Source organism: Verrucosispora sp. NA02020 (assembly GCF_013364215.1).
Taxonomy (GTDB): Bacteria; Actinomycetota; Actinomycetes; order Mycobacteriales; family Micromonosporaceae; genus Micromonospora.
Map to the genome: position 1 here is coordinate 227,173 of NZ_CP054923.1, position 115,343 is coordinate 342,515.

Annotated in this window: 103 protein-coding genes, 1 tRNA gene and 1 pseudogene (2 of these 105 only partly in view); 45 read left to right on the plus strand and 60 right to left on the minus strand. The window is 71.7% G+C overall.

Annotated elements, in window-relative coordinates:
- The 10 genes from HUT12_RS01055 to HUT12_RS01100 all read left to right on the plus strand — a co-directional run.
- A protein-coding gene (locus HUT12_RS01055; protein WP_176092269.1) for a deoxyribodipyrimidine photo-lyase crosses the window boundary here: on the plus strand, positions 1-1,177 show its 3' portion. 146 nt of this gene lie to the left of the window's left edge; only the last 1,177 of its 1,323 coding nucleotides appear in the window; the start codon falls outside the window, past its left edge; its stop codon occupies positions 1,175-1,177.
- Between the two features lie 54 nt (positions 1,178-1,231).
- A complete protein-coding gene (locus HUT12_RS01060; protein ID WP_131051438.1) occupies positions 1,232-2,710 on the plus strand; it encodes an NAD(P)/FAD-dependent oxidoreductase in 1,479 nt (492 codons plus the stop codon).
- A gap of 72 nt (positions 2,711-2,782) precedes the next feature.
- Positions 2,783-3,784 (plus strand): LacI family DNA-binding transcriptional regulator, encoded by a 1,002-nt coding sequence (locus HUT12_RS01065; RefSeq protein ID WP_176092270.1) that lies wholly within the window; start codon positions 2,783-2,785, stop codon positions 3,782-3,784.
- A gap of 350 nt (positions 3,785-4,134) precedes the next feature.
- Positions 4,135-5,508, plus strand: coding sequence for an ABC transporter substrate-binding protein (locus HUT12_RS01070; RefSeq protein WP_131051440.1), 1,374 nt, complete (start codon positions 4,135-4,137; stop codon positions 5,506-5,508).
- Positions 5,509-5,593: 85 nt separating this feature from the next.
- The gene (locus tag HUT12_RS01075; protein WP_131051441.1) at positions 5,594-6,550 is read left to right on the plus strand and encodes a carbohydrate ABC transporter permease; all 957 of its coding nucleotides are present in this window, start codon (positions 5,594-5,596) and stop codon (positions 6,548-6,550) included.
- A gap of 12 nt (positions 6,551-6,562) precedes the next feature.
- Complete coding sequence (locus HUT12_RS01080) at positions 6,563-7,450, plus strand: carbohydrate ABC transporter permease (RefSeq protein ID WP_176092271.1); 888 nt, start codon at positions 6,563-6,565, stop codon at positions 7,448-7,450.
- 26 nt (positions 7,451-7,476) lie between these two features.
- Entirely contained in the window at positions 7,477-9,114 is a 1,638-nt protein-coding gene (locus HUT12_RS01085) for a glycoside hydrolase family 13 protein (RefSeq protein ID WP_176092272.1), read from the plus strand.
- Positions 9,115-9,248: 134 nt separating this feature from the next.
- On the plus strand, positions 9,249-12,125 hold the full coding sequence (locus HUT12_RS01090; RefSeq protein ID WP_176092273.1) for a discoidin domain-containing protein: 2,877 nt from the start codon (positions 9,249-9,251) through the stop codon (positions 12,123-12,125).
- A gap of 102 nt (positions 12,126-12,227) precedes the next feature.
- Positions 12,228-16,235, plus strand: a complete 4,008-nt coding sequence (locus tag HUT12_RS01095; protein WP_176092274.1) for a discoidin domain-containing protein — start codon at positions 12,228-12,230, stop codon at positions 16,233-16,235.
- Between the two features lie 200 nt (positions 16,236-16,435).
- Positions 16,436-17,287, plus strand: coding sequence for a Rieske (2Fe-2S) protein (locus tag HUT12_RS01100; protein WP_131054667.1), 852 nt, complete (start codon positions 16,436-16,438; stop codon positions 17,285-17,287).
- A gap of 14 nt (positions 17,288-17,301) precedes the next feature.
- On the opposite strand, the gene HUT12_RS01105 is transcribed toward HUT12_RS01100, so the two are convergent.
- The 12 genes from HUT12_RS01105 to HUT12_RS01160 form a co-directional block, all read right to left on the minus strand.
- The gene (locus HUT12_RS01105) at positions 17,302-18,405 is read right to left on the minus strand and encodes a LysM peptidoglycan-binding domain-containing protein (protein WP_176092275.1); all 1,104 of its coding nucleotides are present in this window, start codon (positions 18,403-18,405) and stop codon (positions 17,302-17,304) included.
- A 15-nt stretch (positions 18,406-18,420) separates the two neighbouring features.
- Complete coding sequence (locus HUT12_RS01110) at positions 18,421-18,846, minus strand: pilus assembly protein TadG-related protein (RefSeq protein ID WP_131054669.1); 426 nt, start codon at positions 18,844-18,846, stop codon at positions 18,421-18,423.
- Positions 18,843-19,307, minus strand: coding sequence for a TadE/TadG family type IV pilus assembly protein (locus HUT12_RS01115; RefSeq protein WP_131054670.1), 465 nt, complete (start codon positions 19,305-19,307; stop codon positions 18,843-18,845). The genes HUT12_RS01110 and HUT12_RS01115 overlap by 4 nt, the downstream gene beginning before the upstream one ends.
- Positions 19,292-19,702, minus strand: coding sequence for a TadE/TadG family type IV pilus assembly protein (locus tag HUT12_RS01120; protein ID WP_131054671.1), 411 nt, complete (start codon positions 19,700-19,702; stop codon positions 19,292-19,294). The genes HUT12_RS01115 and HUT12_RS01120 overlap by 16 nt, the downstream gene beginning before the upstream one ends.
- Positions 19,703-19,734: 32 nt before the next feature.
- On the minus strand, positions 19,735-19,962 hold the full coding sequence (locus tag HUT12_RS01125; RefSeq protein ID WP_131054672.1) for a hypothetical protein: 228 nt from the start codon (positions 19,960-19,962) through the stop codon (positions 19,735-19,737).
- A 28-nt stretch (positions 19,963-19,990) separates the two neighbouring features.
- Complete coding sequence (locus HUT12_RS01130; protein ID WP_176092276.1) at positions 19,991-20,854, minus strand: type II secretion system F family protein; 864 nt, start codon at positions 20,852-20,854, stop codon at positions 19,991-19,993.
- Entirely contained in the window at positions 20,851-21,753 is a 903-nt protein-coding gene (locus tag HUT12_RS01135; RefSeq protein ID WP_131057675.1) for a type II secretion system F family protein, read from the minus strand. The genes HUT12_RS01130 and HUT12_RS01135 overlap by 4 nt, the downstream gene beginning before the upstream one ends.
- A 3-nt stretch (positions 21,754-21,756) precedes the next feature.
- Positions 21,757-23,286 carry a CpaF family protein gene (locus tag HUT12_RS01140; protein WP_176092277.1) on the minus strand — a complete coding sequence of 510 codons (1,530 nt, stop codon included), beginning with the start codon at positions 23,284-23,286 and terminating at the stop codon, positions 21,757-21,759.
- Positions 23,276-24,076 (minus strand): ParA family protein, encoded by an 801-nt coding sequence (locus tag HUT12_RS01145; RefSeq protein WP_131056961.1) that lies wholly within the window; start codon positions 24,074-24,076, stop codon positions 23,276-23,278. Before HUT12_RS01145 ends, HUT12_RS01140 begins: the two co-directional genes overlap by 11 nt.
- A gap of 2 nt (positions 24,077-24,078) precedes the next feature.
- A complete protein-coding gene (locus HUT12_RS01150) occupies positions 24,079-24,747 on the minus strand; it encodes an SAF domain-containing protein (protein WP_131056960.1) in 669 nt (222 codons plus the stop codon).
- A complete protein-coding gene (locus HUT12_RS01155; RefSeq protein ID WP_254877016.1) occupies positions 24,744-25,616 on the minus strand; it encodes a hypothetical protein in 873 nt (290 codons plus the stop codon). The genes HUT12_RS01150 and HUT12_RS01155 overlap by 4 nt, the downstream gene beginning before the upstream one ends.
- A gap of 95 nt (positions 25,617-25,711) precedes the next feature.
- Complete coding sequence (locus tag HUT12_RS01160; RefSeq protein ID WP_176092278.1) at positions 25,712-26,284, minus strand: hypothetical protein; 573 nt, start codon at positions 26,282-26,284, stop codon at positions 25,712-25,714.
- Positions 26,285-27,012: 728 nt separating this feature from the next.
- Between HUT12_RS01160 and HUT12_RS01165 the strand changes: the two genes are divergently transcribed.
- Positions 27,013-27,693, plus strand: a complete 681-nt coding sequence (locus HUT12_RS01165; protein ID WP_254877017.1) for an A24 family peptidase — start codon at positions 27,013-27,015, stop codon at positions 27,691-27,693.
- 82 nt (positions 27,694-27,775) lie between these two features.
- Positions 27,776-30,160, plus strand: coding sequence for a glycoside hydrolase family 65 protein (locus HUT12_RS01170; protein ID WP_254876692.1), 2,385 nt, complete (start codon positions 27,776-27,778; stop codon positions 30,158-30,160).
- Between the two features lie 61 nt (positions 30,161-30,221).
- Here the strand turns inward: HUT12_RS01170 and HUT12_RS01175 are convergent, their stop codons facing one another.
- Positions 30,222-30,674, minus strand: coding sequence for a hypothetical protein (locus tag HUT12_RS01175; protein WP_176092281.1), 453 nt, complete (start codon positions 30,672-30,674; stop codon positions 30,222-30,224).
- A 309-nt stretch (positions 30,675-30,983) separates the two neighbouring features.
- Positions 30,984-31,742 carry a hypothetical protein gene (locus tag HUT12_RS01180; protein WP_176092282.1) on the minus strand — a complete coding sequence of 253 codons (759 nt, stop codon included), beginning with the start codon at positions 31,740-31,742 and terminating at the stop codon, positions 30,984-30,986.
- A 498-nt stretch (positions 31,743-32,240) separates the two neighbouring features.
- Here HUT12_RS01180 and HUT12_RS01185 point away from each other — a divergent pair, with 498 nt between their 5' ends.
- Both HUT12_RS01185 and HUT12_RS01190 read left to right on the plus strand, forming a co-directional pair.
- Entirely contained in the window at positions 32,241-33,326 is a 1,086-nt protein-coding gene (locus tag HUT12_RS01185) for a sensor histidine kinase (protein ID WP_176092283.1), read from the plus strand.
- Positions 33,323-33,997: a response regulator transcription factor gene (locus tag HUT12_RS01190; protein WP_176092284.1), complete on the plus strand. Its 675-nt coding sequence runs from the start codon at positions 33,323-33,325 to the stop codon at positions 33,995-33,997. The genes HUT12_RS01185 and HUT12_RS01190 overlap by 4 nt, the downstream gene beginning before the upstream one ends.
- Before the next feature lie 37 nt (positions 33,998-34,034).
- Here HUT12_RS01190 and HUT12_RS01195 read toward each other — a convergent pair whose 3' ends face one another.
- On the minus strand, positions 34,035-34,946 hold the full coding sequence (locus HUT12_RS01195) for a UbiA family prenyltransferase (protein ID WP_176092285.1): 912 nt from the start codon (positions 34,944-34,946) through the stop codon (positions 34,035-34,037).
- A 241-nt stretch (positions 34,947-35,187) separates the two neighbouring features.
- Between HUT12_RS01195 and HUT12_RS01200 the strand changes: the two genes are divergently transcribed.
- The gene (locus HUT12_RS01200; RefSeq protein ID WP_217705936.1) at positions 35,188-35,841 is read left to right on the plus strand and encodes a response regulator transcription factor; all 654 of its coding nucleotides are present in this window, start codon (positions 35,188-35,190) and stop codon (positions 35,839-35,841) included.
- Here the strand turns inward: HUT12_RS01200 and HUT12_RS01205 are convergent.
- From HUT12_RS01205 to HUT12_RS01285, 17 genes are all read right to left on the minus strand, one after another.
- Positions 35,773-36,549: a 4'-phosphopantetheinyl transferase superfamily protein gene (locus HUT12_RS01205; protein WP_176092287.1), complete on the minus strand. Its 777-nt coding sequence runs from the start codon at positions 36,547-36,549 to the stop codon at positions 35,773-35,775. The two genes, HUT12_RS01200 and HUT12_RS01205, sit on opposite strands and share 69 nt — an antisense overlap.
- Complete coding sequence (locus HUT12_RS01210; protein WP_131051902.1) at positions 36,549-37,904, minus strand: condensation domain-containing protein; 1,356 nt, start codon at positions 37,902-37,904, stop codon at positions 36,549-36,551. The genes HUT12_RS01205 and HUT12_RS01210 overlap by 1 nt, the downstream gene beginning before the upstream one ends.
- A complete protein-coding gene (locus HUT12_RS01215; protein ID WP_131051901.1) occupies positions 37,892-39,250 on the minus strand; it encodes an MATE family efflux transporter in 1,359 nt (452 codons plus the stop codon). The genes HUT12_RS01210 and HUT12_RS01215 overlap by 13 nt, the downstream gene beginning before the upstream one ends.
- Positions 39,243-40,394: an acyl-CoA dehydrogenase family protein gene (locus HUT12_RS01220; RefSeq protein WP_254876693.1), complete on the minus strand. Its 1,152-nt coding sequence runs from the start codon at positions 40,392-40,394 to the stop codon at positions 39,243-39,245. Before HUT12_RS01220 ends, HUT12_RS01215 begins: the two co-directional genes overlap by 8 nt.
- A complete protein-coding gene (locus HUT12_RS32625; protein ID WP_254876694.1) occupies positions 40,372-40,941 on the minus strand; it encodes an acyl-CoA dehydrogenase family protein in 570 nt (189 codons plus the stop codon). The genes HUT12_RS01220 and HUT12_RS32625 overlap by 23 nt, the downstream gene beginning before the upstream one ends.
- Positions 40,935-41,807 carry a hypothetical protein gene (locus HUT12_RS01230; RefSeq protein WP_131051899.1) on the minus strand — a complete coding sequence of 291 codons (873 nt, stop codon included), beginning with the start codon at positions 41,805-41,807 and terminating at the stop codon, positions 40,935-40,937. Before HUT12_RS01230 ends, HUT12_RS32625 begins: the two co-directional genes overlap by 7 nt.
- Before the next feature lie 2 nt (positions 41,808-41,809).
- Entirely contained in the window at positions 41,810-42,100 is a 291-nt protein-coding gene (locus HUT12_RS01235) for an acyl carrier protein (RefSeq protein WP_131051898.1), read from the minus strand.
- Positions 42,097-43,434, minus strand: coding sequence for a type III PLP-dependent enzyme (locus HUT12_RS01240; RefSeq protein ID WP_131051897.1), 1,338 nt, complete (start codon positions 43,432-43,434; stop codon positions 42,097-42,099). The genes HUT12_RS01235 and HUT12_RS01240 overlap by 4 nt, the downstream gene beginning before the upstream one ends.
- Positions 43,431-44,801 (minus strand): ATP-grasp domain-containing protein, encoded by a 1,371-nt coding sequence (locus HUT12_RS01245; RefSeq protein WP_217705937.1) that lies wholly within the window; start codon positions 44,799-44,801, stop codon positions 43,431-43,433. The genes HUT12_RS01240 and HUT12_RS01245 overlap by 4 nt, the downstream gene beginning before the upstream one ends.
- A gap of 8 nt (positions 44,802-44,809) precedes the next feature.
- On the minus strand, positions 44,810-45,742 hold the full coding sequence (locus HUT12_RS01250; RefSeq protein WP_176092289.1) for a ketoacyl-ACP synthase III family protein: 933 nt from the start codon (positions 45,740-45,742) through the stop codon (positions 44,810-44,812).
- Positions 45,739-46,017 carry an acyl carrier protein gene (locus tag HUT12_RS01255; RefSeq protein ID WP_131051894.1) on the minus strand — a complete coding sequence of 93 codons (279 nt, stop codon included), beginning with the start codon at positions 46,015-46,017 and terminating at the stop codon, positions 45,739-45,741. Before HUT12_RS01255 ends, HUT12_RS01250 begins: the two co-directional genes overlap by 4 nt.
- Before the next feature lie 47 nt (positions 46,018-46,064).
- The gene (locus HUT12_RS01260; protein ID WP_176092290.1) at positions 46,065-47,753 is read right to left on the minus strand and encodes an acyl-CoA dehydrogenase; all 1,689 of its coding nucleotides are present in this window, start codon (positions 47,751-47,753) and stop codon (positions 46,065-46,067) included.
- Entirely contained in the window at positions 47,750-49,384 is a 1,635-nt protein-coding gene (locus HUT12_RS01265; protein ID WP_176092291.1) for an acyl-CoA dehydrogenase family protein, read from the minus strand. Before HUT12_RS01265 ends, HUT12_RS01260 begins: the two co-directional genes overlap by 4 nt.
- On the minus strand, positions 49,381-51,153 hold the full coding sequence (locus HUT12_RS01270) for a fatty acyl-AMP ligase (RefSeq protein ID WP_176092292.1): 1,773 nt from the start codon (positions 51,151-51,153) through the stop codon (positions 49,381-49,383). The genes HUT12_RS01265 and HUT12_RS01270 overlap by 4 nt, the downstream gene beginning before the upstream one ends.
- Positions 51,150-51,368 carry a ferredoxin gene (locus HUT12_RS01275; protein ID WP_176092293.1) on the minus strand — a complete coding sequence of 73 codons (219 nt, stop codon included), beginning with the start codon at positions 51,366-51,368 and terminating at the stop codon, positions 51,150-51,152. Before HUT12_RS01275 ends, HUT12_RS01270 begins: the two co-directional genes overlap by 4 nt.
- A gap of 4 nt (positions 51,369-51,372) precedes the next feature.
- Positions 51,373-52,566, minus strand: coding sequence for a cytochrome P450 (locus tag HUT12_RS01280; protein ID WP_176092294.1), 1,194 nt, complete (start codon positions 52,564-52,566; stop codon positions 51,373-51,375).
- 187 nt (positions 52,567-52,753) lie between these two features.
- On the minus strand, positions 52,754-55,768 hold the full coding sequence (locus tag HUT12_RS01285) for a FlgD immunoglobulin-like domain containing protein (protein ID WP_176092295.1): 3,015 nt from the start codon (positions 55,766-55,768) through the stop codon (positions 52,754-52,756).
- A gap of 169 nt (positions 55,769-55,937) precedes the next feature.
- On the opposite strand from HUT12_RS01285, the gene HUT12_RS01290 reads away from it, so the two are divergent.
- The 4 genes from HUT12_RS01290 to HUT12_RS01305 all read left to right on the plus strand — a co-directional run bounded on the left by HUT12_RS01290 (position 55,938) and on the right by HUT12_RS01305 (position 59,727).
- Positions 55,938-56,462 carry an SMI1/KNR4 family protein gene (locus tag HUT12_RS01290; RefSeq protein ID WP_176092296.1) on the plus strand — a complete coding sequence of 175 codons (525 nt, stop codon included), beginning with the start codon at positions 55,938-55,940 and terminating at the stop codon, positions 56,460-56,462.
- 664 nt (positions 56,463-57,126) lie between these two features.
- Entirely contained in the window at positions 57,127-58,257 is a 1,131-nt protein-coding gene (locus HUT12_RS01295; protein ID WP_254876695.1) for a DNA (cytosine-5-)-methyltransferase, read from the plus strand.
- A 31-nt stretch (positions 58,258-58,288) separates the two neighbouring features.
- A complete protein-coding gene (locus HUT12_RS01300) occupies positions 58,289-58,711 on the plus strand; it encodes a very short patch repair endonuclease (RefSeq protein WP_176095613.1) in 423 nt (140 codons plus the stop codon).
- Between the two features lie 209 nt (positions 58,712-58,920).
- Complete coding sequence (locus tag HUT12_RS01305) at positions 58,921-59,727, plus strand: GIY-YIG nuclease family protein (RefSeq protein WP_176092297.1); 807 nt, start codon at positions 58,921-58,923, stop codon at positions 59,725-59,727.
- A gap of 305 nt (positions 59,728-60,032) precedes the next feature.
- Here HUT12_RS01305 and HUT12_RS01310 read toward each other — a convergent pair.
- Positions 60,033-60,107, minus strand: a tRNA-Lys gene (locus HUT12_RS01310).
- Between the two features lie 134 nt (positions 60,108-60,241).
- Between HUT12_RS01310 and HUT12_RS01315 the strand changes: the two genes are divergently transcribed.
- Complete coding sequence (locus HUT12_RS01315) at positions 60,242-60,727, plus strand: DUF1772 domain-containing protein (RefSeq protein ID WP_131051884.1); 486 nt, start codon at positions 60,242-60,244, stop codon at positions 60,725-60,727.
- Positions 60,728-60,851: 124 nt separating this feature from the next.
- The gene (locus HUT12_RS01320; protein ID WP_176092298.1) at positions 60,852-61,934 is read left to right on the plus strand and encodes an NAD-dependent epimerase/dehydratase family protein; all 1,083 of its coding nucleotides are present in this window, start codon (positions 60,852-60,854) and stop codon (positions 61,932-61,934) included.
- 1 nt (position 61,935) lies between these two features.
- On the opposite strand, the gene HUT12_RS01325 is transcribed toward HUT12_RS01320, so the two are convergent.
- The 5 genes from HUT12_RS01325 to HUT12_RS01345 all read right to left on the minus strand — a co-directional run bounded on the left by HUT12_RS01325 (position 61,936) and on the right by HUT12_RS01345 (position 65,914).
- Positions 61,936-63,162 (minus strand): hypothetical protein, encoded by a 1,227-nt coding sequence (locus HUT12_RS01325; RefSeq protein ID WP_254876697.1) that lies wholly within the window; start codon positions 63,160-63,162, stop codon positions 61,936-61,938.
- 59 nt (positions 63,163-63,221) lie between these two features.
- Positions 63,222-63,914, minus strand: a complete 693-nt coding sequence (locus HUT12_RS01330) for an ABC transporter permease (protein WP_131056972.1) — start codon at positions 63,912-63,914, stop codon at positions 63,222-63,224.
- On the minus strand, positions 63,911-64,729 hold the full coding sequence (locus HUT12_RS01335) for an ATP-binding cassette domain-containing protein (RefSeq protein WP_131056970.1): 819 nt from the start codon (positions 64,727-64,729) through the stop codon (positions 63,911-63,913). Before HUT12_RS01335 ends, HUT12_RS01330 begins: the two co-directional genes overlap by 4 nt.
- Positions 64,726-65,064 (minus strand): PadR family transcriptional regulator, encoded by a 339-nt coding sequence (locus tag HUT12_RS01340; RefSeq protein WP_131056968.1) that lies wholly within the window; start codon positions 65,062-65,064, stop codon positions 64,726-64,728. The genes HUT12_RS01335 and HUT12_RS01340 overlap by 4 nt, the downstream gene beginning before the upstream one ends.
- 130 nt (positions 65,065-65,194) lie before the next feature.
- Positions 65,195-65,914, minus strand: coding sequence for a PP2C family serine/threonine-protein phosphatase (locus HUT12_RS01345; protein ID WP_131056967.1), 720 nt, complete (start codon positions 65,912-65,914; stop codon positions 65,195-65,197).
- A gap of 62 nt (positions 65,915-65,976) precedes the next feature.
- Here HUT12_RS01345 and HUT12_RS01350 point away from each other — a divergent pair, with 62 nt between their 5' ends.
- Positions 65,977-67,119, plus strand: coding sequence for a response regulator transcription factor (locus tag HUT12_RS01350; protein ID WP_176092299.1), 1,143 nt, complete (start codon positions 65,977-65,979; stop codon positions 67,117-67,119).
- A 46-nt stretch (positions 67,120-67,165) separates the two neighbouring features.
- Here the strand turns inward: HUT12_RS01350 and HUT12_RS01355 are convergent, their stop codons facing one another.
- Positions 67,166-67,708 carry a helix-turn-helix domain-containing protein gene (locus HUT12_RS01355; protein WP_176092300.1) on the minus strand — a complete coding sequence of 181 codons (543 nt, stop codon included), beginning with the start codon at positions 67,706-67,708 and terminating at the stop codon, positions 67,166-67,168.
- Positions 67,709-67,768: 60 nt separating this feature from the next.
- Here HUT12_RS01355 and HUT12_RS01360 point away from each other — a divergent pair, with 60 nt between their 5' ends.
- The gene (locus HUT12_RS01360; protein ID WP_176092301.1) at positions 67,769-69,010 is read left to right on the plus strand and encodes a benzoate/H(+) symporter BenE family transporter; all 1,242 of its coding nucleotides are present in this window, start codon (positions 67,769-67,771) and stop codon (positions 69,008-69,010) included.
- Positions 69,011-69,026: 16 nt separating this feature from the next.
- Here HUT12_RS01360 and HUT12_RS01365 read toward each other — a convergent pair whose 3' ends face one another.
- From HUT12_RS01365 to HUT12_RS01380, 4 genes are all read right to left on the minus strand, one after another.
- Positions 69,027-69,386: a hypothetical protein gene (locus HUT12_RS01365; protein ID WP_162854399.1), complete on the minus strand. Its 360-nt coding sequence runs from the start codon at positions 69,384-69,386 to the stop codon at positions 69,027-69,029.
- Positions 69,387-69,530: 144 nt separating this feature from the next.
- Positions 69,531-69,800, minus strand: a complete 270-nt coding sequence (locus HUT12_RS01370) for a hypothetical protein (protein ID WP_176092302.1) — start codon at positions 69,798-69,800, stop codon at positions 69,531-69,533.
- An 81-nt stretch (positions 69,801-69,881) separates the two neighbouring features.
- The gene (mscL, locus tag HUT12_RS01375; protein WP_176092303.1) at positions 69,882-70,355 is read right to left on the minus strand and encodes a large conductance mechanosensitive channel protein MscL; all 474 of its coding nucleotides are present in this window, start codon (positions 70,353-70,355) and stop codon (positions 69,882-69,884) included.
- A gap of 39 nt (positions 70,356-70,394) precedes the next feature.
- Entirely contained in the window at positions 70,395-71,075 is a 681-nt protein-coding gene (locus tag HUT12_RS01380; RefSeq protein WP_176092304.1) for a FadR/GntR family transcriptional regulator, read from the minus strand.
- Positions 71,076-71,125: 50 nt separating this feature from the next.
- On the opposite strand from HUT12_RS01380, the gene HUT12_RS01385 reads away from it, so the two are divergent.
- Positions 71,126-72,439 carry an MFS transporter gene (locus tag HUT12_RS01385; protein ID WP_176092305.1) on the plus strand — a complete coding sequence of 438 codons (1,314 nt, stop codon included), beginning with the start codon at positions 71,126-71,128 and terminating at the stop codon, positions 72,437-72,439.
- Between the two features lie 10 nt (positions 72,440-72,449).
- Here the strand turns inward: HUT12_RS01385 and HUT12_RS01390 are convergent, their stop codons facing one another.
- Positions 72,450-72,803: an STAS domain-containing protein gene (locus HUT12_RS01390; protein ID WP_131056589.1), complete on the minus strand. Its 354-nt coding sequence runs from the start codon at positions 72,801-72,803 to the stop codon at positions 72,450-72,452.
- 165 nt (positions 72,804-72,968) lie between these two features.
- Here HUT12_RS01390 and HUT12_RS01395 point away from each other — a divergent pair, with 165 nt between their 5' ends.
- The 6 genes from HUT12_RS01395 to HUT12_RS01420 are packed head-to-tail and all read left to right on the plus strand — an operon-like array spanning position 72,969 to position 78,554.
- Positions 72,969-73,829 carry an STAS domain-containing protein gene (locus HUT12_RS01395; RefSeq protein ID WP_131056587.1) on the plus strand — a complete coding sequence of 287 codons (861 nt, stop codon included), beginning with the start codon at positions 72,969-72,971 and terminating at the stop codon, positions 73,827-73,829.
- Positions 73,829-74,245, plus strand: coding sequence for an STAS domain-containing protein (locus tag HUT12_RS01400; protein WP_176092306.1), 417 nt, complete (start codon positions 73,829-73,831; stop codon positions 74,243-74,245). The genes HUT12_RS01395 and HUT12_RS01400 overlap by 1 nt, the downstream gene beginning before the upstream one ends.
- Entirely contained in the window at positions 74,242-74,661 is a 420-nt protein-coding gene (locus HUT12_RS01405) for an ATP-binding protein (RefSeq protein ID WP_131056583.1), read from the plus strand. Before HUT12_RS01400 ends, HUT12_RS01405 begins: the two co-directional genes overlap by 4 nt.
- On the plus strand, positions 74,649-75,671 hold the full coding sequence (locus tag HUT12_RS01410; RefSeq protein WP_176092307.1) for an ATP-binding SpoIIE family protein phosphatase: 1,023 nt from the start codon (positions 74,649-74,651) through the stop codon (positions 75,669-75,671). Before HUT12_RS01405 ends, HUT12_RS01410 begins: the two co-directional genes overlap by 13 nt.
- A complete protein-coding gene (locus HUT12_RS01415; protein WP_176092308.1) occupies positions 75,668-77,017 on the plus strand; it encodes a sensor histidine kinase in 1,350 nt (449 codons plus the stop codon). Before HUT12_RS01410 ends, HUT12_RS01415 begins: the two co-directional genes overlap by 4 nt.
- A gap of 1 nt (position 77,018) precedes the next feature.
- Positions 77,019-78,554 (plus strand): SpoIIE family protein phosphatase, encoded by a 1,536-nt coding sequence (locus HUT12_RS01420; protein WP_176092309.1) that lies wholly within the window; start codon positions 77,019-77,021, stop codon positions 78,552-78,554.
- A 9-nt stretch (positions 78,555-78,563) separates the two neighbouring features.
- Here HUT12_RS01420 and HUT12_RS01425 read toward each other — a convergent pair whose 3' ends face one another.
- Positions 78,564-78,785 (minus strand): AlpA family transcriptional regulator, encoded by a 222-nt coding sequence (locus tag HUT12_RS01425; RefSeq protein WP_176092310.1) that lies wholly within the window; start codon positions 78,783-78,785, stop codon positions 78,564-78,566.
- A gap of 189 nt (positions 78,786-78,974) precedes the next feature.
- Between HUT12_RS01425 and HUT12_RS01430 the strand changes: the two genes are divergently transcribed.
- Positions 78,975-79,217, plus strand: a complete 243-nt coding sequence (locus HUT12_RS01430; RefSeq protein WP_131054235.1) for a flavin reductase — start codon at positions 78,975-78,977, stop codon at positions 79,215-79,217.
- Between the two features lie 62 nt (positions 79,218-79,279).
- On the opposite strand, the gene HUT12_RS01435 is transcribed toward HUT12_RS01430, so the two are convergent.
- Positions 79,280-80,113, minus strand: coding sequence for a helix-turn-helix domain-containing protein (locus tag HUT12_RS01435; protein WP_176092311.1), 834 nt, complete (start codon positions 80,111-80,113; stop codon positions 79,280-79,282).
- Positions 80,114-80,144: 31 nt separating this feature from the next.
- Between HUT12_RS01435 and HUT12_RS01440 the strand changes: the two genes are divergently transcribed.
- Genes HUT12_RS01440 through HUT12_RS01455 form a run of 4 tightly spaced genes read left to right on the plus strand, consistent with a single transcriptional unit; the run spans position 80,145 to position 83,489 of the window.
- Positions 80,145-80,711 (plus strand): TIGR03086 family metal-binding protein, encoded by a 567-nt coding sequence (locus HUT12_RS01440; RefSeq protein ID WP_176092312.1) that lies wholly within the window; start codon positions 80,145-80,147, stop codon positions 80,709-80,711.
- 32 nt (positions 80,712-80,743) lie between these two features.
- On the plus strand, positions 80,744-81,280 hold the full coding sequence (locus HUT12_RS01445) for a PadR family transcriptional regulator (protein WP_176092313.1): 537 nt from the start codon (positions 80,744-80,746) through the stop codon (positions 81,278-81,280).
- The gene (locus HUT12_RS01450) at positions 81,277-81,978 is read left to right on the plus strand and encodes an ABC transporter ATP-binding protein (RefSeq protein ID WP_176092314.1); all 702 of its coding nucleotides are present in this window, start codon (positions 81,277-81,279) and stop codon (positions 81,976-81,978) included. The genes HUT12_RS01445 and HUT12_RS01450 overlap by 4 nt, the downstream gene beginning before the upstream one ends.
- A complete protein-coding gene (locus HUT12_RS01455) occupies positions 81,975-83,489 on the plus strand; it encodes an ABC transporter permease (RefSeq protein WP_176092315.1) in 1,515 nt (504 codons plus the stop codon). Before HUT12_RS01450 ends, HUT12_RS01455 begins: the two co-directional genes overlap by 4 nt.
- Before the next feature lie 72 nt (positions 83,490-83,561).
- Here the strand turns inward: HUT12_RS01455 and HUT12_RS01460 are convergent, their stop codons facing one another.
- Positions 83,562-85,658 (minus strand): S9 family peptidase, encoded by a 2,097-nt coding sequence (locus tag HUT12_RS01460; RefSeq protein ID WP_131054229.1) that lies wholly within the window; start codon positions 85,656-85,658, stop codon positions 83,562-83,564.
- An 82-nt stretch (positions 85,659-85,740) separates the two neighbouring features.
- Between HUT12_RS01460 and HUT12_RS01465 the strand changes: the two genes are divergently transcribed.
- A complete protein-coding gene (locus HUT12_RS01465) occupies positions 85,741-87,084 on the plus strand; it encodes an FAD-binding oxidoreductase (protein WP_176092316.1) in 1,344 nt (447 codons plus the stop codon).
- A 56-nt stretch (positions 87,085-87,140) separates the two neighbouring features.
- Here HUT12_RS01465 and HUT12_RS01470 read toward each other — a convergent pair whose 3' ends face one another.
- The gene (locus HUT12_RS01470; RefSeq protein ID WP_131053683.1) at positions 87,141-89,204 is read right to left on the minus strand and encodes a SpoIIE family protein phosphatase; all 2,064 of its coding nucleotides are present in this window, start codon (positions 89,202-89,204) and stop codon (positions 87,141-87,143) included.
- Between the two features lie 156 nt (positions 89,205-89,360).
- Here HUT12_RS01470 and HUT12_RS01475 point away from each other — a divergent pair.
- A pseudogene (locus tag HUT12_RS01475) lies at positions 89,361-89,903 on the plus strand (HAMP domain-containing protein); the annotation flags it as partial.
- 10 nt (positions 89,904-89,913) lie between these two features.
- Here HUT12_RS01475 and HUT12_RS01480 read toward each other — a convergent pair.
- The gene (locus HUT12_RS01480) at positions 89,914-91,275 is read right to left on the minus strand and encodes an IS4 family transposase (protein WP_176092250.1); all 1,362 of its coding nucleotides are present in this window, start codon (positions 91,273-91,275) and stop codon (positions 89,914-89,916) included.
- A gap of 308 nt (positions 91,276-91,583) precedes the next feature.
- Here HUT12_RS01480 and HUT12_RS01485 point away from each other — a divergent pair, with 308 nt between their 5' ends.
- The 7 genes from HUT12_RS01485 to HUT12_RS01515 all read left to right on the plus strand — a co-directional run bounded on the left by HUT12_RS01485 (position 91,584) and on the right by HUT12_RS01515 (position 103,620).
- Positions 91,584-92,492: a type IV toxin-antitoxin system AbiEi family antitoxin domain-containing protein gene (locus HUT12_RS01485; protein ID WP_176092251.1), complete on the plus strand. Its 909-nt coding sequence runs from the start codon at positions 91,584-91,586 to the stop codon at positions 92,490-92,492.
- Between the two features lie 158 nt (positions 92,493-92,650).
- The gene (purD, locus tag HUT12_RS01490; protein ID WP_176092252.1) at positions 92,651-93,901 is read left to right on the plus strand and encodes a phosphoribosylamine--glycine ligase; all 1,251 of its coding nucleotides are present in this window, start codon (positions 92,651-92,653) and stop codon (positions 93,899-93,901) included.
- A gap of 370 nt (positions 93,902-94,271) precedes the next feature.
- Positions 94,272-94,895, plus strand: a complete 624-nt coding sequence (locus tag HUT12_RS01495) for a sigma factor-like helix-turn-helix DNA-binding protein (protein WP_176092253.1) — start codon at positions 94,272-94,274, stop codon at positions 94,893-94,895.
- Between the two features lie 103 nt (positions 94,896-94,998).
- A complete protein-coding gene (locus HUT12_RS01500; protein WP_176092254.1) occupies positions 94,999-95,598 on the plus strand; it encodes a hypothetical protein in 600 nt (199 codons plus the stop codon).
- Between the two features lie 121 nt (positions 95,599-95,719).
- On the plus strand, positions 95,720-96,352 hold the full coding sequence (locus tag HUT12_RS01505) for an OB-fold-containig protein (RefSeq protein ID WP_176092255.1): 633 nt from the start codon (positions 95,720-95,722) through the stop codon (positions 96,350-96,352).
- A 178-nt stretch (positions 96,353-96,530) separates the two neighbouring features.
- Positions 96,531-98,552, plus strand: coding sequence for a flotillin family protein (locus HUT12_RS01510; protein WP_176092256.1), 2,022 nt, complete (start codon positions 96,531-96,533; stop codon positions 98,550-98,552).
- Positions 98,545-103,620: a DNA repair ATPase gene (locus tag HUT12_RS01515; protein WP_254876691.1), complete on the plus strand. Its 5,076-nt coding sequence runs from the start codon at positions 98,545-98,547 to the stop codon at positions 103,618-103,620. Before HUT12_RS01510 ends, HUT12_RS01515 begins: the two co-directional genes overlap by 8 nt.
- Positions 103,621-103,737: 117 nt before the next feature.
- Here HUT12_RS01515 and HUT12_RS01520 read toward each other — a convergent pair whose 3' ends face one another.
- The 4 genes from HUT12_RS01520 to HUT12_RS01535 all read right to left on the minus strand — a co-directional run bounded on the left by HUT12_RS01520 (position 103,738) and on the right by HUT12_RS01535 (position 107,575).
- On the minus strand, positions 103,738-104,019 hold the full coding sequence (locus HUT12_RS01520) for a hypothetical protein (RefSeq protein WP_131054693.1): 282 nt from the start codon (positions 104,017-104,019) through the stop codon (positions 103,738-103,740).
- Between the two features lie 186 nt (positions 104,020-104,205).
- Entirely contained in the window at positions 104,206-105,768 is a 1,563-nt protein-coding gene (locus HUT12_RS01525) for an AMP-binding protein (protein ID WP_131054694.1), read from the minus strand.
- Between the two features lie 138 nt (positions 105,769-105,906).
- Complete coding sequence (locus HUT12_RS01530) at positions 105,907-107,121, minus strand: acyl-CoA dehydrogenase family protein (protein ID WP_176092257.1); 1,215 nt, start codon at positions 107,119-107,121, stop codon at positions 105,907-105,909.
- 1 nt (position 107,122) lies between these two features.
- Entirely contained in the window at positions 107,123-107,575 is a 453-nt protein-coding gene (locus HUT12_RS01535) for an SCP2 sterol-binding domain-containing protein (RefSeq protein WP_131054696.1), read from the minus strand.
- 66 nt (positions 107,576-107,641) lie between these two features.
- Here HUT12_RS01535 and HUT12_RS01540 point away from each other — a divergent pair, with 66 nt between their 5' ends.
- Positions 107,642-108,280, plus strand: a complete 639-nt coding sequence (locus tag HUT12_RS01540) for a TetR/AcrR family transcriptional regulator (protein ID WP_176092258.1) — start codon at positions 107,642-107,644, stop codon at positions 108,278-108,280.
- Positions 108,281-108,325: 45 nt separating this feature from the next.
- Here HUT12_RS01540 and HUT12_RS01545 read toward each other — a convergent pair whose 3' ends face one another.
- The 7 genes from HUT12_RS01545 to HUT12_RS01575 form a co-directional block, all read right to left on the minus strand.
- Complete coding sequence (locus HUT12_RS01545) at positions 108,326-108,955, minus strand: DedA family protein (RefSeq protein WP_131054697.1); 630 nt, start codon at positions 108,953-108,955, stop codon at positions 108,326-108,328.
- Positions 108,956-108,980: 25 nt separating this feature from the next.
- A complete protein-coding gene (locus HUT12_RS01550) occupies positions 108,981-110,246 on the minus strand; it encodes an adenylosuccinate synthetase (RefSeq protein ID WP_254877015.1) in 1,266 nt (421 codons plus the stop codon).
- A 140-nt stretch (positions 110,247-110,386) separates the two neighbouring features.
- Positions 110,387-111,346: a hypothetical protein gene (locus HUT12_RS01555; RefSeq protein ID WP_131057759.1), complete on the minus strand. Its 960-nt coding sequence runs from the start codon at positions 111,344-111,346 to the stop codon at positions 110,387-110,389.
- Positions 111,347-111,356: 10 nt separating this feature from the next.
- Positions 111,357-112,331 (minus strand): serine/threonine protein kinase, encoded by a 975-nt coding sequence (locus tag HUT12_RS01560; protein ID WP_176092260.1) that lies wholly within the window; start codon positions 112,329-112,331, stop codon positions 111,357-111,359.
- The gene (locus HUT12_RS01565; protein WP_176092261.1) at positions 112,328-113,086 is read right to left on the minus strand and encodes an NUDIX domain-containing protein; all 759 of its coding nucleotides are present in this window, start codon (positions 113,084-113,086) and stop codon (positions 112,328-112,330) included. Before HUT12_RS01565 ends, HUT12_RS01560 begins: the two co-directional genes overlap by 4 nt.
- A gap of 80 nt (positions 113,087-113,166) precedes the next feature.
- Complete coding sequence (locus tag HUT12_RS01570) at positions 113,167-114,033, minus strand: MaoC/PaaZ C-terminal domain-containing protein (protein WP_176095609.1); 867 nt, start codon at positions 114,031-114,033, stop codon at positions 113,167-113,169.
- On the minus strand, positions 114,033-115,343 hold the 3' portion of the coding sequence (locus tag HUT12_RS01575; protein ID WP_176092262.1) for a 3-oxoacyl-ACP reductase. 60 nt of this gene lie beyond the right edge of the window; only the last 1,311 of its 1,371 coding nucleotides appear in the window; the start codon falls outside the window, past its right edge — the gene reads right to left on this strand; the stop codon is at positions 114,033-114,035. Before HUT12_RS01575 ends, HUT12_RS01570 begins: the two co-directional genes overlap by 1 nt.

Genomic DNA, 115,343 nt, shown 5'->3' on the forward strand with positions numbered 1-115,343 from the left:
CACCCGCTTCCTGCACCAGAGTCTCGCCGACCTGCGCGACGCGCTGCGGCGGCTCGGCGGCGACCTGGTGCTGCGGCACGGCGACCCGGTGGCCGAGACGGTCCGGCTGGCCGGGGAGGTGGGCGCCGAGGCGGTGGCGCTCTCGGCCGACGTCTCCCGGTACGCCACCCGGCGGGCCGACCGGCTGCGCGCCGAGTGCGACCGGCACCGGTTGCACCTGCGCTTCTTCCCGGGTCTGACGGTGGTGGAGCCGGGGGCCACGACGCCGAGCAGCGGCGACCACTACCGGGTGTTCAGCCCGTACCACCGGGCCTGGAGCGGGCAGCGGTGGCGCGACGAACTGGCCGCGCCGTCCCGGGTGTCGCTGCCGGGCGGGGTTTCGGTGGGCCGCCTGCCGGCGCTGCCCGACGGCGAGTCACCGGACGCGGCGGTGGGTGGCGAGACGGAGGCGCGGAGTCGCCTCGACCGGTGGATGCCGCACCTGGCCGAGTACGGCGACCGGCACGACGACATGGCCGGTGACGCGACCTCCCGGATCAGCCCCTACCTGCGGTTCGGCTGCGTGTCGCCGCTGACCGTGGCGAACCGGGCCGGCGACCCCGCGTCGCCCTTCGTCCGCCAGGTCTGTTGGCGGGACTTCTACTACCAGGTCACCGCCGCCTTTCCGGACATCTCCCGGAAGGTCTACCGGCGTGGCGCCACCGAGCAGTGGCGGTACGACGACGGCGCGGTCGCGGACTGGACGGTGGGCCGCACCGGCGTACCGATCGTGGACGCCGGGATGCGGCAGTTGCGGGCGGAGGGCTGGCTGCACAACCGGGCCCGCCTGATCACCGCCGGCTACCTGACCAAGTCGCTCGGCCTGGACTGGCGCGCCGGACTGGCGTTCTACTTCCGGTGGCTGCTCGACGGGGACGTGGCCAACAACTCGGGCAACTGGCAGTGGGTGGCCGGCACCGGCAACGACACCAGGCCGTACCGGGGGTTCAACCCGATCCGGCAGGCCGAACGGTACGACCCGGAGGGCGCGTACGTGCGGCGCTGGGTGCCGGAACTGGCGGCGGTGTCCGGCAAGGCGGTGCACCAGCCGTGGCGGCTGCCCGAGGCGCTCCGCCGGAGCCTGGACTACCCGCCGCCCACGGCGGCGCGCGGGGTCGATCCGGTCTGGCTGCGCTGAGACGGTCCGCGTGGCCGGGTGGTCGGCGGGCGGACGGTGCGCGATGCTGACGGCATGGCGGAGCCGGAAGTGGTGGACGTGGTCGTGCTCGGGCTCGGTGTCGGCGGCGAGGAGGTGGCCGGGCGACTCGCCGAGGCCGGTCTCACCGTGGTCGGCATCGATCGGAACCTGGTGGGTGGGGAGTGCCCGTACTGGGGCTGCATCCCGAGCAAGATGATGATCCGGGCGGCGAACGCGCTGGCCGAGGCGCGGCGGGTCGACGGGCTGGCCGGCACCGCCGAGGTCCGGCCGGACTGGGCGCCGGTGGCGCAACGGATCCGCCAGGAGGCCACCGACGACTGGGACGACCGGGCCGCCGTGGAGCGGTTCACCGGCAAGGGCGGACGCTTCGTCCGGGGCAGTGGCCGCCTCGACGGACCGGGGCGGGTGCGCGTCGGCGACCAGGTCTTCCAGGCCCGGCACGGGATCGTGCTGGGCACCGGCACCGCGCCGTCGGTGCCGCCGATCGACGGGTTGGCCGGTACGCCGTACTGGACGAACCGGGAGGCCGTCGAGGTCGAGGAGCTGCCCGAGTCGGTGCTGGTGCTGGGCGGCGGGGCGATCGGCCTGGAGTTGTCCCAGGTGTTCGCCCGCTTCGGCGTACGCGTCACCGTGGTCGAGGCGTTCGACCGGGTGCTCGCGGTGGAGGAGCCGGAGGCGTCCGAGGTGGCCGCCGCCGCGCTGCGCGCCGACGGGGTCGAGATCCACACCGGGGTACGCGCGACCCGGGTCACGCACGGCCCGGACGGGTTCACCCTGCACGGCGCGGACGGCGCGGAGTTCACCGCCGAACGGCTGCTGGTGGTGACCGGCCGCCGCGCCCACCTCGACGAGTTGGGGCTGGACACGGTGGGTGTCGACGCGAGCCGGCGGTACCTGGCCGTGGACGACCGGCTGCACGTGACCGACGGGATCTGGGCGGTCGGCGACGTGACCGGCGAGGGCGCCTTCACCCACATCGCCATGTACCAGGCGTCCATCGTGGTCGCCGACCTGCTCGACCACGTGCGGCGGACGGACGGCGGCGCGGATCCGAGTGGCACCTCCAGTGTGGTCGGTGGCGCGGTCGGCGTGGCCGGCTCGTTGGCGGCCACCGGGTCGAGCGGCGGGGCCGGGTCGGTGCCCCGCGCCGACTACCGGGCCCTGCCCCGGGTGACCTTCACCGACCCGGAGATCGGCGCGGTCGGCCTCACCGAGCAGCAGGCCCGGGAACGCGGCGTCAACGTGCAGGTCGGTTTCACCCCACTCGCCTCGTCCACCCGGGGCTGGATCCACCGCACCGAGGGGGCCGGGTTCATCAAGGTGGTCGCCGACGCCGACCAGGGGGTGCTGGTCGGCGCCACCTCGGCCGGTCCGGCCGGCGGCGAGGTCCTCTCCGGTCTGGCGGTGGCGGTGCACGCGGCGGTGCCGGTGGCGCAGCTCCGGCACATGATCTACGCGTACCCGACCTTCCACCGTGCGGTGTCCGAGGCGTTGCGTGATCTGAGTTCGTGATCTGACGTCACCCGTCAGTCCGCGACAAGTGGCTGTTCTGTTTTTGCAGTCTCAGGACGTAGGATTGCGGCCGTGACGAAACGGTTGACCGAGGTGGCCCGCAAGGCGGGCGTCAGCGAAGCCACCGTGAGTCGGGTGCTCAACGGCCGCGGTGGCGTGGCCGAGGCGACCCGGACCGCGGTGCTCACCGCCCTGGACGTGCTCGGCTACGAGCGCCCGAGCAAGCTGCGTGGCGAACGGGCCCGGCTGGTGGGCCTGGTGCTGCCCGAGTTGCAGAACCCGATCTTCCCGGCGCTCGCCGAGGTGGTCACCGGTTCGTTGGCGCAACGCGGGTTCACCCCCGCGCTCTGTGCCCGGACGATCGGCGGGGTCTCCGAGTCGGCGTACGTGGAGATGCTCCTCGACCACCAGGTCTCCGGGGTCATCTTCGCCGGTGGCTCGTACGCGTTGGCCGACGCCTCGCACGAGCACTACCGCCGGCTGACCGATCGGGGCCTGCCGGTGGTGCTGGTCAACGCCGGCGTCGACGAGTTGGGCTTCCCCCGCGTCTCCACCGACGACGCGGTGGCGGTGGAGCAGGCGTACGGCCACCTGCGCTCGCTCGGGCACGAGCGGATCGGCCTGGTGCTCGGCCCGGAGGACCACGTGCCGTCGCGACGCAAGCTGGACGCCCTGGGGCGGGTCGCCGGCTGGGCCGACGACACCGAGTTCGTCGCGCGGTCCAGCTTCTCCATGGAGGGCGCCCGGGTCGCCGCGAGCAAACTGGTCGACCGTGGCGTGACCGGGGTGATCTGTGCCAGCGACGTGCTGGCCCTGGGCGCGATCCGCGCGGTCCGTCGGCTCGGCCGCTCGGTGCCGGGTGACGTCTCGGTGGTCGGCTTCGACGACTCCGCGTTCATGACCTGCACCGACCCGCCGCTGACCACGGTGCGCCAGCCGATCGAGACCATGGGGCAGGCCGCCGTGGACCTGCTGGTGACCCAGATCGAGGGTGGCGGCGTGTTCACCGACGAACTGCTCTTCGAGCCGGAGCTGGTGGTGCGCGGGTCGACCGCGCCCGCGCCCGGCCGCTGATCCCGCCCGCCGTCCCGGTTCGTCGGTCCCGGCCGACACCTGCCCTTCGCTGACCCCCATCCCGCGCGACCCGAGAGGCCGCCGACCGCTGCTCGCGGTCGGCGGCCTTCGTCGTGATCCCGAGCGAGGCCCATGTCTTTGTCTCTCGGCATAGTGTCGCTAAATTTCATCATCAGATCGAAACCTTGCTGAGAAGAGTCGCCCTCGCTACAGTGACTCCACTCACACCCGGCCCCCGGTCAGTCACACGGGGTCAGGACACCGATCAGCAGCAGGCATCGCGGCGGTGGCGATCACCGCGGTTCAGCGAACTTCACGGCGACACTTCGTTTTCCCGAAGGGATGGACAGATGTCCGTACCGCAGTACCGGAAGGCTGCGGCGTTGGCGCTCGTGGCCGGGCTCAGCCTCACGGCGTGCTCCACCAAGAGCGGCGACACCAGCGACGACGCGAGCGGCAAGGTCACCATCACCGTCGACTGCCAGCCGGTCGGCGCGCAGAAGGAGCTGCTCCAGAACTGGAACGAGGACGTCGCCGAGTTCCAGCGGCAGAACCCCGACATCGTGGTCAAGAGCGTCAGCGTCGGCGAGCAGTGCAACAACCCGCCGGACTTCACCGCCCGCCTGGCCGGCGGCACGGTGACCGACGTGTTCTACGGGTACATGACCGATCTCCAGCAGGTGCTCGACTCCGGCCAGGCGATGGACATCACCGAGTACGCCACCGCCGAGACGGTCCCGACCTGGGACAGCGTCGACCCGGCGCTCAAGGAGGTCTTCACCGACGGGGGGAGGCTCTACGCCGTACCGGTGAAGAACTACTCGATGGGCCTGGTCTACAACAAGGTGCTGTTCCAGCAGGCCGGGCTCGACGTGAACAACCCGCCGAAGACATGGGGCGAGGTCCGGGAGGCGGCCAGGAAGATCTCCGCGCTGGGCAGCGGGATCGCCGGCTACGCCGAGTACAGCGCCGGCAACACCGGCGGTTGGCACTTCACCGCGTTGCTCTACTCCCAGGGCGGCCAGGTGCTGACCGAGGACGGCGGCAAGGCCGCCTTCAACAGCCCGCAGGGCCGCCAGGTCCTGCAGAACCTCAAGGACATGCGGTACGGCGACGACAGCATGGGCGACCGTCAGCTGCTCCAGTGGGGTGACCTGTTGACCAACGCCGGTGCGGGCAAGGTCGGCATGTTCGTCGGCGCACCCGACACCACCCAGGCGATCGTCAGCCAGTTCCAGGGCAAGTTCGAGGACTGGGCGATGGCACCGCTGCCCGGCCAGGACGGCAGGGCGTCGGGCACGCTCGGCGGCGGCGAGGGTTACTTCTTCAAGAAGGACCTCACCCCGGAGCAGGTCGAAGCCGGTCTCAAGTGGATCGCTTACCAGAAGCTGACGCCGGGCAAGGGGCAGCTCGACTACGCCCGGGCCAAGCCGCAGAACTACCCGGTCGGTCTGCCGCAGCCGCTGCTGTTCAGCAACGGCAGCGACGCCCAGAAGCAGGAACTCGACCTGCGGAAGGCGAACGCGAACGTGGACACCGCGAACTTCGCCCTCTTCGAGGCGAACCCGGTCCCGATCAAGGGCGAGCCGCGCAACGCACAGGCGATCTACGCCGTCCTGGACGCCGCGATGTCCGGGGTGCTCACCAACCGCAACGCCGACATCGACGCGCTGCTCAAGACGGCCGAGGAGAAGGTCAACCAACTCCTCGCCGCGCAGGGCTGACCCGCACGGGTGGGGACCGGCCCGCCGGCCCCCACCCGCACCACCGCCGTACCACCCAGGTCGTCCCACCCCACCAGGAGTTGCCTTGGCGATCACCGCTGCCCCGGCCGCCACCCGAGCCCCGGGGCGAACCCCCTCACCGGCCCCGGCCGGGCCGCCTCGGTCCAGCCTCGGCCGCAAGGTCCGGGACAACCTCACCGGGCACGCGTTCCTGATCGGTGCGGTGCTCTGCTTCGCGGTCTTCTCCTGGTACCCGATGGTCCGGGGCGTGGTGATGAGCTTCCAGCGCACCCGGCGCGGCGAGACCACCTGGGTCGGCTGGGACAACTACCTGCGCATCCTCGACGACCCCAGCTTCGCCACGGCCTGGCAGAACACCTTCTACTTCACCGGTCTCGCGCTCGTCCTCGGGTACGCGGTGCCGTTCTTCGTGGCGATCCTGCTCAACGAGTTCCGGCACGCCCGGGGATATCTGCGGATCCTGGTCTACCTGCCGGTGATGCTGCCCCCCGCCTCGGCCCTGTTCCTGTTCAAGTTCTACGCGTACGACCCCGGCGACGCCGGTCTGTTCAACGCGATCCTCAAGGGACTGGGCCTGCCCACCTCGCAGTGGATGCAGTCCCCGGAGATGACCGTGCCGGCCATGGTCATCGCGTCGACCTGGATGAACATGGGCAGCGCGGTGCTGATCTATCTGGCCGCCCTGCAGAACATCCCCGGTGAGCTGTACGAGGCCGCCGAACTCGACGGCGCGGGGATCTGGCGACGCATCCGGCACGTCACCATCCCGCAGACCCGGCTGATCCTCGCCCTGCTGGCGATGCTCCAGATCGTCGCCACCATGCAGCTCTTCATCGAGCCGCTGATCCTGGCCAACGGCGCGGGCGCGGAGGACTCGGCGACCTCGGTCGCGTACCTCATCTATCAGCACGGGTTCTTCCAGAACGACCTCAACGGTGCCGCCGCACTCGGCGTGATCATGCTCGTCGTGCTGGCCGGCTTCTCCGCCGTCTACCTGCGGCTGACCGCGAAACAGGACTAGGACACCGACGCCATGGCACAGGACTCCGGCACCCGTACCCTCATCTCGCAGGCGCAGCTCCGGCGCGGCCCCGGCCGGGCGATCTACTGGACGTTGCTCGTCGTCGTGGTCGTCGGCTTCACGCTGGTCTTCCTCGGGCCGCTGTACTGGATGGTCACCGGTGCGCTCAAGTCCGGTCAGGAGATCGCGCAGACCCCGCCGTCGCTGTTCCCGCAGGACCCGCAGTGGCGCAACTACGTCGACGCGTGGCACCACCTGGCCCTGGCCAAGCTGCTGTTCAACACGTTCTACTACGCGGCCGGCGCGGTGCTGTTCCAGCTCGTCTTCGACACCGCCGCGGCGTACTCGCTGTCGAAGCTGCGGCCGGTGCTCGGCTCCGCGATCCTCGGCCTGATGCTGGCCACGCTGATGATCCCGGCGATGGTCCTGATCGTCCCGCAGTACGTGACCGTGATCGACCTGCCGATCCTGAACGTCAGCCTGCTCGACTCGCCGTTCGCGATCTGGCTGCCGCTGGTCGCCAACGCCTTCAACATCTTCCTGCTCAAGCGGTTCTTCGACTCGATCCCGGAGGACCTGATGTCGGCCGCCCTGATGGACGGGGCGACGCCGCTGCGCACCCTCTGGTCGATCGTCCTGCCGATGTCCCGCCCGATCCTCGGCGTGGTCTCGATCTTCGCGGTGACCGCGGTCTGGAAGGACTTCCTCTGGCCGAAGCTGGTGATGCCCTCGCCGGAGACCCGGACGGTCAGCGTCGGCATCTACGCCTTCGCCGGCGGTACGCCGATGAACGTGGTGATCGCCGCCTCGGTGATCGCCGCGATACCGACGGTGGTCATCTTCCTGATCTTCCAACGGAACATCATGTCCGGCCTGACCACCGGCGGACTCAAGGGCTAGCCCCCAAACGCAGAAAGCAGGTGCTCGTGTCCCCAGCAGACAGCGGTCCGTGGTGGCGAGGCGCGGTGATCTACCAGGTGTACCCCCGGAGCTTCGCCGACGGCAACGGTGACGGCATCGGCGACGTGGCCGGCATCCGCTCCCGGCTGGGCTACCTCGCCACGCTCGGGGTCGACGCGATCTGGTTCAGCCCCTGGTATCCCTCGCCGATGGCCGACGCCGGCTACGACGTGGCCGACTACCGCGACATCGACCCGGTCTTCGGCACGCTGGGCGAGGTGGAGGCGTTGATCGCCGAGGCGCACGCGGTCGGTATCCGGACCATCGTCGACGTGGTGCCGAACCACTGCTCCGACGCGCATCCCTGGTTCCGGGCCGCGCTGGCCGGGGGGCCGGACGCCCCCGAGCGGGAGCTGTTCTGGTTCCGCCCGGGACGAGGCCCCGACGGTGACCAGCGCCCCACCGACTGGGTCGGCGAGTTCGGCGGCCCCACCTGGACCCGGACCACAGACCCGGACGGTCGTCCCGGTGACTGGTACCTGCACCTGTTCGCTCCGGAGCAGCCGGACTTCAACTGGGACCACCCCCAGGTCCGCGCCGAGTTCGAGGACGTCCTGCGCTTCTGGTTCGACCGGGGAGTGGACGGCATCCGGATCGACTCCGCCGGACTGCTGGTCAAGGACGCCACGTTGCCCGAGGTGACGGCAGACCGGCCGCACCCGTTCCACGACCTCGACGGGGTGCACGAGATATACCGGGACTGGCGACGGATCGCGGACGCGTACCCGGGGGAGCGGGCGTTGATCGGGGAGGTGTGGCTGCCCGACCGGCAGCGGTTCGCCGCCTACCTGCGGCCCGACGAACTGCACGCGGCCTTCAACTTCGACTTCCTCGGCTGCGCCTGGGACGCCGCCGCGCTGCGGGAGAGCATCGACGGCACGCTGCACGCCCACGCGCCGGTCGGCGCGCCGGCCACCTGGGTCCTCTCCAACCACGACGTCACCCGGCACGTCACCCGGTACGGCCGGGCGGACACCACGTTCAGCTTCGCCGCCAAACGCGAGGGCATCCCGACCGACCTGGAACTGGGCACCCGGCGGGCCCGCGCCGCCGCGCTGCTGTCCCTGTCGCTACCGGGTGCCGCCTACGTCTACCAGGGCGAGGAACTGGGTCTCTGGGAGGTCGAGGACATCCCGTACGAGCTGCGCCAGGACCCGATGTGGGAGCGGTCCGGGCGGATCGACCCGGGTCGGGACGGGTGCCGCGTACCCCTGCCGTGGTCGGGGGAGTCGCCGCCGTTCGGCTTCGGTCCGGACGGTGCGCAGGCCACGCCGTGGCTGCCGCAACCGGCCGACTGGAAGGACCGCACCGCCGACGCGCAGGCCGGTGACGACCGGTCGATGTTGGAGCTGTACCGGGCCGCCATCGCCGTCCGCCGCGCCGAACCGGCGCTCGGCGACGGGCCGATGGCCTGGCTGCCCGCCCCGGACGGGGTGCTGGCGTTCCGGCGGGACCCCGGTTTCGCCTGCGCGGTGAACCTCTCCACGGTGGCGGTACCGCTACCGCCGCACACCGGTCGGCTGCTCGCCAGCGGGCCGCTCGACGACGACCTGCTGCCGCCGGACACCGCCGTCTGGCTGCGGACCGCACCCGAATCCGCCTAGTTCCGCGCCCGGTGTCGGCGGCTCCGTCCCGCCGCCGGCACCGGGCGCGTCCGGAACCGACGAGGAGGTGACGGCAGCACCGGCACCATCACCACGGGGGACCTGGCCACCTGAGGAAAGGGAGAGCGCCGCTCATGGCCGACCACACCGTCTCGCACCACCCCCATCCACCCGGCCACCGGCTCCGCACCACGCTGGCCGCCCTCACCGGCACCGCCCTCGCCGCCGCCTCGATCTCGGTCGTCACCCTCGCCGGGACCGCGACCCCGGCACGCGCCGCCGGGCTCAGCCCGTTCGACATCGTCGGTCGGGGCGCCACCGTCGCGTTCGTCGAGCTCGAGGCCGAGTACGCCGCGCACACCGGCACCCGGATCGGCCCGGACCGCCGTTACGGCACCTTGCCGTCGGAGGCCAGCGGCCGGGAGGCGGTCACCCTCGACGCGGTCGGGGAGTACGTCGAGTTCACTCTCACCGCACCCGCGAACGCGGTGACGTTCCGCTACAGCCTCCCCGACAACGCCGCCGGCACCGGCCGGGACGCCACGATCGACCTGCGGGCCAACGGCAGCCTGGTCAAACCGGTGCCGGTGACCTCGAAGTACGGCTGGTACTACGGCGGTTACCCGTTCAACAACAACCCCGGTGACGTCAACCCGCACCACTTCTACGACGAGGCGCGGACGCTCTTCGGCACCACCTACCCGACCGGTACGAAGATCAGGCTCCAGGTCTCGTCGACCGCGCAGTCCCCGACGTTCACCATCGACCTGGCCGACTTCGAGCTGGTCGCCGCGCCGATCACCAAGCCGGCGAACGTGCTCGACGTGGTCACCGACTTCGGTGCCGACCCGACCGGCGCGACCGACTCCACCGCCCGCTTCCAGGCCGCCGTCGACGCCGGGAAGGCCCAGGGGCGTACGGTCTGGATCCCGCCGGGCACCTTCACGCTCTGGGACCACGTGGTGGTCGACGGGGTGACCCTGCGCGGGGCGGGGCCGTGGCACTCGGTGCTCGGCGGCCGACACCCCACCGACCGGAAGCGGGCCGCCGGCGTCTACGGCAAGTACGTCTCCGGCGGCGGATACCGGGGCGAGATCCGGCCGCACGAGGCGGGCGGGCCCAGCCGCAACGTGGAGCTGCGCGACTTCGCCATCATCGGTGACATCCGGGAACGCGTCGACGACGACCAGGTCAACGCCATCGGTGGGGCGATGTCGGACTCGGTGGTGGACAACCTGTGGCTCCAGCACACCAAGGTCGGCGCGTGGATGGACGGGCCGATGGACAACTTCACCCTCCGCAACAGCCGGATCCTGGACCAGACCGCCGACGGGGTGAACTTCCACTGGGGAGTCACCAACTCGACGGTCACCAACACGTTCGTCCGCAACACCGGTGACGACGCGCTGGCGATGTGGGCGGACACCGTGCCGAACGTGGGCAACTCCTTCACCCGCAACACCATCGGCGTGACCGTTCTCGCCAACCACCTGGTCACGTACGGCGGTCGGGACATCCGCATAACCGACAACGTCACCGCCGACTCGGTCACCAACGGTGGTGGCATCCACGTGGCGAACCGGTACACCGGAGTGCAGGGTGCGACCGCGGTGGCCGGCACGATCACCGTGGCGCGCAACACGCTGATCCGGAACGGCAACTCCGACTACAACTGGCGGTTCGGGGTCGGCGCGATCTGGTTCTCCGCGTTGAACGAGCCGCTCCAGGGCGCGTCGATCCAGGTCAGCGACACCGACATCCTGGACAGCTCGTATGCGGCGCTGCACTGGATCGAGGGCGTCAGCAGCGGCATCAGCTTCACCAACGTCCGCATCGACGGCACCGGCACGTACGCGCTCCAGGTGCAGGCGCCCAGCCAGGTCTCCTTCACCAACGTACGGGCCACCGGCATCGCCCAGCCCAACCCGATCCACAACTGTGTGGGCAGCGGCTTCCAGATCAGCCAGGGTGCCGGCAACTCCGGCTGGTACACCGCCAACCCGTACTGCGGTCCGTGGCCGGAACCGCAGTGGGGCGGCGGCCCGACGAGCCCGCCACCGACCACCCCACCGCCGACCACCCCACCGCCGACCACCCCACCTCCCACCACGCCGCCCCCGACCACGCCGCCGCCGGGCGGGAACCTGGCCCAGGGACGGCCGGTCGTCGCGTCCAGCCACAATCAGACCTACCAGGCGGGCAACGCGGTCGACGGCAACGCGGGCACGTACTGGGAGAGCGGCGGCACCGCGTTCCCGCAGACGCTCACCGTCGATCTCGGCGCGGCCCGTGCCGTCGACCGGGTCGTGCTCAGGCTGCCGGCCGGCTGGGAGCGGCGGACGCAGGCGCTGTCGGTGTCGGGCTCGATCGACGGCAGCTCGTGGACCACGCTCGCCGCCTCGGCGGGACGGGTCTTCGACCCGGCCACCGGCAACAACGTGTCGATCGGTCTGCCTTCCGGTGACCGCCGGTTCGTCCGGCTGAGCATCACCGGCAACACCGGCTGGCCGGCGGCGCAGATCGCCGAGTTCGAGGTGTACGGCGGCAGCACCCCGCCGCCGACCACCCCACCGCCCACCACCGCGCCACCGACCGGCAACCTGGCCCAGGGACGGCCGGTAGTGGCGACCAGCCACGTCGACGTGTACGCGGCGGGTAACGCGGTCGACGGCAACGCGGGCACGTACTGGGAGAGCGCCAACAACGCGTTCCCGCAGACGCTCACCGTCGACCTCGGCACCGCCCGTCCGGTGGGTCGGGTGGTGCTCAGGCTGCCACCGTCACCGGCCTGGCAGACGCGTACCCAGACGGTGTCGGTGCTCGGTTCCACCGACGGCACCACCTGGACCACGCTCGCCGCCTCGGCGGGCCGCACCTTCGACCCGGCCACCGGCAACAGCGTGTCGATCAGCCTCACCACCGGTGACCGCCGGTTCGTCCGGCTCAGCGTCACCGGCAACACCGGCTGGCCGGCGGCGCAGATCGCCGAGTTCGAGGTCCACGCCACCTGACCCGTGGGTGGGCCCCGCACGCCGAGGCGGGGCCCACCCACGCCGTAAGAGCGCCACCCGGTAACGCCTCTCCACATCCCCGGAAGAAGGTGTCGATCCCCCATGTCCAGACTCCGTACCCGGCTGTCCGCCGTGCTCGTCGCGGTCGGCCTCGTCCTCACCGCGGCCCCCGCACCGCCGGCCGCCGCAGCCGGTGGGCCCAACCTGGCCGCCGGCCGTCCGGCCACCGCCAGCAGCGTCAACGGCTCGTTCGTCGCGGCCAACGTCACCGACGGCAACGCCGGCACCTACTGGGAGAGCGGTGGTGCCCTCCCGCAGTGGGTGCAGGTCGACCTGGGCTCCGCCCACTCCGTCGACCAGGTCAAACTGAAACTGCCGGCCGGCTGGGAGTCCCGCACCCAGACGCTGTCGGTGCAGGGCAGCACCACCGGCAGCGCCTTCGCCACGATCGCCGGTTCGGCCGGCCGCACCTTCAGCCCGGCCGGTGGCAACACGGTCACCCTCGACTTCCCGGCCACCACCACCCGGTACGTGCGGATCGCGATCACCGCGAACACCGGCTGGTCCGCCGCGCAACTCGCCGAGTTGGAGGTGTACGGCGCAGTGGCCTCGTCGGCCAACCTGGCGGCCGGTCGGAGCATGTCCGCCAGCGGCCACGCCGACGTCTACGTCGCCGGCAACGCCAACGACGGCAACCAGAGCAGCTACTGGGAGAGCCCGAACAACGCCCTCCCGCAGTGGATCCAGGTGGACCTGGGCGCCACGGTCACCGTCGACCGGCTGGTGCTCAAACTGCCCGCCGGGTGGGGCGCGCGCACTCAGACGGCGACCGTGCAGGGCAGCACCACCGGTACGAACTTCACCACCCTGGTCGCCTCCACCGGGTACGCCTTCAACCCGGCCAGCGGCAACACGGTGAGCATCACCGTCGGCTCGGCCGCCACCCGCTACGTCCGGTTGCTGGTCACCGCGAACACCGGCTGGTCGGCGGGGCAACTGGCCGAGATCGAGGTGTACGGCCCGGCCACCGGTGACACCCAGCCGCCGTCCGCGCCGACGAACCTGGCGTTCACCGAGCCGGGCAGTGGGCAGGTGCGGTTGACGTGGTCGGCGTCGACGGACAACGTCGGGGTGACCGGGTACGACGTGTATGCCAACGGTGCGTTGCGGGCGAGTGTGTCGGGTACGACGTTGGCGTTCTCGGACACGCAGCCGGCGAGTGCCACGGTGTCGTACGTGGTACGGGCCAGGGACGCGGCGGGCAACATCTCCGCGAACAGCAACACCGTCACCCGTACCGGCAGCACGCCCGGCGGCACCGACCTGGCCGCCGGCAAGCCGGCCACCGCCTCGTCGATGGTGCACGTCTTCGCCGCGGCCAACGCCGTCGACGGCGACGTCACCACCTACTGGGAGGGGGCACCGGGCGCGTACCCGGGCACGTTGACGGTCGCGCTCGGCGCCAACGCCAGCGTCAGCGCGATCGTGGTGAAGCTGAACCCGGACCCGGCGTGGGGTCCGCGCACCCAGACCTTCTCGGTGCTCGGCCGGGAGCAGTCCGCCTCCGGCTTCAGCACGCTGGTCGGCTCGGCGACCTACTCGTTCAGCCCGGCGGGCAGCAACACGGTCACCATCCCGGTCTCGGCGACCGCCGCCGACGTGCGACTCTCCTTCACCGCCAACACCGGGTCGTCGAACGGGCAGGTCGCCGAACTCCAGGTGATCGGCACCCCGGCACCGAACCCGGACCTCACCGTCACCACGGTGACCTCCGCCCCGGCCAACCCGGTGGAGACCGATCAGCTCACGCTCACCGCCACCGTCCGCAACGCGGGCACCCTGGCCGCCGGCGCGACCACGGTCGACTTCGCCCTGGACGGGACGAAGGTGGGCCAGGCGGCCGTCGGCGCGCTCGCCGCCGGTGCGTCGACGAGCGTGTCGACCACCGTCTCGGCCCGGAACGCGGGCAGTTACCAGCTCAGCGCCACGGTCGACCCGGCGAACACGATCATCGAGCAGAACGAGGGCAACAACGCGTACACGAACCCGACCCGGCTGACGGTCGGCCCGGTGGCCAGCTCCGACCTGGTCGCCTCGGCGGTCACCTGGTCACCGGGTACACCCGGCGCGGGTGCCACCGTCCGCTTCTCGGTGACCCTGCGCAACCAGGGCACCGTCGCCTCGGCGAGCGGGTCGCACGGCATCACGCTGACCGTGCTGAACGACGCCGGCACGGCGGTGCGGACGCTCACCGGATCGACGGGCGGCGGCATCGGCGCGGGTGTCACGGCGAGCCCGGTCGACCTGGGCACCTGGACGGCGGCCAACGGCCGGTACACCGTCCGGGTGGTGATCGCCGCCGACGCCAACGAACTGCCGGTGAAGCGGGCCAACAACACCAGCGAACGTCCGCTGTTCGTGGGACGCGGCGCCAACCTGCCGTACGACCACTACGAGGCCGAGGAGGGCTCGGTCGGCGGCGGAGCCCAGGTGATCGGGCCGAACCGGACCATCGGCGACCTGGCCGGAGAGGCGTCCGGCCGGCGGGCGGTGACCCTCAACACCACCGGCGCGTACGTCGAGTGGACCACCAAGGCGCCGGCCAACGCCCTGGTCACCCGCTTCTCCATCCCGGACGCCCCGAACGGAGGCGGGATCACCTCGACGTTGAACATCTATGTCAACGGGGTGCTGCACAAGCCGATCAGCCTCACCTCGAAGCACATCTGGCTGTACGGCGCCGAGGCCAGCCCGAGCGACTCGCCGAGCGCGGGCCCGCCCCGGCACCTCTACGACGAGGCGAACGTGCTGCTCAACTCCACCATCCCGGCCGGCAGCCGGATCCGGTTGCAGAAGGACCCGGCGAACACCACCACGTACGCCGTCGACTTCGTCGACCTGGAGCAGGTGACTCCCCGGGAGAACCCGGACCCGGCGCGGTACCGGGTGCCGAACGGGTTCAGCCACGCCGACGTGCAGAGCGCGTTGGACGCGGTCCGGATGGACACCACCGGCAACCTGGTCGGTGTCTACCTGCCCGCCGGCACGTACGAGACCGCCCAGAAGTTCCAGGTGTACGGCAAGGCGGTGAAGGTGGTCGGCGCCGGCATGTGGTTCACCCGGTTCCAGACGCCGTCGTCGCAGCAGAACACCGACGCCGGGTTCCGGGTGGAGCCGAGCGCCAGCGGGTCGACCTTCTCCCACCTGGCGTTCTTCGGCAACTACACGGTCCGGCAGGACGGGCCCGGCAAGGTCTGGGGTGAACTCAAGGACGTCGACGACCTCACCCTGGACAACGTCTGGGTCGAGCACACGGTCTGCGCGTACTGGGGGGTGAGCGTCAGCGGCCTGAAGATCACCGACAGCCGCTTCCGGAACACCTTCGCCGACGCGGTGAACCTGACCAACGGCAGCACCGACAACCTGGTCAGCAACTCGGAGGGCAGGTCCAACGGCGACGACGCCTTCGCGCTCTTCTCCGCGACCGACCAGGGCGCGTCGACCGGCAACCACGGCAACGTGTTCGAGAACCTGACCGCCACGTTGACCTGGCGGGCGGCCGGGATCGCCGTGTACGGCGGCTACGACAACGTGTTCCGCAACCTCTACATCGCGGACATGCTGACGTACTCGGGCATCACCATCAGTTCACTGGACTTCGGATATCCGTTCGTCGGATTCGGGTCCAGCCCACCGACCCGTTTCGAGAACATCTCGTTGGTCCGGGCCGGTGGTCATTTCTGGGGTGCGCAGACCTTCCCGGCGATCTGGGTGTTCTCCGCGTCCAAGGAGTTCCGGGGCATCCGCGTCAGCGACGTGGACATCGTCGACCCGACCTACTCCGGCATCATGTTCCAGACCAAGTACACCGGCAGTCAACCGGAGAACCCGATCACCGACACGGTCTTCACCAACGTGTCGATCAGCGGTGCCCGGCGCAGCGGTGACGCCTTCGACGCCAAGTCGGGCTTCGGGATCTGGGTCAACGAGATGCCCGAGGCGGGTCAGGGCCCGGCAGTCGGCTCGGTCACCTTCACCAACCTGCGGTTGAGCGACAACTGGCAGGACATCCGCAACACCACGTCCACCTTCACCATCAACCGCAACTGACCCACACTCCGCCCTCACGTCGATAGCCGGCCCTGACGTCGATCATGGAGTTGTGGCACTCCCGATAGCCCACAAGAAGGGCAAAGAGTCCGCCACAACTCTTTGATCGCGGGGGTCCGTCGGAGACGGCGTGACACGGTCGCCGACGGTTCGTCCCCGACGACCGGTTTGCGCCCGCGTACGGCGGGAAGTCGGTACGGGTGCGAGCGTTGTTGACGAAGATCGAGCAAGCGTCCGGGCTGGACCGGTTCGGTGACCGGTTGCAGCGAGCGGTGCAGGGCACCCTGCGCGGGCAGCGGGTCCGGGACCTGCTGCACGGTGTCTGGCTGGGTCATCCGCTGCACCCGGCGATGGTGCAGGTGCCGGTGGGCTCGTGGGTCAGTGCGGCGATCCTGGACCTGATGCCGGGCCAGCGTCGAGCCGCCACCACGCTCACCACCATCGGCACGGTGAGCGCGTTGCCGGCGGCCGTCGCCGGGCTCAACGACTGGGCCGCGCTCTCCCGTGACCAGCGTCGGGTCGGCCTGGTGCACGCCGCCTCGAACACCGTCGCGCTGGTCCTCTACTCCGGCTCGGTGGCCGCGCGGTTCTCCGGCCGCCACCAACTCGGCCGGACCCTCGGCTGGCTCGGGCTCGGTGCCGCCGGTGCCGGCGCGTACCTGGGGGGACACCTGGCGTACAAGCAGGGTGCCCAGGTCAACGTGAGCGTCTCCGACCTGCACCTGATCAGCGACGGTTGGCACTCGGTCGCCGAGATGGCCACGCTGCCGCAGCGGCAACTGGTGACCCGCAAGGTGGACGACGTCTCGGTGATCCTCTATCGGCACGGCGACGACGTCACGGTGATGCTCGAACGCTGCCCGCACCAGAGCGGCCCGCTCGGCGAGGGCGAGGTCACCGAGATCGACGGCCACGCCTGCGTGGTGTGTCCGTGGCACGGCAGCACCTTCCGCCTCAACGGCGGCGAGGTGGTGCACGGCCCGTCCGGCAACGACCAGCAGACCCTGCCGACCCGGGTGGTCGCGGGCCGGGTGGAGGCCCGGCTGCCGTGAGGCGACGGCCCCGGTCAGTCCTTGCGGTGACGGCCGACCGGCAGTTCGGCGGGCGGACCGCTCCGGACCGGCTGCCGGGTGGCGGCCACCGGCACCGGGCGACGCCGTAGGCCGAGCACCGCACCGATCTGGGCCCCCACGATGCTGGCCACGGCGAGCACCGCCGAGATGGCGAGCGGACGGTTCACCCGGTCCGGTTCACCGGCCCGTGCCGCGCCCACCGTCACCACCGGCGGATGCCCCTCCGGTGCCTCGTCGTGCGGTGCCGGCCGTCCCTGCGGCGTGGCGGCGGGAGAGGGCGGCGTGGGCGCGGCGGACTCCGGCTGCTCCACATCCGGCTTCGACGGCGTCGGCCTCGACGGCGTCGGACGCGACTGCTCGGGAGCGGGACGGGCCTGCGCACCGACCAGCCGGCCGGTCGCGTGCGGCCGGGCACCCTGGTCGTCCGCGTTGGCCGGCAGCGTGATCAGTTGGCCGGGGCGGATCCGGTCCGGGTCCCGCAGCTTGTTGAGCGCGGCCAACTCCCGGTAGTCCTCGAAGTCGTCCAGGTAACGGTCGGCGACCTTGCCGAGGTAGTCGCCCTTCGCCACCTTGTATACCGGCGCGTCGGCGGTCGCGCGTTCCGTCCCCGAGGACACCGGCTCGTACGCCGTGGGCGGCCCGGCGAGCGTCGCGGTGGCCGCCGCCGGCGCCGAGTAGGCGGGGGCGGTGTAGGCCGTGGTGGCGGCCGTGGCCGCCGGGCTGGCGGCGATGATCAACGCGACCGAGCCGACCAGGGCCGCCGCCGCCCGCTGCTGCCGACCCATCCCGGGCAGCCGGGGCGCCGGGCGGCGCAGCGACTGCGCGCCCAACTCCACGAGCACCGACAGCGCGAAGCTGGCCCAGCCGAACCAGCCGACGATCGCCAACGCCCGCAGGAAGAGTTGCCCGTCGTCCCGGCTGGTCAGCGTGGTGCCGATCTCCGCGAGTGTGGGCACGTGGTCCGGCAGAGGGTTGCCGGCGAACGCCACCAACGCGATCGGACCGCCGACCAGCAGACCGATCAGCACCACCAGTGCGCCGAATCCGGTCAGCACCCGACCGACCCGCCGTACGGCGGTGCCACCCGATGCGGCCATGGCTACCTTCCTTCCCTAGGGAGCCCCGGTCAGCGCCCGCGCGGTCGCCTCACCGGAGACGGTGACGGTGTTGGAGAAGCCGAAGAGGCCGAGCATCGCCCGGCGGTAGGTGACGGACACCCGTACCCGGATGACGGTCTCGCCGTCGACCACCGGGAAGGTCACGTCGTGGCCGGTGGCCCCGGCGGCGGCGAGGTAGTCCGCGACGGCCGCGCGGGCCTCGGTCTGGTCGATGCGCTTCGGGCCGCCCTCGATGGCGGTCGCCCGGTCGATGGCCTGGCCACCGGTCCGGGCCGCCTCGGCGGCCAGGTTCTCGGCGCGTTGCAGTGTGCGGAGCTGACCGGCGCCGTCGAACGCCATGCCGATGATGCCGAGCACGCCGATCATCGCCACGGCGAGGAAGATGCTCACCCGCCCGGCGTCCCCGCGCCCGGCCGTCATCCCCGGCTCCGGTAACGGTCCAACGGCGAGGTGAACGAGGCGGTGACCCGGTTTCCGCTCGGCATCCTCAGGACGGAGATCCTGATGTCCTGGTAGGAGACGGTACAAGCGATCTGCACGGTGACCGTGGCGTCCTGCCCGACGGAGCTGCTGAAGGCTTGACCGAAGGTGGTGGACCGTCCGTCGACCGATCCGCTGAAGGTCACCTGCGGCTCGCCGGAGCAGGCCAACCCCCTCCAGTCGAGCTGGCTGCGGACCGCGTCGAGGGCCTCGGTGCGGGCGGTGCGGGCGTCGCGGGAGATGGAGGCCGCGCGGGCGGCGTCGTGTGCCGCCGCCTCCAGTGCCTCGCTGGCCACCGCGGTACGCCCGGCGACTCCGGCCAGCACCATCATGGCCAGGAACGCGGGTGCCAGGACGGCCACCTCGATCGAGACCGAGCCCCGGCTCATGGTGCGGTCCATCGTTCCGCCGTCCCGTGTGCGGTCTCTTCGATGGAGAAGCTGACTCCCGGCACCACCGACAGAGAGCGGCCGGTCACCGTGCACGTCACGTCGGTGGCCGAGGTGACGCAGCTCGGCCCTGGTTCGTCCCAGTCGACCAGCCAGCCACCGGCCTGGGTGAGGAAGCGCGCGGCGCGTTCCTCGCCGGCCCCGGCCGGAGCCTGGTGAAGCCGCTGTGCGTTGACTCCGCTCTGTGCCGCGTTGAGCGCGGTGGACCTGGCGACAAAGACGGCGGCCACCTGGATCGAGCCGAACAGCAGGATCAGGATCGCCGGTAGCGCCACCGCCAACTCCACCGGGTTGCCGCCGCGTTCGCCGTCACCGGGCAGCCGAGGGTGCCGGATGGCCGTGACCATCCGGCACCCGGCGTAGCGGCGGCGGCGCATCGTCACGGTGCCGGCGGCCCGGGGATGCGGCCCATCCAGTTGTTGGCGGCGGTCAGGGCCGCTGCCGTGACCGCCAACGCCACCGTCACCAGGCCGAAGATGATCACGGCGGTCGGTACGGGGCTGTCGCCACGGTCCCCCCGCAGGTACACAAGCCGCGCCCGCAGCGCGGTCTGTACGTGGGTCAGCCGCACGCCCAGCGCGGCGTTCAGTTCGGTGAGGACGGACATCGGGGGCTCCTTCGGTTGAGGTCGAGTGCTAAAGGCGGGCGAGGAAGGGATAGATGGCGAAGCCGAGCAGGACGAAGACCAGCAGCGCGCCGGGAATGTCGAGCCGGCTGGTCACTCCCTCGGCCCGGGCCAGGTTGTCGGTGCGGATCTGGTCGCGCAGCGAGTCGGCGCGGCTGCGCAGGGTCTCGTGCACCTGGGCGCCCTCGCTGCCGGACGAGCGCATGATCGCGCCGACGTCGCCCAGCTCGGGGATGCCGATCCGGTCGGAGAGGCCGCGGAGTTCGTCCCAGGGCGAGTGCATCTGCATCTGGGCCATGCGCAGTGCCTCGGAGATCCGGTCGAAGACCCAGCCCTCACAGATGGCGGCGGCCCGCTCCAACGACTGCACCGGGCCGTGCGCGGCGGAGAGCTGCAACGCGACCAGATCCAGGTAGGTACAGACCGCCTGCCGGAACTCGTCCCGGGCCGCCTCCGCGCGGGCGATCATCGACCGGTGCGCGACCAGCGCGCAGAGCACTGCCAGACCGAGGCTGCCCAGCACCGGTACGGTCAGCGGCAGCGAGACGCCCACGGCCAACAGCGTGAAGCCGAGCAGGGCCGGTGCGGCGAGCCCGATCAACGCGGACAGCAGCATGGAGAGGGCGTACTGCTCGGGGGTGCGGTCGAGCAGGGCCAGTTGCCGGTGCGGCGGGCGCAGCCAGCGGGCCAGCCCGGTCAGCCAGTCCAGCCGGCGGTCGGCCGGACCGAGCCGGGTCGCGCCCGGCGGCTGGTGCAGTCGCCGCAGAGCCGGACCGAGCGCCGGGGTCGCCGGCACCAGCTCGCGCACGATCAGGTACACGCCCAGCCCGACCACGGCACCGCTGAGCACCGCGATGGTGAGGTGCAGGTTCACGCCACCACCTCCCGGGGATCGGGGGCGGGCAGGAAGCGGGCCGGTCGCGGCGGCTGACTCATCGAGCGCACCCAGGCCAGCAGGCCGACGAAGGCAGCGCCGAGCACCGCCATCACCACCTGGCCGAACGGCGTGTCGTACGGCTGCACGTATTCGCGGTTGAGCAGCCCGTACCCGATGGTGGCCAGGGTCATCCCGGTCAGGAAGCGGACCGCGAACCGGGGTTGGGTGCGCTTGGCCTCGATCTCGCGTCTGGTGGCGACCTCGGCGGACGCCGCCGCGGCGATCGAGCCGAGGACGTCGCCGAGGCGTTCGCCCCGGTCGGTGAGGTGCAGGATGAGCGCCGCCACCACCTGGTCGCAGACCGGGTCGCCGATGTCGTCGGCGAACGCCAGCAGGGCGGAGCGGGCCAGCCACCCGGCCTGGAGCCGGGCGGCGAGCAGGCGTATCTCCTCCTGGATCTCCTCCGGTGCGGTGCCGACGGTGCCGATGATCGCCTGCTGGAGACCCTGCCCGGTGGAGGAGACGTCCTTGAGGCGGCGGGTCCACTCGCCGACCGCCTCGATCCGCGCGATCGCCCGCCGTTCCGCCCGGCCGACCGAGAAGAGCCACGGCGTACCGGGCACCGCCACGGCGACCAGCAGCCCGACCACCGGTAGCCCGGTCACCAGGAAGGCCAGCGCGCCCGCGACCACCGCGCCGATCAGCAACGCCTGATGGGTCTGCTGTTCGCGCAGCGTGGTGCCGGAGCCACGCCACAGCCGGCTGAGTCCCGGGCCCGCGCCGGGTGCCGGGCCGGGCGGGCGACGCGTGCCGACCAGCGCGACGACCGTGAGCACCAGCCCGGCCACACAGGCCGCCCCGGAGACCACCGCGATGAGTTGGATGTTGTCGAGCACGGGTCACCGCCGCCCGAGTCGGGTCTGCTTGGGGCGTCGCCACGCGCCCTGGCCGGCCTCGATCCAGCGGCTGAGCAGCCGGGCGTCGTAGCCCACCCGCAGCAGTTGGCCGCGGACCCGTTCCGGCAGGTGCCGGGGGACGGCCCGGCCGTCCGGGCCCGGTCCGAACACCTGGGTGGTGGTGATGCGGCTGCTCTCGCCGACGCCGAGCACCTCCTCGACGTGCGACACGAACCGGTGCTTGCGGCCACCGATCCCGGTCTCGTCCTCCACGTTGACATAGACGATGAGGTCGAGGGCGTTGCCGGCCATCCGGCGGGCCTGGTCGACGGTCATCTCGCGGCCGTGCGCCAGCGCCAACTCGATGATCCGCTCGCTCACCCCAGCGGGGGTACGCGCGTGGATCGTGCACATCGACCCCCGGCTGGTGGTCATCGCCTGGAGCATCGGCACGATCTCCCGGGACCGCACCTCGCCGACGATGATCCGCAGCACACCCATCCGGAGCGAGACCGGGATCAGGTCGGCGATGCTCACCTCGCCCGCCGGGCGGCCGTCCGGCCCGCGTTCGCCGTGCCCCTCCCGCGCCTCGAAGCTCATCACCGCACGGTGCCGCTGACCGCGCCGGGCCGGTAGCAACTCCCGGCTCTCCTCCAGCAGCACGTACGGCTCGTCCTGCGGGATCTCGCTCATCAGCGCCCGGATGACCGTGGTCTTACCGGCACCGGCCAGCCCGGCGACCATGATGTTCAGTCCGGCGCGCATGGACGCGCGGAGGAAGTCCCGCAGCAGCGGGTCGACCATCTCGTCCAGGTCACCCCGCGCCCCGGTCAGGTCGTCCAGGGTCACGTCGAGCGTGTTGTGCTTGCGGATGACCGCGTACGGGCGGTGGCTGACCAGGAACACGGCGGCCAACCGGCTGCCGTCGGGCAGTTGAAGGTCCAGGGTGGGCTTCGAGGTGGAGAGCGAACGCTCGGTGGCACCGGCCCGGCGGGCGGCCGCCTGGAGGATCTCCACCAGCTCGTCGTCGCTGTCCGCGATCGGGTCGGTCCAGTCCACGCCGCCGCCGTGCCGGGTGACGCGCACCTGGTCGCAGCCGAGGATGTGGACCTCCTCGATGCTGTCGTCGACGAGCAGCGTCTGGAGCCGACCGAGCCCGGCCAGCTCGGCGGTGACCTGGTCGAGCAGCAGCCGCTCCTCGCCCGCGGCCATCGGCGTACCGGCCCGGCGCACCGAGTCGGCGTACTCGGCGACCAGTTCGACCGCGAGCCGGGCCCGCTCGGTGTCCTCCTCGTCGACGCTGAACTCCCGGCCGCGCTGCCAGCGGGTGAGCCGCTCGCTCAGCTCCCGGCGCAACTCGCGGACGACCTGGAAGTCCACCCGGGGCCGGGGCGGTGGCTCGGGTGCCGTCGGCGCGACGGGCGGCGGCGTCGGCGGATGCTGCCGCCCGTTGACCGGCGGCAGCGGGGGCGCGATCGAGGTGGCGCCGGGTGGTAACCGGCGGGGGTCCGACGAGACCGGCTCAAATCGCATCCGGCACCCCCTGGGGCACCGGCCACGCCAATCGGGCCCGTCGCCGCTCCAGCAGCGCGCCGACCGGCACCTCGAGGCCCCGGGCCGCGCGCAGCAGCGGCCGGGACGCCCGGACGGTGCCGCCCAGGCTGAGCACCTCGGCGGTACGCGGATCGTGCGGCAACCGGGCGATGACCGGTGTGTGCAACGCCTTGCTGACCTCGGTCTTGCCGTGGCCACCCCCGACCAGCAGCAGCCGGAGCGTGCCGGGCTGCACCCGGTGTTCGGCGAAGTCCCGTTCGATGGTCTGGAGCATCGCGCGGGTGCCGGAGAGGTCGGGCAGTTGTGCCCGGCTCACCACCAGCACCACCGACGCGGCACGCAGCAGCGGCCACGGGGTGCCGACCACGTGCAGCCGGCCACAGTCGACAAGCACGTCGTACGGCGGGTCGCCGTGCTCCAGCCCGCCGAAGTAGTCGGCGAACCGCTGCCAGAGCGGGATGACGCTGCCGGCCTGGGCCGGGTCGACGACGCCGGGCAGCAGCAGCCGCTCGCGTCGGGGTGCGTCCAGGTCGACGAGTTGCGACCAGAACGTCGACTCCAGGCTGCCGTCGCGCAGCTCACCGACGGCCAGTTCGCCGATGCCCCGGGGGCCGTCGAGCGCACCGCCGAGGTAGCCGGCGAGCACCGAGCCGCCGGCCGGGTCGCACTCGGCCAGCACCAGCCGTCGATGCCAGCTCAACGCGCAGGCCAACGCGGTGGTGGTCACCCCCGGCGAGCCCTTGGCCGAGACCAGCGCGATGATCGCCATGCTCAGGCCGCCTTGGTCAGCACGACCGCGATCCGATCCTGGGCGGCCAGCGCCACCACCGCCGGTACGTCCCGAACGGCGAGTGCCAGATAGACCACGACCTCGTCCCGGCCCTCGGTGCTGACCGCGTCGGTGACGGTGGCGGTGAACCGGGTGGCGCTCGACGACGAGCCGCCGCTGCTGTTGCCGTCGTTGTTCGGGGTGCTCACCAGCAGGACCTGATCGCCGGGGCGGAGCTTCGGCGCGGGGACCTGGGCCGCGCGCAGCCCGAGGGCGAGCTGCTGCTGCCCGGGGCCGAGCAGCGGGTCGTCGGTGAGCTGGGCCATGGTCAGCAGCGTCCCCGGGGCGAGCGAGACGGCGGCCCGCATCCCGATCACCTCGGCGAGCCGGCCGGACGGCACCGGGTCGAGCCCCTGTCCACCGGCCACCTGCACGGCCACCAGGTCGTCCGCGCCGATCACGCTGCCCACCTCGACGGTCTGCGCCACGGCCAGGTAACTGCCCGTGGCGCGGACCGAGGTGATCGCGAAGGCCGAACCCAGCCCGCCGAGGGCGATCAGCAGGACGGCCAGGCCGAGCAGGCCGGGGCGTACCCGGCGCTGCCGGACCACCCGGGGTGGGGCGACCGGCGCGTCCACCGAAGGGTTGCCGTTGCGGGTCGCCACGCTCATCGGGTCACCACCTGAAGCTCGTTGATCTGGATCTCGACCACACCGGTGGTGCGGGTGACGCCGGGGATGGTGCCGCTCCGGTCGCCGCCTTGCCACGTGACGTTCCAGTGCGTCGTCGCCTGCACCTCGTACGTGTCGGCTATCGGGTAGCCGCTGTGGTAGCCGCAGTCCGGGGACTTCTGGCCGGCGTGCCGACCATCCCGGTCGTACGCGGTGCCCGGGCCGTCGCAGGTGATCTTGACGTCGTTGCCCATGTCCCAGACGACCTCTTTGACCACGGCGCGGATACTGACCGTCAGGCCCCGGTCCGAGGCGGAGGCGGTCAGCGGGCCGAACTGGTTGGGCCCGCGTTCCGCCCACATCCAGACCGGCAGGCCGACCAGGCCGGGCCCGATGCTCTTCCGGGGGGCGACCCTGGCCCGGGGAGCGACGAGGCTGATCGAGGCGAACGCCCGGCGGGCCAACTCCTCCGGGTCCGGCGGGGCCCCGAAGCCGGGTGGCGCCTCCGGCAGTTGGACGGTCACCACCGAGCCGAGGTCACCGCCGTTGCAGGCGCGGGTGTACCACAGGTACCCCTCGTCGGCCTCCGGCTGCGGCTCCGCGAGCTTGTAGTAGCAACCGTCGTTGCTGTTGAACCAGCCCAGATCGTCGTCGTAGCAGGGGATGGTGCGTCCGTTCCACTGGCAGACGCCACTGCCACCGCCCCCGTTGTTACCGCCGTTGTTGCCGCCGCCGCCGTTGTTGCCACCGTTGCCGGGGGTGCCCCGGTCGTCGTCCCAGACGTTGCAGTTCGGCTGGGCGGGCGGGCACTCGGCACCGGGGTCGGCGTGCGCCGGCACCCCCGGCCCGGTGGTCAGCAGCAGGGCCAGGGCGCTGCCGAGCAGCGCGCGGCGGACCAGCCGACCAGGGGACTGCGTAAGCCCGACGGACTTCCGGGTTCGGCGGCTCCTGCCGACTCGCGCGGTCAGCACGGCTGGTCCCGGTGGGCGGCACCGGCGCTGATCAGCCAGCGACCGTCGGGGTAGCGCATCGCGGTGGCGGTGGCCAGGTGCCGGGAGCCCCGGGTCCCGGGCACCGTCTTCTTCCCGTCGGAGCGGTAGACCAGCCGGTAGCCGGTCGCGTCGAGGCAGTCCTGAATCTCCACGGTGGGTGGTGCGGCGTCCAGGTTGACCGAGATCACCGTGGGATCGGAGCGGATCGTGCCGACGCTGACCGCATCGTTGTCGCGGGCCTTGCGCAGACTCAGCCGGACCCGGGTCAGCAGCGGGTCACCGAGGAAACGGGTCAACTCCGGGTGCTGCGGGTCGCTGTGCCGGCTCGCCGTACGGGAGGCGGTGAGATAGCCGGTGTAGGCCGCCAGCGCAGCCTTCTCGGCGGCCTTCTCCTCGGCCACCCGTTGCGCGTCGGTCGGTGTCCCGCGTCGCTCGGACGCTGTCGCGGTGGTCGCTTCCTGAGCGCCACCGCAGGCGGTGGTCGTGCCGACTGCCGCCACCGCGACCAGACCGGCCGTCCAGCGACTGAGCTGCCGTGCTCGCACCTTCGTGCCCTCCTCGGTGCTGATCCGGCGACCGCCGTCGCCGGCGTTTCCCAGGCGTGCGGTAGTGCGACCGGAGGGGCGTTCCCCGGTCCTGCCCGAATCGCAGCCGCATTTACCTGTTTGGATCTCTAGAAATGCACTGCCTGGCTGGTGATGCCCCCGTGGACATGGGTTGCGCCGCGTCCAAGGGGCGAGCATAAGCTGATGCCGGCCGATGCGACAGAGGCAATTCAACCGAACACGCTGAGTCATGGATGGTGGTGGTGTCGGGTGGTTACCGGTAGGTTGCGGGCGTCGGTCGCGACGCGCGGAGCGTCGGCCGGGCGCGGGCGATCGGCCACGCCCTTCCGTCGTTCGTGGAGCGGTCGATCAGCCGTTCGTCATGTGGCGGGAAATGGCATGTGGTCCGATCTGTCCCCGGTCATATCGGACCCGGGTTCGCGCCAATTGCATTCCATGGGAATTGCATCAGTCTCTCCGGCGCGTTTCGGCCGACACTCCGCGAGAGGCGGAGGAGTCCCGGCCCGACATTCGTGCCACCACCCGATCCGAGTGGACACACTACGGTCCGTGGTGGGCTCGACCGGGCAGTCTGCCGCATGAGCCGGCACGACCCGAGCCCACCGGTCCGCGACCGGGCACCGGCCGACCACCGGCCACCGTCGGACGCCTCCACCACCCGCCGGCCGGGCCCGCGCCTCCTGGCCGCGCTGGCGATCACCCCACTGATGCGGTACGCGATCGCGCGCTTCGCCGTACCCGCCGAGGTCGGTAGCCGGGCCGGCTGCGACGCCTGCGGCGCCTCGATCAGCCTTGCCCGGCCGTGGCCTGCGCTCGGGCCGACCGCCCGCTGCGCCGGATGCCGCGTGCGGGTCGGCGCGCCACCGGGCACCGTCGAGCTGGCCGCCGTGGGCGTCCTCGCCCTGCTGCTGCTGACCCGCCCGCCGGTCGCCGAACTGGCTGCCGCCGCGTGGTGGCTCGCCTTCGCGATCCCCCTGGTCTTCGTCGACCTCGCGGTGCACCGGCTGCCGGACCGGCTCACCTGGCCGGCCGCCGCCGGCACCTGGCTGCTGCTCGGCGTCGCCGCGCTGACCGGTGCCGGGGTCGCGCCCTGGTGGCGTGCCACCGCCGCCGGGCTCGGGCTGGCCCTCTTCTTCGCGGCCACCACGCTGCTGCTCGGTGCACGCGGATTCGGCATCGGCGACGCCAAGCTGGCGCTCGGCGCGGGCGCGTTGCTCGGCTGGTACGGCTGGAGCCTGCTCGTGACGGGACTGCTGCTCGCGCTGGTCCTCTCCGGCCTGGTGGCCTTGGTCCTGCTGGTCAGCGGCCGGGCCCGCTGGTCGAGCCACCTGCCGTTCGGGCCGTACCTGGTGCTCGGCACCCTGGGGGCGCTGCTGCTGGTGTGGTGAGTGGGCCGGCTCCTGGTGTGGTGCGGGGGCCGGCGGGGAAATGACGGTCCGCAGGGCTCGTCGTCGCACCCCAGGAGGCGCTGTGCAGAGCACCCCCGACCGGCCGTCATCGGCACCGGACGGCCGGTGGCGGATCGTCCGTACCCAGGACGACCTCGACCGGCTCGGCGAGACCGAATCGATCTTCGCGTTGAGCAACGGCTGGGTCGGCTGGCGCGGGACCCTGGACGAGGGCGACCCCTGCGAGATGCCGGGCAGCTACCTCAACGGGTTCCACGAGCGGCGGGCGCTCGACTACCCCGAGGACGGGTACGCCTTTCCGCAGCTCAGCGACACGCTGGTCAGCGTGCCGAACGCCACTCTCGTCCGGCTCTGGGTCGGCGGTGAACCGCTGGACGTCCGCACCGGCACGCTGCGCTCCCACGAGCAGGTGCTCGACCTGCGGGCCGGGGTGGTGGAGCGGGTCACCGAGTGGACCTCGCCCGCCGGGCACGGGGTGCGGGTCCGCAGCACCCGGCTGGTGTCGCTGCCACGTCGCCGGGTGGCCGCCCTCGACTGGACGGTGGAACCTCTGGACGAGGCGGTCGAACTGCGGATCTGCGCGGACCTGCTGGCCAACGAGCGGGTTCCGGAACGCGACGACGACCCCCGGGCCGCGGCGACCATCCACGACCCGCTGGTCGCCGAGCATCACCACGCCGACGGCACCGACGGCGTCCTGGTGCACCGCACCGAGCACAGTGACCAGCGGATCGCCGTCGCCGTGGCACACCGGTTGTCAGCCCCCGACGAGATCGCCACCAGCACCGACGTCACCGAGGACCGGGTCCGGCTCACCCTCACCGGGACGGTCGCGCCCGGTCGGCGGGTACGCCTCACCAAGTACGCGGCGTACGAGTGGGTGCCGGTCGACGGCACCGACGCCGAGGAACTCGCCGACCAGGTGACCGCCGAGGCGGACGCCGCCCGTGCGGCGGGCTTCGACAGCCTGCTCGCCGACCAGCGGGCCGCCCTCGACACCGCGTGGCAGACCGCCGACGTGGTGCTCGACGGCGACGAGGAACTGCAACAGGCCATCCGGTTCGCCATGTTCCACCTGATCCAGGCGGGCCGGCCGGACGGTGCGTTGAGCATCCCGGCCAAGGGGCTGACCGGCAACGGATACGACGGACACGTGCTCTGGGACACCGAGCAGTACGTGCTGCCGGTGCTGACGTACGTCGCCCCCGGGGTGGCCCGCTCGGCCCTGCTCTGGCGGTACGCGCACCTGCCCCAGGCACGGGAACGCGCGGCGGAGCTGCGGCTGACCGGCGCCACCTTCCCGTGGCGGACCATCGGCGGTGAGGAGTGCTCCGGCTACTGGCCGGCCGGCACCGCCGGGCTGCACGTCAACGCCGACATCGCCGACGCGGTGCTGCGTCACGCCGCTGCCACCGGCGACGAGGAGTTCCGGGCCGGAGCCGGGCTGGAACTGCTGGTGGAGAGCGCCCGGCTGTGGCAGGGTTTCGGACACTTCACCGACGACGGCGGCTTCCACGTCTACGGCGTCACCGGCCCGGACGAGTACGCCGCACTCGTCGACGACAACGCCTTCACCAACCTGATGGCCCGGCGGAACATGCGCGGTGCGGCGGACGCCGTCGAGCGCTATCCGGAGGCGGCCGATCGGCTGGGGGTGGACCCGTCCGAGGTGGCTGCTTGGCGGGCGGCGGCCGACGCGATGGTGCTGCCGTACGACGCCAAGCGCGGGGTGCACCAGCAGGCCGCCGGCTTCACCACCCAACCGGAGTGGAACTTCGACGACACCGGCGACGACGACTATCCGCTGCTGCTGAGCTTCCCCTACCTGGAGCTGTACCGCCGCCAGGTGGTCAAGCAGGCCGACCTGGTGCTGGCGATGCTGCGCTGCCCCGGGGAGTTCACCGCCGAGGAGAAGGCGGCCAACTTCGCCTACTACGAGGCGCGTACGGTCCGGGACTCGTCGCTGTCCGCCGCGCCGCAGGCGGTGCTCGCCGCCGAACTGGGTCACCTCGACCTGGCGTACGACCTGTTCGCCGAGTCGGTGTTGCAGGACCTGTTGGACATCGGCGACAAGACGGGTGACGGATTGCACCTGGCGTCGCTGGGCGGCTCGTGGCTGGCCCTGGTGCAGGGCTTCGGCGGCATGCGCGACGACCGCGAGCTGCTCTCGTTCGACCCCCGGCTGCCGGACCGGATCGACCGGCTCGCGTTCAGCCTCTGCTGGCACGGGCACCGGCTGCTGGTCACCCTCACCGCCGACGAGGCCCGCTACGAGTTGCCCGACGCTCCCGCCGACGCCGCCGTCGAGCTGTGGCACCACGGCGAGCAGGTGCGGGTGGTCGCCGGTTCCCCGGCCCGCCGGCCGATGCCGACGGTGCCCGACTTCGGCGACGAGCCGACCGCACCTCCGGGCCGCCGACCCGCCCGCCGCGCCGCCGCCGACTGACGCGCACCGAGGTAAGGAGGGGTCCCCTGCTATGCACGAGGCGTTAGCAGGGGACCCCTCCTTACCTGCCGGTCATGCGCTGCCGTACGGCGGCCAGCTCGTCGAAGGCGTACGCCCAGTTGTGGCACTTGAAGCTGCGTAGTCCGTCGATCGGCGAGCGGCAGTCGGTGCAGCGGACGCCGGCGATGGCGGCGGGCAGGCCGGTGTTGACGTACCGGCGGTCGCCGAGGATCACGGTGGCGATCATCGCCGGATCGTGGACGCCCTTCAGCGCCGAGGCGACGATGTCGTACCAGGTGATCCGGCGACCGCAGGTGGGACAGTCCGGGTGGTCGCCGCTGACCCAGAGCGGTGCGCCGATGGTGCGCGGCGGCATACCGAGCAGCTTCTCGATCCGCCGGACGTCGGCTTCCGGGGTGGTCCACCGGTGCCGGCCGGGCAGCGACGCGGGTGAGTCGTAGACGGCCTGGAACAACGTGGGGTCGACCTCCACGGTCTCGCGTTCACTGGTCATCGGCGTCCCTTCCGGTCGTCGGCGCCCCCACCGTGGTGGCCGGCGGGCGGCGGGCACAACCGGATCAACGACACGGCGGCCCGGCCGGTCCGCGCATCGGCGCGCCGCCGGCCGGACGTCTGCGGACGATGCGTCGCCTGGCCGCCCGCGCGGTGATGCTGCGCCACCCGTGGGCGCCCGGCCTGCTCGGCTCCCGCCCGACCGTGCCGTCCGGGGTGTACGCCTACTACGACCAGATCATCGCGACGTTGCGCGACGGCGGATTCTCGTACCGCATCGCCCATGCACGCGTTCGGCAGTCTCGCGCGGTCAGAGCGGTAGCAGGCCCTCGGCCAGGCTCCGCTTCACCTGCCACTCGCCCTCCGACCCGGTGGGCCAGGGAAAGCCGCCGCTGCCGAAGACCTGGTTCAGGTAGGCGACGAACGAGGTGGTCGTCTCCCCGACGAACAACCCGTCCACGCACCCGTCGGGCAGTACGAAGCCGTACGGCCCGCCACCGCTGGTGTTCTCCTTGTGCAGCCGGTCCGGCGCGACCGGGAGCACGAACACCCCCGGGTCCTCGTCGGTCGCCTGCTCCTCCTGCCAGTCGGCCCATTCCTCGTCGTAGTAGTCGCGCAGGGACGGTCCGTCCGGGTGGCGGGATCCCTCCAGCTCGATCACCAGCGGGTCGGCCGACGCCGAGGTGGGCCACTCCGGATGCGTGCCGACCAGCCAGACGTCGCCCACCAGCCGCACCCAGGAGCAGAGCGTCATCGGCACCGCGCCGAACCGGTCCCGCAGCCAGCCGGCGTACGCGTCGGCCTGCGCGGTCGGCGGGGCGTACGGGCACGACACCGGCGTCTCCTCGTCGTCGTTCTCGTGGAACCGGTAGCCGTCGGCGGTCAGCCGCGCCACCACGACCTCGACGTTCTGCCGGGCCCGACGGGCCATCTCGTCACAGACCGACTGCGCCTCCTCGACCAGCTCGGGGTGGAGCCGGATCGCGCTGCCCCACTGGTGCAGCTCGTGCCAGACCTGTTCCCGTTGGCCCCTGCGGTAGCGGCTGAGCCACTGCGGCGACGAGTTCATGGCCGCAGCATGGCGTACGCCTGCGACAGTCCGTCGGCTCGGCGCGCCGTGTGGCGGAACTCGCCGTCCACAAGGGACGAAAAGCGGTGCGCCGCCGGGATCGTCGGGCATCCGGCTCCCCCTTTCGGTCAATCAATGTTCACCGTTCGACGAAGGCCGATCATCAATTTGATCGATCACTTCTCGGGTCGCACGCATCGGTTTCCGAATATCTGCCGACCGGTCGGTCCAAAACGGTCTTATCGTCGCTGAGTTCGGCGTTCGGGAATCCGCTTTCCGGCCAGCCGTCCGCAGTGGTTCGTCGCGGCGGGGTGGTCGACGGGCGCGCGGCATCGGTGACGGTGGGCCCGCATCTTGCTTGCTGTGACCCATCTCTCCTGTTAGAGTGATCGCCTCGGGAGCGCTCCCACGAAACACGCCGGTAATCGGATCCACCGCGGGGACACGTAACAGGAATATTTGTGGGCCTAATTAGTGGAATCGAATACAGGGAAGCACGTGGGTGATCAGAAAAGTACGCACGACGGGCTGGCCGACGAGATCTTTCGGGAGCATCACCGGCGTCTGGAGTCGGCCTCGATCGCGCTGACCCGTAATGCGCCGGTCCTCGGTCAGTTGCGGCGCAACGTCCACGCGATCGTCACCGACGTGGCGGAGCAATTCGACCTGCCGGCGTCGGCGTTCGACCCGTCCGCCGACGTCGACGGGATCGACGAAGTGGTCGACCACGCGCTGCTGCCCACCGAGATCGGCGTGGACCGGGCGCTGCGCAACATCCACCCGATCGAGTCGCTACGGGCCGCCGCGCTGCTCTTCGAGGTAGCGCTGCCGATCATCCTGCGCCGGTACGTCGTCACCGATCCGGCCCGGGTCGCGGCCATCGCCCTCGCCCTGCACGACGCCATCTCCCGGCGGGTGTCGCTCTCCTCGCTGGCCTACGTGAACTACCTGATCGAGAAGTTGCAGGCCTCGCGCCGCGAGGAGCGTCGCCGGATCGCCCGCGACCTGCACGACCGGCTCGGTCACTCGATCGGCCTCGCCCTGCAGAACCTCGACCTGTCCCGCCACTACGGCACCCACGACCGGCCCCGGGCCGACGCCAAGGTCGGCGCGGCGATGCACGAGATGAGGGAGGCCCTGCAGACCGTGCAGGAGCTGACCGCCGAACTGCGCCGCTCGTTCGGCGCGGACGGCATCGAGCCGGCCCTGCGCGGTTACCTCTCGGCCAGCGTGCCGGCCACCATCTCGACCGGGCTGACCGTCACCGGCGACGTCAAGGTCATGCCCCGCGAGGTCGGTGAGGAGCTGTACCTCATCCTGCGCGAGGCCGCCCGCAACGCGGTGCGGCACGGCGAGGCCACCGAGCTGCGCATCACGATCGTCGCCACGGAGGACGCGATCAACGCCGAGGTGATCGACGACGGTCGTGGCTTCGACCTGATCGACGCCCAGACCGCCGGTTTCGGGCTCCGGTCCATGGCCGAGCGCGCCGACCTGCTCAACGGCAGGTTCACCATCACCTCCGCACCCGGCAGCGGCACCGTTGTCGCGGTCGAGGTGCCGCTCTACGGCCCGGAAGGATGAACACCCCGGACACCATCCGCGTGGCGGTGGTGGACGACCACAACCTGTTCCGTGAGGGCCTCAAGGAGGTGCTCGGCACGGACCCGACCATCCGGATCGTCGGTGAGGGCGGCAGTGGCCCGGAGGCGGTCGAGCTGGTCGTCGCCCACCAGCCGGACGTGTTGCTGCTGGACGTGGAGATGCCCGGGGCGGGGGTCACGGAGACCATCCGGCAGGTGCTGCACCAGCGCCGGGAGGTGCAGATCATCGTGCTCACCATGCACGACGACGCCGAGTTGGTCCGTGAGGTGCTGGAGGCGGGCGCCAGCGCGTACATGTTGAAGACGATCCTGCGCGACGAGTTGCTGGCGGCGGTCCGGTCGGTGCGCCGCCCGTCGGCGAACGTCCTGCTGGCGGTCTCGCGCGGCACGGTCGAGCAACTGGACCGCCGCCCGCCCGGCTCGGGCGGACCGGGCACGGCGCTGACCCAGCGCGAGCGGGAGGTCCTGGTCCTCGCCGCGAGCGCGCTGAGCAACCAGCAGATCGCCTCCCGGCTGCGTATCACCGAGGCCACCGTGAAGCGGCACCTGACCAACGCGTACGCCAAGCTCAACGCCGTGTCCCGGGTGGACGCCATCCGCAAGGCGGTCGCCCGCCGGATCATCTCCGACGGGCAACGGCTCTCCCGCTGAACGGGCGGGACCGGCGACGGAACCGGCGGGCGGTCGCTCAGCTCGCGAGGCACTGGGCGATCACCGTCAGGTGCACGGCGTACTGGGTGACCATGAAGGCCCGGTAGGGGCGGCGTCGGCGGTTCCGGTCGCCGTGGCTGGTCCGGGTCAGCACGCAGACGCCCAGCACCACCGCACCGGCCAGCAACAGCCCGGCCGGCGGCACCAGGGTCGGCTCGGCGACGGCGACCGCAGCCAGTCCCGCCGCGACGAGCAGCGCGCCGGTCGCGAGCAGCCGGCGTGCGACGCGTTCGGGCAGCACGATCGGCAGGGTGTGTCGACCGGCCAGCCGGTCGCCGGCCACGTCCGGCAGGTCCTTCGTCATCCCCACCAGGCCCATCCAGAACGACAGGGCCACGGCCACCGCCACCGCCCGTGGGTCCGGTACGCCGCCACCGGCCGCGTACCAGCCGGCCAGGTAGGTGACCAGGCCGCCGGCCACCACCACGCCGACGAAGCCGGGCAGGTTGGACTTCTGCGGTCGGGGCGCCGCCGAGTAGAGCCAGCCGAGCGCCAACATGGCCGCCACCAGGACGGCGAAGCCGGGGGAGACCAGCAGGCCGAGGGCCATCGCGAGCAGGCTGAGGGCGGCCGCCGCCCCACCGGCGGAGGCGGCGGACAGCGCACCGGTGGCGAGCGGTCGGCCCGAGCCGTTGTGCCGGTCCTCGGTGCGGTCGCAGAGGCCGTTGAGCAGATACACCTGCCAGGTGGCGCAGAGCCAGGCCAGCGCGCCGATAGTCAGGTCCCGTACCGCGGTCGGATGAAATGGCGGTGCGGCCAGCAGCGCGCCCGTCAGGAAGCGGAGCTGGAAGACGGCCTGCACCACCGGCCGGCTCTCCGAGAATGAGAGGCCGACGACGCGGGACAGTGAACCGCCCGACAGCGGATCCGCAATCGACTGAACAGACATCGGCGCCCCTCGAATAGCGAAAAATTATCGATGCGTCTATTCTCGGTCAGTCGGGTGGTAATTCGGCTCCGCCAACGACGGCAGTTACGTCTACTACTTTGGTCGTAGGTCGTCTGCCCCCTTCGCGCGGTGCGTGCACCACCTCCGTAGCTACCACTACTGCGGCCCATCCCGAATGTTTATGGTGGCCCTGCGACGCTATTTCGACGAGCGGAAGCGAACGGGGGAAATGGTGCAGCAGATGATCTGGCCGGTTATGTCCGCCGAATACCGGCCGGCAGTGCCGGCCGACGCCCTGACGATCGCCGTGGTGGTCGACAACGAGGTGACCCGGCGCGGGGTGGCAGCCGTCGTGCAGCAGGTGCCGGAGGTGCGGTTACGGGCCGGTCCGGACGGGGCGGACGTGGTCATCGCCTCGCCCCGGGCGCTGAGTCGCGCCGACTCGCTGCTGGGGCACGACGACGGGCGGCAGCACAAGCTCCTCGTGCTGCTCGACGAGCCGGACCAGGTGGACATCGTGCGCTGGCTGACGCCGGACGGCTACCTCCTGGCCACGGACCTCACCCCGGAGTCCCTGCACCTGGCGTTGACGCAGGTGGCCGACGGCCAGTTGGTGGTGCCCACCGAGTTGAGCCGGCACCTGCTCAGGTTGGCGACCGGCCGGACGAGACGGGACCGCGTCCGGGCACCGGTGCTCACCGCTCGCGAGCGGGAGACGCTGGCGCTGCTCGCCGAAGGGCTGAGCAACCGGCAGATCGGCCGTCGGCTCGGTGTCTCCGAACACGGCGCCAAAAGGCTGGTGGGCAACATCATGACCAAACTGGACTCACCGAACCGCACGCTCGCGGTGGCGATCGCCCTGCGGGAACGGCTGATCCAGGCCGAACCGGCGTAACCCCGGCCAGGTCCGCACCACCACCCGGTAGTCGGCGGTCCCGGTCAACGCGACCGACGCCAGGTGCCCGTCGCCGAGCGTGAGATCCCGCACCACCCACGGACCGGGCAGACCCGTCCCACCCCGGCACCGCAGGCCGCGACCGTACGGTTGCGATCCGGCGACCCGTACCCGGAGTCCCTGCACCAGCCGCCCACCGCTGGCCTTCACGCAGGCCTCCTTGCGGGTCCAGTAGCGGAGGTACCACCAGTCCTGGGCCGGACCGCGAGCGCGGCCGACCCGGGACGCCTCGCCCGGCGGGTAGAACCGCGTCGCCAGCCGACCCACCGGTGACGGCGTGCCGTCCAGGTCCGGCCGGGCGAGACGCTCCACGTCGACCCCGACCTCCCGGCCGGTGGTGACCGCCAGCAGGGCCAGGTCGGCCGAGTGCGTCAGGTTGACCTTCGTCTCCGGCTGTCCGAGCAGCGCCGGCTTACCGTGCCGCCCCCGGTGCCAGACCACCCCCTCCGGAGGTACGCCGAGATACCCGCCGAGGATCAACCGGCTGGTGGCGTGGGCGTGGACGTAGCGGCGGCGCACCCGGGCGTCGCCGAGCCGGTCGGCCCGGCGACGCTCGTGCGGGTCCAGCAGGTCAGCCGGATCCGGATCACCGGCGAGTGGACGGCCCAGCGGAATCCGCCAGACGTGGACGACGCCGTCGAGCCGCATCACGGTGCTCCGGTGGCCGCCAGGACCCGTTCCTGCGCCGCCACCGTCACCAGCAACTCCTCGATCTCCCGCAGGATCCCGGCGGCGTCGTCGCGGCTGAGCCGGGCGGTGTCGGCCCGTACGGTCAGCTCCAGCCGGTCCGGCCCGTCCTCGATGACCTTGAGGAAGAAGGTCAGCTCGTCCACCTCGTACCCGGTGCCGAAGGTGAGTCGGCCGGTCGCCTGCGCGGCACGCAGCCGCTCGGCGGTCACCTCCTCGATCGGGCCCGTGTCCGGCCCGGCCTGTCGCAGGTCGTTGAAGTAGCAGGACGGGTCGGCGGTGGCGGCCAGCGTGCCGCGCAACGCGCTGATCGCCTGCCGGTCACTGATGCCGCTGCGGTACGCCTTCATGGCCGTACCCCAGCAGCTCTTGACCAGCACGGCGAAGTCCTCGGCGGAGACGTCGATCGTGGCCGGCACGTCCTGCACCAGGTTGCCGACGTAGCCCCGCAGCTCCGCCCGGTGCCGGTTGCCGGCGATCAGGGTCATCGGCACCCGGTCGTGGCCGGTACGCCGGCCGAGGACCTTCGCGGTGGCCGTGAGCAGCACGACGGAGCTGCCCGTGGCGTACCGGGTGGCGATGGCGTCCAGGGCCAGCTTGACCGCGCTGGTGCTGAGCGTCGCGACGGCGTACCGGGGGGACTCCGGCTCCCGAGGGGTGAAGATCGCCGGTGGGGCGGTCGCCAGTTGCTCCCGCCAGTGGGCCAACGATCGTTCCTGGACCCGGCGCCCCGGTTCGCTCTGCTCGAACTCGGCCAACTCGACCGGCTGCATCGCGGGCGGCGGCAGTTCCTCGCCGGCCAGCAGCCGGGCCAGTTCGGCACCGATCACCCGGGTGCCCAGGTAGTCGGTGGCCGCGTGGGACACACAGGTGATCACCACTCGGGGTGCGCCGTCCAGCACACCGACGGCGGGCCGGATCGGCCACTGGGTCGTGTGGTCGAACCGGTGCCCCCGGACCTGTGCCTCCAGGTCGTCGACGAGCGCCCGTGGATCGGGATCCTCGGCGGTGGCCTCGCAGATCTCCACCGGCAGTTCCCCGGCGGCCATCACCTGCTGCATCAGGTCCCCGGCCGGATCGCGGTGGAAGAGGGTGCGCAGCGCCTCGTGCCGGCGGACCAGGGCGCCCAGCGCGGCGAGCACGCCCGGCAGGTCCACCCCCTCGGGCACCGGGGTGAAGACCGTCGAGTTGTAGAAGGAGGTGTCCGGCATCTGCCGGTCGATGTCCACCCAGATGCTGCGCTGTCCCAGGGTGGCGGGGGCGAGTACGCCCCGCTCGCCGTCGATGCGTACCGCCTGCCGGGTCATTCGCGCCATGCCGCCGCCTCCTTCTCGTCCTGGTCGTGGTCGGTGGTCTCCGGGGTCGGGGTGCCCGCTCGTCGGCGGACGAAGAGGACGGTGGCGAACACGGCGGCGATGCCGAACAGGTTGGCGATCGCGATCGTCCAGTACAGCGGCTCCGGCCCACCGGCGGACCGGGCCAGGTAGCCGCCGACCGCCACGATGCCGCCGAAGTAGACGACGTTCAGGGCGATCGCGAGTGGCCCGCCGCCGACCTGCTCCAGCACGGTGAGCGCGGCGAGGACCAGGCCCATCAGCACGAAGGTGGGTGCGACGATGCCGAGGTAGCGGGACGCCTCGGCGGCCACCGCCGGGTCGGCCGCCGTCACCCGGGCCAGCCAGTCCCGGCCGGTCCACACCACCAGCGCGCAGACCACGTAGAACGCGGCGGTCACCTGGAGGCCGGCGCGCAGCACGCCCGGCATCCGGTGGCTCTCCCCGGCGCCCCGGTACTGGTTGGCGACGATCGCGGTGGCCGCGCCGATCGCCACACCGGCGACGATCACCACGCTCTGCACCACGTACGCCACCGCGAAGCCGGACACCACGGTCGCGCCGAAGGCGCTCACCACCCAGGTCAGCGCGAAGTTGCTGGCGAAGATCGCCACGTACGACGCGAAGACCGGCAGACCCACGCCGGCCAGCAGGCCGAACAGGTCGGGTCGCCAGGCCAGCGACGTGCCGGGCTGCCACACGCCGGTACGCCACAGCAGGTAGCCACCGAGCGCGCTGCCGACCACGCCGGACGCGGCGATGGCGATCGGCACCGACCAGAGGCCCAGGCCCAGACCGCCGGGCAGGCCGAGCGCGGCCACGCCGACGATCTCCACGGCGGCGGCGGCGAGGAGTACCGCCGCTCCCTCCCGGGGGCGTCCCGCGCCCCGCAGGGTGGCTCCGCAGAGCACCGACCCGAGCCCGAGCAGCGCGGCCAGGCAGACCCACCGGACGAACCACACGAAGTCGCTCTGCGCCCCCGGGTCGACCCCGAACAACTGACCCATCCCGGGTGCGGCGAGTCCGAGCAGCAGCAGCACCACGACCGACGCCACGGCGCCGATCCGGGCGAACCCGGCCAGCGCCCGGATGCGGCTCCCGGCGTCGTCGCCGCTGAGCGCCGACGCGACCTGGTTCGGTACGGCGAGCCCGGCGTGCAGGGCGATGATCACGAACATGATCGGGGTGAACAGCGAGCGGATGTAGAGCGAGTCGTCGCCCATCCGGCTCATCAGGGCGACCACCACGAGTGGGACCAGGACGCCCACCAGGTCGCCGAGAACCATCGGCGAGGCCTGGCGCAGCACCTGGCGGCGGTACTCAGTCATCGTCGAACCTGCCCTTGGTCAGTGCGTGACAGACGGTGAGCCGCTGCACGTTGCGGGTGCCCTCCATGAACTCGACCCCCCGGGCGTCGCGGGCCAGCTTGTCCAGCCAGGGATGCGCGAACCGGGACCCCGGGCCGAGGATCCGCAACGCCTGCTGGGTGGCCTCCTCGGCGAGCTGGGCGGCCTGCGCCTTCGCGGCCGAGGCGTAGTAGCCGTTGCGGGCGTCCCGGTCCACCTCGTGAGCGGCGCGCAGGATCAGTTGGCGTGTGGTGTGTACCCGATGACCCAGCCGGTCCAGCTCGTCGCGACCCCGTCCGGACTGCGATCGAGCATACTCGATGGCGGCCCGCGCGATCCCCAACGCGATGGCGGCCACCCCGGGGCGCAGCAGGTTGAACGTCCGCAACGCACTCCACATGCCGCGTGCCGAGGCCGGCAGATGGGCGCCGAGGATCCGGCCGGGCGCCACCGGTACGCCGTCGAGGCGGATCGCGCTGATCTGCGCGCCCCGCAGGCCGACGGTGTCCAGCGCCTGGGCGTGGTAGCCGGGAGCCGACGTCTCCACCAGCACCGCGACCACCCCGAGCGGCCCCGAGCCGGTACGCGCGAAGACCGTGCCCACCTCGGCACGGGTGGCGTTGCCGACGTACCGCTTCTCGCCGTGCAGGGTCGCCGACCCGTCCGGCGCCTTGCGGAGCTGCGTGCTCAGCGACATCGCGTCGGAGCCGCGTGCCGGCTCGGTCAGGGCGAAGAACGTCCAGGTGGGACGCGACCGCACCCGCCCGAAATACCACTCCTGCTGGGCCTCGTCGCCGAGCATCCCGACCAGCACGCCGGAGAGCGAGGCACCCGGTGAGGCCAGGAACATCCCCGCGTCGCCGAAGGCGATCTCCTCGGCGGCGACCACCCGCTCCACGGCGGTGCTGCCGTAGTACGTGTACCTGCCGATCCGCATCGGGTCCGGTTGCAGGTGCGCCGGGATCATCGTCTTCCCGACGTAGTCGATCGCGGGCAGGTCCAGGTGCCGATAGACGGTGTCCGGGTCGCGCTCCAGGTCGAAGGCGTACGGCCGCAGCTCCGCCGCCCACTCCCGGGCGTGCTCGCGCAGTACCCGCAGCCGGTCATCCGGCTCGATGATCGCCATGGTCAACTCCGTCGAGGTACGCGTCGGCGAGCAGTTCGGACAGGTGCGCGATCCCGCCCGGCCCGTCGGTCAGGAAGCCGCCGGCACCGAGCAGCCGCAACGACGCGCGGTCGGCGTCGGTGAGCTGGCGGTGCAGGTAGGCGGCGAGGGAGGGGTCCGGGTCGTGCTCCAGTGCGTCGAGGACCGCGGCGACGCCCTGCTGCTCGGTGACGATCTCGGCGAGGCTGCCCTGGACCAGTTGCTGCTGGATCAGCGGCACCCCACCGGTCGTCCGGCCGGTCAGGTACTCCCTGGCCTGGTCGAGCAGCCACTGCGAGACGCCGAGCCGCATCCAGGTCAGGCCGAGCACCCACCCGGCGGGCCGGTCGTCCGTCCCACCGGAGAGGTGCTGCCACCCCGGCGGGCGCAGCCCGTGTCCGCGCGGCCCGTGCACCGTCTCCGGTGCGCCGGTCGCGGTCAGCAACGCCGTCCAGCCCGCCACCAGGCCGTCCCGGCGGGCCACCGTCCGACAGTGGGCCAGCGTGACCACCGCCTGCGCGGTCACCACGTCGGGTCCCAGGCGAGCACGGTGAGGTAGCGCAGCACCGGGTCGTACTCGGCCAGCACGGTCCGGCCGGTGAGCTGCCGGGCGGTGGTCCAGATCCCGGTGCAGAGCGTGCCCCGCCCCACCCGGTGCACCCGCTCGGCCCGCAGCGCGACCTCGGCGGTGACCGGCACGTCGTAGCCGGCCACCAGCGCGAACGGCCGACCGTCGCGGGCCGAGATCTCGTCCAGGACGTCGACCAGCAGCGCCGCTGCCGCCGCCGGGTCGACCTCGGTGCGCTGACCGAGCAGCACGCCGGTCTCGCCGGGCGCGGTCGGTCGGAAGGCGTACGCCACCGCGACGTCCTCGGCCGGCACCCGCTCGGTCGCGTCCACCTCCCAGGGCAGGTTGCGCTGGTCGAGGACGACAAGGGCGGTACGCGCGTCGGCTGCCGCGTCGCGCAGGTGGTCGGCGGCCAGCCGCAGCGCGGTGAACGGCGCGGTGACGCCCTGGTCGCTGACGCAGAACACGGTCGGGCGACCGGGTGCCGCCTCGACCAGGTAGCACCCGGCCGAGGCCCGGGAGTCGATGTCCGGGGTGGCGAACGCGAGGACGATCCGGCGCAGCGTGTCCACGCCCGGGGTCAGCTCGGCCACCACCGTCGACGCCATCGTCGTGTACGAGGTGACCTGGGCCTTGGCGAGGAACTCCGGGTCGTAGGAGCGGCCGTAGGCGCCCACCATGTCGGCGAGGTAGCGGTCCAGGCCGTCGTCCTCGATCGGCCCGTTGCCGCGGAAGGTGCGGGCGGCGGACGCCGCCGGCCGGACCGGCAGCTCCCGAAGGAGGCCGGTCCGGTCGGCGGCGAGCCGTGGTGCGACTGTGGTGAACACGGTCAGCGGCTCACGTGCTCGTTGACGTACTCGGAGAGGGTGGTGACGGTCTCGAAGTGCCGCTGCTCCAGGTCGTCCGGGTCGAACTCGGCACCGAGCTCGTTCTCCAGTTCGAGCAGCAACTCCAGCACGCTGGTCGAGTCGAGCCCGAGGTCGTCGAAGAGCCGGGTGTCCGGGGTGATGGTGGCGACGTCCCGCTTGAGGACGGCGGCGAGTGCGGTGCGGACGCTGGCCACCACGGCCTCGTCCACCACCGGCGCCGGGGGCTGACCCTGCACAATCGTCTCGGTCATGACACGCGAATCCTTTCGTTCGAGGGGTGTCCGTTGCTGGTGACGGTCGACACGAGTCGGGCCGGTGCGGCCAGCTCGTCGTGCGTCGGCTGTCGGCTGAGCAGGTCCTCCGGGTCGTCCCGGTGCCGGACCAGGTAGGCGTGTCCCTCGTGGACCAGCACCTCGGCCGGGTAGCCGTGGCTGAGGAAGTGCACGGGGGAGGCGGTCGGCCCGTACGCCCCGGAGCGCAGCACCCCGATGAGGTCGCCGGGACGGACCGTCGGCAGCGGCACGTTCTTGCCGATGGTGTCGTTGGGCGTACAGAGCGGGCCGGTGACCTGCCACTCCGCCACGGCCGGCTCGGCCGGACGGTTGAGCAGGACCATCGGGTAGTTGCGCTTGACGAAGGAGCCGGTCCCGACGGCCGCCATGTGGTGGTTGGTGCCACCGTCGGCGACGGCGAAGCGCTGGCCCATCGACTCCTTGACGTAGCGGACGCCCACCACGTACACACCGGAGGGCGCGGTCAGGTACCGACCCAGCTCCATGATCACGCGGGTGTCCGGGTGCCGGTCGCGGAACGCCTCCACCACCGGGTTCACCCGCTCGGCCACCAGGGCCGGGTCGAGGTCGGTCTCGCCCTCGAAGTACGCCACGCCCAGCCCGCCGCCGATGTCGACCATCTCCAGCGGGAAGCCGTGCCGCAGCGCCAGCCGCTCGGCGAGCTCCAGGATCCGCGCGGTGTTCTCGGCGATGACCTCTTCGCTGAGGATGCGGGTGCCCAGGTAGGCGTGCACGCCCATCACCCGGATGTGGGGGTACGCGCCCAGGTCGGGCGCGGCGAGGAGCTGCGCCTCGTCGATGCCGAACTGGCGCGGCTTGCCGCCCATGGTCAGCCCGCCGCCCTTGACCGCGAACTCCGGGTTGACCCGGAGCGCGACCGGCGCGACGACGTCGTGCTCGGCGGCCACCTCGTTGAGCAGTTCCAGCTCGCCGAAGGACTCGACGACCACCGCGTACACCTGCTCGCGCAGGCAGGCGGCCAACTCGTCGCGGCTCTTGCCGGGTCCGAGGAAGATGATGTCCCGGGGTGCCACCCCGGCCCGCCGCGCGGTGATCAGCTCGGTCAGCGACGACACCTCCGCGCAGGCGCCGTAGCCGTGCAGCACCGCGCAGACCGACAGGTTGGGATTGGCCTTCAGCGAGAAGAACATGTCCACGGCGGGGTGCAGGCGCTCCCGCAGGCCCTGGTACTGCCGCCGCAGCTGCTCGCCGTCGTAGACGAACATCGGCGTGCCGAATCGCTCGGCCAACTCGGTGATGCCGATGCCCTGCACCTCGTGCTCGGCGGTCATGATCCGGTCCTTTCGGTCAGGCCGGCGACCACGCCGGCCACGTGTTCGTCGAGCTGGCGCACCCGCTCCTCGGTCGGCGCGACGACCAGCGCGTAGAGCCGGCCGTCGAAGTCGCCGTCGCCACCGGCGGCGGCGTTGACCGTGGCGAAGTTGTTCACCAGGACGCCCTCCTCACCGGCCCGGGTGAGCAGGACGTCGCCGAGCGCCCCGTGCAGCCGCTTGAACGGCAGCGGCTCGGGCAGTCGCAGCGGGTACTGCCGGGCCAGCGCCACCCAGCCGGCGGGGACGAAGCGCTCCTGCAACGGGAGCTGGTAGGTGGACATGTTGTTGCGGGCGTTGATCTCGGTGACCGGGAAGAGGCGCTCGTCGTCGCCGACCATCGCGTCGACGCCGACCACTCCGACGTATCCGTCGGCGTGCAGCCGCTCGCCGAGCAGTCGGGCCGCGTCCCGGATCTCCGCCTCCTGGCGGTCGTCGAGCCGGGCCGGGATGCGGTGTCCCTTGTGCACGCCGGACTCGGTGATCGCCTCCTTGACGAAGTCGAACCGGACGTCGCCGTCGCGCCCCACGGTCATCTGGTAGTTGAGGTCGGCCCGCTTGGCCACGAACTCCTCCACCACCAGGGCGACCCGGTCGGAGCCGGTGGTGCGGGCCTTGCGGCTCACCATCCGGTCCATCTGGTCCAGCCGGCGCGGGTCGTCGACCACGACGATCCCCTTGCCGGAGACCCCGTACGCGTCCTTCACCACCACCCGGCGGCCGTCCGAGAGGATCTCCTTGGCCCAGGCGACCGCCGCCGACCACTCGGCGATCGTGACGCAACCCCGACCGGCCGGCTGCCGCAGGCCCACCTCGTCGGCGACCTGCCGGCTGTAGACCTTGCTGTTGACGGCCTTGCAGGTCTGTGCGGAGCTGCCGGCGATCCGGATGCCGGTGCGGGCGGCGATCTCCTCCTCCAGCACCGAGACGCCGTGCACCGACAGGTGCGCGCCCTGCTCCGCCCACTGGGCCATCCGGCGCAGCAGCTCGGAGTCGGCGAGTACGTCCTGGCTGACGGTGTGCTGCGGGTTCTGCGCCGACACGGTGTGGATCTCCGGCAGCTCGACGCCCAGGCCGGTCAGGAAGGCCAGGTAGTCGGGGTCGGGGGCGGCCTTGAGCAGCACCCGGTCACCCGCCCCGGCCAACAGCAGCGCGAACTCGTCCATCCGGTTCACCACCGCGCTGCCGGAGCCGAACGCCATCCGGGGCAGGCCCGGCTCGTCCTCGCCCCACACGTCCTCCACCTCGAAGTTGCCGAGGAAGACGAAACGCGCCTCCGGGTCGCCGGTCACCGCGGTCTTGAGCCGGGGTATGAACGGTGCGGTCATCATGCCTCCTAGTGCTCGAAGACCATGGCGGAGAAGGTCGCGCCGAGCCCGACGGCGACCATCAGGTAGCGGTCGCCCGGCGCGAGCCGCTCCAGTTCCAGGGCCGTCTGGTAGTTGATGAAGGAGTCGGCGCAGAAGCAGTGGCCGGTCGACGCGACGTTGTCCAGCAGCACCCGGTCCACCGGGTAACCGAGCTGCTTGCACAGCCGCACCCAGGAGAGCCGGTTCACGTTGTGCGGCAGGATCAGGTCCACGTCGGAGAGCGCGACACCGGCCTGCGCCACCGCCGCCATGACCACCTCGGCCAGACCGTCCTGATAGATCGCCTCGAACTCGGCGGCCCGCGCGGCGTCCATTCGCAGACCGGCGTTGAACTGCCCGTACGTCCGGGTGGCGTAGCCCAGCAGCCGGTCGTGGTCGCCGCTGAGCCCGACCAGGACGGCGGCCGAGCCCTCGCCCATGAAGGTGGTGTTCGGGATGAGCTGCGCGGTGGGGGTGAACGCCTTCTCCCCGGCGAAGACCAGGGCCAACGCGTCCGGGTCCCCGTCGGCGGCCAGCAGCTCACCGGCGAGGTGCACGGCGAGCAGCCCCGACGCGCAGGCGTGCTGGGTGACCGCGAACGAGACCGCGTGCTCCAGGCCGAGCGCGGTGCGGACCTGGTGCAGCGGGTTCTCCGGGTACGGCGCCACGGTCTGCAACGTGCGGGCCTGGAGCACGTACCGGACCTGGCTCTCGCGTCCGGTCAGCGCGGTCAGCTTGCCGGCCGCGTTGATCATCATCTGGGTCAGGTCGCCGTCCGGGTCGTAGCGCACCTCGGACAGGCCGTAGAAGCGGCGGAACGTCGCCACCTGCTTCGGGTCCATCGCCAGTCGGGCACCGATCTCCTCGATCGGTACGACCGCCGACGGAAGATAGGCGGAGACCGCCTCGATGGACGTCACCGGGCACCCGCGGGTTGTTGTCCGGCGATCAGTTCGGTCAGGTGCGCGGTCAGCTCGTCGATGGTCGGGTGGTCCCAGACCAGGGTCTCGCTGAGCCGCATGTCCAGGTGCGTCTCGATGTCGCCGCAGAGAGCGAGCGCATAGACCGAGTCCAGGCCGTACTCGGCGAGGCGGACGGTGGGGTCGATCTCGTCCTCGGGCCGGCGCAGGTACTCCGCGACGCAGCGGGTCAACCAGGAACGCAGGTCGCCCGCGCCCTCGGCGGTGGATGCCATGTGGGTTTCCTTCCTCGGATGGTTGGCGGTGCGGACTGGCCTCCGGGTCATCCCGGCAGCGGTCGGCGGGACAGGTCGAAGCTGCGTCGCTCCGCGTGCCGGGCGGCCAGTTCCTGATAGAGCGGCTCGCGGTGGTCGCCGGCGCGGTCGTCGCCCGGACGGCCGAGGCTGCGGGCCAGCCGGTCCAGTGCCCCGGTGACCCAGGCCGGGTCGTCGTCCCGGGCCAGCCAGACGTTCAGGCAGGCCGAGGCGGCGAGCACGGTGGCGTACCGGGCGGGCAGGTCGAGCACCTCGACGCGGGCGTCCACGCCCAGGTCGGAGGGGTGCAGCGCGGCCCCCGCCTCGGCGAGGTCGCCGAGTTCGGCCGTGAACTGCCCGGCCAGCCGGCGGAGTCGCTGCTGCTCCGGCTCGTCGCCGGTGAGCCGGTCCACGGCCGCGCCCAGCGATCCGGCCAGGCCGTCCAGCCCGCCGGCGGAGACCCTTAGCCGCGCGAACGGCAGCTCGGGCAGTTCCTCGCCGATCCGGAACAGCGCCGGGTCGGCCGGCTCCGGATGCACCCAGCCGCGCCGCGCCAGCAGCGGCACCTGGGGAAGCATGGTGCCCAGGCAGGCGACACGGGCGGCGTGCCCGAACCCGGCCGGGGCCAGGTCGCGCAGCAGCTTCTGGAAGATCGCGTACCGGCCCTCGCGCAGGTAGAAGTGCGCCCCGAGCACCAGGGAGAGCTGGTGCATCGCGTCCATCAGCCGCTTGCCCACCAGGTACTTCACGGCGGAGGCGTACATGCTGGTCTGGCCGGGCAGCAGGTGCAGCGCGCGGGCCGCGACCAGGCCGAGGCTGTCGCAGATCAGCAGATCCAGGTACGCGTCGACGAGCAGCCGCCGGACCTCGGGCTGGTCGGCGACGCGGTGGCCGTAGAGACGCCGGTCGGCGGCGAAGTCCATGGTCGACCGCAGACCCGAGTCGAGGACACCGGCGAGCATGCTGGGGATCGCGGTGCGGGTGAGCTGGAACGAGCGCAGCGCGGTCTCGATGCCCTGACCGGGCCGACCCACCACCGCCTCGTCGTCCACCGGGCAGTCGGTGAACTCGATGCCGCCCAACTGCACGCCGCGCATGCCCACGCTCGGGTAGCGGGCCAGGTCACGCATCACGCCGTCCGGCAGCGTCTGCTTGTCGACCAGGATCTGCGAGTGGCTGCGGCTGCCCGGCCGCTCGTCGGTGCGGGCCAGCAGCACCAGCCCCCGTGCCCGCGTGACGTTGGTGACCACCTCCTTGCGTCCGGTCAGCCGCCACCCGCCGGTCGTGCCCGGCCGGGCCGCGAACTCGGCGCGGGAGAAGTCGTTGCCGTGCGCCAGTTCGTGGTAGGCCGAGGCGATCTTCTGGTTGGAGAGCAGCGTGTCGGCCACCCATCGGGTCTGCGTCGGTGAGCCGGCGGCCCAGACGTTGACCGACGAGATGAACGAGCTGACGCCGTAGCCGAGCCCCAGCGACGGGTCCCGCCGGAACACCGTCCGCAGCACCTGGATCAGGTCGTCGGCCCCGGCCAGCCGCCCGCCGTGGCGGCGTGGCACGAACTCGGCGTTGAGGCAGTACGCGTCGAGGGCGCGCTCGGCGGCGCCGAACACCTCGTCCTTCTCGTCGGCCACCAGCGCGGCCGTGCCGCCGAGCGGGTTGCCGTCGTCGGACGGGTCGCCGAGCAGGTGTTCCAGCTCGTCCAGCCGGGCGGGGGCCGTCATGACAGCTCCTTGAGGTCGTCGGTGAGCCGGTCGAAGGCGGCGGGGTCGGGCCGGTGACCGCCGATCCGGTCGACGATCAGGGCCAGCGTGGCGGCCAGTTCCGGCCGGGCCGGCTCGGCGGACCACCGGTGCAGCACGGCGGCGGCGGCCAGGCACCACTCGTACCGTCGGGCCAGGTCGAACGCCTCGACGCCGGCCGTCACGCCCTGCGGCGGCAGGGCGGCCATCTCGTCGTGCAGCCGCTCGGCGGAGTCCAGGACGTACGCGGCGAGCCGCACCACGCTCTCCGGCGCCGTCGTGCGGACCTGCTCCACCAGGAAGGGCAGGCTCTGCACCAGGCTGCATCCGGTGCGGGAGAACAGCTCCAGGCGACCCGGGTCGGTGGGTGCGCCGACCTCGACGCCGTGCAGCCCTGCGCCGACCTCGACGCCCCGCAGCCCGGCGACGTCCCGGACCCGTTGCCGCCAGCCGGCCACCAGACGCGGGAACTGGGTGATCAGCGAGTGCCGGTTGACGAAGGTGTTGCCGTCGAAGATGCCCACGATGCGGTGGTCCCGCTCCAGCTTCTGGAACGCGCCGTCGGCGTACACGGTGGTCAGGAACGCGCGGGCGCCGAGCAGCTCGCCGCACCGCGCGATCGCCTCGTCGACCAGGGTCGGCGCCAGCGCCTTCGCCACCGCCGAGTAGACGCTCATCTCGCCGGTCAGCGCGCCGGCCGCCCGCCCGGCGAACAGCACCACCGACTCCGCCACCAGCGCGGCGGCGGAGATCTCCCCGAAGCTGCGCCGCACGTGCGGCAACTCGATCAGCCGACGACCGTAGAGCTCCCGCTCCCGCACGAACCGCAGGGTCAGCTCCCGGGCGTGGTCGACGGCGCCGAGCGAGAGCCCGGCCGCCATCACCCGGGTCAACTGGAGCGCCTTGAGCACGATCTCCAGGCCCGCACCGGGCCGCCCGACCAGCGCCTCGGGCGGCACCACCGCACCGTCGAAGGCGAGGCCGCTGATGTCCGCGCCCCGGATGCCGTGCGTACGCGCCTTCGGCAACGTCCGGTAGCTGCCCGGGGCGAGCCGGTCCTTGTCGACCAGGAACAGGCTGTGGCCGCGTGCCCCGGCGTCGGCCGAGGTGCGGGCGAGCACGCAGACCGTCCCGGCCCGGGTGGCGTTGTTGATCGGCCACTTCTCGCCGTCCAGGCGGTACCCGTCCGGGCACTCGGTGGCGGTCAGCTCGCCGGCCACCAGGTCGCTGCCGTGCCCGCGCTCGGTCAGCGCCCAGGAGACCACCGCACCGGCCCGGATCCGCGCCCCGAGCCGCTCGGCCCGTTCCGGGTCACCGGCCACCCAGACGCAGACCGCGCCCAGGTAGGTCTTGGCGTGCGCGATCGCGGCGGTCAGGTCGTGCCGGGCGATCGTCCGGACCACCTCGACGAGCTGCGTGTGATCGGTCGACGCGCCGCCGAAGCGCGCCGGCACGTACCAGTCGGGAACCCCCAGCTCGTCCAGCAGACGTACGGCGTCGGTGGGGAACGTCTCGGTCCGGTCCAGCTCGGCGACCCGGTCCGGGCGGAACGGCTCGGCCGTGGCCAGGGCGGCGTCCAGCAGGCCCGGCGAGATGGTGGTGACGGCGCTCATCGGGCCACCCCGGCCAGCTCACGATCCCGGTCGGTGGCGTCCAGGTGGGAGCGGACCTCCGGGGTGAGGTCGGCGTACGTGCCGGTGAGCGAGCCCTCCTGGAAGGCGCGACGGACCGCGACCCGCTGGATCTTGCCGCTGGTGGTCCGGGACACCCCGCCCGGGCGGACCAGCAGCACGCTCGCCTCCACGCCGAACTCGCGGGACAACCGGTGCCGCACCGCCGCCGAGATCCGGGCCAGCTCCTCCGGCGTCGCCCGGCCGGCCCGTACCTCGTGCACCAGGACCACCTGCTCCTCGGGCACCGGCACGCTGAACGCGGCTCCGACACCGAGCGCCAGCGCGGGATGCACGGTGCGCGCCTCGGCCTCCAGGTCCTGCGGATACAGGTTGCGGCCCCGGATGATCAGCAGCTCCTTGATCCGCCCGGAGATGTACAGCTCGTCGTCGAGGCGTACCCCGAGGTCGCCGGTGCGCAGGAAACCGCGCTCGCCACAGGCGGTCTCCGCGTCGAAGACGGCGGCCGTGGCCTCGGGGTTCTCCCAGTACCCGCGCGCGACGCTCGGTCCGCGCAGCCAGATCTCGCCCACCTCACCGTCGGGGAGCAGCACGTGGCGCTCCGGGTCGACGATGCGGATGTCCATCTCGGACGTCGCGCCGCAGCCGACCAGGTCACGGGTGGCCTCGTCGGTGTCCGGCCCGACCGGTCGGGCCTGCCCCCGGCTTAGGTGCGCGGCGTCGACCCGGGTGATGCGGGGAAGCCGGTACTGCCCGACGCAGGAGACCGCAAGCGTCGCCTCGGCCAGCCCATAGCCGGGGCCGACCGCCTCCGGCCGCAGGCCGTAGGGCGCGAACCGGTCGCGGAAGCGGGCCAGCGTGCTCGCCTGGACCGGCTCGGCGCCGTTGACCGCGACCCGCCAACGGGACAGGTCCAGGCCGGCGAGCCTCTCCTCGGCGATCCGGTTCAGGCACATCTCGTAGGCGAAGTTGGGTGCCGGGGAGATCTGCACGTCGAAGCGGTCCACCAGGAACAACCAGCTCTGCGGGTGCCGCAGGAACACCGAGGCGGGCATGTGCACGGTGGTGCTGCCGACGTACAGCGGGGAGAGGAAGAGCCCGATCAGGCCGAAGTCGTGGTGCATCGGCAGCCAGCCGCCGTGCCGGGCGTCCGACGGCGCGCCGAGGATGCGCTGGTAGACCCCGGCGTTGTCGGCCAGGTTGCCGTGCGTCACCACGACGCCCCGGGGCTGGCTGGTGGACCCGGAGGTGTACTGGAGGAAGGCGATCCGGTCCGGGTCGTCGGGCAGGGCACGGAACTGTCCGACGTCGGGCAGCGCGGTCGCGTCGGTCACCAGACGCGGCAGGTCGCCCACCCCGGCCGCCTCCGCCCAGGTGGCCACGTCACCGGCCACCCGCTCCTCGGTGAGCAGGGCGGCGGCCCGCGCGTTGCGGACGATCGCGGTGAGCCGCTGGCTGCGGTGCTGCTGCCCGTCCGGCACCGGCACCACGATCGGGATCACGCCGGAGTACAGGCAGCCGAGGACGGCGAGGGCCAACTGCGGGCCCGGCGGATAGAGCAGCATCGCCCGGTCGCCGGCGGCCAGCCGGTCCTGGAACAGCGCGCCGACCCGGCGGGCCGCGTCGTGGATCTGGGCGTACGAGTAGCTGATCGGGGCGTCGTCACGCATCGGGTCGGCCACGTAGGTGAACGCGGTCCGCTCGCCGAACTGCGCGACGTTGACCTCCATCCGGGCACTGAAGCTGGTCACCGTTCACGCTCCTGCTGAGTCGTCTGAATCGAGATCGCTCGGTTGGGGCACAGGTGTGCGGCCTCCCGCACGGCCGGGACCCGGTCCGGCTCCGGCTCGGCCACCAGCAGCACGACCGTCCCGTGGTCGTCCTCGTCGAACACCTCCGGCGCGAGCCGGACGCAGTGCCCGGCGCCGAGACAGCGCTCCGCCGCGACGGTGAGCAGGACCGTCATCGGGTCACCACCGCACCGGCAGCCGGCCGAGCCCGAACACCACGCCCTGCTTGACCGGGACCTGCTCGACCGGTACGGCCAGGTGCAGCCCCGGGATCCGGGTGAACAGCGCCCGCAGCGCGATCAGCAGCTCCAGCCGTCCCAGGTGCTGGCCGACGCACTGGTGGATGCCGAAGCCGAAGGTCAGGTGACCGCGTGCCGCCCGCCGTACGTCCAGCACGTCGGGGTCCGCGAACCGTTCCGCATCCCGGTTGGCCCCGGGGAGCAGCAGCACGATGCCCTCCCCGGCCCGGATCAGCTCGCCGTCCACCTCCAGGTCGGCGGTGGCGACGCGGACCGTGGCACCGGTGAGCGACAGGTACCGCAGCAGCTCCTCGACCGCGTCCGGCCACCGCTCCGGCTCGGCCCGCAACAGGTCGAGCTGGGTACGCTCGGTGAGCAGAGTGAGCACGCTCATGCCCAGCGTGTTGACGGTGATGTCCTGTCCGGCGAGCACGATGGCGATGCCGAGGCCGGTCGCCTCCTCGACGGTCAGCTCGCCCTCGTCGATCCGCTCGACCAGATCCCGCAACTGGCCGTCCCGCAGCGTGTCCCGACCCTCGGTGAGCAGGTGGGTCAGGTAGCCGGTCATCGACCGGACCGGATTGAACCGCTTGTAGGTCACCGTCTGGAAGTGCGCGACGTCCGCCTCCGGCACCCCGAGCAGCCGACCCAGGACCTCCGCGACCAGCGGCTTGGCGAACACGTCGAGCAGGTCCACCGGCGGCGACTCGGCCAGCATCCGGTCCAGGTAGGCGTCGGTGTACCGGACGATCTCCGGTTCCCAGGCGCTGATCCGCTTGTAGGTCAGGCTGGGCAGCACCGCCCGCCGCTGCCGCGAGTGCGCCGGCGGATCGGTCCGCAGCAACGCCTCGATGGTCGCCGAACCGCTCTGCCGCAGCCCCGCCATGCCGGGCACCGGCACCGGCATGGCCGGCTGCCGGACGTCCACACTGGTGTCCGGGCTGGCCAGGATCGCCCGGGTCGCCGCGTACCCGGTGACGACCCAGACCGGACGGCCGTCGAACAGCCGCGCCCGGGTGACCGTCCCGCGCTCCCGCAGCTCCCGGTATTCCTCCGGCGGCTGGTACGGGCACTGACGCTTCAGGGGCAGCTCGGGTAGCTGCGTGATGTCTTCCGTGGCCACGGCTCTGCTCACCGATACCGCCCCTCTCTCCCCCGCTTGTCTCATCGAAGACGAGTCTGCGGAGGTGAGAGAGTTTCGATAAGACACCGCCGGGCGGCGGAAAGAGCGCCCGGCCGGGCATACCCGATCGGGTATGCCCGGCCGGTCAGGGTGGGTCGGCTCGGCCGACCCCGCTACCTAGGGCGCGGGAGCCACTGGTTCAGCGGCGTACGGTCACCGCCTTGCTGGTCGACCTGCCGTCCACGTACCCCGCCTTGCGGGCGATCACCACGACGGTCAGCTTCTTGTTGCGCATCGAGGACTTGAGCTTCAGCGTCTTCCCCGTCGCGCCCTTGATCACTTTGCCGTTGAGCCGCCACTCGTAACGGTAGGAGTCGACCTTCGGCGACCAGGTGCCGACCAGTGCCTTCACCGTCCGGCCCACCTTCGGGGTACCGCTGACCGACGGCTTCTTCGTCGCCTTCGACGCCTTACCCTTGGCGACCACGGCCGATGCGGGTGAGGTGGCCACACCGGACGGATGGCCGGTACGCCTCGCGGTCACCGTGACGGTGAGCCGCTTGCCCACCACCGACGGCGTGACCTTCAGGGACGCACCGGTCGCGCTCTTGATCGCGGTGCCGTTGGCCGACCACTGATAGGCGTACGAGGTGGGGGCCGGGCTCCACGTGCCGGGTGCCGCCTTCACCGTCGAGCCGACCGCGAGGGTGCCCGAGATCGACGGCTTCTTCGTCGCCGTCGGCGGTGCGGGAGCCGGAGGCGGCGGGGGCGGCGGCGGGGCGAGTCGTGGGCCGGCGACGGTCAGGGCGGGACCCACGCCGTCAGCGGGCTGGGCGGTCAACGTCCACGCGAAGGCACCGTCGGCCAGCGGCCTACCGGCGGAGTCCCGGCCGTCCCAGGCCACCCGCAGCAGGCCCCGGACCGACGAGCCGGACAGCGTACGCAGGGCGGTGCCCGCCGCGTCACGGACGACGAACTGCCAGGAGGCGGCGGGCTTCGACAGCCACCACTGACCGGACCAGGCATCGGTCTCGTCGGACACGGTCGAGTCGATCACGCTCAACGCCGATGCCGGGATGCCGGTCGGCACGATGTGGACCTGCTGCCGCCGGTCGGCGTACGCGACCGCGCCGCCGAACCGGTCCACGGTCCAGGCGGTACGCGGTGCGGCACCCGGACCGAGGTCGTCCGCGTCCACCAGCGTCCGGGCCGGGCGCTGGCCGTTCAGGTCGACCAGCCGGAGCCCGCCGTTCACCTGCTCGACCAGGTAGCCGTCGCCGAGCAGCACGTCACGTGCCGGGGCGGGCAGGTGGCGCTTGGCCACCCGGTCCCAGACACCCGAGCCCCGCTCGCTGTACGTGTAGTCCACGCACGCCCAGTACACCCAGCGCCCCACGGCCTGCAGCCGGGTGGCCGAGCATCCGTTGCTGGTGGTGAAACTCTCCAGGACGGTGCCGGTGGGAAGCTGGGTGGCGGTCACCACACCGGAGGCGGCCGAGCCGCTCCACAGCGTCGAACCCCAGACGGCGGCCCCGACGAATGACCGGTTCTGGAGCACGACACCCGCCGCCCCGGGCCGGAACTCGCCGATGTACTGGGTGCTGTACGTGCCACCGTCGATCACCGCGTACCGACCGGAGAGGTCGATGAGCCTCGGGGCGAAGTGCTTCGTCTCGATGCTCGGGCCCGACGCGGCGGACCCGTTCGCGTACAACATCGTCACGTCGCGGTAGGTCGCATTGGCGCGACCGTGATGGCCGGTGCCGTCGGCGAACATCGTGATGCAGCGGGGGTTGTCGGACGTGCCGCAGGAGCCGTCGCGGCCACCGACCAGCGCGTCCCGGGTGGCGCGCTCGACGGCCGGTACGCCCCCGCCGGTCGGCGTGGTCAACCAGGTGCTGCGGTAGGTGCCGAGGAAGTCGCTGGGACTGTAGATGGTGCTGTTGTCGGCCGTGCTGAGGATGCCGCTGCCGAGCGCGAGCCCGTGGATCTGCGCCGGCACCGGCTGCACCGACGTGATCCGGTGCCGGGTGACCGAGCCGTCCGGGGTCGGCGAGATCCGCCAGATCCCCCAGTCCAGGTCGCCCTCCTCGACGTACTCCCGCGCACCCGCCACCAGGGCGGACCCGTCCGGTGCCTGGACGATCTGGTGCGCGGCCGGGTTCATGACCGTGGCCGGGCGTCGCGTTCCGTCGACGCGCTCGGCCCAGAGCCGCTGCCCACGATAGATGTTGTTGCCCGTGGCGATCGGATCGACCGAGAGCAGGCTCGCACCGACCAGCCCGTGCGCGGCCTGGTAGTTGAGGTGGCCCGTGGTGACCGTGTGGGTCGGTGCCGAGAAGTCCTCCCGGTCCAGGACGTCCAGTAGGGAACGCCCGCTGCGCAGCCTCAGGATCGACTCGGTGGCGAGCCGGAAGCCGCTCACCTCCCAAGCGTCGAACGGGTCGAGCCGGTCCGGAAGCCGGGTGAAGACACCGCTGGCGACGTCGATCAGGCCCCACTTGCGCCACTCGTCGACCGGATCGGCGAGCCGGTAGCGAACGATGACGGAACGGGCGTCGGCGTCCTCGACCGCAGCCTCCGTCACACCATCGGGAAAGCCGGAGACCGGCCTCTCGACGCCGTCCCGGAGCAGGTGGTACGCCAGGTCGTCGGTGCGGGTCAGAATGGTGTCACCGAAGGTGCCCTGGTAGGACCGTCCCTCGGGCAACGTCACCGTGCGGCCGTTCGAGGCACCCCGCAGCAGCGTCACCCGTGGCGACGGCTCGGCCGAATAGACGGCCACCGTGTCCGAACCCGCCCCGTACCAACCAGGGTGGAACGAGGGGGCCGACGGCCACCAGCCTCGGAAGTCGTACTGCACCGGTGCGGGCAGCCGCTGGTCGAGCGCGGTGGTCGTGCCGTTTGCGTACACCGTCCACAACAGACGGTCGTCACCCTCCTGTGCCCACAGGAATCCGGTGTCGCCGGCGTTGAGGATCCGGGTGGCGCGCGGGATGGCCCGCGCCTCGGCGGGCAGCACCAACTCCGCAGTCGGCTCGGGGGAGGCGGCGATCGCCGTGCCGGGCACTGCGGCGAGCGTGCCGACGAGGCACATCGTCAAGGTCAGAACAGTCGAGATCCGCGCCGTACGCACGGCCGGCAGTTGCCCGGTCAGGGCCACCGTCTCCTCCTCGGAAACCACAAGAAAAGTGGTGCGGAGAAAGGACACCATCGGATCGGCAGACGTGCTGCCCGGTGTCCCCACGCATCTGAGGGCGGCAGCATAGCAAGAAGCCGATCTTGGTGGTGCCCCGTTGCCGCTGGTTAGCCGGCTCTCCGCGTGGCGCGGGACGGCACGGACGGGCCGAGAGGATGTCGGTCGTCGTGGTTAGGGTGCTGCCGTGGAAGAGAGCCGTCGTAGCCTGCCCGCAGCGCTGGCCGAAGCGCACGCGGGGGAATTCGACTACCGCGACGGAGCCGGCGTCGACTTCGAGCCGTACCCGCAGTTCCTGGACCCGGACGAGACCGCCGACTGGTGGCGCTCCTGGACCGGCAACCCCGAGCTGGACGGGGCCGAGTACCGCGTCTTCGGGCAGGACGGCACCGGTGGCTACGCCGCGTTCTGGCTGGTCCGCGCCGGTGAGCCGATCGAACGACAGCCGGTGGTGTTCCTCGGATCGGAGGGCGAGACCGGGGTCGTGGCGCCGGACCTGGGGAGCTACCTGTGGCTGCTGGCGGACGGATTCGGTCCGTGGGAGGCGGCGCAGTACCCGGAGCACGAGCACGAGCCGCAGCCGGACGCGCGCCTCACCGAGATAGCACAGCGCTTCGCGCCGGATCGCCGTCGATCGGCGGACGAGGTGGTCGCGGCGGCGCGGGCGGAGTTCCCCGACTTCGACACGCAGATCGACGCCCTCTGCCGTTAGCGCGTGTGAACAGGCCATAGTGTCGCTTGACTATGGGAGTAGCGCGGCGTAACGGTCGGTCAACTCTCGCTCGGTCGTGTCGCCCTGCTCAAGGTCCGCGAACGTTTGGCGAAGCGCTGTATCAGGTGATCACCAATCGTCGTGAGCATGGCAGCCTCCCACGAGAACCGACTAAGCCCGAACCAGCCGACCGTCCGACGAGCCACCGCTCCGGACGGTACCCGCATCGAGCCGAGGACGAGGACGCCAAAGCTCTGGCAGGTGCCCCAGCCGGGTCTGTCTCCGCTGTTAGCACCGAGAAACTCTGCGTACCCCAGGAGGGTTGCCCGGTGTCAGTTTGTGGGAACCTCCGCCGACGAGTAGGTGCTTGCCAGGCCCCGGTATCGGGGCTGGTCCTGCATCGCGGCCTGAAACCTCCTACAAAAACTCTGCACCGCTCGGGCACCTGCACTGTCTGACCGCCTCGTTTGCCGTCTCGTCTCCCAGCGGGACCCACCAAGAGGTCGCAACCTACGGCAAATCGTGGTACCACACGTAAGCCGTGAGCAGTCGTATGATTACGTCTGGTCGAACTGGTGATCGAAAGATCACAGATGAGTGTCACACCTGAGGACTGCGGCCAGGGTGCCGATAGGCTGCAGTAGTGATGGGCGAGGAGGGAAGCATGGAGAGCGCGCCCATCCGGGCAGCGGAGTTCTTTGCCGGGATCGGTCTCGTCCGAACCGCCCTTGAGCGGGTGAAAGGCGCTCAGGTGCAAGTGGTGTGGGCAAACGACATTAAGCAGGCCAAGCGCGATGCCTATGCCGCCAACTTTCCAGATGCCGAAGAGCACTTCGTCGTTCGTGATATACGCGAGGTTGAGGCTTCGGACCTGCCAGCGGGGATCGAACTGGCAACGAGCAGCTTCCCGTGCATTGACCTCTCGCTGGCTGGCAATAGGCGTGGCCTGTCTGGTGAGCAGTCGGGGATGTTCTGGGAGTTTACAAAGGTCATGAAGGGTTTGTCGCCCCGGCCGCCGGTGATTCTCCTTGAAAATGTCTATGGGTTTGCTACCAGTCGTGGCGGCGCGGACCTCGCGGCCGCATTGGAAAGCTTATCGAAGCTCGACTATTCACTGGACGTGATTGCGATCGACGCCCGGCACTTCGTGCCGCAGTCTCGACCGAGGATGTTTATTGTCGGCATTCAGAAAAACATGCTGCCGAGTCGAGTAAGGAAAGGACTTCCGGCGGTCACCGACTCGCGTCCCGCCTGGGTACAGGCCATTCACGGCAAGCACCGTCAGGCGTTAGATATGCACTACATGGACCTCCCGCCCTTGCCCGAGGGGCCGCAGGACCTGGATGGCTTCGTTGAGGTGGATGTCGCAGCGAGCCTTTGGTGGGGTGAGGATCGAGTGGACGCTTTCGTCAGGTCTCTTAGCGACGTTCAGAGAGCCCGATTCGAGACTCTTCTCGCGGGGGATGCGACCAGTTATCGAACTGCCTACCGCCGCACTAGGCGGGGGGTGGCGATGTGGGAACTGCGTAAGGACGGCATCGCGGGGTGCCTCCGGACCACCGGAGGTGGATCAAGCAAGCAGGCGCTAGTCCAACTGGGCAAAGGTCAAATATCGATTCGGTGGATGACTCCACGGGAGTACGCCAATCTCATGGGTGCCCATGAGTATAAACTCCTTGCCGGAACGCCGAATCAGCAACTCTTCGGTTTTGGTGACGCTGTCGTGGTTGACGTTATTGAGTGGATTGGCAACAATTACCTTCTGCCGATCCTGCGTCCGACCTGTGTGGAGTGACGCTAGCTCACTTAAAAGAAAAACGATGACAATGCCTCCCACGCCACCACCGTCATCAGCTTCGCGCGCTATGAGGTCAAATAGGAGCGCTAATACAAAGCCTGAGCTAGCCCTCCGGCAAGAACTCTTCCGCCGAGGGCTTCGTTACCGAGTCGGCTATCGAATCTCACTTCTAGAACGCGCGGTCCGGCCAGATATCGTCTTCACGCGACGCAAAGTGGCAGTTTTTGTAGACGGTTGCTTCTGGCACGGATGCCCGATCCATTGCCGGATGCCGTCCGATCCGAGTGGATATTGGCACCAGAAGATTGATCGCAACCGAAAGCGTGACTTGGCAGTTGATGAGATGCTGCGCGCTGCGGGCTGGACCATATTCCGGGTCTGGGAACACGAGCCCGCGAACGAAGCGGCGGGAGCCATCCATGCTGCACTAAATCAAGAGGTAAGCACGTAGGCGTCATCGATCACCTTTGCCAGCGGTGCCCGATGGCGAATCTGTGCGAGGCACACGAGGCGTTAGGCCAGGTCGGATTGCCGACACTCGGCTACGGCCCATAGCTCCTACCTGGGCTTCCGCTGCCAAGATGCGGCTCCGCAGGCTCGCCGTACCGTGCCCGACCCTCACTATCAGCAAGCCTAGCCTTTAGACTCCTGCTCCCGATCATGGTGACAGAAGAGGTAGAGGGGTGCCCAGTGGCTAGTCGTGGCGTCGCGTCATACAACGAGCCGGATCACAACCCGCCGTCGAAGGCCTCGCTGCCGACTGAGTTCGTCCAGGGCTTCAGACGGTTACTGAAGGACGCGATGGGGTCTGTGGACACCGCGAGCGGCAAGGCGCTCGGCAACTGCATCGGCGTCTACGCCTTCTACGATTACGATGCCGAGCCGATCTACGTCGGGCAGACGTGGTTGAAGTTCAGAGATCGCATCGGCCGGCACTTGACCGGCCAGCGAAGCGATACGCTGGCGTATCGGATTCTCGACCCCTTCGAGGTCGCAGAGTTGGAGTTCTGGCCAACCGAGCACTTGGGCAACGACCCCGACAAGCAGGCGAAGCTGAACGCGATCGAGTACTCGGTATATCGCCGAGCGATCGACCAGTCGAAGTACCGGGCAATCTTGAACGAAAAGATCCCCCCGACCTCCGAACTCGTCGAGCTACCGCCCTCGTATCGCTTCAACTTGATCCCCGAAGACCTTCGAGAAGACCGCGAGCACCCGGACGTCCGCATCGCTCGTCGTGCCGAGACCTTGGCTAGGGTGTCGGCCGTTGCTCACGAGCGTGGCGAGGTCTCGCCTGGTCTGCGGCGCGTCATCGTAATCCAAGCCGTCCGTCTCGCTGACCTGGCAGCCGCGCGGCTGGCCTTCGCAGAAGGTCGATCCCGGCCAGCTCCTAACTCAATCGACGTGCACGCGCTAGTCGGGAACGTCCTTCGGGAGTCCACTGCGGGCGACGTCTCCGACGAGTAGCGCCTGTCAGCGCTCCGCTGCCCGATCGATACCGGCGACCAAGCCGCAACAAGCCACGTGAAATCCGCCCGAACCCGGCAGGCGCGACGTGAACTAACAGTGCCAGTTCGGCTTCGTCATGGAAGATCTACACGGTGGTGTCCTCGGCGGCCACCTGCGACGCGCTCAAGCGGCTCGGCAGCGCACTGACCGATGAGGCGGCTACTGCGGCGGGAAGTTTCCACCGACCAAGATCGGAGCTGAGTTGTGCCCTCGTTGTGCCCGATGATCTTTGCTTGACGTTACCGCAGTTCATGGGGGGTGTGTGGTGGGCCGCCAGGGACTCGAACCCTGAACCTATGGATTAAAAGTCCACAGCTCTGCCATTGAGCTAGCGGCCCGCGCGCTCAGGTTACCGGACACTGCGCGGATCGGGCTCGCGGCTGTCGAGCAGCCGTCGATGACTGCCCGGTGGCCGGGTGGTGCCGGGTTGGCAGGATCGGCTCGGGCATCGGTTCGACAGGGGGAGGCGAGCGTGCCGGAAGGCGTACGGGTCGTGGTGCTGGCCGGGGGTGTGGCGGCCACGGGGCTGGTGGCGGGGTTGTTCTTCGCGTACGCCTGCTCGGTCATGCCGGGGTTGGCGGCGACCGACGATCGGACGCTGGTCGGCACCATGCAGTCGATCAACCGGAAGATCGTCAACGGCTGGTTCATCTCGGTGTTCCTGGGTGGGCCGGTGCTGGTGGCGGTGGCGGTCGTCGGGTACTTCGGTGACGGCGGTGCGGTGCTGTGGTGGCTGGTCGCCGCGCTGGTCCTGCATCTGGTGACGCTCGGTGTAACGGCGCGGTGCAACGTGCCGCTCAATGATCAGTTGGACGCCGCCGGGTCGGTCGACGGGATCACCGACCTGGCGGCGATCCGGCGTCGGTTCGAGGTGCCGTGGGTGCGCTGGAACCTGGTTCGGACGGGCAGTTCGGTCGGGGCCTTCGCCAGCATGATCGGCGCGCTGCTGGCCCGGTAGCGGACCCCGCGCACGCGGGACGTCGGCCGGGTGGGGCCGCGACCGCCGGGGCCGCGCACGGGAGCGCCGCCGGTCGGGAGCCAGGTGGACGCGTGGAAAGCGACTGACCGGGTACGGACCGGACATGCGGATCGTGGTGGTGGGCGCGAGCGGCAACATGGGTACGGCACTGCTGCGCCGGTTGTGGCGTGAGCGCGGTGTGGAGATCGTCGGGGTGGCGCGGCGGCTGCCGCACGCGGGGGCCGGTGAGCCGTACGCGGGGGTGCGGTGGCACTCGTGCGACATCGGGCGGGCCGGTGCCGTTGACGAGTTGACCGAGGTGTTCTCCGGGGCGGACGCGGTGGTGCACCTGGCCTGGCAGATCCAGCCCAGCCACGACCAGCAGGTGTTGCGGCGTACCAATGTGGGTGGCAGCCGGAATATCGTGGACGCGGTGCTGCGGGCGGGCGTACCGGCGCTGGTGTACGCGTCGTCGGTGGGGGCGTACGCGCCGGGGCCGAAGAACCTGCCGATCAGCGAGCGGTGGCCGGCGACCGGGGTGGCCGAGTCGTCGTACAGCCGGGACAAGGCGGTGGTGGAGGAGATGCTCGACGGGGTCGAGCGGACCCGTCCGGAGCTTCGGGTGGTACGCCTGCGGCCGGGGTTGATCTTCCAGCGGGAGGCGGGTACGGAGATCAGCCGTTACTTCCTGGGGCCACTGGTGCCGGTGCGGCTGCTCCGGTTCGGGCGGCTGCCGTTGGTGCCGGCCAACCGCCGGCTGCGGATGCAGGCGGTGCACGCCGACGACGTGGCCGACGCGTACGCCCGGGCGATTCTGGGTGACGCGCGCGGCGCCTTCAACGTCGCCGCGGACCCGGTGTTGACGCCGGAGCTGGTGGCCCGGCACTTCCACGGCTGGACGGTGCCGGTGGCCGCCCCGGTGCTGCGGACGGCTGCCGCGCTGACCTGGCGGGCCCGGCTGCAACCGGTCGACGCGGGGTGGGTCGAGCTGGCGTTGAGCGCGCCACTGATGTCCAGCGAGCGCGCCGAGACCGAGCTGGGCTGGCGGCCACGCGTGGACGCGGTCACCGCGCTCAAGGAGTTGGTGGCGGGCATGGCGGAGCGCGCCCACACGGCCAGTCCGCCGCTCTCCGCCGCCCCCGACCTGCCCGGCCGTCCCGCCGCCCTCCTCAAGGCCCGCCCCGCCGGCCAGGGCAACCCCTACTGACTCAGCGGATGGTGGAGGCGGTGATGGTGGGGCCGGAGCCGGCGCCCTGGTAGAAGATGCCGGGGTGGGTCTGGAAGCCGTGGCTGGGGTTGCGGCGCAGGGTCGACTTCTCGATGCGCAACGTGCCGGTGCGGTTGTTGCTGACGAAGAAGATCGCCCCGCCGCCCTCCTTGGCGTCGTTCCCCTCGATCAGGGTGCCGGCGACGCGGACCGAGAATTCGTTTCCGTCGGCGTAGATCGCGCCGCCGCTGCCGCCGCCGGGAGTGCCGGAGCGGGCCGGGTTGGCGCCGGTGCCGACGGCCGCGTTGTCCCGCAGCACGCTGTTCAGGATGACCCAGGAGACGCCGATGCTGCTCAGTGCGCCGCCGTTGGCGCAGGTGCCGCCGGTGAAGGTGCTGTCGACCACGTACACCGGTTGGCCGTCGTGCTGGTCGAGCACCCGGATGGCGGCGCCGCCCACGTCGGGGCCGGTGCGGTCGCAGCGGTTGCCGACGAAGTGCGAGTCGACCACCTTGAGCCGCCCGCCGCGCACGAAGATCGCGCCACCGCCGCCACCGTCGACGCGCTGGCCGGTGGCGTCGCCGTCGGCGAAGGTCAGGTTCTGCACGGTGAGCTGCGGGTGGTCCTGGTTCTGGCAGCGCGCGGTGGTCCAGCCCTGGAGCGGGTCGCAGGTGTTCATGTAGAGGATGCGGCGCTTGCCCTGCCCGCTGAGCGTGATCTTGCCGCCGCCGTCCAGCACCACCTTCGGGCCGTTGGCGTTGCGGACCTTCGCGGTCGCCGCCATCGTGATGGTCACCGGGTCGGGGCCGCAGTCGAAGGTGATGATCCCGCCGGCCGCGACCGCCCGCACCACCGCTGCCGAGGTGCAACTGGCCGGGGTGCCGTCACCGATGGTGCGGGTCGGGTTCGAGGTGTCGACGGCCTGGGCCACGGCGGGCACGGGGGCCGCGTCGGCCGGGGGCGCGCTGTCGCGTACGCCCGGGTTGTCGGCCGACCGGGTCGGGTCGGCACCGGCGGCGGGGGTGCCGAGCGCGGCGTTGCCGGACGGGCTGGTCTCGGCGCTCTGGTGCTGTCCGGGCGGTGCCTCGGAGGTCGGCTCGGCGGGATCGCCGCCGGCCGGCTGCTGGACGCTGCGCGGGTCGACGCGGGGTACGGACGGGCCGCCGCAGCCGGTCAGACCGACGGCGACACCGAGCGCGACCACGGGAGCGAGGGATCTGAGACGCACCAGGTGATGCTAGAGCCTGCGCGGGGGTCCGCGACCGGTCGCGGACCCCGTGGTGACTCTCAGGTGATGGGTACGTGGTGCAGGTGCCGGCGGCGGCGCAGCCGGACACTGAACACCCCTGCCACGGTCACGGTCAGCAGCAGCGTCACCGCCAGCCCGTGCAGGACGCCCCGGGCCAGGTAGCCGTCGTCGGCGTGGTCCACCGCCCAGGTGGCGATCTCCCGGCTGGACCAGAACGGGGTGAGCTTCGCGCCCTGACTGGCCGGGTCGAGCAGCATCTGCATCGCCACCACGGTGAGCAACAGCAGGGTGCCCTCCAGTTCGCGGGGCAGCAGCGCGCCGATCAACATGCCGAACGGCGCGGCCACCATCACGCAGCAGAGCATCGCCACGGCGATCCCGGCGTACCGCAGGTTGGTCGTGTCGAGCACGGTGAGCAGGAAGAACGGCACCGCGACGGTCAGTCCGAGCGCCCACAGGCCGAGCATCCGGCCGAGGTACAGATGGTGCGGCCGGTAACCGGCGAGCCGGAGCCGGGGTTCCAGCTCGCGGGCGGCGCTGGTGGCGAAGAGCGCGGCGGTGCTGACCGCCCAACTGATGCCGAGGAACAGCGCCCGGATCGACTGCCCGACGTGCGAGTCCCGCCGGATCATCCAGAAGACCAACGGCATCAACAACAGGAGCAGGAGTACGCCCCGACGACGCGCCAGTTCCCGCAACGTCATCTCGGCGACGGTGAACAGCCGCTTCACGCCCGACCTCCCTGCTCGGCGGAGGTCAGGTCGAGCACGATGTCGACCCGGTCGAGTTGGTTGAGCAGGTGCGTCACCACCACGATGGCCTTCCCCTCGTCGCGCAGCCGGGTCAACTGGTCCCAGAGGTTGACGTAACTGCCCTGGTCGAAGCCCTGGTACGGCTCGTCGAGCAGCAGCACGTCCGGTTGGGCGAGGGTGGACATGGTCAGGTTCAGCTTCTGGCGCGTACCGCCGGAGAGGTGCCGGGCGAGCACGGTGCCCTCGGCGTCCCAGCCGAGGTTCCGGGCCGCCGCCCGACCGGCCTGCCGGGCCGGACCACGGGCCACACCCTGACCGGCGCCGACCAGCACGAAGTGCTCGTCGGGGAGCAGGAAGTCGGCGGTGCCGCCCTGCTGGGGGCAGTAGCCGAGCCGGCCGGAGACGGTCACCTCACCGCTGTCCGGTGAGATCAACCCGGCGCAGATCCGCAGGAAGGTGCTCTTGCCGCAGCCGTTCGCGCCGACCACGGCGGCGATCTGCCCGGCGCGTACGGTCAGCGAGGCGTCCCGCAGCACCGGATGCCGCCCGTACCGCTTGGTGATGCCCTTGGCGGACAAGCGCACCGGCCCGGGACGCGGGCCGGGCGCGGTGCCGATGCTCTCCACGATCGCGGCGGCGTACGTCTGCGGCGGGCCGAAGACCTGCCACGGGTCACCGCCGCCCTCGCGCAGGTGTGTGGCGGCCTCGGCGACCACGTGCCGGGCGGCGTCGGTCGCCACCCGCCGCCTGTGCAACTCGGCCGCGAACCCCCGCAGCCAGTCGTCGACGTTCACCCCTCGACCCCCTTCGAGACGATGTCGGTCACCGGCGCCACGAACGTCAGCCAGGCGTTACCGCCATTGTGCAGCGCCGCCCGCCCGTCGTCGGTGAGCTGGTAGTACTTGCGGGCCGGACCCGACCCGCCCTCCCGCCACTGCGCGGTGACCAGACCGGTGCGCTGCAATCGCAGCAGCACCGGATAGAGCGTGCCGCCCTGGATCGGTCCGACGCCCGCGGCGTCGAGCGACTGGGCGAGCTGGTAGCCGTAGGACTCGCCCTCGCGCAGCAGGGCCAGCACGCAGAGGTCGAGCACACCTCGCAGCCACTGCCCACGACGATCGGGATCCACCCGCCGAACCCTAGTGGCGCTACCTAGATGGCACAACTACCTAGTTGCGCACAGCGGCACCTCGGGACCACGGTGGTGCCTCGGTCCTGGCGGTGCCTCGGGACCACGGAGGTCCCGAGGCGGTGGCGGGTCAGCTCGGCACGACGTCGGAGATCACCACGGTGACGTTGTCCGGCGCGCCGGCCTGGTGGGCGAGCTTCACCAACTGCTCACCGCACTGGTGGCGGTCGGTGTGCAGGCTCAGGGCGGCGGCGATCGCGTCGTCGGTCACATAGTCCGAGAGCCCGTCACTGCAGAGCAGCAGCCGGTCGCCGGCCGCCACGTTCACCGAGCCCATCGTCGGCGGCGCGTCCGCGCCCTGCACCGCACGGGTCACCAGCGACCGCTGCGGATGGTGCCGGGCCTGCTCCCGGGTCAACGTGCCCTGGTCGACGAGCGCCTGCACGAACGTGTCGTCCCGGGTCAACTGCCGCAGCCGGCCCTCCCGCAGCAGATAGCAGCGCGAGTCGCCGACCTGCGCCAACACCAGCGTGTCCCCGGCGAGCAGGGCCGCCGTGAGCGTCGTGCCCATGCCGTCCCGGGCGGGCTCGGCGGCGATCGCCGCGTGAATACGTTGGTTGGCGGTGCTCACCACGGCCCGTAGCGAGTCGGTGGCGGCGTCCGGTGCGGTGGGCGGGATCAACTCGTCCAGGATCCGGATGACGATCTCGCTGGCGACCTCACCGGCGGGCAGCCCACCCATGCCGTCGGCCACCGCGACGAGGCGCTCACCAGCGAGCGCGGAGTCCTCGTTGTTGGTGCGGACCAGGCCGATGTCGTTGAGGATGGCCGAGCGGAGGATCAGCGTCATGGGTCAAGCTTGCCAAGAACACCCTTCCCGCGTCTCTACGCACTACTGCGTAGGGTTGAGGAATGTTGCCGATGTCCATGGTCGGGCGCGCCGACGAGCTGGCTGAGCTGGGCCGAGTGTGGTCCACCGTGGCTGGTCGGAGGCGTCGAACACCGGCCGTCGTGGTCGTCACCGGCGGCGCGGGCGTCGGCAAGAGCCTGTTGGTCGCCGCCGCGCTGGACGAACTCACCCCACGACCGGCGATGGTGCTCAGCGGCGCCGCCCGGGTGCACAGTCCGGCACCGTACGACTGGCTGGCCGCCGTGCTCAGCGGACGCGACCCCGACCGGCTCGACCTGCCGGCCGACACCGTGCCGCCGGACGCGCTGGCCTGGCTCGCCCAACAACCCACCGCGCCACGCGAGCGCTACGCCCCCGGCACGCTGCTGCGCCTCGCCGTACGTGCCGTCCGGGCGCTGGTCGGCACCGGCCCGGCCGTCCTCGTGGTCGAGGATCTGCACGCGCTCGACCCGGCCAGCCTCAACCTGATCGGCGAACTCGCCACCGCCCCCGGACTGCCCGCCCTGCTGGTGGTGGCGACCCGACCCGCCGCGCACGCGGTCGCCCCGGAACTCGCCGGCCGCACCCTGGCCCGGCTCTGCGGCGTACCCGGGGCGGTGCGCCAGCACCTCGGGCCGCTGCGCCCGGTCGAGGTGGCCGAGGTGCTGACCCAGGTGTACGCCGGCCACCCGCTGCCCGGTCGACTGGTACGCGGCGTCTGGCGGAGCACCGGCGGCAACCCGTACGCGCTCACCGAGCTGCTCGCCGCGTACGCCGGACAGCCACCCGAGGCGCTGCTCGCCCCGGTCGACGTCCCGCCCGCGTTCGACGGACGGCCTCGGCCTGCCCGTCGAGGTGTGCCGCCGTTCGACGCCGACGGTGGGCGGGCGGCGTCGGGGCTGTCGCGTATGCCGGAGTCGTCGGGGGCGTCGGCGGGCGGCACCGGACTGTCGGCCGAGTTGACCGGGCGGGAGGTGGAGGTGCTCGACTGCCTGGTCGCCGGGATGTCCAACAAGCAGGTGGCGAGCGCCCTGGGCATCTCGGTGCGGACGGTCACCGTGCACGTGTCCAACCTGCTGCGCAAGACCGGCTCGGCCTCGCGTACCGAGGTGGCGCTCTGGGCGGTACGCCAACGGCTCGCCGAACCCACCCCCGCCGAGATGTAAGGAAGGGACCCTTCCTATACACGAGGCGTTAGCAGGGGGCCCTTCCTTACATCCGGGGGTAGCGCAGGAGCAGGCTTGCGGCCACCTCCTCGTCGCCCACGGCGGCGTAGAGGTGCGGCACGTCGGACGTCCAGCGCAGGTGGCCACCGGCGGCGACGGTCAGCGGCGCGTCGACCGGGCCGGCGCGCAGCACCCCGGCGAAGACGGTCACGTGCTCGGTCACCCCGGGTTGGTGCGCGGGGGAGAGCTGGCCGGGGCCGGGCGCCACCCGCATCCGGTACAGCTCGTACGTCGCGTCCGAGTCGTCGAAGACCTCCAGCAGCGTCGCGCTGACCGCCGCGCCGCGTACGGTCGGCCCGGCCGACGGCCCGGAGAGCACGGCGGTCAGCGGTACGCCGAGCTGCGCGGTGATCGCGTACAACGTCTCCAGGGTGGGGTTGCGGACGCCGTTCTCCAGTCCGGAGAGCGTCGCCTTGCCCACTCCCGCCAGCCGGGACAGCGCGGAGAGCGAGATGCCGCGCGCCTCGCGGAGGGCGCGGACCCGCTGGCCGATCGCGGCGGTGTCCGAATCTGGTGGTGGCTGCGACATCCCGATATGGTGCTACACGCCGCTGTTCCGTAAACGGAACGGTCGGGAAGGGGTGGGGTCATGGCGGGACGGACACAGCCGATCCTCGCGGGGGTGGTGACCGCGCTGGTCGGGTTCGCCAGCTCGTTCACGGTGGTGCTTGCCGGGCTGCGCGCGGCCGGCGCGAGCGAGGCGCAGGCCGCCTCCGGGCTGCTCGTCCTCTGCGTCGCCTCCGGGCTCTGCGCCGTCTGGCTCGGCCTGCGGCACCGGATGCCGCTGAGCATCGCCTGGTCCACGCCCGGCGCGGCGCTGCTCATCGCGACCGGCCCGGTGCCCGGCGGGTGGCCGGTCGCCGTCGGCGCGTTCCTCGTCTCGGGCCTGCTCATCGTCGCCGCCGGCCTGTTCCCGGCCCTCGGCCGCGCCGTCGCCGCGATACCCAAACCCATCGCCGGGGCGATGCTCGCCGGGGTGTTGCTGCCGCTCTGCACCGCACCGGTACGCGCCCTCGTCGACGTGCCGCACCTCGCCGCGCCGGTGCTGGTCTCCTGGTTGGTGCTGCACCGCTTCGCCCGGCGTTGGGCGGTCCCCGGGGCACTGGTGGTCGCCGCCGTCGCGATCGCGCTGACCACGTCGGGCGGTGGCACCGGTGGACTGCGGCCGGTGTTCACGCTGACCATGCCGGCGTGGAGCCTGTCGGCGCTGATCGGTGTGGCACTGCCGCTGTTCCTGGTGACCATGGCCGCGCAGAACGTGCCCGGCACCGCCGTCCTGGTCGGCTACGGTTACCGGCCCCCGCTCGGCTCGGCGCTGCGGACCACGGGACTGGCCAGCATGGCCGTGGCGCCCGCCGGTGGTCACGCGGTCAACCTGGCGGCGATCACCGCCGCGCTGGCTGCCGGACCGGACGCGCACCCCGACCCGGACCGCCGCTGGATCGCCTCGGTGACCGCCGGCATCGGGCTGGCGATGCTCGGATTGGGTGCCGGTGCGGTCACCACGCTCGTCGGTTGGGCGCCACCCGTACTGATCGAGGCGGTCGCCGGACTGGCTCTGCTCGGCGCGCTGGCCACCGCCCTGACCGCGGCGCTGGCCGATCCCACGGCCCGGGAGGCCGCCGTGGTGACCCTGGTGGTCACCGCCTCCGGGGTGTCGCTGATCGGCATCGGCGGCGCCTTCTGGGGCCTGGTGGCCGGCTGCCTGATGTTCCTGATCTTCCGTCCCCGCCGCCCCACGCCGACGCTGTCGACCCCGGTCACCGAACCCGACCGGCCTGCTGCCGCGCCCGCCCCGACCGCCGGGTCCGTCCCGACTCAGACGTCGTGAGCGGGCCGAGGCGGGGTCAGTCCTCCGGAGGGAGGTCGGCGGCGAGGACGTCGAGCCGAACCTCTCCGTCGACGACGGTGTTGATCTGGTCGGCCAGTACGTAGACGGCACCGGTGGGGACCAGTTCGGTGGAGACCTTCAGGTAACCGGTGCGCAGCAGGCGGGCGGCCAGGTCCGCAGGAACGTCGGGTTCCTCCGTGGCGGCGGACTCGATCAACTCGTCCAGGCTGCTGCCAGGGTCGGCGGTGGGCGCCTGCACGGTCACGGCGTTCGGGTCACCGCGCTGGACCAGGTCCACCGTGCCGACGTCGAGGCCGGCGGCGTCCACCACCCGCATGCCGGTGGTGACCCGCGAGACGGTGGTCTGTTGATCGATGCCCTGCTGCTCCATACTCCGCGCGGTTCCCGCCCCCCACTGCTCCTAAACCACCCACCCCGTCCGGTACGCCCCACCCCTCCGCCTTGTCGATCAAGAAGTTCGGGTCGCGTTCGCGGCGGTGGCGAGACGAAAACTTCTTGATCAACCCGGGCTGGGGGTGGAGGGTGGGGGGGAGGGCCAGGGGGATGGGGGGCGGGGGGATAGTTCGCGCCAGGTGTCGGGGCCCTGGAGCAGTGCGCGTACCGTCTCCTCGGCGTCGTCGACGGTGTCGTACTCGTAGAACCGGGATGCGCCCTCGGCCCCGCCGGCACGCTGTTCCACGTACCAGCGATCGGCGTCCGCCCGGAGGAAGACGTCCCGTCGGGCCAGCCGCCCCCATTTCCCGTTCCACCAGTGCTTTCGCTGCTCCATGGCGGGACTCTATCGAACATGTGTTCGACATGGAGCGGCCCCTGCGGGATTCCCACAGGGGCCGATGTGCGGGTGCCGGGTTCAGCGCCCGGTGGGCGGTTCCTCCCGGCGGCCGAGCACGTCGTCCAGGGCGCCGCGCTGCTGGGCCGGGGTGGTCCGGCCGGAGGCGACCAGGGCGTCCCGGATCTCGGTGAGCAGCTTGACCTCCTCGCTCGGTGCCGAGGGCGGCGGCTCCTCGCCCCGCTTGCGGCGCTCGGCCAGCTTGTTCATCGGGAAGACGACCAGGAAGTACAGCGCCGCCGCGGTGAGCAGGAACGTGATCAGCGCGTTGACGAAGGCGACCCAGTCGAACGGGATGCCCTCGATCGTCGGTGCGGTGCCCTCTAGGCCCTTGTCGCTTCCGGTGATCAGCACCACGAAGACGCGGATCAGCGGTTCCAGGAACGACTTGGTGAGCTGCGTGACCACGCCGGTGAACGCGGCGCCGATGACGACGCCGACCGCGAGGTCGACGACGTTGCCGCGCATGATGAAGTCTTTGAAGCCCTTGAGCATCCGTACTCCTGAGGTGTCCGGTTTTTCGTCGAGGACAACCTATGCCTTGGGTGCGGACTCCAGGAAAGCACCGGCCTCCCGGGCCGCCAGCTCCGGGTCGCCGGCCCGGATGGCGGCCACCAGGCGGGCGTGGTCGACGTGCCGGTCCGGTGTCAGGGCGTCACCCATGGCCTGCGCGACGGTGCTGCGCAGGGCGGTCGCGACCGAGGCGTAGAGCTCGGCGAGCATGCCGTTGTGCGCCGCCGCGACGACGGCGGTGTGCAGCGCGACGTCGGCCTCCACGAACTCGGCGACCTCGCCGCCGCGCCAGGCCGCCTCGCGGGCCGCCAGCGCGGCGTCGAGGGCGGCCAGGTCCTCGGCGGTACGTCGGCGCGCGGCGAGCCGGGCGGCCTCCACCTCGAAGGCACGGCGTACCTCGATCACCTCGGTCATCCGGTCGTCGGTGAGGCGGCGGGCCACCACGGGTGCCAGTTCGTCGGTGGAGAGCACGTACGTCCCGGAGCCCTGCCGGCACTCCAGCACTCCGGCGTGGGCCAGGGCCCGGACCGCCTCGCGGACCGTGTTGCGCCCCACGCCGAGATCCTCGACGAGTTGCGGCTCGGTCGGGATGCGGCTGCCCACCGGCCATTCGCCGGCCATGATCCGTCGCCGCAGTCGAGTGATGGTCTCGTTCGTCCGTCGGCCCCGGGGCGGGACGGCGGAATCAATCGCTGGTGGCACTGGTTACAGCCACTCGCCGAAATTCATCCCATGATTGTAGGTTCGAGGTCATGACTCCGCCAGCCGCCGGCACCCCCGCCACCACTGCACCGACCGCCGGCGCCGCACCCGCTGCGACCGGGACCGCTGACGCCGGAAACCCGGTGGGCGGGGCGGATCGGGCGCGTGCCGGGTGGCTGCTGCTGGTCGGGATGCTGCTGGTGGCGCTGAACCTGCGGGCCGCGATGACCAGCCTCGGCGCACTGCTCGACGAGGTACGCGTCGGGTTGGCGCTCTCCGGCGCGATGGCGGGCGCCGTCACGACCCTGCCGGCCGTGGCGTTCGCCGGGTTGGGTGCGACCACGCCGTGGCTGGTCCGGCGGCTCTCCGCCCCGCGACTGCTGGTGCTGGCGATGATCGCGCTCACCGTCGGGCAGGTGCTGCGGGTGGTGACCGGGTCCGCCGTGGTGTTCCTGGCCACCAGCGCGCTCGCGCTGGCCGGGATCGCGGTGGCGAACATCCTGCTGCCGATGCTGGTCAAGCAACACTTCCCGCACCGGACCGGCCTGGTCACCGGGGTGTACATGATGACGTTGACGGTGGGGGCGACGGCGGCTGCCGCCGCTGCGGTGCCGGTGGCGCACGCCTTCGGCTCGTGGCGGGCCGGACTGGGTGTCTGGGCGGCGCTCGCGGCGGTGGCCGTACTCCCGTGGTTGCCGGCGGCGCTGCGGACCGGTGGGGCCGCGCGGCGGTCGGGTCGGCACGGCGGGCGGGCGCGTCTGCGGATCAGTCCCGCGCGCACCCGGCTCGGCTGGGCGATGGCGCTCTATTTCGGCGCGCAGTCGCTGAGCGCGTACGCGATCATGGGCTGGCTGGCCGTGCTGTTCCGGGACGCCGGTTTCCGGCCGCAGGACGCCGGCCTGCTGCTGGCCGGGGTGACCGCGCTCGGGGTGCCGATCGCGCTGCTGATGCCGACGCTGGCCGGTCGGCTGAGCGACCTGCGGCTGCTGGTGCTGGCGTTGACCGCCGCCTCCAGCGTGGCCTATCTGGGGCTGGCGTTCGCGCCGCGTGGCGGGGCGGTGCTCTGGGTGGTGCTGCTGGCGTTGGGGCAGGGTGCCTTCCCGCTCATCCTGGCCACCATCGGGCTGCGGGCGCGTACGGCCGACGGGACGGTCGCGTTGTCGGCCTTCACGCAGAGCGTCGGGTACCTCATCGCGGCGCTCGGGCCGCTGCTGGTCGGGATCCTGCACGAGTCCACCGGTGGGTGGACGGCACCCCTGGGCTTCCTGCTGGTCGCACTCGCCGTGCAGACCGGGGCAGGAATCGTCATCGCTCGCCCTCGGTACATCGAGGACGAGCGAGGCCCGGCCGTGGCCGGTGGGTAGCGCGGTGGGGTCAGGAGGAGGTGGTGGGTTCCCCCGCGACCGCCTCGTCGACCGTCGGATAGGTGTGCAGGACCTCCACGAGGCCACTCACCTCGAGGATGCGCAGCACGCCGCGTTGTGGCGCGGCCAACCGGACCACCCCGCCGGCCTCGTCGGAGCTGTTCTTCGCGCGGACGAACACCGACAGACCGGTGGAATCGCAGAACGAGACATCCGACAGGTCGAACACGAGGCGGCTGCGCCCCTTGTCGAGCAGGTCGGTGATCTGGTCCTGCAGTTGCGGTGCGGTGGCCATGTCCAGTTCACCTGCGACCGACACCACGACCACGTCGCCGCGTTGCTCCGTGTGCACCGTCAGGGACATATGCCAGACCTCCTGTTTATCGGAGGAACGGTATCCCACGCCGGGCCCGGTACGCAGAACGGGAGCACGATGAGGTGGCCCCCGTCATTCCCTTGCTTCGTGACAAGTAGTTTGTGGGTCCGCGGTGATAGAGTCCGGCCGGTCCAGGTCTAGGGGGGTAGTGCGATGGCGTTGAGCGCTGACGAGAGTGGCCGCTTGGCGGACCTGCTCACCGGTCAGGCCGGACAGGTCGTCCAGCGGTGGACCGAGGTCCTCGCCGCCCAGTTGCGGGGCCGACTCAGCCAGGCCGAACTGGTCCGGCAGGTGCAGGAGATGCACCGGGTGCTGGTGGACGCGCTCGGCAAGGGCGTGGGCGACCTCGCCGCCGAGGAGGCCACCGAGCTGCGGGCCGTGCTCGCCGAGGTCTCCCGTGGGCAGGCCCGGCAGGGCTTCACCGCCAGCGAGACCGCCAGCAGCGTGTTCGCCCTCAAGGAGGCCCTGCTGACGGTCATGGAGACCGATCAGGGCACCGGAACGCTGCGCGACTTCGTCGCCTTCTCGGCGCTGGTCGACCAGATGGGCCTCTTCACCTTCGAGACCTACGTCCGCACCCGCGAGAGCCTGATCGCCGACCAGGCGGAGCAACTGCTGGAGCTCTCCACCCCGGTGGTCAAGCTCTGGGAGGGCGTGGTGGCGGTGCCGCTGGTCGGCACGCTCGACTCGGCCCGCGCCCAGGTGGTGATGGAGCGGCTGCTACAGACCCTGGTCGACACCGGCTCGCCGTACGCGATCATCGACATCACCGGCGTACCGGCGGTCGACACCCAGGTCGCCCAGCACATCCTGAAGACCGTGGTGGCGGCCCGCCTGATGGGCGCCGACTGCATCATCTCCGGCATCCGGCCGCAGATCGCCCAGACCATCGTCGCGCTCGGCATCGAGTTCGGCGACATCGCCACCAAGGCGAGCCTCGCCGACGCGCTGCGGCACGTGCTGCGGCTCACCGGCGTCGAGGCGAACCGGCGACAGACCCGCCGGGAGGTCTGATGGAGCGGGTGCCGATTCTCAAGATCGGCGACATCCTGCTGGTCTCCATCCAGCTCGACATGTCCGACCAGACGGCCGTGGCCCTCCAGGAGGACCTGGCCGAGCGGATCGTCGCCACCGGCTGTCACGGCGTGATCATCGACATCACCGCCCTGGACATCGTCGACTCCTTCGTCGGCCGGATGCTCTCCACCATCGCCTCCATCTCCCGGGTGCTCGATGCCGAGACGGTGGTGGTCGGGATGCGTCCGGCGGTCGCCATCACCCTGGTCGAGCTGGGCCTGTCGCTCAACGGCATCCGGACCGCCCTGAACGTCGAGCGCGGGATGGAACTCATCGCGGCCGACCGCGCCGACGACCTCCACGACGACGACTTCCACGACGGGGCGGATCCCGAGCCGACGGCGTCGTCATGACCAGCGGTGTCGACCTGGGGCGTCCCCAGGCGCAGACGGTCGGCAGCGACGAGGACGTGGTCCGCGTCCGGCAACTGGTGCGTACCGTGGCGGTGGCGGTCAAGCTGTCGCTGGTCGACCAGACCAAGGTGGTCACCGCGGCCAGCGAGCTGGCCCGGAACACACTGGTGTACGGCGGTGGCGGCACGGTCGAGGTCTCCAAAGTCGACAACGGCCGCAGGTCCGGCATCACGATCGTCTTCGCGGACGACGGTCCGGGCATCGTCGACCTGGACCTCGCCCTGACCGACGGCTACACCACCGGCGGCGGCCTCGGTCTCGGCCTGAGCGGTGCCCGCCGGCTGGTGGACGAGTTCGACATCCAGACCGCGCCCGGGCAGGGCACCCGGATCACGATCACCAAGTGGTCCCGGTGACCGCCGCGCCGGTCTCCGACCGGGGCACCTGGTACCGCGTGGAGAACGGCAGCACCGGCAGTGCGGTGCGGCGGGCGGCCGAGCGCCTGGGGAATGAACTGGCGCTGCCCGAGGGCCGGATCGCCGACCTGGCCATCGTCGCCGCCGAGCTGACCAGCAATCTGATCAAGCACGCCGACGACGGTATGCTGCTGCTCCGGCCGGTACGCCGCGAGATGGACGCCGGGGTCGAGCTGATCGCCCTGGACTCCGGTCCGGGCATGGCCGACCTGGCGCAGTCCGCGCGGGACGGGCACTCCACCACCGGCACCCTCGGCATCGGTCTGGGCGCGATCGTGCGCCAGGCGAGCTGGTTCGACGCGTACTCCTGGCCCGGCCGGGGCACCGTTATCGCGGTACGCGTGTTCGGGGGCGCGGACACCGACCTGCCCTGGGTCGGCGGGCTGACCCGGCCGCTGGCCGGCGAGACGGTCTGTGGGGACGGTTACGCCTGGCGGGTCGTGGGCGATCGCCGTCAGGTGCTGGTCACCGACGGTCTCGGGCACGGCCCGCTGGCCGGGGCGGCCACCGACGCCGCGCTCGCCGCGTTCCGTGGTGCCCCGGCCGCCGCCCCGGCCGAGGTCGTCGCCCACCTGCACCGCTCGCTGTCGCACACCCGTGGTGCCGCGCTCGCGGTGGCCGAGCCGGACCCGGCGGGGGCGCTGTTGCGGTACGCCGGGTTGGGCAACATCAGCGGCGTGGTCATCGACGCGGATGGCCGGCGGCGTGGCCTGGTCTCGCTGCCCGGAATCGCCGGGCACCAGCGGCCCACGATCCGGCAGTACGACTACCCGTTCGGCCCGGACAGCCTGCTGGTGATGCACTCCGACGGGGTGGTGGACCGCTGGCGGATCGAGGACTATCCCGGCCTCGTCGGGCGGTCGCCGCTGGTGACGGCCGCCACGTTGCTGCGCGACGCCGGGACCCGACGCGACGACGCCGGAGTACTGGTGGCAAGGTCCTGGTCATGACCACCGCCTCGCTGATGCAGATGGCGCTCCGGGTCGAACAGGACATCTTCGTGGTCCGCCAGCGTGGCCGCGAGGTGGCCGGCGTACTCGGCCTGGAGCACCAGGACCAGGTCCGGATCGCCACCGCGATCAGCGAGGTCGCCCGGGACCTGTTGCGGGCCGTCGGCGGGGCGGACGTGGTCTTCGCCGTCGCCGACACCGTGGACGGCCGTCACCACCTGCGCGTCGACCTCGTTCCGGTGGCGCCGCTGCCGGACGGGCGCTACCAGCCCGAGTCCGGCGCGGTGGCGCGTCTGGTGGACACACTCGGCGTGGTTGCCGAGGAGCAAGTTACGGTCGTCAGGATGTCGCGACGGATCCCGGCCACCGCTGCGGCGCTCACCCCCGAGCGCCTCGCCCAGTTGCGCGCCCGACTCGCCGAGAGCGCGCCGGGCACGGCGGAGGAGGAGCTCGCCACCCAGAACACCCAGCTCATCGCCGCCCTCGACGAGGTACGCACCCAGCGCGACGAGCTGGCCCGGCTCAACGAGGAACTGGAACAGACCAACCAAGGTGTGATGGCGCTGTACCACCAGCTCACCGACGAGCTGGAGGCGACGAACACGGGCGTCGTGGCGCTCTACGCCGAGTTGGACGAGAAGTCGGCGCAGTTGCGTGCCGCGAGCGAGTCCAAGACGCGGTTCCTGGCGAACGTCAGCCACGAGCTGCGGGCCCCGGTCACCGCGATCATCGGGCTGGCCCGGCTGTTGGGCGACTCCGCCTCCGACCCGCTCACCAGCGAGCAGGAGCGCCAGGTCGGCCTGATCCGTGGCTCCGCCTCGGATCTGCTGTCCCTGGTCAACGAGTTGCTCGACCTGGCCAAGGCGGAGTCCGGCCGGATCGAGCCGGCCATGGCGGACGTCGACCTCAAGGCCCTTTTCGGACAGTTGCGGGGCACCCTGCGGGCGCTGCCCACCGCCGGTGACGTGGCGCTGGTGGTGGAGGAGCCGCCGGCACCTGCCACGCTGCGGACCGACGAGGTGCTGCTCGCCCAGGTGCTGCGCAACCTGCTGCACAACGGGTTGAAGTTCACCGCCGAGGGTGAGGTGCGGCTGCGCGCCGAGCAGCACGACGGTGGCTGGCGACTCTCCGTGTCGGACACCGGGGCGGGCATCCCTGCCGAGCTGCACGAGCGGGTGTTCGAGGAGTTCTACCAGGCACCCGGCCCGACGCGGACCGGCGGCACCGGCCTCGGCCTGCCGTACGCCCGGCGGCTGGTGACCCTGCTCGGCGGCACCCTCGACCTGGCCAGCGAAACCGGCCGGGGCAGCACCTTCACGGTCTCGCTGCCGGCGGACGGAGTCTGACGTGGACGGCGCCGCGACAGTTCTCGTGGTCGACGACAGCCGGACCAAGCGCTACCTGTTGGTGAGCTGGTTGACCCGGGCCGGTTTCACCGTGCTCGAAGCCGAGACGGGCGGCGAGGCGTTGCGTCGCGTCGGGGTCGACCCGGTCGACCTGGTGGTGCTCGACGTCCGGCTGTCGGACATGAGTGGCTTCGAGGTCTGCGAGCAGATCAAGGCGGCGCACCCGGCGCTACCGGTGATCCACGTCTCCGCGCACGCGATCGACACCGCCGACCGCACCCAGGGGCTGACCCGGGGGGCGGACGCCTACCTGGCGGAGCCGATCGAGCCGGAGGAACTGATCGCCACCGCCCACGCGGTGCTGCGCTACTACCAGGCGCGACAACGGGCCGAACTGCTCGCCGAACGCCTCACCGGGTTGGCCGACACCACCCTGGCGGTGCACTCCGCGCCGAACTTCGCCCGGCTGCTGGAATCGGCGGCGGCGGGAGCCGCCGAGATCTTCAAGAGCCCGGCCGCAGTGGTCGCCGAGACCTTCGACGGTGACTGCCTGGCCGGGGTCTCCACCGGTCCCGGTGCCGGGGGCCGCATCGTGCCCTGGGTGGTCGACGACACCGGCGTACCGACCGGCACCGTCGTCTCCGTACAGGATCCCGCCGACTGGGCGCTCGCCGACTGGCCGACCGACGACACGGTCACGGTGGCCGCCGCCCGGCTGCGCGAGGACCGCGCGCCGATCTACATCGTGGTCCCCACCGGCACCCAGACCGCCCGTACGCCGGTGCTGGTCCAGCTCGCGCAGGCGGTGGCGTCGGCGGCGGAGGCACAGCGCTCCTTCGACGAGGAGCACCGGATCGCGGTGACCCTGCAACGCAGCCTCCTGCCACGGCGCATCCCCGAGATCGCCGGGCTCGACCTGGCCGTCCGGTACGAGCCGGCCAGCGCCCGGACCGAGGTGGGCGGCGACTTCTACGAGCTGGTGATGCTCGACGGCCACCTGCTGCTGGCCATCGGCGACGTGGCGGGCCACTCGCTGCACGCGGCGACGGTGATGGCCGAGCTGCGGCACGCGGTGCGGGCGTACGCGGTGGAGGGACACCAGCCGGGCGAGATCCTGCACCGGGTCAACGAGTTGATGCGGACGTTGCTGCCCGACGAGCTGGCGACCATCTGTGTGCTGCTGCTGGACCCGTCCACCGGACACGTCCGGCTGGCCAGTGCCGGGCACCTGCCGCCGCTGATCAATCAGGACGGCAAGGTCGAGTACGTGCAGCACTCCGCGCCGCTGCTCGGCGTACGCGCGCCCCGTCCGGCGGATCTGGAGTTCGTCCTGCCGGCCGGCGCGACGATGGTCTTCTACACCGACGGGTTGATCGAACGGCGGGACGCCACCATCGACGACGGACTGGCCGCCCTGTCGGTCAGTGCGTCCCGGGTGGACGACGACCTGGACCGCTTCTGCGAGCGCCTGCTCGTCGAACTCGCCCCGCACGAGATCCAGGACGACGTCGCCGTCGTCGCCCTCCGCCGCCGCTGAGGCGTCGATCTACCCCTGCTCGTCGTCGTCCGCCTGGCGTGGCTGGCGGTACCGGCGGATGTACTCCTCGACGTCAGCGCGTAGCCAGATCTTGCCGACCGACAGGACCTGGTACGGCTGCGGGAAGTTCGGATGCGCGGCGATCTGGCGGAAGCGGGATCGGCCTACACCGAGCATCGCCAGGATCTCGCCAGCGGCCACCAGAGGCCCTGGCCCACGGTCCTTGCCCATGCCAAGGAAGGTAGGCGCACGGTAGCCTGTCAATAGGGTCGCGCATGAGTGGGTACACCTTTGGGGGCGCGCCAATGTTGACAGGGGGGTCGGTGTTGGGTTGGGATCGGGGTAGGCCCCTCGGCTGCTGGAGGCCGAGCCCGGCGGCCGAGGGCTTGCCGCCCGTCCCACCCCCGGGAGGAGCCCCGAATGGCGCAACGGCACGCCCCCGTCAGACCCCTCTGGTTCTGTGCCGCCTGTGCGCACGGTTGGCCGTGTGCGCCGGCCCGAGTCGAGTTGGCGGCCGACTACGGTCCAGGTCGACTGCTCGCGCTGGACATGGCCGACCTGCTCACCGAGGCGACCGCCGACCTGACCCGGCTCGGAGCGCCACCCGAGCCGCTGTACTTCTACGTCCGGTTCCTCGGCTGGGTCCGCAATCCGCCCCGATGACCGCTCACGCCGCCGACCAAGACCCCCTGGCGGGCCTCCGTCGGCGGCGAGTGGCGACGCGGTCAGTGTCGCCGGGAAGATGGCCGAGCGCGATCCTGGTCGGCGTACGCGCCGGGGGAGACGCCGGTGACGGCGGTGAAGTCGCGGATCAGGTGTGCCTGGTCGCTGTAGCCGAGTTCGGCGGCGAGGGCGGCCCAGTCGGGTGTGTTGCCCGCCGCTCGCTCGATCGCCTCGTGCAGCCGGTAGCGGCGGATCATCCACGTCGGGCCGACACCGATCTGGCTGAGGAAGAGGCGTTGCAGTCGGCGGACTGAGAGACCGTTGTCGCGGGCGAACCCGTCGACCCGCCGTACGTTCCGGTCGGTCCGGATCGCCTCGGCCAGCCGCATCGCCTCGTCGGTGACCGGGGCGGGCCGGGGTTCCCAGCCGGTCAGAAGGTCGTCGAGGGCGCGGCAGCGGGCGGCATCCGTACCGGCGCAGATCGCCGGGCTCGGTGCGGCGGCCGGCGGCCAGTGGTCGGCCAAGTCCGCGAACGACCGGCGTCGGCCCGTCAACTCCACCATCGGGCGACGCCAGAACGGGTGGAAGCCGCCCGGCCGGAACTGGATACCGCAGACCTGCCCGGTGTCGGCGAGTGTGGTCGAGAAGAGGCTCAGGCCGGGCCCGGCCACCTCGGCGTGTTCCGGACCGTCACCCTCGCGTGCGAACACCACGTTGACCGCTGGGTGCGCCACTACCCGCTGCTCGAACGGCTCGGTCAGAGCCCAGTCGACGAGCCAGTAGTGCTCGACCCATGGGCGTAGCGGTGCGGCGGGCAGGTGCCGACGGAAGCGGACCCGTCGCATCAGCCCGGCCGGTTCGAGAATGCCCCGGCTGTCCCCGCGCAGCTGTCGCATTTCTTCAAGACCACCCTCATACGCTGCCCATATGGCGACTCAGACTAGCGATCTCCTGGCGCTGGCGGCGCCGCGTACGGTGGCGGTGGTGCGGGCGGTCCGGGACGACCAACTGCACCTGCCGACGCCCTGCCGGGACTACGCCGTCCGCGATCTGCTCAACCATCTGTACGACGTGGTGGTCGCCTTCCAGGCGCTCGCCGCCCGGGAGCAGGTGACCTTCGCCGCCAAGCCCGATCACCTGGGTCAGGGCTGGCGGGACCGGTTCGAGGCGGAGACCCGTCGACTGGTCGCGGCATGGTCGGACCCGGCCAGCGAGGAGGGTGTCTCGCCGGGGATGGGGATGCCGCAGCCCGTGGTCGGCGGCATGGCGCTGCTCGACCTCACCGTGCACGGTTGGGACCTGGCGGTCGCCACCGGCCAGCCGTACGAGGCGGCCCCGCAGACGGTACCGGTGTTGCGCGAGTTGGTCGCACAGCTCGGCGCGCAGGGCCGCCAGATGGGTGTCTTCGCCGAGGAAGTGACCGCTGGCCCCGCCCTGCCGGAGCTGTCCCGGCTACTTGGAGCGACCGGACGGGACTCGGCGTGGAGTGCTTGACGGCAGCTATTCGCTGAGTGAATAGTGGGCTGGTGTCCACGCCGCACGTTCTGCTCGGGCTGCTCGCCACCGGCACCATGCACGGATACGAGCTGAAGCGGGCGTACGACGAGCGGTTGCCGCAGGCCCGCCCGTTGGCGTTCGGGCAGGTCTACGCGACGATCAACCGGCTGCTCCGCGACGGTCTGGTGGTCCCGGCGGGGCAGGAACGCCTCGCCGGACCGGACCGCACCGCCTACGCGCTGACCGACGAGGGACGGGCGGCACTGGACCAGTGGCTGGGCAGCGTCGAGCCACCCATGCCGCACGTCAACAGCGCGCTGTTCGCCAAGGTGGTGGTGGCGCTCCTGGACGCCGACGCGGACCGGGCCCGGACATACCTCGTCGCGCAGCGGCGGGCCCACACCGATCGGCTGCGCGAGCTGACCGCGCTCAAAACGGCACCGGAGGCCACCGTCGACGACGTCGTGGCAGCCGACTACGCCATCGCCCATCTCGACGCCGACCTGCGCTGGCTGCGCACCACCCTGGAGCGGGTCGCCGACTGGCACCGGGAGGTGCACTCGTGACGCAACTTCAGGCACGCGCGCTGGTCAAGTCGTACGGGCCGACACCCGCACTGCGGGGCCTCACCCTCGACGTCGCCGAGGGCGAGATCGTCGCGGTGACCGGGCCGAGCGGCTGCGGCAAGTCGACCCTGCTGCACTGCCTGGCGGGCATCCTGCGGCCCGACGCCGGTGAGGTGACCTGGCGGGACCACCGCATCGACACCTGGTCCGAGGCGGCCCGGTCGCGCCTGCGGCGTACCGAGTTCGGAGTGTTGTTCCAGTTCGGTCAGCTCGTCCCGGAGCTGACCGCGGCGGAGAACGTCGCGCTTCCGCTGCTGCTCGCCGGCACGGGGCGGCGAGCAGCGCGGACGGCGGCGCTCACCTGGCTCGACCGGTTGGGCGTGGCGGACTGCGCCGACGTGCGGCCGGGCGAGATGTCCGGCGGGCAACAGCAGCGCTGCGCCACCGCACGAGCCCTCGTCACCGAGCCACGGGTGCTCTTCGCCGACGAGCCGACCGGGGCGCTGGACTCGCTCACCGGCGAGCAGGTGCTCACCACACTCGTCCGGCTCACCCGCGAGCAGGGCACGGCGGTGGTGCTGGTGACCCACGAGCCCAGGATCGCCGCGTACGCCGACCGCGAGATCGTGATGCGCGACGGCGTCATCGACCACACCGGTCTGGGGCTGGACGCGCCGCTGACCGGCGGCGCGCGGTGAGACCGGGGACGCTGGCCCGGCTGGCCCTGGCCGGCAACCGCACCGACGCCGCCCGGGTGGTCCTGACCGCGCTGAGCGCCACCCTGGCCGCCCTCGCCGGGCTGGCGGCGATGACCGTGCTGGCCATCGAGAAGCCACCGGGCCACGACTGGGAGCAGTCCCAGCAGTACGCGAACGCGCTGCTGCGCGAGCCGGGGCTGCGCGGCGGCACCGCCTTCGCGCTGCTGCTGCTGGCCGTACCCGTGCTGGCCCTGGCGGGGCAGAGTGCCCGGCTCGGCGCCCCGGCCCGGGACCGCCGCCTGGCCGCCCTGCGGTTGGCCGGCGCGACCCCGGGTCAGGTCACCCGGGTCGCGATGCTGGAGACCGGCCTCGCCGCGCTGGTCGGGACGCTTGTCGGCCTGGCGGTGTACCTCGGCGGGCGGGAACTGCTGCACCGCCCGGACGCCCAGGGTCAGCTCACCCTGCCCACCGACGTCCTGCCCTCGGTGCCGGCGATCGCGGCGGTGACGCTGGGGCTGCCGCTGCTCGCGGCGGTGGGCACCGCGTTGCTGCTGCGCCGGGTCGCCACCACACCGCTGGGCGTGTTCCGGCGGGCCGGTCGGACCCGGTCACCCCAACCCTGGCCGGCACTGTTCATCGGCGGTGGTGTGGTGGTGACCGCGTTGGCCGAGCCGCTGCGGGAGGCAGTCGAGGGCGTCGACACGGACTGGATCGCGATCCTGTTGGCCCTCGGTCTCCTCGCCGTCGTGACGGGGGTGGTGCTCGGGACCGGATGGCTGTCGCACGCCGCCGGGCGGCTGCTGCACCGCCTCGCCCGAGGTCCGGCGACGCTGCTGGCCGCGCGACGGCTGACCGACGACCCGTGGACCAGCAGCCGCACCTTCGCGGCGCTGCTGGCCAGCGTCCTCATCGGTGCCGGTGCGGCGGCGTTCCGGGCCTACTTCCAGCTCCGGCAACGGATCGAACAGGAGGAGAGCCTGGCCGCCGGATACGTCGGCGACGACCGGTCCTTCTATCTGAACACCATGGACCTGGTCGACCTGGCGGTCCTCGTGGCGGTCGTCATCGCCACGGCGGGCCTGCTGGTCACGCTGGTGGAGGGCATCGTCTCCCGCCGCCGGGCGTACGCCGCGCTGGTGGCCACCGGGGTGCCCCGGACCACCATCGGCACCTCGATCCTGGTCCAGGTGCTCGCGCCGGTGGTGCCCGCCGTGCTGCTCACGGTCGGCGTCGGGTACGCGATCGGGCGGCTGTTCACCGGCGACGTGGTCAGCGGCGGCTACACCCAGGAGGTGTGCCGGGCGCGCGCGGAACTGTGTGACGACCCGGCCACCCGCCCGCTGCACGTCGAACTCGTGCCGGTCGAGAGCGTGGTCCGCACGCCGGACGTACCCCTGGAGCAGCTCGCGCTGGTCGGCGGCGGTGCGCTGCTCGCGGTGCTGGTCACGGTCGGGCTGGGGCTGCTGTTCCTGCGGGCCAACACCGCGATGGAGGAACTACGAACCACCTGAGACGGCGTCCGCCATGGCCCAGGGCAGGCGCGCCCTGGGCCATGAGCGGCCGGTGGCCGGATGACGGGACGGTCAGGCGCGGCCGAGTCGGTCCAGGGTCCAGGCGTTGACGAACGCCTCCTCCCGCCAGGCGTCGTAGCGACCGCTGGGCCCGCCGTGGCCCGCCTCCATCTCGGTCTTGAGCAGGTATTCGCCCTGCGGCGCGACGGCCCGCAGCCGGGCGATCCACTTCGCCGGCTCGTGATAGAGCACCCGGGTGTCGTTGAGGCTGGTCATCGCCAGGATCGCGGGGTAGTCGCGGTCGGCCACGTTCTCGTACGGGGTGTACGACTTCATGTAGGCGTACACCTCCGGGTCGGCGAGCGGGTTGCCCCACTCCTCCCACTCGGTGACGGTCAACGGCAGCGACGGGTCGAGGATCGTGCTGAGCGCGTCCACGAACGGCACCTGCGCGACGATGGCGGTGAACGCGTCCGGCGCCAGGTTGGCCACCGCGCCCATCAGCAGCCCGCCAGCCGATCCGCCCCGGGCGAGCAGCCGGTCCGACGACGTCCAGCCCGCCTTGGCCAGGTGCCGGGCGCAGGCGACGAAATCGGTGAAGGTGTTCTTCTTGGCCAGCAGTTTGCCGTGTTCGTACCAGCTCCGGCCCAGCTCGCCGCCGCCCCGGATGTGGGCCACCGCGAAGATCACTCCACGGTCCAGCAGGGACAGCCGGCCGACCGAGAACCAGGGGTCCATGCTGGCCTCGTACGAGCCGTACCCGTAGATCACGCAGGGTGCGGAGCCGTCGCGGGGGGTGTCCCGGCGGCAGACCAGCGAGATCGGCACCTTGGTGCCGTCGTCGGCCAGCGCCCAGTCCCGGTGCTGCTCGTAGTCCTCTGGGCGGTACTCCCGCCCGTCCGGTCCGGGCAGCACCGGTCGCCGCCGCAGCAGCGTCATCTCGCGGGTCACCAGGTCGTAGTCGTACACCGAGTCCGGGGTGACCAGCGAGGTGTAGCGCAGGCGTACCCGCCCGGTGCGGTACTCCGGGTTCGAGTCCAGCCCGACCGTGTGCAGCAGCTCCGGGAACGCGATGTCGTGCCCGTCGCCGCCGCCGACCGGCAGCACCCGCAACCCGGTGAGCCCGTTGGCGCGCAGCGTCACGACCAGGTGGTCGGCGAAGGCGTCGACGGCCTCCAGCCGGGTGCCGGGGGAGTGCGCGATCAGCGGCACCCAGTCGCCCGGGGCGTCGGCCGAGGTGTACGCCAGCGCGAAGTCCTCCGCGCCGTCGTTGTGCAGGATCAGGAACCGGTGCCCGTGGTGTTCCACCGAGTACTCGACGCCCTGCCGGCGGGGGGCGATCACGGCCGGCTCGCCGGTGGGGTTGCCGGCCGGGATGACGCGTACCTCGCTGGTGAGCTTGCTGGCGATGTCGATCAGGATGAAGCGCTCCGAGCGGGTCAGCTCGACCCCGACCCAGAACCGCTCGTCGTCCTCGGAGTGCACCACCACGTCGTCGGCGGCGGCCGTACCGAGCACGTGCCGCCAGACCCGGTGCGGACGCCAGGCGTCGTCCACCGTCACGTAGAACAGCACCGAGGCGTCGGCGGCCCAGGCGGTGCCGTAGAAGGTGTCCGGGATCTCGTCGGGCAGCAGCTCGCCGGTGGTGAGGTCCTTGATCCGGAGGGTGAAGCGTTCCTTGCCGGAGAAGTCGGTCGAGTACGCCAGGAAGCGGCCGTCCGGGCTGACGTCGAAGGCGCCCAGCGAGAAGAAGTCGTGGCCCTCGGCGAGCAGGTTGCCGTCGAGCAGCACCTCCTCGCCCTCCAGCGGGGCACCGGCAGGGCTGATCGGCGGCGTGGTCTCGCCGTCACGGACCGCCCGACGGCAGTGCACGCCGTACTGCTTGCCCTCGACCGTCCGGGAGTAGTACCAGTGCCCGCCCTTGCGGGTCGGCACCGACAGGTCGGTCTCCTGGGTGCGCCGACGGATCTCCTCGAACAGTTCCGTGCGCAGGTCGGCGAGGTGCGCCGTACGTGATTCGGTCCAGGCGTTCTCGGCCTTGAGGTAGCCGATCGTCTCAGGGTCGTCCTTGGTGGCCAGCCAGGCGTACTCGTCGACGACGACGTCGCCGTGGTGGACGCGTTCGCTCGGCACCTGCCTGGCTACGGGTACGGGGGTCTCGGTGGTCACGGCGCCACGTTACCGGCAGGCCGGGCGTCTCGGGCGGCGCAAATGCCCACTTCGTCGTTCGAACACATGTACGATCGCTGCCATGGTGCCAGCGCGTTCCACCGGCGGGTCCGGTGCCCTCGACATCGCCCGTCGCCTTACCGACATCTGCGGCTCCCGCTTCGCCCGGTTCGCCGGCCCGGCCGACGAGGTGGCCGGGCGAGCGGCCCGCTGGGTCGCGGTGCCCGGCGGCGCCCACGCGGCGGCGGAGGTGCTGCGGCTCGCCGCGCGGCACGACCTGACGGTGGTGGCGCGCGGCGCCGGCACCAAGATCGATTGGGGTGCCGTGCCGGAACGGGTCGACATCATGCTCGACACCGGTCGGCTCGCCGGCATCGGTCACCAGCCGTCCGAGCGGGGCACCGCCGAGGTCGGTGCCGGCACGCCACTGCGCGCGGTGCAGGCCAGCCTGGAACGCACCGGTCAACGGCTCGCGCTCGACGCGCCCTCGCCCGGCGCCACGGTCGGCGGGGTGCTCGCCGCGGACGAGGCCGGTCCACTGCGCCACCGGCACGGCACCGCCTGCGACCAGCTCGTCGGCCTGCGCTACCTGGCCGCCGACGGTGACCTGGCCGAGGCCGGTGGCGGGGCTGCCGGGCTGGCCCAGGCCCGGCTGCTGTGCGGGTCGGAGGGCGCGCTCGGCGTGCTGGTCAGCGCCACCCTGCGGGTGCAGCCCCTGCCGGCCAGCCGGGTCTGGGTGACCCGCCCGGTGTGGACGCCGCTGGAGGTGCACGACCTGGTCCGGGCGGTGCTCGCCGCCCGGCTCGACCCGGCTGCCATCGAGGTGGACCTGCCGGCCGGCACGGGACCCCGGCCGAGGGACCGCCGGGCCGAGTCGATGGCGCGCCATCCGTCCATGACGGGGCGCCCGTCGACCGGCCCGGCGGGGGCCGGCTCGCTGGTGGTGCTGCTCGAAGGCGGGCCGTCCGACGTGGCGGAGCGCGCCGACCGGCTCCGGTCGATGCTCGGCTCCCGGGCCGTCGTCGCCCGATCGGCACCGTCCTGGTGGCGCAGCTACCCGTTCGCCCCCGGTGACACCGCGCTCCGGCTGGAGGTGCCGATCAGTGACCTGCACGCCGCCGTCTACGCGCTGCGGGACGCGGCCGGCTCGCCGGTGCCGGTCCGTGGCTCCGCCGGTCTCGGCGTGGTGCACGCCGCACTGCCCGGCACGATGGCACCCGACCGGGTGGCGTCGATCCTGGTCGCGGTGCGCGGCGTGCTGCTCGCCCGACAGGGGCGTTGCCTGGTGCTCTCCGCGCCGCCCGCCGTCCGGCGAGCCGTCGACCTGTGGGGCGAGCTGACCGGCGTGGCCCGGATGCGCGCCGTCAAGCAGCACCTCGACCCGGGTCACCGGCTGGCCCCAGGTCGCCTCCCCGGCGGCCTCTGAGCCACGCCGGCCGTGGCGCTGCGCAGCCCTGGGGAGACGAAGCGCAGCTCCGTCGGTCAGACCGCGTCGTTGCGCAGGACCAGGATGGCGATGTCGTCCCGGGGTGCCTCGACCGAGAAGTTGATCGCGGTGGCGCGCAGCCGGGCCGCCACCACGTCCGCCGAGTAGCCGGCGAGCGGCCCGGCGGCGTCCCGGAGCCGACCGGTGCCGAACAGTTCCCGGCCCCGGCGTCGCTCGGTCACGCCGTCGGTGTAGAAGACCAGGCAGTCGCCGGGATCGAGGGCGATGTCCAGGGTCGGCGAGGTGATCGTGTCGAGCAGGCCGAGCGCGGTGCCGCCGGTGCCGACGAACGCGGCCGGGCCACCGGACGCGCGCACCAGCACCGGCCGGTCGTGGCCGGCCAGGTGCAGCCCCACGTCGAGTTGCCCGTTCTCACCCTGCCCGACCGCCGCCAGCGCCAACGTGCAGTACCGTCCGGCACCCCGCTCGACGAGCGTCTCGTTGAGCCGGGACAGCACCTCGGGCAGCGGCTTGCCGTCCCCGGCCAGCACCCGGATCACGTCCCGGACCAGCCCGGTGACCGCAGCGGCCTGCACCCCCTTGCCGGAGACGTCGCCGATCACCACCAGCCAACGGCCGTCCGGCATCGGCACCACGTCGTAGAAGTCGCCGCCGACCTCGGCGTCGTCGCCGGTCGGCACGTACTCGGCGGCGAAGCCGATGCCCTCCACCACCGGAAGCACCGGTGGCAGCAGCGACTGCTGCAACGTCTGTGCCACCCGCCGACGCTCGGCGTGGATGCGGGCGTTCTCGATCGCCAGGGCGGCACGCCGGGCCACGTCCTCCAGCACCGCGATCTCGTCGGGATCGTGCCGGTGCCGCTGATGCCGGCCGACGGCCAGTGTGCCGAGGCGCTGACCTCGGGCGATCAGCGGCACGGCGAAGCCCTCCATCGGCGCGCCCAACGGCGTCTGGGTGCCGTTGCGACTCGCCTCGCGCAGCCGGGCCTGGACCGAGTCCGGTCCCGCCTCGCGCAGCGTCGCGTGCAGATGCGGCAGCATCGACTCGTCGGCGTGACTGGCCGCGGCCAGCTTGAGTCGACCCCACTCGTCGGTGGTGTGCACGGCACACCACTGACCGAGCCGGGGCACCACGAGCTGCGGGACGAGCGCCATCGTCAGCTCCACGTCCAGGGACTGGGCGAGCAGCTCGCTGGCCTCGGCGAGGAAGGTCAACCAGGCCTGTCGCCGGACGTCGGCGCGGCGCAGCCGGTCGTTCTCCAGGTGCAGCGACAGCCGCTCGGCGGTCAGCAGGGCCAACGGCCGGGCGTACGCGGTGGGGGCGGCGTCGAGTTCCAGCTCACCGGCGTACGGGCGGTGCACCGCCAGCGGCACCCGGAGCAGGTCGTTGCCGGGGCGGGGCTGTCGGCCGTACCGGGCGAGGACCTGTGGGCCGTGCCCGTCGCCCCGGTCCAGGCGCACCACCCCGCCGGCCGCGCCGACCATCTCCGCCACCCGGGTGAGCAGGCTGGTGGCGAAGTCCGGCAGCGGATCGTCCGCGTACGGGTCGGGGGTGGGCTGCATCAGGGCGCTCATCGCCCCGGCGCTCGGCACCGAGGAGTGGCCGCCGTCCGAACGGCCGATCGGCGGGGCGAAGTCGTCCGGGCGTCCGGGCTGCGGCCCGTCGCGCTCCAACCGGAACCACACGCCCTTGCCGCTGGGCAGGTAGGTGGTGCCCCAACGGCTCGCGAAGTGGTCGACCAGCAGCAGGCCGCGCCCGCGCTCGGCGACCTCGGTGATGTCGGTCTCCACGTTCCGCACGCCGACGGTCAGCTCGTCGACCGGCCCGGAGGCGAAGTCCGACACGGTCACGGTCAGCCCGGTCGAGTCGGCGCTGACCTCGATGTCGAGTTCGGTGCGGGCGTGCTCGACCGCGTTGGTGGAGAGCTCCGTGGTGAGCAGGAGCGCCTCGTTGAGAAGTTCGTCCAGGTTCGCCTCGGCAAGTACGGACCGGACGACGGCTCGCGCGGCGGCCGGCGTACGCCGATCGGCGGGCAGCCGGACCCGCCGGACGTGCTCCTCCGGGCCCCCGTCCGTCGTTGGCCCCACCGCCGCTGACACTCTCGTATCCTGCCCCGGCACCCGGCCCGTGCCAAGCCGATCACGGGTCGGGTCCGGAATACGGACGGCGGTGCGCCGTGGCGGTTTCGAGGTCACGGGGACAATGATGGGGTGGCCGGCGCGAGCCGGTGTACCCCGATGCGAGTGCGAGGAATGATGACCACGGCGAAACAGTCGGCGATCGCGGACACCTCCGCCGCCGACCACGAGGCGGTCCTCACCGAGCTGGCCGAGGCGCTGCGGCGGGTCCGCGGAGGCGATCTGAAGGTCAGGCTGCCCCGGCGTTCGGGCGCGGCCGGTGAGGTGGCCGACGCCTTCAACGACGTGGTGTCGCTCCAGGAGCGGCAGCATCTGGACCTGCGCCGGATCAGCCGCGTCGTGGGTCGCGACGGTCGGCTGACCGAACGCCTGGACGAGGAGGGGCTGGACGGCTCCTGGGCGGAGGGGCAGCGCGCGGTCAACTCGTTGATCGACGACCTGGGTCGGCCCACCACCGAGATCGCCCGGGTCATCGTGGCCGTCGCCGACGGCGACCTCTCCCAGCACATGGCGCTGGAGATCGACGGTCGCCCGCTGCGCGGCGAGTACCTGCGCATCGGCCGCACGGTCAACACCATGGTCGACCAGCTCTCGTCCTTCTCCAACGAGGTGACCCGGGTGGCCCGGGAGGTGGGCACCGAGGGCAAGCTCGGCGGTCAATGCCGCTCAGTTAGGGCGGTGGGCGGGTTGTCAATGCTGCTGTTTCGAGGATGTTGATGTTGATGGTGGCGTGGTAGTTGGTGCGGTCGATGGTGCCTTTGGCGCGGTGTTTGGAGATCGCGCGTTTGACCACGCGGGGGCTGATTCGGGTGCGGCGTGGGGGTAGCAGGTCGGCCAGGATTGCGCGGCCGATGGTGCCGACGAGGTCGATGACGGTGCCGGCGATGACACCAGCGGCTTGGGTGATCTGGTCTCGGGCGGCGTGGACGGCGATGGTGAAGCTGGCCCGGTCGGGGTTGGTCGTGGGCCGGCTGGCGGTGGCGTCAGCCATTGCCAGCCGGACCGCTTGGTAGGTGGTGAGCAGGGCGTGGACCTCTTGACTGATCCCGTTCGGGGTTCGGGCTCGTAGGACCCGTCCGCCCCGCAGGGTGGACTTCAACTCCAGATATGTCGTCTCGATCTCCCAGCGGTGGTGGTAGAGGGTGACCAGGTCCATGGCCGGGAAGCGGCGCTGGTCGGTGAGGGTGGTGATCAGCCGGTACCGGCCGACGTGGCGTTTACCGTTCATGCTCACGACGATCTCGGCGTCAACGACCCGGACCGTCATCGTGCCGATGACAGACAGCCAGGACCCGTCGCGATGGCGGCGGATGACGGGCAGCCGCCGGTCGTCCTTGTCGCGGATGAGCAGGTCAGCGCCGGTGCTGGCGAACTGTTCGATCATCTGACGGGCGGCGAACCCACGGTCGGCCAGCAGCAGCATGCCTGGGCGCAGGCAGCCCAACAGACGCCCCGCACACGTGAGTTCGCCAGTGCTGATGGGGGTGAACACCGCGTCGATGACAGCGCGGGTGCCGCACGCCACGACGGCGACCAGCCGCAGCATCGGATACCCCGACCCACCGTGGCTGCCCGCCTGACGCGGATAGACCGTCAGGTTAGCCGCCGTATCGGGCACGAACATGCTGGTGCCGTCGATCGCGCACACCAGCAGACCCCGCCACCGGGCGGCCCCCGCCGGCGGACCCGACAGCAACCGGAACAACGCCACCAGCGGCTTGTCCCCGACCCGACGGCGAGCCTGCGACAACGCCGAAGACGTCGGCAGCGCCACCGTCAACCCGTCCAGCCCAGCGACCAACCGAGCCCACACCTGCCGGTAACCGACCTCAGCGAACAGCCCCGCCGCGAGCAGCAGATACACCACCACCCGCGACGGCAGATCCCGCACCCGCGACTGCACACCACCGGCCTCAGCCAGAACGGCATCGACCATCTCGAACGGCACCTGCTGCGTCAACTCACCCAGATGGCCCGGCGCGAACCGCCCCGCAGCCACCCTGATCGTGGACGTGATGGCAGACTGTTCCAACGGCGGGGCTCCCGGTCCAGAGGCTGTCTTGGAGTGACAAACCTCTATACCGAGACCCCGCCGTCCACGTCTACACCCCGCTTGACATCCACCACACCGCCCTAACTGAGCGGCATTGCCCCTAACCCCCCCACCCCCCACCTCCCCACCCTCCTCTCCGCGTTGATCAAGAAGTTTTGGTCACGGTGGGAGGTCCCGGGTGACCCAAATCCCTTGATCAACTCCGCAGGCGGCGGAGGTTGTCCACAGGGGGCGGCGGGTTATCCACAGGGGTGGAAAAGTGGGGCTGCGGGCGGTGGGGTGGGGGGATGGGGGAGACGGGACTCGGGGCGCGAAGCGGTGTGGTGACGGTGGAACAGGCGCTGTCGGCGGGGTTCACTCGGGGGCAGATCCGCCACCTGGTCCGGTCGGGGCGTTGGGTCAGGCTGGCCCGGGGGCGCTTCACGCCGTCCACCGAACCTGACCCGTTGGCGCTACGACGGGCCCGGATCCGGGCGGCGGTGGACAGTCTGGGGCCGGAGGCGGTGGCCGTGCTGGGGACCGCCGCCGAGATGCACGGGATCGCCGGGCTGCGTGCCGCGTCCGAGATCCACGTCTCGGTGCCGGTGCAGTGCCCGCGCCCGCAGCGGCGTACGGATCCGGAAATCGTCGTACACCAGTTGACCCTGGGTTCAGAGGATGTCGAGGTGCTGGCCGGTGTGCCGGTCACCACGGCTGTGCGTACCGTCGCCGACGTCATCCTGCGCGCAGACCGGTACCCGGCGGTCTGCGTCCTGGACTCGGCCCTCAACAAGCGGCTGCTCACCGAGGCGGACCTGGCGTCGATCCCCGCTCTGATCGCCGGACGGCGCGGTGCGGTCGCCGCCCGGCGGCACCTCACCGAGACGGACGGCCGGGCCCAGTCACCGTTGGAGACGCGTGCCCGGCTGCGGTGCGTCGACGGCGGTGTCCCGCCGGACGTGCTCCAGGTCGAGGTTCGAGACGAGGACGGCTGGCTCCTGGGCGTCGGTGACCTGGGCTGGCGCCGGGCCCGCCTGATCGCCGAGGCGGACGGCAGAGGGCCGCACGACGGACCGCAGGCGATCTACGCGGACCGGATGCGACAGAACCGTCTGGTCAACGCCGGCTGGCGCATCCTCCGTTTCACCTGGTCCGACACCCTCCACCCCGACTACATCCCGCAAACCGTCAAACAAGCCCTCCGCACCCCCCACTAACCCCGCCGCCCCAGCCTCACGCGGCCCGCCCTGCCCCGCCCGCACTGCCCGGCCCGCCTACCTCGTTGATCAAGAAGTTTGGGCGTCTACACGCCGGAATTGAGACGCGAACTTCTTGATCAACAGGGTCGAGGAGGGTGGTGGGTAGGATGCCGGCTGTGCGTGTTCTGTTGCTGGGTAGTGGTGGACGGGAGCACGCGCTTGCGCTGCGGCTCGCCGAGGATCCGACCGTTGAGCAGGTGATCGCGGCACCGGGCAATCCCGGCATCGCGGGCGTTGCCGAGCTGCGGGAGGTCGTGGCGACCGATCCCGAAGCCGTGGCGGCACTCGCGGTCGAGGTGGCCGCCGACCTGGTCGTGATCGGGCCGGAGGCGCCGCTGGTCGCCGGAGTCGCCGACGCGCTGCGGGCCAAGGGCATCGCGGTGTTCGGCCCGTCGGCCGAGGCGGCGCAGCTGGAAGGCTCCAAGACGTTCGCCAAGGACGTGATGACGGCCGCCGGTGTGCCCACGGCCCGCGCCCACACCTGCACCGACGAGGCGGGTACGGCCGCTGCCCTGGACGAGTTCGGGCCGCCGTACGTGGTGAAGAACGACGGGCTCGCCGCCGGCAAGGGCGTGGTGGTGACCGAGGACCGCGACGCCGCGCTGCGGCACGCCGCCGAGTGCGGTCGGGTGGTCGTCGAGGAGTACCTGGCCGGCCCGGAGGTCTCGCTGTTCGTGGTGACCGACGGCGAGGCCGCCGTGCCGCTGCTGCCGGCGCAGGACTTCAAGCGGGTCGGTGACGGTGACAGCGGCCCGAACACCGGCGGCATGGGTGCGTACGCGCCGCTGCCCTGGGCGCCGTCCGACCTGGTCGATGACGTGATGCGGGACGTCGTGCACCCCACGCTGGTCGAGATGCGTCGTCGGGGCACGCCCTTCGCCGGCCTGCTCTACGTCGGGCTGGCGATCACCGCCGACGGTCCCCGGGTGATCGAGTTCAACGCCCGCTTCGGCGACCCGGAGACCCAGGTGGTGCTCGCCCTGCTGGAGACGCCGCTGGCCGGTCTGCTGCACGCCGCCGCCACCGGCACGCTGGCCGAGCACCCGCCGCTGCGCTGGCACGACGGCGCGGCGGTGACCGTGGTGGTCGCCGCCGAGGGCTATCCGGCCCCGCCGCGTACCGGTGACGTGATCACCGGCGCGGACCGCCCGGGCGTCATCCACGCCGGCACCGCCCGCCGGGCCGCCGACGGTGCCCTGCTCTCCGCCGGCGGCCGGGTCCTCTGCGGTACGGCCACCGGCCCCGACCTGGCCGCCGCGCGCGACGCCGCCTACGAACTGGTACGCGGCATCACGCTGGCCGGGTCGCACCACCGTGGCGACATCGCTTCGTCCGCGATCGACGGCAGGATCACGCTCCCCGCCTGAGCCCTCCGAAGCGGCCCCGGCCAGTCCGGCGGCCTGTCCCTGCCCCGGCGACGTCACCCAATCCGGTGTCGCCTGCGCCCTGACGGTGTCGCCCAGTCCGATGGCTCGCCCGACCCTGGCGGTGTCGACCGGCCCGGTGTCGACCGGCGGGTCGGCTGTCCGGCTGCCCTGATGGTGCTGATCCGGTTCGGCCGGCGAGCCGCCGCGCCGGACGTCGCTGACCGAACGGTCGGCGGTTGTGGTCGACGGGCCGCAACGCAATCACCTCCCCGCAGCGTATTAGTGGCTAGCGCGGTGTCCAGGAACGTTGGCGGTGTCGCGGCGCGGCCCGGTGAACGTTTCTGGACACCGCACTAGGGAGGGAGGCGGGATGGCAGCCGACGAGTTCGAGACGTTCGTCCACCGGTCCGCGCCGGTGCTGCGCCGGTACGCGCGTGCGGTCGCCGCAGACCCGGACCGGGCGGAGGATCTTCTCCAGGAGACCTACGTCCGGGTGGCCGGGGTGTGGCATCGGGTGCTCGCCGACGGCAACCCGGTCGAGTACGCGAAAGTCGAGATGATCCGGCTGCACACCGGTCGGCTCCGGACGCTGGTCCGCCTGCTCCGGCCCACTCCGTCGGCGTCTCCGCCGGTCGCCGACGGCAGGTCCGGCCGCCAGAGCGAACCCGGCCGTGTCGCCGAGAGCGGATCCGATCGCGTGGCCGACAGTGGGCCCGATCGCGTGGCCGACAGTGGGCCCGATCGCGTGGCCGACCTCGGGTCCGAACGCGTCGAGGACGGTGGCCTGCTGCGTCGACTGCTGGCCGGGCTGCCACCCGTGCAACGGGCGGTGCTCGTCCTGGCGTACCTCGACGATCTCGACGACGCAGCGATCGCCGAGGCTGTCGGGCGACGTCCGGCGGCCGTCCGGTCCCTGCGGCGCCGGGCGCTCGACGCGATCCGCCCGGGACTGCCGGCCGTCCGTGCCGGAGCCCTCCCGGAGGTCGTGCGATGACCGGCGCCGTTCCCCGAGGCCGCGCGATGACCGGAGCCGTTCCCCGAGGCCGGAGCCCATCGGGATGTGACGGCATGACCGGAGTCGATCGGGAGGTGGCGCGATGACCGACGTCCGGGATGCTCTTCGGGAGGTCTGGGACGGCGGGCCCGGCGGGGGTATGCCGGGTCCGGATCCGCTCCCGGCGGTGCGGGCCCGCCTGCGTCGTCGTCGCCGGGTCCAGGCCGTCGCCGTGGCGTTGGCGCTCTGCACGGTGGTCGGCCTGGGGGTCTTCACCGTGGTGACGGCCGGTCGACCGGCACCAGCGTCGCCGGCCGCGGCGCCCGCCAGTCCCACCGTGCCCGAACTACGTGGCCTGCCGGCCTATCTGCGGCCGGCCGACCCCGCCGAGGCGGTGCTGCGGATGGCGCGTCCGCAGGCGGTGCCGACCGGCGACCGGGTGGCGTACGAGGGGGACGGCCCGGTGATCCGGGTGGTCGCGGTCTTCGACTTCGAGGCGGCGCTGGGGCTCCCCGGGGTATCCCGCGAGGTCACCGTGGCGACTGCGGCGCAGGTGCTGGCCACGGACGACGTGGCGACCTCGACGGCGTACCTGTCGGCGTGGCTTCCCGACGGGCGTACCCTGTTCGTTTCCGTGACCGGGGACACGCCGCAGGTCCGTGCGGCGACGGTGGACGCTCTCGTGACGGCCAACCTGGGCTGATCTTGGCCGGTCAGACCGGGTGGACCGGCCGATCGGCCCTGACCATGCGGTTGACATCCCGTGTCACGATCATCGTGCCGGTGGCCTGCTCGGGCCGCCGGGTGCGGGGGAGGAGGACAAGGTGACCGGCTTTCTCGGCACGGCACTCAGTTTCCCCACCGTGCTGTTCAGCTTCCTGCTCGTGGTCGTCGTCGGCTACTGGCTGCTGGTGCTGACCGGGGTGCTGGATCTGGGCGACGACCTGGACGTCGACGGCGGACCGGGTACGTTCCTCGCCGGTCTCGGGCTCGGCGGCGTACCCAGTGCGATCATCTTCTCCCTGCTCGTCGCGGTGGCCTGGTTCGTCAGCCTGGCCGGTACCGCGCTGCTCGACGGCATCGGGCTCGGCGCCGGCACCCGGATCGCGGTCTCGATCGGCGTGCTGCTGGCCGCCGCGTTCTGCGCGTACGCGGTGACCCGGCTGGTCGCGGTGCCGTTGGGACGCCTCTTCCCGACCGATTCGGACGCCAGCCGTAACACCTTCGTCGGCCGCCTCTGTGTGGTGCGGACCGGTACGGTCACCGCCGACTTCGGTCAGGCCGAGGTGACGGCGGCGGACGGCTCGTCGGCCGTGGTGCAGGTCCGGCAGCCGGGCGACGAGAAGATGACGGCCGGCACTTCCGCGTTGATCTACGACTACGACACCGAGGGTGAGTTCTTCTGGGTGATGCCCGCCGGGCCCACCTTCGACCCCCTGAGACATGCCCCCGAGTAATCGCCCCTGGTGAGTCCGCTTCCGCGCGGATCACCCCGACCTCGCCCGAGGCGGTCGGTGCGAACCCCCTTCGTCCGGCCCGCCCGCCACGCTGCCCCTGACGTATCCCCTCGAAAGGAGGATGCGCGGCGCCCCGCCCCGGCCCCGTCGCCGGCTGCCGCCGTCCGCGCGCCCAACCATGGAAGTGATCACCACCGGAATCGGTGTACTCCTCGCCGTCGTCCTGCTCGTCGCGCTCGGCGTGGTGTTCATGGTCAGTCGGCTGTTCCGCAAGGTCGAGCAGGGCAAGGCGCTGATCATCTCCAAGATCCGGCGGGTCGACGTGACCTTCACCGGCGCGGTGGTGATGCCGGTGCTGCACAAGGCCGAGATCATGGACATCTCGGTCAAGACGATCGACATCGAACGGACCGGCAACGAGGGTCTGATCTGCCGCGACAACATCCGGGCCGACATCCGGATCACCTTCTTCGTCCGGGTGAACAAGACGAACGAGGACGTCATCAAGGTGGCGCAGGCGATCGGCACCGCGCGGGCCAGCGACCGGGAGACGCTCCAGGAGCTGTTCAACGCGAAGTTCTCCGAGGCGCTGAAGACCGTCGGCAAGCAGCTCGACTTCGTCGACCTCTACACCAAGCGTGACGAGTTCCGCGACCAGATCATCCGGGTCATCGGCACCGACCTCAACGGCTACAGCCTGGAGGACGCGGCGATCGACTTCCTCGAGCAGACGCCGATGTCGCAGCTCGACCCGAAGAACATCCTCGACGCCCAGGGCATCCGGAAGATCACCGAGCTGACCACGCAGGAGCACGTCCGGACGAACGAGTTCCGGCGCAGCGAGGAGAAGGAGATCACCCGCCAGAACGTGGACGCCAAGGAGGCGATCCTCGAACTGGAGCGGCGGCAGGCCGACGCCGAGGCCAAGCAGCAGCGCGAGATCGAGACCGTGCGGGCCCGCGAGCAGGCCGAGACCACCCGGGTACGCGCCGAGGAGCGGCTGCGGGCCGAGACGGCGAACATCCGTACCGACGAGCAGTTGGGCGTCCAGCACGAGAACCGGGCGCGGGAGATCGCGGTCGCGGAGAAGAACCGCGAGCGGGTCATCGCCATCGAGACCGAGCGGATCGAGAAGGACCGCATGCTGGAGGTGATCGGCCGGGAGCGGGAGACCGAGCTGAGCACGATCGCCAAGGACAAGGAGGTGGAGGCCGAGAAGCGGGCCATCGCCGAGGTCGTCCGGGAGCGGATCGCGGTGGAGAAGACCGTGGCCGAGCAGGAGGAGAACATCAAGCGGCTGCGCGTGGTCGAGGAGGCCGAGCGGACCCGCCAGGCGGTGGTCATCCAGGCCGAGGCCGAGGCGCAGGAGAGCCTGGTCAAGGACATCAAGGCGGCGGAGGCCGCCGAGGCGGCGGCGAAGTACAAGGCCCGCGAGGAACTGGTGCTGGCCGAGGCCCGGCAGCAGGCCGCAGAACTGGACGCCCGGGCGAAGATCCGGCTGGCCGAGGGAGTCCAGGCCGAGACCGCAGCGGCCGGCCTGGCCGAGGTGCAGGTCAAGGAGCGCAGTGCCGAGGCCATCGAGAAGGTCGGCCGGGCCGAGGTCGCGGTGGAGCGGGAGAAGGCGCTGCTCGCCGCCGACGCGGTGCGCGAGAAGCTGAAGGGCGAGGCCGAGGGTCTCACCGAGAAGGCCGCCGCGATGGCCGCGCTGGACGACGCGACCCGCGAGCACGAGGAGTACCGGTTGCGCCTGGAACTGGAGAAGGAGGTCCGGCTCGCCGGGCTGGACACCCAGCGGCAGGTCGCCGAGGCACAGGCCGCCCTGGTCTCCACCGGTCTGGAGAAGGCGAACATCGACATCGTCGGTGGGGACAGTGTCTTCTTCGACCGGCTGCTCAGCTCGATCTCGTTCGGCAAGAGCGTGGACAGCTTCGTGGCCCACTCGGACGTGGCGAAGAACCTCGCCCAACCGTGGCTGGACGGCAAAGCCAGCTTCACCGACGACCTGACCCGGATGATCGGCTCGCTGAACACCGCCGACGTGCAGAACCTCACGCTGTCGGCGTTCCTGGCGCAGCAGATGCGCTCCGGCGGTGCCGACAAGGGCAAGCTCCAGGAGCTGCTGAAGGCCGCGCAGCGCCTGGGTGTGGCGGACACCCCGGTCGCCGCCCTCACCGGTTCGCGGCAGCCCGCCGGTGAGTGAGCCGACCGCCGGTCCGGCGACCACCGGGCGTATGCCCGGTGCCGCCGGGCCGGCCCCGGCGGGCCGGTCCGGCGACGGACCCGATCCGGCCGAGGTCGTGTCGGACGGCGGTACCCGGCCCGGGCTGGACGACGGCAGCTACGAGGTGCTGCGCAAGCGCCTCGCCGGGCAGGCCGCCGAGTTGGCCCGGCGGGCCGAGTCGCTCAACGCCCGCCGGCTGGAGGTCTTCGGCAGCACCGAGCTGCGGCTGCTGAGCACCGAGCGGATCCGTACGGAGCACAACTGCGTGCCCCGGGACCTCGTCCCGGTCGGCGGGCTGATGCTGTTCGGCTACAACGTCTTCATCGGCCTGAAGCCGGAGACGACCGTCGACGACGTCTTCTCGCTGCACCGATTCACCCGCGAACAGCGCGAGGGTGAATCGGAGGAGGTCGCCTTCCGGTTCGACGAGGCCGGTCAGGACGAGTTGCCCGGCCTGCTGCGGCACCCGCAGTTCGTCCGGGACTTCAGCGAGCTGTACCGCTACTACCGGCAGGCGCGCCTGCTGCAACTGCGCCGCGTCGACGCCCGGCTGCTGGCGGTGTTCCAGACCGGGCCGCGTACCGAGGACATCCGGGTGCTGCGCTGGCAGGTCGGCGTGGACGGCATCCCGGAGTACCTGGACAGCCGGGGGGAGCGGGACCACGTCTTCCCGCCGAGCCACGACTTCGAGTGGATCGAGACGACCCGGCAGGACCACGTCCTCGGCCGGCACCCGCACATCGACATCGACGGCGAGGTCTTCGTCGAGACGGTGGGCGGCACGCTGACCGTCAAGGTGGAGAACAACACCGAGGTCGGCGAGGGCATCTACAGCGAGCCGGTGGACGAGCCGTTGCAGAGCCTGGCCGACGCCGACGTGCAGTGGGCCCGGGTGGGTCCGCTGATCCTGCTGCGGATCCTGCCGTACAAGGAGACGCAGTGGCGGCACCTGGTCTTCAACACGCTCACCCGGGAGGTGGTCCGCCTCGACGGCATCGGGGTGGCCTGCCAGCGGCTGCCCGAGGACCACGGCATCATCTTCCCGGGCGGGTACCACCTGGCGACCGGCGTCACCCGCACCTTCGACACCGAGGTCGCCGACCTGGAGTTCGAGCGGGTGGTGCGCTCGCCGAACGGTGAGGACGTGCTCTACGTCTTCCACGCCCGGGCCGAGGGGCGCTCGCTGCTGCTGCCGTACAACGCGATCCGCAAGGAGGTGGCCGCGCCGATCCCTTGCCACGGCTTCTCCCTCTTCGACGACGGCACGCTCGTGGTGTTCCGGGCCGTCTCCGAGGAGCCGACCCGGGTCCACCCGATGCAGATCTGGCAGACGCCGTACGTCTCCGACGCGTACGCGGCGGCGCAGCCGGCCGGCACCGGTCCGCTGGAGCGGATCGGCAACGCCGACCTGGTACGCGGCATCTCGGACTGCCTCTCGGCGGCGCGGATGGTGCAGGGCAGCGCCACCGCCGGGGTGTACGAGGCGCTGATCGCGGCCTGTGCCCGGATCACCGACCACTTCCACTGGCTCGGCGAGGACGAGCTGGGTGACCTGGCCACCCCGCTGAGCGGTCTGCGGCGTACCGCCAGCTCCGTGCTGGAGGAGCACGAGAAGGTCCGTACGCTCACCGAGCAGGCCCGCGCCGAACTGGACGAGAGCGCCGAGCAGATCGCCTCGCTGGCCCGCCGGGCCCGGGGCGAGGCGCCGCTGACCGCCGACGACTGGGTCACCCAGCTCGGTGGGTTGCGTCGGGCGCGCGGACACCTGGAGTCGTTGCGCGAACTGCGGTACGTCGACCACGACCGGATCGACGAGCTGGCCGCCCGGCTGGACGAGGAACTGTCGGTCGCCGGTCGACGCGCGGTCGAGTTCCTCCGCCGTGACGAGGCGTTCACCGGCTACCAGCAGGAGGTGGATCGACTCGCCGCGCGGGCCGCCGAGATCGGCACCGTGGCCGAGGCCGGCACCGTCCGCGACGAGCTGGCCGCCCGTACCGACGGCCTGCAGACCATCACCGACGTCGTCGGTGGGCTGGACATCGCCGACGCGACCGTACGGACCGGCATCCTGGGCCGGGTCGGTGAGGTGCTGGGCGCGGTCAACCGGGCCCGGGCAGTGCTCGACAAGCGACGCCAGGAACTGGCCGCGGTGGAGGGCCGGGCCGGTTTCGCCGCCGAGTTCGCCCTGCTCGGGCAGGCGGTGACCGGGGCGCTGGCGGCGGCGGACACCGCCGAACGCTGCGACGAGCAACTCGGCCGGCTGCTGCTGCGCGTGGAGGAGCTGGAGTCCCGGTTCGGCGAGTTCGACGACTTCCTCACCGAGCTGTCGACCCGGCGTACCGACATCTACGAGGCGTTCTCGGCGCGCAAGCAGGCCTTGCTGGACGAGCGGTCCCGGCGGGCCGACCGGCTGGTCGGGTCGGCCGAGCGGATCCTGGTCAGCGTGCAGCGGCGGGCCGGCACGCTCGGCTCACTGGACGAGATCAACACCTACTTCGCGGCCGACCCGATGGTGGGCAAGCTCCGCTCGGTGGTGGAGGAACTGCGTACCCTCGGCGACGCGGTGCGGGCCGAGGAGTTGGACGGCCGGATCCGGGCCGCTCGCCAGGAGTCCGGTCGCGGTCTGCGCGACCGCCTCGACCTGTACGCCGACGGTGGCGAGACGATCCGGCTGGGCCGGCACCGCTTCGCGGTGAACACGCAACCGGTGGACGTGGCGGTGGTGCCGGCCGAGGGCCGCATGGTGGTGGCGGTGACCGGCACCGACTACCGCGCACCGGTGCGCGACGAGGAGTTCCAGCAGACCCGGCGGTTCTGGGACCAGCTGCTGGTCTCCGAGTCGGCGCAGGTGTACCGGGCCGAGTACCTGGCCACGGCGATCCTGGCCGCCGCCGAGGCGGGTCGTGACGGGCTCACCCTGGACGCGCTGCACACCGCGGCGGTGGACGCGAACGGGCTGCGGGACCTGGTGCGGCGGATCGCCGAGACCCGTTACGACGAGGGGTACGAGCGCGGCGTGCACGACCACGACGCCGCCGAGATCCTGCGGATGCTGCTGCGCCTGCACGCCGGTGCCGGGCTGCTGCGTTACCCGCCGGCCGACCGGGCCGCCGCGCAGTTGTTCTGGCGGTACGGCACCGACGAACCGACCCGGTCCGCCTGGACCGCCCGGGCCGCCTCGCTGGCCCGCGCCCGGCAGCGGTTCGGCCGTCCCGAGGGGGAGGACGCCGCCGACCGGCTCGGCGCGCAGCTCGCCGAGGCGGCCGAGACGTTCCTGCGGTCCGCCGGACTCCCGGTGCCGCCCGCTGGGACGGCGGTGGCCGGCGAGTACCTGTTCGAGGAACTGTCCTCACCGCCGGTGCGGTTCGTCACCGGTGGCGGGGCGCGGGCCCTGCTGGACCGGTTCCGCCGGGCACTCGGCGGCCCGCAGTCGCGGTCGTCCCGCGAGTTCGACGACGACCTGCGTGCCCTCGGTGACGACCTCGCCGGCCGTCACCAGCTGGTGGAGGCGTGGCTGACCGCGTTCCTGGCCACCGACGACGGCAACCTGTCCGGGTACGACCTGCCGGAGGCGGTCGCCGTCGAGCTGTGCGGTGCGGAGCCGGCCCGGCAGGACAGCACGGCGACGATGACCGAGACGGTCGGCGGGCTGCTCGGCGCGCACCCCCGCATCGACGGCTCCACGCTCGACGTACGGCTGGACGAGATGCTGGCCCGGACCCGGACGTTCCGCACCGACCTGGTCCCCGCGTACCGGGACTACCAGCGGCGACGCAACGCCCTGGTGGACGCCGAGCGGGACCGCCTGCGGCTGGAGGAGTACCGGCCGAAGGTGATGAACGCCTTCGTCCGCAACCGGCTGCTCGACGAGGTGTACCTGCCGCTGATCGGCGACAACCTGGCCCGGCAGCTCGGTGCCACCGGCGACGGCAAGCGGGTCGACCAGTCCGGCCTGCTGCTGCTGATCTCACCGCCCGGGTACGGCAAGACGACCCTGATGGAGTACGTCGCCAGCCGACTCGGACTGGTCTTCGTCAAGGTCAACGGGCCGGCCCTGGGCACCAAGGTCACCTCGCTGGACCCGGCCGAGGCGCCCGACGCCACCGCCCGGCAGGAGGTCGAGAAGATCTCCTTCGCCCTGGAGCTGGGCAACAACGTGCTGCTCTACCTGGACGACATCCAGCACACCAACCCGGAGCTGTTGCAGAAGTTCATCTCGCTCTGTGACGGGCAGCGCCGGATGGAGGGTGTCTGGGAGGGCCGCACCCGCACGTACGACCTGCGCGGCAAGCGGTTCGCGGTCTGCATGGCCGGTAACCCGTACACCGAGTCGGGGAAGCGGTTCCGGATCCCGGACATGCTCGCCAACCGGGCCGACGTGTGGAACCTCGGTGACGTGCTCTCCGGGCGGGAGGAGGCGTTCGCGCTCAGCTACATCGAGAACGCGCTCACCGCCAACCCGGTGCTGGCACCGCTCTCCGGGCGGGACCGGGGCGACCTGGAGCTGCTGGTCCGGATGGCACGCGGGGACGACTCGGTCCGTGCCGACCAGCTCTCCCACCCGTACCAGCCGGTGGAGCTGGAACAAATGGTGTCGGTGCTGCGCAAGATGCTGCGGGTGCAGCAGGTGGTGCTGGCCAACAACCAGGCGTACATCGCCTCGGCCGCCCAGTCCGACGACGCCCGCACCGAGCCGCAGTTCCAGCTCCAGGGCTCCTACCGGAACATGAACAAGCTCGCCGAGCGGATCGTGCCGGTGCTCACCGACGAGGAGCTGGAGGCGGTGATCGACGACCACTACCTGGGCGAGGCGCAGACACTCGCGGCGGGTGCGGAGGCGAACCTGCTCAAGCTCGCCGAGCTGCGTGGCCGGCTCACCCCGGAACAGGCCGCCCGGTGGGTCGAGGTGAAGGACGCCTTCCAGCGCTCGAAGGCACTGGGCGGGGGTGGCGACGATCCGGTCGACCGCGCGGTGGGCGCGCTCGGCCTGCTCGCCGACCGGGTCAGCGGAGTCGCCGCCGCGATAGGTCGTGTCAGCGAACGCTGAGCTGTCGTGTAAGGAGGGGTCCCCTGCTATGCCGTAGGCGTTAGCAGGGGACCCCTCCTTACATCCAGCATCTCGGATACACGTGTTCTGCCATCCGTCCAGGCGGGGTGCTGCCGGTCATCGCCCCGGCGTGTCGTCACGACGGCTGCCGGACCGGGGGCCGGACGGTCGGCGGGCATACACGGCGGCGACGCCGAACGCGGCCGTCATGATCGTTCCTACCGCCGCGATCCCGGCGATGGCCGTACCGTCGGTCTTGCTGCAACCGCCGAGAACCGCCAACAGCAGCACGGTCAGGAGCGCCATCGCAGTGGTGAGATAGGTGGCGTGCACAGGATGCAGATGTTCCCGTGCCCTCTCGCCCTGGTCGGCCTCCTCGTCACGGCTCGTGGATGCCATTCGTCGTTCCTCCCCCGTAGTCAACTGTGGACGGACTCATCGCTGTCGCCAATTAGACAGAGGGCGATGGGATGTGGTCAACGGGACAAGACGAATGAGAATCCCATGAACATTCAGACCTATCGAACTTAAGGTGCCAAAGTTGCTCGATGCCGGCCGTTTGGCCAGCTGACGCTGCGGGAGCGGTCAGCCGTAGTAGCGGCGTAGTTCCCGGGTGAGCACCTTGCCGGTGGCGTTGCGGGGCAGGTACTTGACGAAGACGACGTCGCGGGGGACGGAGAACCGGGCGAGGTAGTGTCGCACGTACTCGCGGACCGCCTCGGCGTCGAGCGTCTCGCCGGGGTGCAGCGCGAGGAACGCGGTGAGCCGCTGGCCGTACTCCGCGTCGCGGACACCGATGACGGCGGCCTCGCGTACCTGTGGGAGGTGGGCGAGGAGTTGTTCCACCTCGGCCGGGAAGACGTTCTCCCCACCAGAGACGATCATGTCGTCGGCTCGGCCGTCGACGAAGAGCAGTCCGTCGGCGTTGATCCGGCCCAGGTCGCCGGTGTCCAGCAGGCCGTCGTGGCGTTCCCGGTCGGCGCCCGAGGTGTAGCCCTCGAAGAGCATGTCGTTGCCGACCAGGATCCGGCCGACCCGGCCGCTGGGCACCGGCTCGCCGTCGTCGTCGACGATCGCGAGCCGGGTCCCGTGCGGTGGCCGTCCGGCGGTGGTGGGCGCGGTACGCAGGTCGACGGGGGTGGCGATGGAGGCCCAGGACGCCTCTGTCGAGCCGTACAGGTTGTAGAGCACGTCGCCGTAGGTGTCCATGAAGGCTGCCGGGAGACCGCCGGGCAGCGCCGATCCGCTGACGGCCACCACGGAGAGCGGCGGACGGGGATCCGGCGCCGGCACCTCCATCAACCGTTGCAGCATCACCGGCACCGCGAACAGGGCCTGGCAGCGGTGCCGGACCAGGGCGTCCAGGGTGGTGGCCGGGTCGAACCGTCGGTGCAGCACGATCGTGGCCCGCAACGCGAAGCAGACCTGGAGGGCGGCGTACCCCCAGGTGTGGAAGACCGGCGCGGCGATGAGGACGCGGTCCCGAACGTGCATCGGGATGCGGTCGATGATGGACACCAACGGACCGAAACCGTTGGGGATGGGCCGGCGGGCGCCCTTGGGCGTCCCGGTGGTGCCGGAGGTGAGCACGATGATCCGGCCGTCACGGTCGGGTGGGTGCAGCTCACCGGCGAGAGCGGTGACGATCAGGTCCTCGCGGGCCCGTTCGTCGAGGCGGTGCAGGTCGGCGGGGAGCCCGAGGGTGCGCTCGGTGAACTCGTCGTCGTGCACCAGCACCCGGATGCGTTGCTCCTGCGCCACGGTGGCCAACTGCGCGGCGGAGAGACCGGTGTTGACCAGTACGGCGTCCGCGCCGAGCAGGGTGGCGGCGACGATCGACTCGACGAGTCCGGCATGGTTGCGGCAGAGCACGGCGACCCGGTCGCCGGCCTGCACACCGACACCGGCGCGCAACGCGCGAGCCAGCCGCATCGAGCGGTCGAGCAGGTCGGCGTAGGTCAGTTCGGTGCCGTGCTCGTCGACGATCGCGATCCGGTCCGGATCGCGGGCCGCCGCCTGACGTAGTTCACCGGCAAGACTCCAACCCCAGGTACGCAGCGCGTGGAGTTGGGCGGCCACCCGGATCGGCCGGCCCGGAGTGAGCAGGCCCCGCCGGGTCAACGTGGTGACGACGAACGGCAGTCCCATGCCCGGAGTTCTCCTTCCGCAGCCCGATGCCCACCCTTCCGATCTTGCCTGCTGGCGGGGTGGTTCGCCCACGTCGAACCGGCCGGCGCTCACGTACGGAGCACCGGCCGGGTGCCGTCCGTGTCGGACGGCCGGACGTCAGCGGATCTGCATCCCGGAGATCGCCCGGGAGATGACCAGGCGCTGGATCTCGGAGGTGCCCTCGAAGATGGTGTAGATCTTGGCGTCGCGGTACCACCGCTCGACCGGGTGGTCACGGAGGAAGCCGGCCCCGCCGAGCAACTGGACCGCCTTCTCGGTGACCGCTACCGCCACCTCGCCGGCCTTGAGCTTGGACATCGACCCCTCGCCCGCCGTGAACGGCCGGTTGTTCCGGCCCATCCAGGAGGCCCGCCAGACCAGCAGCCGGGCGGCGTCGATCTCGGTCTTCATGTCGGCGAGCGCGAAGGCGACCGCCTGGTTGGTGATGATCGGGCGGCCGAACTGGACCCGTTCCCGGGCGTAGTCCAGGGCGTACTCGTAGGCGGCCCGCGCCACGCCGAGCGCCTGGGCGCCGACGGTGGGTCGGGACAGCTCGAACGTCCGCATCGCGGCCTGGCCGGAGGCGCGTTGCCCGGACCGGGCCCGGGCCAGCCGCTCCTCCAGCGACTCCCGGCCGCCGAGCAGGCACCGGCCGGGCACCCGCACGTCGTCGAGGAAGACATCCGCTGTGTGAGATGCCCGTAGGCCGAGTTTGCGCAGCTTGCGGGTGGCGGAGAGGCCGGCGGTGCCGGGCGGTACGACGAACGCGGCCTGACCTCGCGAGCCCAGCTCGGGGTCGACCGAGGCGGTCACCACGTGCACGGCGGCGATCCCACCGTTGGTGGCGTACGCCTTCTGGCCGCGCAGCACCCACTCGTCGGTCGCCTCGTCGTACTCGGCCCGGGTCCGCATCGCGGAGACGTCCGAACCGGCTTCCGGCTCGGAGGAACAGAACGCGGCGACCGCCGGCGAGTCGACGTCACCGAAGCACTGCGGCACCCACTCGACGAGCTGGTCGGGTGTGCCGCTGCCATAGATCGCGGCGACCGCGAGCGAGGTGCCGAAGATGCTCAGCCCGATGCCGGCGTCTCCCCAGAACAGCTCCTCGCTGGCGATCGGCAGCGAGAGCCCGGTGGGGTCGGCCCAGCAGGTGGCGAGGAACTCGAAGCCGTAGAGGCCGACCTTGGCCGCCTCGCCGATGATCGGCCAGGGAGTCTCCTCCCGGGCGTCCCACTCGGCGGCGGCCGGGCGCACGACCTCGCTGGCGAAGCCGTGCACCCAGTCGCGCAGATCCCGCTGTTCCTCGTTCAGGTCGAGCGAGAATTCGACCATCTCAGGCCTTGGGGATGTCGAAGAGGTTGGCGATGTTGGCGGCCAGCCCCAGGTCACCCTTTGCCTTGAGCTTGCCGGTCATGAACATCATGACCGGGTTGGCGCCACCCGAGACGATCTTCAGGAACTCGACCGGGCCCAGCGTCAGGGCCAGTCGCGGCTCGTGCTGCGGGGTCTCGTTGACCGTGCAGGTGCCGTCGGCGATGACCACCTCGTACGTGTCGGTGCCGCCGTCGGGGGCGCCGGTGATGTTCCAGTGGATCACCGCGTTGGTGGAACCGGCCCGGTCCGCGCGGAAGATCTGCGGCAGTCGCCGGAAGACCTCGCCGAGGATCTTTCCGCGCAGGTCGCCCGACATGATCTCGGCGAGCTTGCTATCCGGGGTGCTCTTGACGAGCTGGGCGAACTCCTTCGGGCCCATGTTGGCGAAGTTGGCCGGGTCGAAGTCAGTCATGGAACGCACCTCTCGAACAGTGGTTACTCAGGCGTAACCCTACGCACCAGTAGGTATGCTCGCAAGGTGTCCGCGACACCCGCCTTCAAGCGCCTCCCCCGGGCCGTACGCGAGCAGCAGATGCTCGACGCCGCCGTGCGGGTCTTCTCCCGGCGCGGCTACCACGGCGCCAGCATGGACGAGATCGCCGAGGACGCCGGCATCTCCAAGCCCATGGTCTACGCGTACCTCGGCACCAAGGAAGAACTCTTCGTCGCCTGCCTGCACCGCGAGGGCACCCGGATGATGGAGGCCATCGCCGGGGCGGCCGTCCCCGACCTGCCCGCCGACGAACGACTCTGGCGTGGCCTGCGGGCGTTCTTCGGCTTCGTCGGCGCACACCGGGACGGTTGGTCGGTGCTCTACCGGCAGGCCCGCGCCGAGCAGCCGTTCGCCCGGGAACTGGCCCAGATGCGGGCCAGGATGGTCGAGGTGGTCGCCGGGATGCTGGACCACGCGCTGCGGGCCGAGGGACGTACCGCTGCCGAGACCGAGTTGGAAGTAGTCGCGTACGCCCTGGTCGGGGCGACTGAGTCGCTGGGTGACTGGCTCGCGGACCACCCTGACGCCGACCCGGAGAAGACCGCGACCCGGATGATGAACGCCGCCTGGCTGGGGGCCGGGCAACTCCTGCGCGGCGTGAGCTGGCACCCGCCCGAGGTGTAAGGAAGGGCACCTTATTAACGCCTGCGGTAGTAGCGGGGTCCCCTGTTAACAGCCGCCGTCCGCACCGCTCGCCGCCCGCCGGTGCGCCCGGTGCCGGAGCCAGCGGATCAGCTCCACCAGCAGCGTCACCGAGACCGAGAGCCCGATGCCGGCCAGGATGCCGTGCAGCGGGTGCTGTTCGAAGGCGAGTCCGCCGAAGATGCCGAGCAGGACGCAGTACACCGCCCACGAGGCGCAGCCGATCAGGTCGAAGAGGAAGAACCGGCGCAGCGGGTAACGGACGGCGCCCATGGCCAGGGTGACCGCCGTCCGCCCGCCCGGGACGTAACGGGCGGCGATGAGGATGACGCCGCCGCGCCGGTCGACCGCCCGCCTGGCCCATTCCGAACCGGCCCGGCGCCGGCTGTCCACCGGTGAGTGGTCGAGCCGGCGCGACCCACCTCCGCGTCCGATCCCGTACGAGATGTGGTCTCCGACGGTCGCGCCGAGCGTGGCCGCCACGACGATCAGCGCCAGGTTCGGCTCTCCGCCGGTGGCGAGCACGGTGACGCTGATGACCGCCGCCTCGGAGGGCACCAGCGGGAAGAACGCGTCGACGGCGGTGAGCCCGAAGATCAGCAGGTACACCCAGGGTGAGGTGAGTGTCTGTCGGAGCAGGTCGAGCGCGGCCTCCATGTCTCCATGCTCAGGGCACGGACTGTTAGGAAGGGGCCCTTCCTCTACACCAGGCGTTAATAAGGTGCCCTTCCTTACGAACGTGCTTCTCGGCAGAGGTGGGTCCGTGCGAGGTGAGGAGCACCGGAGCGCCGAGCGCCTCGCCGATCATCTCGGGCCAGTTTGCCGGACCGGCGTCGTAGAGCGGGCGTGCCCGCAGCAGGCGGGCGGTGAGCGCGGCCTGCCGGTCGAGGTCGCCGGCCGGGCCCGGGAGCAGCCGGTCCAGGCCGTCGTAGCGGCGGCAGATGCGCAGGTCGAGATCACGTTCGGTGAGATCCAGGTGGGTCAGCGCCAGGCCGTCCACCCCGCCCGCGACCGCCAGGGCGTACGCGTGCGCGACGGCGTCGAAGTGACCGAACCGGAAGCGGCCCTGCCAGGGGTTCGTCGCGTTGTGCGGGTCGGTCAGCGGCAGCGACGGGTCCTCGGTGACCAGCGGTCCTGGACCGTGCCGGGTGGTGACGGTCCGCAGCACCCCGATCCGCAGCGCCGATCCGCCCTGCCCGGCCTCGGCCAGCAGAGTCTCGGCGTTGGCGAAGGTGGTGGTGCTCCACGTGGTGTACGGGTGGAAGCCGTGCCACTCGTCCAGCAGCACCCCCTGGGCGCCCTCGAACACGCACGGCCCGGCCCGTAGCGCCCCGGCCAGCCAGGAGCCGTCGACGATCGCCACCCGTTCGGCGAAGGCCCGGTACGCCGGCAGGCAGTCCGCGACCGGTGGGGCATCCAGCGGCCCGAGTTCGGCGGTGAGCCGGTCCCGGAGTGCGGTCAACCGTCGGCGCAGCACCTCCGGGTCGCGGCAGTCGGCGACCCGGGGTGCCTCGTCGGGGTGGGCGAGCCCGTACGCGACAGTCTCGCCCACCCCCTGCCCGCAGGAACCGTGCCGGTCGGCTCCCCGGGCTGTCTCCCGGGCCCGGTTGGCGGCCCGGTGGTACGGGGTGGCCAGCAGCGCCGCCCCGTCCACGGTCAACCGGTCGAACGCGTCGGGCACCCCGACGGCGGCGAGGTGGTCGGCCTCGGCGGCGAGCGCCAGCGGGTCCACCACGACGTGCCGGGACAGGTGGGTGCGTACGCCGGGGTGGAAGGTGCCGGCACCGAACTGCGCGAAGGTGTGGTGTCGGCCGTCGGGCCGGACGACGTTGTGCGCCGCCTGCGCACCCCCGTTGAACCGGACCACGGTGTGCACCGGCCGGGTGGCGCAGAGCCAGTCCACGACCGTGCCCTTGCCGGCGTCGCCGTACCCGAGGTCGACCACGATCGCGTGCTCCGGACCCGGCCCGCCGGCCGAGCCCCCGGTGAACCGGCCCGCCGGACCATCCGCCGGCCCGCTGGCCAACCCGCCTGCCGGGCCGCGCCCGGGTGCCGGGACACCCGGGCGCGTGACGGTCATCGGCTCGTTCACAGCCGGACGACCCCGCCGCCGGTGGTGCGGGTGGCCGGCAGCTCGGCCACCTCGGCGCGGCGCGCGCCGTTCAGCCGGGCCAGCGCCTTCGACACCGTGCGGGTGGCCGTCGAGCCGGTCCGGTCCAGGTCCCGCAGGCCGGTGTCGAGGTCGATGGCCTGCTCGCCGAGGCCGACGGTGAGCGCGATCGTCTCGCAGACCGCGTCGAGGTCGTCCAGCTCCAGGGCGTTCTGGCCGAGCAGGCCGCGCCAGAAGTCGAGCACCTTGCGGTTGCCCGAGTAGTGGCTGCCGGCCGGGAGCAGGTAGTACGTGTCCCAGCGGCGGGTCACCTCGTCGACGATCTGCCGCACCGGCACGTCCTCGCGCGGGTCGTCGCCGATCAGGCGGGCCACCTCGGCGGCCTTGACCGACGGGTACGCCAGCTCGTCGCCGATGATGAAGAGGTAGCCGCGTCGGCCCCGCTTCTCCCAGCTGTCGGTGACCGTCCGTCGGGCCATGTAGTAGAGCGCCAGTTCGTAGGACTCCATCATCTGGCCGCCACCGCCGCCCTCCAGCACGATCCGCCCGAGGTCCTCGTCCATCCGGTTGTCGGACTCGAACTGGCCGATCTGCAACGGCACCCGGTCGCAGGTGGCGTCGCCGATCGCGCCGAACATGATCTGCGGGTCGCGGGCGTACCCCTGGCGCAGCAGCAGTCCCAGCAGTTGCGGCAGCTTGGCCTGGAGGGTGCGGGGCACGTGCCCCATCGAGCCGGTCACGTCGAACAGCACCGTGACCGGGGTCGACCGCGGGTGCTCGGCCGAGTCACGGCTCTCCCGCGTCGCGCCACGGGGGTCCAGTTGCGGGTGCACCACCTTGGCTCCGCTGTCGCTGTACGAGAACGCGCTCTTGCCGGTGGCCCGGCGGTACCGGTCGGCGGCGGTGTACACGTCGGTGGACCACATTCCGCTGCCCATGGCAGCCTCCTTAGGGGGTGAGGGTGAAGGGTCGGAAGGTGCGCGGCCCGTAGAGCCGGTGCAGCACCTCGTCGAGTTCGCCGAGCAGTCGCCAGGCGTCGTCGGGGCGGCCCGACAGCGATCGCTGTCGGCAGCCCGCCGCGAAGGCGAGCAGCTCGTGCGGGGCCCGGTGCCCCATCAGCCAGGTCATGCACCGGGTGGCCATGTCGATGTCGGTGCCCGGCCCGCAGGGGCGACGCCCGGTGACCTCGGCCGGGTACCACTCCTGGTGGTCCGGGACCAGCGCGGGCACGACGCCGCCGGGCTCGGTGGCGAAGCACCAGTCGACCAGCACCACGCCGTGCGCGTCCGGCTCGATCAGCACGTGGGGCGGCAGCACCGCGCCGTGCACGACGCCGGCCCGGTGGGCCAGGCCGAGCGCCACCAGCAGCCGTCGCCACATCCAGGCCACGTCGCGGGCGTCCAACCCGTCCGGGTACGCCTGCCGCACGTCGACCAGGCTGCGCAGGCCGGGTGCGGTGGCGAGGACGGTGACCTGGCGTTCCGCCCCGGTGGCGGGGTCCCGGTGCGCGAACGTGTCGACCAGCCGGGGCACGTACGGCAGCCAGCGGGGGTCGCCGTGGTCGGCGAGTCGGCGCAACGCGCGCTGCTCACGGATCATCAGGTCGTTGTCGCCGACCTCGCGGGGCAGTTTGAGCAGCCGGTCCCCGCCGACGTCGTAGAGGTCGGCGAGGTCACCCGAGTACGCCGGTGCGCCGCAGTGGTAGCCGCGCAGGACGGTGACCCGGCGGGCGCGCCAGCGGGTGGTGACCCGGACGAACGCCTCGGTGGCCTCGGCGCGTACGCCCGGGGCGGTCCGGTCCAGCCGGTCGGGGTGCAGGGCGGTGACCAGTTCCCGGTAGCGGCGTTCCGGTGCGTCGGCGCCGAACAGGTCGTGGTCGTCGCGGGCAGCGGTGACCAGGCGGATCGCCTCGTCGGTCCTCATCGCACCGTCTCCTCCCGGGCGGGCCGCAGCAGCGCCGGGTGCAGCAGCCGGGCGTCGCCGGCCCGGTAGAGGCGGGCACGCGGGCCGCCCCGGCTGCCGCCGCGTTCGGTGTTGGCGCCGGTGCTCTCCACGAAGCCGGGCACGGAGAGCACCTTGCGGTGGAAGTTGCCGGCGTGCAGCGGGTGGCCCCAGACCGTCTCGTAGACGGTGCGCAGCTCGCCGATGGTGAACTCGGGCGCGAGGAAGCGGGTGGCCAGCGGCGTGTACTCCAGCTTGGAGCGGGCCCGCTCCAGCCCGTCGTCGACGATCCGGCGGTGGTCGAAGGCGAGTTCCCGGCCGGGCAGCTCGGCGACCGGCACCCAGCCGGCCTCGTCGGCGTCGGTGCCGGCGGTGGCGTCCGGCAGGTCGGGGGCGAAGGCGAGGTGGGCGATGGAGACGACCCGCATCCGCGGGTCGCGCTCGGGCGCGCCGTAGCTCGCGAGCTGCTCCATGTGGACGCGACGCAGCCGCTCCCCGCCGAGCCCGGTCTCCTCGGCCAGCTCCCGCCGGGCGGCGGTGGCCGGGTCCTCGTCCGGGCGGACGAAGCCGCCGGGCAGCGCCCAGTGTCCGGCGTACGGCGGCTCGGCGCGGCGGATCAGCAGCAGGTGCAGCGCGTCGTCCCGGATGGTCAGCGCGACCACGTCGGCGGTGACCGCCACGGCCGGGTAGGCCCGTGGGTCGTAGGAGGCGAGGAAGTCCTGCTCGTTCACGCTCAATCACTCTCACTCTGAGAACATCTCTATGTGAGAACAACTTAGCGCGAAAAGGAGGGCCGGGCAAGTGCCCGACCCTCACCTCAGCGAATCGTGCCCACCAGATGCGGTCGACCTCGCTGGTCGTGCAGCGCGACGTCCCACCCGGCCAGGGCCGCCGTGGCGCTGAACGCCACCGTGCTCGGCAACGGCACCGGCAGCTTGAACGCCACGTCGACCGTGTACGCCTCGGGCAGCCGGTTCTCCACCGCCGCCAGGCAGCGGGCCTTGCTCCACATCCCGTGCGCGATCGGCCGGGGGAAGCCGAACAGCTTCGCGCCCAGCCGCGAGGTGTGGATCGGGTTGTGATCGCCGGAGACCCGCGCGTAGTCCGTACCCACCCGGGGCTCGACCCGCCACCGCGCGGACGCGGCCGGCGGCGCGGGACGGTCACCCGGGTCGCGCCGTTCGCCGCCACCCGAAGTGCGCTGCAGGCCCAGGTACGTCGAGACGCCGCGCCACACCTCCTCGCCGTCGACCGACCCGACGAGGACCACGTCGACCTGGCGCCCCCGGTCGTGCGGGCGCAGGTGCTCCGCCCACGTGGTGAAGTCCAGCCGGTCGGCCACGGTGACCGGGCGGTGCACGGTGATCCGGTTCGCCACGTGCACCACCCCGGTCAACGGGATCGGGAAGTCCGGTGCGCTGATCAGGCGCAGCGCCAGCGGGAAGCCCACCACGTGCGGGAAGGTCGCCGGCAACCGGTCGGCGAGCCGGAAACCGCACACCCGGTCGTAGTCGGCCAACCGGTCCGGATCCACGGCCACCCGGTCGACGGCCAACTCCACCGCCGGCACCTCGTCCGTCCGCCGCCCGCCGCGCCCCGGCACCGCGCTCAGCAGGGCCTGCCGGTACAACGGCCCGGCCGCCGGCAGTGCGGACAGGGTCACCCGCTCCCGTTGCGTGGCCATCACGCCCCCAGCAGGCTCTGGCCGCACACCCGGACCACGTTGCCGCTGACCGCGCCCGAGGCGGGCCAGGCCAGCCAGCCGATGGTCTCCGCGACGTCCACCGGCAGCCCACCCTGGGAGAGGCTGTTCATCCGGCGGCCCGCTTCACGCAACACCAGCGGGACACGGGCGGTGAGCCGGGTCTCGATGAAGCCGGGCGCGACGGCGTTCACGCTGATCCCCCGGTCACGCAGTGCCGGGGCCAGTGCGTCGACCAGCCCGATAACACCGGCCTTGCTGGTGGCGTAGTTGGTCTGGCCCCGGTTGCCGGCGATCCCGGCGATCGAGGAGACGCCGACGATCCGCCCGCCGTCCGGGATCACCCGGTCCAGCAGCACGTCGTTGATGCGTTCCTGGCTGGACAGGTTGACGTCGATGACCTGGTCCCAGCGGTCGGCGTCCATCCGGCCCAGGGTCTTGTCGCGGGTGATGCCGGCGTTGTGCACCACCACGTCCACCCGGCCGTGTCGTTCGGCCAGGTGGTCGGCGAGCCGGGCCGGCGCGTCGGCGGCGGTCAGGTCGAGCTGTACGGCGCTGCCGCCGATCTCGTTGGCGACGCCGGCCAGCGCGTCCCCGGCGGCCGGCACGTCCAGCGCCACCACCGTCGCCCCGTCCCGGGCCAGCACCCGGGCCAGTGCCGCGCCGATGCCCCGGGCCGCGCCGGTGACCAGCACCACCTGCCCGTCCAGCGGGCGGTCCCAGTCCACCGGTGCGCTCGCCCGGCCGGCACCGACCCGGATCACCTGCCCCGACACGTACGCCGAGCGGCCGGAGAGCAGGAACCGCAGGGTCGCGTCCAGGCTGGTCCAGGTGCTCTCGTCGGCCTGCCGCGTGACGTGGACCAGTTGGGCGGTGATGCCCCGGCCGAAATCCTTGCCGATGCTGCGGGTCAGCCCCTCCAGGGCCCGCTGGGCGGTCGCCTCACGCGGCGTGTCGCACTCGGCGGGCGGGGTGCCCAACACGATCACCCGGCCGCTGGGCTGCACCGCCCGGGCCTGCGGGTGGAAGAAGTCGTGCAGTTGCCGCAGCCCGGTCGAGTCGGTGATGCCGGTGGCGTCGTAGACCAGGGCGGAGCTGGTCGGCGTACGGCCGGAGGTGGGGTCCGGTGCGGCGGTGGCCGGATCGCGCAGGGCGAGCCCGGCGCCGGTCAGGATCCTGCCGACCGGCTCGGCGAGCCGGCCCCCGGTGGAGGTGCCGAGCAGGACCGGCCCGGGGAGGATCGGCTCACCCGGCGCATGTCGGCGAAGTCGTGGCGGATCGGGTAGTCCGAG

Bases quoted from the DNA above. Each gene is read 5' to 3' on its own strand.
- HUT12_RS01060 (WP_131051438.1), top strand. From the start codon at position 1,232: ATGGCGGAGCCGGAAGTGGTGGACGTGGTCGTGCTCGGGCTCGGTGTC.
- HUT12_RS01070 (WP_131051440.1), top strand. From the start codon at position 4,135: ATGTCCGTACCGCAGTACCGGAAGGCTGCGGCGTTGGCGCTCGTGGCC.
- HUT12_RS01080 (WP_176092271.1), top strand. From the start codon at position 6,563: ATGGCACAGGACTCCGGCACCCGTACCCTCATCTCGCAGGCGCAGCTC.
- HUT12_RS01090 (WP_176092273.1), top strand. From the start codon at position 9,249: ATGGCCGACCACACCGTCTCGCACCACCCCCATCCACCCGGCCACCGG.
- HUT12_RS01095 (WP_176092274.1), top strand. From the start codon at position 12,228: ATGTCCAGACTCCGTACCCGGCTGTCCGCCGTGCTCGTCGCGGTCGGC.
- HUT12_RS01105 (WP_176092275.1), bottom strand. From the start codon at position 18,405: ATGGCCGCATCGGGTGGCACCGCCGTACGGCGGGTCGGTCGGGTGCTG.
- HUT12_RS01110 (WP_131054669.1), bottom strand. From the start codon at position 18,846: ATGACGGCCGGGCGCGGGGACGCCGGGCGGGTGAGCATCTTCCTCGCC.
- HUT12_RS01115 (WP_131054670.1), bottom strand. From the start codon at position 19,307: ATGGACCGCACCATGAGCCGGGGCTCGGTCTCGATCGAGGTGGCCGTC.
- HUT12_RS01120 (WP_131054671.1), bottom strand. From the start codon at position 19,702: ATGGTCACGGCCATCCGGCACCCTCGGCTGCCCGGTGACGGCGAACGC.
- HUT12_RS01125 (WP_131054672.1), bottom strand. From the start codon at position 19,962: ATGTCCGTCCTCACCGAACTGAACGCCGCGCTGGGCGTGCGGCTGACC.
- HUT12_RS01140 (WP_176092277.1), bottom strand. From the start codon at position 23,286: ATGCGATTTGAGCCGGTCTCGTCGGACCCCCGCCGGTTACCACCCGGC.
- HUT12_RS01145 (WP_131056961.1), bottom strand. From the start codon at position 24,076: ATGGCGATCATCGCGCTGGTCTCGGCCAAGGGCTCGCCGGGGGTGACC.
- HUT12_RS01150 (WP_131056960.1), bottom strand. From the start codon at position 24,747: ATGAGCGTGGCGACCCGCAACGGCAACCCTTCGGTGGACGCGCCGGTC.
- HUT12_RS01165 (WP_254877017.1), top strand. From the start codon at position 27,013: ATGCGGTACGCGATCGCGCGCTTCGCCGTACCCGCCGAGGTCGGTAGC.
- HUT12_RS01175 (WP_176092281.1), bottom strand. From the start codon at position 30,674: ATGACCAGTGAACGCGAGACCGTGGAGGTCGACCCCACGTTGTTCCAG.
- HUT12_RS01180 (WP_176092282.1), bottom strand. From the start codon at position 31,742: ATGAACTCGTCGCCGCAGTGGCTCAGCCGCTACCGCAGGGGCCAACGG.
- HUT12_RS01190 (WP_176092284.1), top strand. From the start codon at position 33,323: ATGAACACCCCGGACACCATCCGCGTGGCGGTGGTGGACGACCACAAC.
- HUT12_RS01195 (WP_176092285.1), bottom strand. From the start codon at position 34,946: ATGTCTGTTCAGTCGATTGCGGATCCGCTGTCGGGCGGTTCACTGTCC.
- HUT12_RS01200 (WP_217705936.1), top strand. From the start codon at position 35,188: ATGATCTGGCCGGTTATGTCCGCCGAATACCGGCCGGCAGTGCCGGCC.
- HUT12_RS01205 (WP_176092287.1), bottom strand. From the start codon at position 36,549: ATGCGGCTCGACGGCGTCGTCCACGTCTGGCGGATTCCGCTGGGCCGT.
- HUT12_RS01210 (WP_131051902.1), bottom strand. From the start codon at position 37,904: ATGGCGCGAATGACCCGGCAGGCGGTACGCATCGACGGCGAGCGGGGC.
- HUT12_RS01215 (WP_131051901.1), bottom strand. From the start codon at position 39,250: ATGACTGAGTACCGCCGCCAGGTGCTGCGCCAGGCCTCGCCGATGGTT.
- HUT12_RS01220 (WP_254876693.1), bottom strand. From the start codon at position 40,394: ATGGCGATCATCGAGCCGGATGACCGGCTGCGGGTACTGCGCGAGCAC.
- HUT12_RS01235 (WP_131051898.1), bottom strand. From the start codon at position 42,100: ATGACCGAGACGATTGTGCAGGGTCAGCCCCCGGCGCCGGTGGTGGAC.
- HUT12_RS01240 (WP_131051897.1), bottom strand. From the start codon at position 43,434: ATGACCGCCGAGCACGAGGTGCAGGGCATCGGCATCACCGAGTTGGCC.
- HUT12_RS01245 (WP_217705937.1), bottom strand. From the start codon at position 44,801: ATGACCGCACCGTTCATACCCCGGCTCAAGACCGCGGTGACCGGCGAC.
- HUT12_RS01255 (WP_131051894.1), bottom strand. From the start codon at position 46,017: ATGGCATCCACCGCCGAGGGCGCGGGCGACCTGCGTTCCTGGTTGACC.
- HUT12_RS01260 (WP_176092290.1), bottom strand. From the start codon at position 47,753: ATGACGGCCCCCGCCCGGCTGGACGAGCTGGAACACCTGCTCGGCGAC.
- HUT12_RS01265 (WP_176092291.1), bottom strand. From the start codon at position 49,384: ATGAGCGCCGTCACCACCATCTCGCCGGGCCTGCTGGACGCCGCCCTG.
- HUT12_RS01275 (WP_176092293.1), bottom strand. From the start codon at position 51,368: ATGACGGTCCTGCTCACCGTCGCGGCGGAGCGCTGTCTCGGCGCCGGG.
- HUT12_RS01285 (WP_176092295.1), bottom strand. From the start codon at position 55,768: ATGGTGTCCTTTCTCCGCACCACTTTTCTTGTGGTTTCCGAGGAGGAG.
- HUT12_RS01295 (WP_254876695.1), top strand. From the start codon at position 57,127: ATGGAGAGCGCGCCCATCCGGGCAGCGGAGTTCTTTGCCGGGATCGGT.
- HUT12_RS01300 (WP_176095613.1), top strand. From the start codon at position 58,289: ATGCCTCCCACGCCACCACCGTCATCAGCTTCGCGCGCTATGAGGTCA.
- HUT12_RS01305 (WP_176092297.1), top strand. From the start codon at position 58,921: ATGGTGACAGAAGAGGTAGAGGGGTGCCCAGTGGCTAGTCGTGGCGTC.
- HUT12_RS01320 (WP_176092298.1), top strand. From the start codon at position 60,852: ATGCGGATCGTGGTGGTGGGCGCGAGCGGCAACATGGGTACGGCACTG.
- HUT12_RS01345 (WP_131056967.1), bottom strand. From the start codon at position 65,914: ATGACGCTGATCCTCCGCTCGGCCATCCTCAACGACATCGGCCTGGTC.
- HUT12_RS01350 (WP_176092299.1), top strand. From the start codon at position 65,977: ATGTTGCCGATGTCCATGGTCGGGCGCGCCGACGAGCTGGCTGAGCTG.
- HUT12_RS01355 (WP_176092300.1), bottom strand. From the start codon at position 67,708: ATGTCGCAGCCACCACCAGATTCGGACACCGCCGCGATCGGCCAGCGG.
- HUT12_RS01360 (WP_176092301.1), top strand. From the start codon at position 67,769: ATGGCGGGACGGACACAGCCGATCCTCGCGGGGGTGGTGACCGCGCTG.
- HUT12_RS01370 (WP_176092302.1), bottom strand. From the start codon at position 69,800: ATGGAGCAGCGAAAGCACTGGTGGAACGGGAAATGGGGGCGGCTGGCC.
- mscL (WP_176092303.1), bottom strand. From the start codon at position 70,355: ATGCTCAAGGGCTTCAAAGACTTCATCATGCGCGGCAACGTCGTCGAC.
- HUT12_RS01385 (WP_176092305.1), top strand. From the start codon at position 71,126: ATGACTCCGCCAGCCGCCGGCACCCCCGCCACCACTGCACCGACCGCC.
- HUT12_RS01390 (WP_131056589.1), bottom strand. From the start codon at position 72,803: ATGTCCCTGACGGTGCACACGGAGCAACGCGGCGACGTGGTCGTGGTG.
- HUT12_RS01395 (WP_131056587.1), top strand. From the start codon at position 72,969: ATGGCGTTGAGCGCTGACGAGAGTGGCCGCTTGGCGGACCTGCTCACC.
- HUT12_RS01400 (WP_176092306.1), top strand. From the start codon at position 73,829: ATGGAGCGGGTGCCGATTCTCAAGATCGGCGACATCCTGCTGGTCTCC.
- HUT12_RS01405 (WP_131056583.1), top strand. From the start codon at position 74,242: ATGACCAGCGGTGTCGACCTGGGGCGTCCCCAGGCGCAGACGGTCGGC.
- HUT12_RS01415 (WP_176092308.1), top strand. From the start codon at position 75,668: ATGACCACCGCCTCGCTGATGCAGATGGCGCTCCGGGTCGAACAGGAC.
- HUT12_RS01425 (WP_176092310.1), bottom strand. From the start codon at position 78,785: ATGGGCAAGGACCGTGGGCCAGGGCCTCTGGTGGCCGCTGGCGAGATC.
- HUT12_RS01430 (WP_131054235.1), top strand. From the start codon at position 78,975: ATGGCGCAACGGCACGCCCCCGTCAGACCCCTCTGGTTCTGTGCCGCC.
- HUT12_RS01435 (WP_176092311.1), bottom strand. From the start codon at position 80,113: ATGCGACAGCTGCGCGGGGACAGCCGGGGCATTCTCGAACCGGCCGGG.
- HUT12_RS01440 (WP_176092312.1), top strand. From the start codon at position 80,145: ATGGCGACTCAGACTAGCGATCTCCTGGCGCTGGCGGCGCCGCGTACG.
- HUT12_RS01465 (WP_176092316.1), top strand. From the start codon at position 85,741: ATGGTGCCAGCGCGTTCCACCGGCGGGTCCGGTGCCCTCGACATCGCC.
- HUT12_RS01485 (WP_176092251.1), top strand. From the start codon at position 91,584: ATGGGGGAGACGGGACTCGGGGCGCGAAGCGGTGTGGTGACGGTGGAA.
- HUT12_RS01495 (WP_176092253.1), top strand. From the start codon at position 94,272: ATGGCAGCCGACGAGTTCGAGACGTTCGTCCACCGGTCCGCGCCGGTG.
- HUT12_RS01500 (WP_176092254.1), top strand. From the start codon at position 94,999: ATGACCGACGTCCGGGATGCTCTTCGGGAGGTCTGGGACGGCGGGCCC.
- HUT12_RS01510 (WP_176092256.1), top strand. From the start codon at position 96,531: ATGGAAGTGATCACCACCGGAATCGGTGTACTCCTCGCCGTCGTCCTG.
- HUT12_RS01520 (WP_131054693.1), bottom strand. From the start codon at position 104,019: ATGGCATCCACGAGCCGTGACGAGGAGGCCGACCAGGGCGAGAGGGCA.
- HUT12_RS01525 (WP_131054694.1), bottom strand. From the start codon at position 105,768: ATGGGACTGCCGTTCGTCGTCACCACGTTGACCCGGCGGGGCCTGCTC.
- HUT12_RS01530 (WP_176092257.1), bottom strand. From the start codon at position 107,121: ATGGTCGAATTCTCGCTCGACCTGAACGAGGAACAGCGGGATCTGCGC.
- HUT12_RS01535 (WP_131054696.1), bottom strand. From the start codon at position 107,575: ATGACTGACTTCGACCCGGCCAACTTCGCCAACATGGGCCCGAAGGAG.
- HUT12_RS01545 (WP_131054697.1), bottom strand. From the start codon at position 108,955: ATGGAGGCCGCGCTCGACCTGCTCCGACAGACACTCACCTCACCCTGG.
- HUT12_RS01555 (WP_131057759.1), bottom strand. From the start codon at position 111,346: ATGGGCAGCGGAATGTGGTCCACCGACGTGTACACCGCCGCCGACCGG.
- HUT12_RS01560 (WP_176092260.1), bottom strand. From the start codon at position 112,331: ATGAGGACCGACGAGGCGATCCGCCTGGTCACCGCTGCCCGCGACGAC.
- HUT12_RS01570 (WP_176095609.1), bottom strand. From the start codon at position 114,033: ATGGCCACGCAACGGGAGCGGGTGACCCTGTCCGCACTGCCGGCGGCC.